Annotated in this window: 122 protein-coding genes and 2 pseudogenes (2 of these 124 only partly in view); 82 read left to right on the plus strand and 42 right to left on the minus strand. The window is 60.9% G+C overall.

The features are described 5' to 3' along the window. The 7 genes from FXO12_RS00690 to FXO12_RS00720 form a co-directional block, all read right to left on the minus strand. Positions 1-104, minus strand: the beginning of a protein-coding gene (locus tag FXO12_RS00690) for a hypothetical protein (RefSeq protein ID WP_014717880.1). The gene continues 112 nt to the left of window position 1, outside the view; 104 of the gene's 216 nt are visible here — the first part of the coding sequence; its start codon is at positions 102-104; its stop codon lies off the left edge, out of view. Further along, on the minus strand, positions 101-523 hold the full coding sequence (locus FXO12_RS00695) for a hypothetical protein (protein WP_057978921.1): 423 nt from the start codon (positions 521-523) through the stop codon (positions 101-103). Before FXO12_RS00695 ends, FXO12_RS00690 begins: the two co-directional genes overlap by 4 nt. Beyond that, the gene (locus tag FXO12_RS00700) at positions 520-798 is read right to left on the minus strand and encodes a hypothetical protein (protein ID WP_160049444.1); all 279 of its coding nucleotides are present in this window, start codon (positions 796-798) and stop codon (positions 520-522) included. Before FXO12_RS00700 ends, FXO12_RS00695 begins: the two co-directional genes overlap by 4 nt. Positions 799-819: 21 nt before the next feature. Next, positions 820-999, minus strand: a complete 180-nt coding sequence (locus FXO12_RS00705; RefSeq protein ID WP_047882113.1) for a hypothetical protein — start codon at positions 997-999, stop codon at positions 820-822. A 430-nt stretch (positions 1,000-1,429) separates the two neighbouring features. After that, complete coding sequence (locus FXO12_RS00710; RefSeq protein ID WP_160049446.1) at positions 1,430-1,573, minus strand: hypothetical protein; 144 nt, start codon at positions 1,571-1,573, stop codon at positions 1,430-1,432. 622 nt (positions 1,574-2,195) lie between these two features. Next, the gene (locus FXO12_RS00715) at positions 2,196-2,771 is read right to left on the minus strand and encodes a hypothetical protein (protein WP_160049448.1); all 576 of its coding nucleotides are present in this window, start codon (positions 2,769-2,771) and stop codon (positions 2,196-2,198) included. Positions 2,772-2,852: 81 nt separating this feature from the next. Then, a complete protein-coding gene (locus FXO12_RS00720; protein ID WP_122736703.1) occupies positions 2,853-3,602 on the minus strand; it encodes a helix-turn-helix transcriptional regulator in 750 nt (249 codons plus the stop codon). Between the two features lie 91 nt (positions 3,603-3,693). Here FXO12_RS00720 and FXO12_RS00725 point away from each other — a divergent pair, with 91 nt between their 5' ends. From FXO12_RS00725 to FXO12_RS00905, 37 genes are all read left to right on the plus strand, one after another. Next, a complete protein-coding gene (locus tag FXO12_RS00725) occupies positions 3,694-3,903 on the plus strand; it encodes a Cro/CI family transcriptional regulator (protein WP_160049450.1) in 210 nt (69 codons plus the stop codon). Positions 3,904-3,932: 29 nt separating this feature from the next. Beyond that, on the plus strand, positions 3,933-4,142 hold the full coding sequence (locus FXO12_RS00730) for a hypothetical protein (protein WP_056786173.1): 210 nt from the start codon (positions 3,933-3,935) through the stop codon (positions 4,140-4,142). 18 nt (positions 4,143-4,160) lie between these two features. Next, on the plus strand, positions 4,161-4,406 hold the full coding sequence (locus FXO12_RS00735; protein ID WP_057978879.1) for a hypothetical protein: 246 nt from the start codon (positions 4,161-4,163) through the stop codon (positions 4,404-4,406). Between the two features lie 81 nt (positions 4,407-4,487). Next, positions 4,488-5,291, plus strand: coding sequence for a KilA-N domain-containing protein (locus tag FXO12_RS00740; RefSeq protein ID WP_160049451.1), 804 nt, complete (start codon positions 4,488-4,490; stop codon positions 5,289-5,291). 2 nt (positions 5,292-5,293) lie between these two features. Then, positions 5,294-5,614 (plus strand): hypothetical protein, encoded by a 321-nt coding sequence (locus FXO12_RS00745; protein WP_160049453.1) that lies wholly within the window; start codon positions 5,294-5,296, stop codon positions 5,612-5,614. Next, positions 5,614-6,390 (plus strand): YdaU family protein, encoded by a 777-nt coding sequence (locus FXO12_RS00750; RefSeq protein ID WP_160049792.1) that lies wholly within the window; start codon positions 5,614-5,616, stop codon positions 6,388-6,390. Before FXO12_RS00745 ends, FXO12_RS00750 begins: the two co-directional genes overlap by 1 nt. Continuing rightward, a complete protein-coding gene (locus FXO12_RS00755; protein ID WP_160049455.1) occupies positions 6,380-7,189 on the plus strand; it encodes an ATP-binding protein in 810 nt (269 codons plus the stop codon). The genes FXO12_RS00750 and FXO12_RS00755 overlap by 11 nt, the downstream gene beginning before the upstream one ends. Next, on the plus strand, positions 7,189-7,584 hold the full coding sequence (locus FXO12_RS28855; protein WP_256678911.1) for a hypothetical protein: 396 nt from the start codon (positions 7,189-7,191) through the stop codon (positions 7,582-7,584). Before FXO12_RS00755 ends, FXO12_RS28855 begins: the two co-directional genes overlap by 1 nt. Then, entirely contained in the window at positions 7,581-7,781 is a 201-nt protein-coding gene (locus FXO12_RS00765) for a hypothetical protein (protein ID WP_160049456.1), read from the plus strand. Before FXO12_RS28855 ends, FXO12_RS00765 begins: the two co-directional genes overlap by 4 nt. Continuing rightward, entirely contained in the window at positions 7,778-8,197 is a 420-nt protein-coding gene (locus tag FXO12_RS00770; RefSeq protein WP_076965261.1) for a recombination protein NinB, read from the plus strand. The genes FXO12_RS00765 and FXO12_RS00770 overlap by 4 nt, the downstream gene beginning before the upstream one ends. Then, entirely contained in the window at positions 8,190-8,912 is a 723-nt protein-coding gene (locus FXO12_RS00775; protein WP_160049457.1) for an NUMOD4 motif-containing HNH endonuclease, read from the plus strand. The genes FXO12_RS00770 and FXO12_RS00775 overlap by 8 nt, the downstream gene beginning before the upstream one ends. Continuing rightward, entirely contained in the window at positions 8,906-9,499 is a 594-nt protein-coding gene (locus FXO12_RS00780; protein WP_160049459.1) for a recombination protein NinG, read from the plus strand. The genes FXO12_RS00775 and FXO12_RS00780 overlap by 7 nt, the downstream gene beginning before the upstream one ends. Then, entirely contained in the window at positions 9,496-10,176 is a 681-nt protein-coding gene (locus FXO12_RS00785; protein WP_160049461.1) for a hypothetical protein, read from the plus strand. Before FXO12_RS00780 ends, FXO12_RS00785 begins: the two co-directional genes overlap by 4 nt. 186 nt (positions 10,177-10,362) lie before the next feature. Beyond that, complete coding sequence (locus tag FXO12_RS00790; protein WP_160049462.1) at positions 10,363-10,602, plus strand: hypothetical protein; 240 nt, start codon at positions 10,363-10,365, stop codon at positions 10,600-10,602. 255 nt (positions 10,603-10,857) lie between these two features. Next, complete coding sequence (locus FXO12_RS00795) at positions 10,858-11,034, plus strand: hypothetical protein (RefSeq protein ID WP_160049463.1); 177 nt, start codon at positions 10,858-10,860, stop codon at positions 11,032-11,034. 132 nt (positions 11,035-11,166) lie between these two features. Next, a complete protein-coding gene (locus tag FXO12_RS00800; protein ID WP_160049465.1) occupies positions 11,167-11,538 on the plus strand; it encodes a chemotaxis protein in 372 nt (123 codons plus the stop codon). Further along, the gene (locus FXO12_RS00805; protein ID WP_160049466.1) at positions 11,538-11,861 is read left to right on the plus strand and encodes a hypothetical protein; all 324 of its coding nucleotides are present in this window, start codon (positions 11,538-11,540) and stop codon (positions 11,859-11,861) included. The genes FXO12_RS00800 and FXO12_RS00805 overlap by 1 nt, the downstream gene beginning before the upstream one ends. Beyond that, complete coding sequence (locus tag FXO12_RS00810) at positions 11,842-12,138, plus strand: hypothetical protein (RefSeq protein ID WP_160049468.1); 297 nt, start codon at positions 11,842-11,844, stop codon at positions 12,136-12,138. Before FXO12_RS00805 ends, FXO12_RS00810 begins: the two co-directional genes overlap by 20 nt. A 49-nt stretch (positions 12,139-12,187) precedes the next feature. After that, positions 12,188-12,397 carry a hypothetical protein gene (locus FXO12_RS00815; RefSeq protein WP_160049470.1) on the plus strand — a complete coding sequence of 70 codons (210 nt, stop codon included), beginning with the start codon at positions 12,188-12,190 and terminating at the stop codon, positions 12,395-12,397. After that, positions 12,394-12,636 carry a hypothetical protein gene (locus FXO12_RS00820; protein WP_160049472.1) on the plus strand — a complete coding sequence of 81 codons (243 nt, stop codon included), beginning with the start codon at positions 12,394-12,396 and terminating at the stop codon, positions 12,634-12,636. Before FXO12_RS00815 ends, FXO12_RS00820 begins: the two co-directional genes overlap by 4 nt. Beyond that, the gene (locus FXO12_RS00825) at positions 12,602-13,225 is read left to right on the plus strand and encodes a putative metallopeptidase (protein WP_160049474.1); all 624 of its coding nucleotides are present in this window, start codon (positions 12,602-12,604) and stop codon (positions 13,223-13,225) included. Before FXO12_RS00820 ends, FXO12_RS00825 begins: the two co-directional genes overlap by 35 nt. Positions 13,226-13,256: 31 nt before the next feature. Beyond that, positions 13,257-13,790: a DUF2280 domain-containing protein gene (locus FXO12_RS00830; protein WP_160049476.1), complete on the plus strand. Its 534-nt coding sequence runs from the start codon at positions 13,257-13,259 to the stop codon at positions 13,788-13,790. Continuing rightward, entirely contained in the window at positions 13,753-15,033 is a 1,281-nt protein-coding gene (locus tag FXO12_RS00835; RefSeq protein ID WP_178119857.1) for a terminase large subunit domain-containing protein, read from the plus strand. Before FXO12_RS00830 ends, FXO12_RS00835 begins: the two co-directional genes overlap by 38 nt. Then, a complete protein-coding gene (locus tag FXO12_RS00840) occupies positions 15,030-16,835 on the plus strand; it encodes an anti-CBASS protein Acb1 family protein (protein ID WP_160049478.1) in 1,806 nt (601 codons plus the stop codon). Before FXO12_RS00835 ends, FXO12_RS00840 begins: the two co-directional genes overlap by 4 nt. Continuing rightward, complete coding sequence (locus FXO12_RS00845; protein ID WP_160049480.1) at positions 16,832-17,962, plus strand: DUF2213 domain-containing protein; 1,131 nt, start codon at positions 16,832-16,834, stop codon at positions 17,960-17,962. The genes FXO12_RS00840 and FXO12_RS00845 overlap by 4 nt, the downstream gene beginning before the upstream one ends. A gap of 10 nt (positions 17,963-17,972) precedes the next feature. Further along, on the plus strand, positions 17,973-18,452 hold the full coding sequence (locus FXO12_RS00850) for a hypothetical protein (RefSeq protein WP_160049482.1): 480 nt from the start codon (positions 17,973-17,975) through the stop codon (positions 18,450-18,452). Between the two features lies 1 nt (position 18,453). Next, complete coding sequence (locus tag FXO12_RS00855; RefSeq protein WP_124376723.1) at positions 18,454-19,416, plus strand: DUF2184 domain-containing protein; 963 nt, start codon at positions 18,454-18,456, stop codon at positions 19,414-19,416. A gap of 12 nt (positions 19,417-19,428) precedes the next feature. Beyond that, positions 19,429-19,608 (plus strand): hypothetical protein, encoded by a 180-nt coding sequence (locus FXO12_RS00860; protein ID WP_160049484.1) that lies wholly within the window; start codon positions 19,429-19,431, stop codon positions 19,606-19,608. A 42-nt stretch (positions 19,609-19,650) separates the two neighbouring features. Beyond that, positions 19,651-20,172: a DnaT-like ssDNA-binding protein gene (locus FXO12_RS00865; protein ID WP_160049486.1), complete on the plus strand. Its 522-nt coding sequence runs from the start codon at positions 19,651-19,653 to the stop codon at positions 20,170-20,172. Then, entirely contained in the window at positions 20,169-21,224 is a 1,056-nt protein-coding gene (locus FXO12_RS00870; protein WP_160049488.1) for a hypothetical protein, read from the plus strand. Before FXO12_RS00865 ends, FXO12_RS00870 begins: the two co-directional genes overlap by 4 nt. Then, a complete protein-coding gene (locus FXO12_RS00875; RefSeq protein ID WP_160049490.1) occupies positions 21,224-21,610 on the plus strand; it encodes a hypothetical protein in 387 nt (128 codons plus the stop codon). The genes FXO12_RS00870 and FXO12_RS00875 overlap by 1 nt, the downstream gene beginning before the upstream one ends. Before the next feature lie 11 nt (positions 21,611-21,621). Next, positions 21,622-22,047, plus strand: coding sequence for an HK97 gp10 family phage protein (locus tag FXO12_RS00880; protein ID WP_160049794.1), 426 nt, complete (start codon positions 21,622-21,624; stop codon positions 22,045-22,047). Beyond that, positions 22,044-22,460, plus strand: coding sequence for a phage tail terminator-like protein (locus FXO12_RS00885; protein WP_160049491.1), 417 nt, complete (start codon positions 22,044-22,046; stop codon positions 22,458-22,460). The genes FXO12_RS00880 and FXO12_RS00885 overlap by 4 nt, the downstream gene beginning before the upstream one ends. A gap of 71 nt (positions 22,461-22,531) precedes the next feature. Beyond that, positions 22,532-23,188, plus strand: a complete 657-nt coding sequence (locus FXO12_RS00890) for a phage tail protein (protein WP_160049492.1) — start codon at positions 22,532-22,534, stop codon at positions 23,186-23,188. A gap of 3 nt (positions 23,189-23,191) precedes the next feature. Then, positions 23,192-23,575 (plus strand): phage tail assembly chaperone, encoded by a 384-nt coding sequence (locus tag FXO12_RS00895; protein ID WP_034120567.1) that lies wholly within the window; start codon positions 23,192-23,194, stop codon positions 23,573-23,575. Positions 23,576-23,637: 62 nt separating this feature from the next. After that, positions 23,638-23,889, plus strand: coding sequence for a DUF1799 domain-containing protein (locus tag FXO12_RS00900; RefSeq protein ID WP_052224608.1), 252 nt, complete (start codon positions 23,638-23,640; stop codon positions 23,887-23,889). A gap of 38 nt (positions 23,890-23,927) precedes the next feature. Further along, positions 23,928-24,161 carry a hypothetical protein gene (locus FXO12_RS00905; protein ID WP_056786094.1) on the plus strand — a complete coding sequence of 78 codons (234 nt, stop codon included), beginning with the start codon at positions 23,928-23,930 and terminating at the stop codon, positions 24,159-24,161. Here FXO12_RS00905 and FXO12_RS00910 read toward each other — a convergent pair. After that, the gene (locus FXO12_RS00910; protein ID WP_155717319.1) at positions 24,152-24,424 is read right to left on the minus strand and encodes a hypothetical protein; all 273 of its coding nucleotides are present in this window, start codon (positions 24,422-24,424) and stop codon (positions 24,152-24,154) included. The genes FXO12_RS00905 and FXO12_RS00910 overlap by 10 nt on opposite strands. Positions 24,425-25,070: 646 nt before the next feature. On the opposite strand from FXO12_RS00910, the gene FXO12_RS00915 reads away from it, so the two are divergent. The 10 genes from FXO12_RS00915 (at position 25,071) to FXO12_RS00960 (ending at position 37,308) form a co-directional block, all read left to right on the plus strand. Beyond that, a complete protein-coding gene (locus FXO12_RS00915; RefSeq protein ID WP_160049494.1) occupies positions 25,071-27,995 on the plus strand; it encodes a phage tail tape measure protein in 2,925 nt (974 codons plus the stop codon). Between the two features lie 2 nt (positions 27,996-27,997). Continuing rightward, the gene (locus tag FXO12_RS00920) at positions 27,998-28,336 is read left to right on the plus strand and encodes a phage tail protein (protein WP_160049496.1); all 339 of its coding nucleotides are present in this window, start codon (positions 27,998-28,000) and stop codon (positions 28,334-28,336) included. Between the two features lie 10 nt (positions 28,337-28,346). Beyond that, the gene (locus FXO12_RS00925) at positions 28,347-29,096 is read left to right on the plus strand and encodes a phage minor tail protein L (protein ID WP_160049498.1); all 750 of its coding nucleotides are present in this window, start codon (positions 28,347-28,349) and stop codon (positions 29,094-29,096) included. A gap of 3 nt (positions 29,097-29,099) precedes the next feature. Continuing rightward, the gene (locus tag FXO12_RS00930) at positions 29,100-29,855 is read left to right on the plus strand and encodes a C40 family peptidase (protein WP_160049499.1); all 756 of its coding nucleotides are present in this window, start codon (positions 29,100-29,102) and stop codon (positions 29,853-29,855) included. Continuing rightward, positions 29,852-30,433: a tail assembly protein gene (locus tag FXO12_RS00935; protein ID WP_160049501.1), complete on the plus strand. Its 582-nt coding sequence runs from the start codon at positions 29,852-29,854 to the stop codon at positions 30,431-30,433. The genes FXO12_RS00930 and FXO12_RS00935 overlap by 4 nt, the downstream gene beginning before the upstream one ends. A 57-nt stretch (positions 30,434-30,490) precedes the next feature. Further along, a complete protein-coding gene (locus FXO12_RS00940) occupies positions 30,491-34,324 on the plus strand; it encodes a phage tail protein (RefSeq protein ID WP_160049502.1) in 3,834 nt (1,277 codons plus the stop codon). Between the two features lie 325 nt (positions 34,325-34,649). Further along, a complete protein-coding gene (locus tag FXO12_RS00945) occupies positions 34,650-35,297 on the plus strand; it encodes a hypothetical protein (RefSeq protein ID WP_054898339.1) in 648 nt (215 codons plus the stop codon). A 28-nt stretch (positions 35,298-35,325) separates the two neighbouring features. Then, on the plus strand, positions 35,326-36,327 hold the full coding sequence (locus FXO12_RS00950; RefSeq protein WP_057978578.1) for a hypothetical protein: 1,002 nt from the start codon (positions 35,326-35,328) through the stop codon (positions 36,325-36,327). Between the two features lie 43 nt (positions 36,328-36,370). Beyond that, positions 36,371-36,796, plus strand: coding sequence for a structural protein (locus tag FXO12_RS00955; RefSeq protein ID WP_082631627.1), 426 nt, complete (start codon positions 36,371-36,373; stop codon positions 36,794-36,796). Next, positions 36,793-37,308, plus strand: coding sequence for a lysis system i-spanin subunit Rz (locus FXO12_RS00960; RefSeq protein ID WP_057978576.1), 516 nt, complete (start codon positions 36,793-36,795; stop codon positions 37,306-37,308). The genes FXO12_RS00955 and FXO12_RS00960 overlap by 4 nt, the downstream gene beginning before the upstream one ends. Before the next feature lie 153 nt (positions 37,309-37,461). Here the strand turns inward: FXO12_RS00960 and FXO12_RS00965 are convergent, their stop codons facing one another. After that, positions 37,462-38,142: an SOS response-associated peptidase family protein gene (locus FXO12_RS00965; protein WP_060773026.1), complete on the minus strand. Its 681-nt coding sequence runs from the start codon at positions 38,140-38,142 to the stop codon at positions 37,462-37,464. Between the two features lie 83 nt (positions 38,143-38,225). Here FXO12_RS00965 and FXO12_RS00970 point away from each other — a divergent pair, with 83 nt between their 5' ends. Beyond that, positions 38,226-38,435, plus strand: coding sequence for a hypothetical protein (locus tag FXO12_RS00970; protein ID WP_060773027.1), 210 nt, complete (start codon positions 38,226-38,228; stop codon positions 38,433-38,435). Here FXO12_RS00970 and FXO12_RS00975 read toward each other — a convergent pair. Next, positions 38,427-38,786, minus strand: a complete 360-nt coding sequence (locus FXO12_RS00975; protein WP_060773028.1) for a hypothetical protein — start codon at positions 38,784-38,786, stop codon at positions 38,427-38,429. The two genes, FXO12_RS00970 and FXO12_RS00975, sit on opposite strands and share 9 nt — an antisense overlap. A 432-nt stretch (positions 38,787-39,218) precedes the next feature. Further along, positions 39,219-39,740, minus strand: a complete 522-nt coding sequence (locus FXO12_RS00980) for a hypothetical protein (RefSeq protein ID WP_125919826.1) — start codon at positions 39,738-39,740, stop codon at positions 39,219-39,221. 257 nt (positions 39,741-39,997) lie between these two features. Between FXO12_RS00980 and FXO12_RS00985 the strand changes: the two genes are divergently transcribed. After that, entirely contained in the window at positions 39,998-40,396 is a 399-nt protein-coding gene (locus tag FXO12_RS00985; RefSeq protein ID WP_072446255.1) for a VOC family protein, read from the plus strand. A gap of 70 nt (positions 40,397-40,466) precedes the next feature. On the opposite strand, the gene FXO12_RS00990 is transcribed toward FXO12_RS00985, so the two are convergent. Continuing rightward, the gene (locus FXO12_RS00990) at positions 40,467-41,798 is read right to left on the minus strand and encodes an LLM class flavin-dependent oxidoreductase (protein ID WP_060773029.1); all 1,332 of its coding nucleotides are present in this window, start codon (positions 41,796-41,798) and stop codon (positions 40,467-40,469) included. 1 nt (position 41,799) lies between these two features. Further along, entirely contained in the window at positions 41,800-43,992 is a 2,193-nt protein-coding gene (locus FXO12_RS00995; protein ID WP_057975018.1) for a TonB-dependent receptor, read from the minus strand. Positions 43,993-44,190: 198 nt separating this feature from the next. Here FXO12_RS00995 and FXO12_RS01000 point away from each other — a divergent pair, with 198 nt between their 5' ends. The 18 genes from FXO12_RS01000 to FXO12_RS01085 all read left to right on the plus strand — a co-directional run bounded on the left by FXO12_RS01000 (position 44,191) and on the right by FXO12_RS01085 (position 63,204). Beyond that, positions 44,191-45,231: a LacI family DNA-binding transcriptional regulator gene (locus FXO12_RS01000; protein ID WP_057975017.1), complete on the plus strand. Its 1,041-nt coding sequence runs from the start codon at positions 44,191-44,193 to the stop codon at positions 45,229-45,231. A 257-nt stretch (positions 45,232-45,488) separates the two neighbouring features. Next, positions 45,489-47,156, plus strand: coding sequence for a GspE/PulE family protein (locus tag FXO12_RS01005; protein WP_241495086.1), 1,668 nt, complete (start codon positions 45,489-45,491; stop codon positions 47,154-47,156). Next, positions 47,153-48,349 (plus strand): type II secretion system inner membrane protein GspF, encoded by a 1,197-nt coding sequence (gene gspF, locus FXO12_RS01010; protein ID WP_057975016.1) that lies wholly within the window; start codon positions 47,153-47,155, stop codon positions 48,347-48,349. The genes FXO12_RS01005 and gspF overlap by 4 nt, the downstream gene beginning before the upstream one ends. Positions 48,350-48,369: 20 nt before the next feature. Next, entirely contained in the window at positions 48,370-48,780 is a 411-nt protein-coding gene (gene gspG / locus FXO12_RS01015) for a type II secretion system major pseudopilin GspG (RefSeq protein WP_087715863.1), read from the plus strand. Between the two features lie 7 nt (positions 48,781-48,787). Continuing rightward, entirely contained in the window at positions 48,788-49,213 is a 426-nt protein-coding gene (locus tag FXO12_RS01020) for a GspH/FimT family pseudopilin (RefSeq protein ID WP_057975015.1), read from the plus strand. Then, positions 49,210-49,542: a type II secretion system protein gene (locus FXO12_RS01025; RefSeq protein ID WP_014719114.1), complete on the plus strand. Its 333-nt coding sequence runs from the start codon at positions 49,210-49,212 to the stop codon at positions 49,540-49,542. Before FXO12_RS01020 ends, FXO12_RS01025 begins: the two co-directional genes overlap by 4 nt. Further along, positions 49,539-50,144 (plus strand): prepilin-type N-terminal cleavage/methylation domain-containing protein, encoded by a 606-nt coding sequence (locus FXO12_RS01030; RefSeq protein ID WP_057975014.1) that lies wholly within the window; start codon positions 49,539-49,541, stop codon positions 50,142-50,144. The genes FXO12_RS01025 and FXO12_RS01030 overlap by 4 nt, the downstream gene beginning before the upstream one ends. Further along, positions 50,141-50,842: a hypothetical protein gene (locus tag FXO12_RS01035; RefSeq protein WP_057975013.1), complete on the plus strand. Its 702-nt coding sequence runs from the start codon at positions 50,141-50,143 to the stop codon at positions 50,840-50,842. Before FXO12_RS01030 ends, FXO12_RS01035 begins: the two co-directional genes overlap by 4 nt. Beyond that, positions 50,839-51,831 carry a PilN domain-containing protein gene (locus tag FXO12_RS01040; RefSeq protein WP_057975012.1) on the plus strand — a complete coding sequence of 331 codons (993 nt, stop codon included), beginning with the start codon at positions 50,839-50,841 and terminating at the stop codon, positions 51,829-51,831. Before FXO12_RS01035 ends, FXO12_RS01040 begins: the two co-directional genes overlap by 4 nt. Beyond that, the gene (gspM, locus tag FXO12_RS01045) at positions 51,806-52,408 is read left to right on the plus strand and encodes a type II secretion system protein GspM (RefSeq protein WP_020300756.1); all 603 of its coding nucleotides are present in this window, start codon (positions 51,806-51,808) and stop codon (positions 52,406-52,408) included. Before FXO12_RS01040 ends, gspM begins: the two co-directional genes overlap by 26 nt. Continuing rightward, a complete protein-coding gene (locus FXO12_RS01050) occupies positions 52,405-52,905 on the plus strand; it encodes a hypothetical protein (RefSeq protein ID WP_057975011.1) in 501 nt (166 codons plus the stop codon). Before gspM ends, FXO12_RS01050 begins: the two co-directional genes overlap by 4 nt. A gap of 5 nt (positions 52,906-52,910) precedes the next feature. Beyond that, entirely contained in the window at positions 52,911-55,037 is a 2,127-nt protein-coding gene (gspD, locus tag FXO12_RS01055) for a type II secretion system secretin GspD (protein WP_057975010.1), read from the plus strand. A 1,046-nt stretch (positions 55,038-56,083) separates the two neighbouring features. Next, positions 56,084-58,477: a TonB-dependent siderophore receptor gene (locus FXO12_RS01060; RefSeq protein WP_057975029.1), complete on the plus strand. Its 2,394-nt coding sequence runs from the start codon at positions 56,084-56,086 to the stop codon at positions 58,475-58,477. 19 nt (positions 58,478-58,496) lie between these two features. Further along, positions 58,497-59,468: an amino acid ABC transporter permease gene (locus tag FXO12_RS01065; protein ID WP_057975009.1), complete on the plus strand. Its 972-nt coding sequence runs from the start codon at positions 58,497-58,499 to the stop codon at positions 59,466-59,468. Next, the gene (locus tag FXO12_RS01070) at positions 59,461-60,234 is read left to right on the plus strand and encodes an amino acid ABC transporter ATP-binding protein (RefSeq protein WP_057975008.1); all 774 of its coding nucleotides are present in this window, start codon (positions 59,461-59,463) and stop codon (positions 60,232-60,234) included. Before FXO12_RS01065 ends, FXO12_RS01070 begins: the two co-directional genes overlap by 8 nt. Positions 60,235-60,252: 18 nt before the next feature. Then, positions 60,253-61,176: an ABC transporter substrate-binding protein gene (locus FXO12_RS01075; protein WP_034128214.1), complete on the plus strand. Its 924-nt coding sequence runs from the start codon at positions 60,253-60,255 to the stop codon at positions 61,174-61,176. 10 nt (positions 61,177-61,186) lie between these two features. Continuing rightward, positions 61,187-62,770 carry an FAD-dependent oxidoreductase gene (locus FXO12_RS01080; protein WP_057975007.1) on the plus strand — a complete coding sequence of 528 codons (1,584 nt, stop codon included), beginning with the start codon at positions 61,187-61,189 and terminating at the stop codon, positions 62,768-62,770. A gap of 11 nt (positions 62,771-62,781) precedes the next feature. Beyond that, the gene (locus FXO12_RS01085) at positions 62,782-63,204 is read left to right on the plus strand and encodes a RidA family protein (protein WP_032896335.1); all 423 of its coding nucleotides are present in this window, start codon (positions 62,782-62,784) and stop codon (positions 63,202-63,204) included. A 171-nt stretch (positions 63,205-63,375) separates the two neighbouring features. Here the strand turns inward: FXO12_RS01085 and FXO12_RS01090 are convergent, their stop codons facing one another. The 10 genes from FXO12_RS01090 to FXO12_RS01135 form a co-directional block, all read right to left on the minus strand. Further along, a complete protein-coding gene (locus tag FXO12_RS01090) occupies positions 63,376-64,212 on the minus strand; it encodes a 5'-nucleotidase, lipoprotein e(P4) family (RefSeq protein WP_060773025.1) in 837 nt (278 codons plus the stop codon). 59 nt (positions 64,213-64,271) lie between these two features. Then, positions 64,272-66,782, minus strand: a complete 2,511-nt coding sequence (locus tag FXO12_RS01095; RefSeq protein ID WP_057975006.1) for a fimbria/pilus outer membrane usher protein — start codon at positions 66,780-66,782, stop codon at positions 64,272-64,274. An 85-nt stretch (positions 66,783-66,867) separates the two neighbouring features. Then, entirely contained in the window at positions 66,868-67,608 is a 741-nt protein-coding gene (locus FXO12_RS01100; RefSeq protein ID WP_014719105.1) for a molecular chaperone, read from the minus strand. A 75-nt stretch (positions 67,609-67,683) separates the two neighbouring features. Beyond that, positions 67,684-68,286 (minus strand): fimbrial protein, encoded by a 603-nt coding sequence (locus tag FXO12_RS01105; protein WP_014719104.1) that lies wholly within the window; start codon positions 68,284-68,286, stop codon positions 67,684-67,686. Positions 68,287-68,484: 198 nt separating this feature from the next. Next, a complete protein-coding gene (locus FXO12_RS01110; protein ID WP_054898360.1) occupies positions 68,485-69,132 on the minus strand; it encodes a response regulator in 648 nt (215 codons plus the stop codon). 23 nt (positions 69,133-69,155) lie between these two features. Continuing rightward, on the minus strand, positions 69,156-72,329 hold the full coding sequence (locus FXO12_RS01115) for a hybrid sensor histidine kinase/response regulator (RefSeq protein WP_160049504.1): 3,174 nt from the start codon (positions 72,327-72,329) through the stop codon (positions 69,156-69,158). A gap of 70 nt (positions 72,330-72,399) precedes the next feature. Next, complete coding sequence (locus FXO12_RS01120) at positions 72,400-73,593, minus strand: EAL domain-containing protein (protein ID WP_003192443.1); 1,194 nt, start codon at positions 73,591-73,593, stop codon at positions 72,400-72,402. After that, the gene (locus FXO12_RS01125; protein WP_057975004.1) at positions 73,580-76,378 is read right to left on the minus strand and encodes an ATP-binding protein; all 2,799 of its coding nucleotides are present in this window, start codon (positions 76,376-76,378) and stop codon (positions 73,580-73,582) included. The genes FXO12_RS01120 and FXO12_RS01125 overlap by 14 nt, the downstream gene beginning before the upstream one ends. Positions 76,379-76,435: 57 nt before the next feature. After that, entirely contained in the window at positions 76,436-77,419 is a 984-nt protein-coding gene (locus FXO12_RS01130) for a fimbrial protein (RefSeq protein WP_054898363.1), read from the minus strand. Positions 77,420-77,442: 23 nt separating this feature from the next. Beyond that, complete coding sequence (locus tag FXO12_RS01135) at positions 77,443-78,126, minus strand: molecular chaperone (RefSeq protein WP_232458770.1); 684 nt, start codon at positions 78,124-78,126, stop codon at positions 77,443-77,445. 204 nt (positions 78,127-78,330) lie between these two features. Here FXO12_RS01135 and FXO12_RS01140 point away from each other — a divergent pair, with 204 nt between their 5' ends. After that, complete coding sequence (locus FXO12_RS01140) at positions 78,331-78,852, plus strand: hypothetical protein (RefSeq protein WP_014719098.1); 522 nt, start codon at positions 78,331-78,333, stop codon at positions 78,850-78,852. Positions 78,853-78,867: 15 nt separating this feature from the next. On the opposite strand, the gene FXO12_RS01145 is transcribed toward FXO12_RS01140, so the two are convergent. Continuing rightward, complete coding sequence (locus FXO12_RS01145) at positions 78,868-80,073, minus strand: DUF1835 domain-containing protein (RefSeq protein WP_057975002.1); 1,206 nt, start codon at positions 80,071-80,073, stop codon at positions 78,868-78,870. 355 nt (positions 80,074-80,428) lie between these two features. Continuing rightward, the gene (locus tag FXO12_RS01150; RefSeq protein WP_054898365.1) at positions 80,429-81,505 is read right to left on the minus strand and encodes an aldo/keto reductase; all 1,077 of its coding nucleotides are present in this window, start codon (positions 81,503-81,505) and stop codon (positions 80,429-80,431) included. 216 nt (positions 81,506-81,721) lie between these two features. Between FXO12_RS01150 and FXO12_RS01155 the strand changes: the two genes are divergently transcribed. The 5 genes from FXO12_RS01155 to FXO12_RS01175 all read left to right on the plus strand — a co-directional run bounded on the left by FXO12_RS01155 (position 81,722) and on the right by FXO12_RS01175 (position 86,050). Continuing rightward, positions 81,722-82,354: a glutathione S-transferase family protein gene (locus tag FXO12_RS01155; protein ID WP_034128205.1), complete on the plus strand. Its 633-nt coding sequence runs from the start codon at positions 81,722-81,724 to the stop codon at positions 82,352-82,354. Positions 82,355-82,525: 171 nt separating this feature from the next. Continuing rightward, positions 82,526-83,446 carry a LysR family transcriptional regulator gene (locus tag FXO12_RS01160; RefSeq protein WP_057975001.1) on the plus strand — a complete coding sequence of 307 codons (921 nt, stop codon included), beginning with the start codon at positions 82,526-82,528 and terminating at the stop codon, positions 83,444-83,446. Next, the gene (locus FXO12_RS01165; protein WP_057975000.1) at positions 83,446-84,330 is read left to right on the plus strand and encodes a LysR family transcriptional regulator; all 885 of its coding nucleotides are present in this window, start codon (positions 83,446-83,448) and stop codon (positions 84,328-84,330) included. The genes FXO12_RS01160 and FXO12_RS01165 overlap by 1 nt, the downstream gene beginning before the upstream one ends. A gap of 79 nt (positions 84,331-84,409) precedes the next feature. After that, the gene (locus tag FXO12_RS01170; protein WP_057974999.1) at positions 84,410-85,342 is read left to right on the plus strand and encodes a pyridoxamine 5'-phosphate oxidase family protein; all 933 of its coding nucleotides are present in this window, start codon (positions 84,410-84,412) and stop codon (positions 85,340-85,342) included. Between the two features lie 303 nt (positions 85,343-85,645). Next, positions 85,646-86,050 carry a RidA family protein gene (locus FXO12_RS01175; RefSeq protein ID WP_054897401.1) on the plus strand — a complete coding sequence of 135 codons (405 nt, stop codon included), beginning with the start codon at positions 85,646-85,648 and terminating at the stop codon, positions 86,048-86,050. Positions 86,051-86,157: 107 nt separating this feature from the next. On the opposite strand, the gene FXO12_RS01180 is transcribed toward FXO12_RS01175, so the two are convergent. After that, the gene (locus tag FXO12_RS01180; RefSeq protein ID WP_057974998.1) at positions 86,158-87,645 is read right to left on the minus strand and encodes an aldehyde dehydrogenase family protein; all 1,488 of its coding nucleotides are present in this window, start codon (positions 87,643-87,645) and stop codon (positions 86,158-86,160) included. Positions 87,646-87,880: 235 nt separating this feature from the next. On the opposite strand from FXO12_RS01180, the gene FXO12_RS01185 reads away from it, so the two are divergent. Both FXO12_RS01185 and FXO12_RS01190 read left to right on the plus strand, forming a co-directional pair. Continuing rightward, the gene (locus tag FXO12_RS01185; RefSeq protein ID WP_032901980.1) at positions 87,881-89,050 is read left to right on the plus strand and encodes a p-hydroxyphenylacetate 3-hydroxylase oxygenase component; all 1,170 of its coding nucleotides are present in this window, start codon (positions 87,881-87,883) and stop codon (positions 89,048-89,050) included. A 56-nt stretch (positions 89,051-89,106) separates the two neighbouring features. Beyond that, a pseudogene (locus tag FXO12_RS01190) lies at positions 89,107-89,580 on the plus strand (flavin reductase family protein); the annotation flags it as partial. 32 nt (positions 89,581-89,612) lie between these two features. On the opposite strand, the gene FXO12_RS01195 reads toward FXO12_RS01190, so the two are convergent. Continuing rightward, a complete protein-coding gene (locus FXO12_RS01195) occupies positions 89,613-90,935 on the minus strand; it encodes a hypothetical protein (RefSeq protein ID WP_057974997.1) in 1,323 nt (440 codons plus the stop codon). 216 nt (positions 90,936-91,151) lie between these two features. On the opposite strand from FXO12_RS01195, the gene FXO12_RS01200 reads away from it, so the two are divergent. The 4 genes and pseudogenes from FXO12_RS01200 to FXO12_RS29330 all read left to right on the plus strand — a co-directional run. Continuing rightward, the gene (locus FXO12_RS01200; RefSeq protein WP_054897404.1) at positions 91,152-92,651 is read left to right on the plus strand and encodes an APC family permease; all 1,500 of its coding nucleotides are present in this window, start codon (positions 91,152-91,154) and stop codon (positions 92,649-92,651) included. Continuing rightward, complete coding sequence (locus tag FXO12_RS01205; RefSeq protein ID WP_057974996.1) at positions 92,614-93,180, plus strand: DUF3156 family protein; 567 nt, start codon at positions 92,614-92,616, stop codon at positions 93,178-93,180. The genes FXO12_RS01200 and FXO12_RS01205 overlap by 38 nt, the downstream gene beginning before the upstream one ends. A 114-nt stretch (positions 93,181-93,294) precedes the next feature. Beyond that, positions 93,295-94,236 carry a transcriptional regulator FeaR gene (feaR, locus tag FXO12_RS01210; protein WP_054897406.1) on the plus strand — a complete coding sequence of 314 codons (942 nt, stop codon included), beginning with the start codon at positions 93,295-93,297 and terminating at the stop codon, positions 94,234-94,236. A 114-nt stretch (positions 94,237-94,350) separates the two neighbouring features. Further along, positions 94,351-94,440, plus strand: a pseudogene (locus FXO12_RS29330) (hypothetical protein); the annotation flags it as partial. 117 nt (positions 94,441-94,557) lie between these two features. Here FXO12_RS29330 and FXO12_RS01215 read toward each other — a convergent pair. From FXO12_RS01215 to FXO12_RS01235, 5 genes are all read right to left on the minus strand, one after another. After that, on the minus strand, positions 94,558-95,313 hold the full coding sequence (locus FXO12_RS01215) for an SDR family oxidoreductase (RefSeq protein WP_057974995.1): 756 nt from the start codon (positions 95,311-95,313) through the stop codon (positions 94,558-94,560). Then, a complete protein-coding gene (locus FXO12_RS01220) occupies positions 95,303-96,106 on the minus strand; it encodes an SDR family NAD(P)-dependent oxidoreductase (protein ID WP_057974994.1) in 804 nt (267 codons plus the stop codon). Before FXO12_RS01220 ends, FXO12_RS01215 begins: the two co-directional genes overlap by 11 nt. Further along, positions 96,099-96,920, minus strand: a complete 822-nt coding sequence (locus FXO12_RS01225) for a molybdenum cofactor biosynthesis F family protein (protein WP_057974993.1) — start codon at positions 96,918-96,920, stop codon at positions 96,099-96,101. The genes FXO12_RS01220 and FXO12_RS01225 overlap by 8 nt, the downstream gene beginning before the upstream one ends. Before the next feature lie 13 nt (positions 96,921-96,933). After that, the gene (locus tag FXO12_RS01230; protein WP_034128191.1) at positions 96,934-97,299 is read right to left on the minus strand and encodes a cupin domain-containing protein; all 366 of its coding nucleotides are present in this window, start codon (positions 97,297-97,299) and stop codon (positions 96,934-96,936) included. 134 nt (positions 97,300-97,433) lie between these two features. Then, complete coding sequence (locus tag FXO12_RS01235) at positions 97,434-98,732, minus strand: FAD-binding oxidoreductase (protein ID WP_057974992.1); 1,299 nt, start codon at positions 98,730-98,732, stop codon at positions 97,434-97,436. A 207-nt stretch (positions 98,733-98,939) separates the two neighbouring features. Between FXO12_RS01235 and hpaR the strand changes: the two genes are divergently transcribed. After that, the gene (hpaR, locus tag FXO12_RS01240; RefSeq protein ID WP_032896376.1) at positions 98,940-99,362 is read left to right on the plus strand and encodes a homoprotocatechuate degradation operon regulator HpaR; all 423 of its coding nucleotides are present in this window, start codon (positions 98,940-98,942) and stop codon (positions 99,360-99,362) included. A gap of 123 nt (positions 99,363-99,485) precedes the next feature. Here hpaR and hpaI read toward each other — a convergent pair whose 3' ends face one another. From hpaI to FXO12_RS01280, 8 genes are all read right to left on the minus strand, one after another. Beyond that, the gene (gene hpaI, locus FXO12_RS01245; protein WP_054897410.1) at positions 99,486-100,286 is read right to left on the minus strand and encodes a 4-hydroxy-2-oxoheptanedioate aldolase; all 801 of its coding nucleotides are present in this window, start codon (positions 100,284-100,286) and stop codon (positions 99,486-99,488) included. A 16-nt stretch (positions 100,287-100,302) separates the two neighbouring features. Further along, complete coding sequence (gene hpaH / locus FXO12_RS01250) at positions 100,303-101,106, minus strand: 2-oxo-hept-4-ene-1,7-dioate hydratase (RefSeq protein ID WP_057974991.1); 804 nt, start codon at positions 101,104-101,106, stop codon at positions 100,303-100,305. An 11-nt stretch (positions 101,107-101,117) separates the two neighbouring features. After that, positions 101,118-102,422, minus strand: a complete 1,305-nt coding sequence (locus FXO12_RS01255) for an MFS transporter (protein WP_057974990.1) — start codon at positions 102,420-102,422, stop codon at positions 101,118-101,120. A 133-nt stretch (positions 102,423-102,555) separates the two neighbouring features. After that, positions 102,556-102,948, minus strand: a complete 393-nt coding sequence (locus tag FXO12_RS01260) for a 5-carboxymethyl-2-hydroxymuconate Delta-isomerase (RefSeq protein ID WP_034128187.1) — start codon at positions 102,946-102,948, stop codon at positions 102,556-102,558. A gap of 15 nt (positions 102,949-102,963) precedes the next feature. Further along, positions 102,964-103,821, minus strand: coding sequence for a 3,4-dihydroxyphenylacetate 2,3-dioxygenase (gene hpaD, locus FXO12_RS01265; protein WP_057974989.1), 858 nt, complete (start codon positions 103,819-103,821; stop codon positions 102,964-102,966). Positions 103,822-103,961: 140 nt separating this feature from the next. After that, positions 103,962-105,422: a 5-carboxymethyl-2-hydroxymuconate semialdehyde dehydrogenase gene (gene hpaE / locus FXO12_RS01270; protein WP_057974988.1), complete on the minus strand. Its 1,461-nt coding sequence runs from the start codon at positions 105,420-105,422 to the stop codon at positions 103,962-103,964. Between the two features lie 5 nt (positions 105,423-105,427). Further along, complete coding sequence (locus FXO12_RS01275) at positions 105,428-106,198, minus strand: fumarylacetoacetate hydrolase family protein (protein ID WP_057974987.1); 771 nt, start codon at positions 106,196-106,198, stop codon at positions 105,428-105,430. Then, entirely contained in the window at positions 106,195-106,860 is a 666-nt protein-coding gene (locus tag FXO12_RS01280) for a fumarylacetoacetate hydrolase family protein (RefSeq protein WP_054917480.1), read from the minus strand. The genes FXO12_RS01275 and FXO12_RS01280 overlap by 4 nt, the downstream gene beginning before the upstream one ends. Positions 106,861-106,988: 128 nt before the next feature. Between FXO12_RS01280 and hpaA the strand changes: the two genes are divergently transcribed. Further along, on the plus strand, positions 106,989-107,849 hold the full coding sequence (hpaA, locus tag FXO12_RS01285) for a 4-hydroxyphenylacetate catabolism regulatory protein HpaA (protein ID WP_057974986.1): 861 nt from the start codon (positions 106,989-106,991) through the stop codon (positions 107,847-107,849). Here hpaA and FXO12_RS01290 read toward each other — a convergent pair. Together FXO12_RS01290 and FXO12_RS01295 are read right to left on the minus strand one after the other, a co-directional pair. Further along, positions 107,776-109,245, minus strand: a complete 1,470-nt coding sequence (locus tag FXO12_RS01290) for an efflux transporter outer membrane subunit (protein ID WP_057975028.1) — start codon at positions 109,243-109,245, stop codon at positions 107,776-107,778. The genes hpaA and FXO12_RS01290 overlap by 74 nt on opposite strands. After that, entirely contained in the window at positions 109,245-110,039 is a 795-nt protein-coding gene (locus FXO12_RS01295; RefSeq protein WP_054897417.1) for a helix-turn-helix transcriptional regulator, read from the minus strand. Before FXO12_RS01295 ends, FXO12_RS01290 begins: the two co-directional genes overlap by 1 nt. Before the next feature lie 490 nt (positions 110,040-110,529). Between FXO12_RS01295 and FXO12_RS01300 the strand changes: the two genes are divergently transcribed. Continuing rightward, a protein-coding gene (locus tag FXO12_RS01300) for a non-ribosomal peptide synthetase (RefSeq protein ID WP_160049506.1) crosses the window boundary here: on the plus strand, positions 110,530-110,782 show its 5' end (the start). It continues 6,017 nt past the right edge of the window; only the first 253 of its 6,270 coding nucleotides appear in the window; its start codon is at positions 110,530-110,532; its stop codon lies beyond the right edge, outside the window.

Raw genomic sequence — 110,782 nt, forward strand, 5'->3', positions numbered from 1 at the left:
TCGATCATGCCCATGACGAAGGTGCGGTCCGGTACCGGCGTGCAGGACTTCTTCATCTTGGCGATTTCCAGGCCCAGGCGGGCGAGGGCGGTAGGGGTATTCATAGTTCTTCGTCCTCGGCCTGGGCCGCCAATGCATCGTCTGCCAATGGCTCAACAAGGCTCTGAGCGATGATCCTGAGCTGTTCTTTTGGGTCGGCTACCGCCAGCAGGTCCTCGGCGCCGTCTCGGGCCAGGAAGCGATCACCGAGCAGCCCAGCAATGACCATCTCGCCAATGGCACATGGGCTCTTGCTGTCACTGTTGATCGCGAACTGCTCGACCTCGGCGGCGAAGGTCTTGAACGTCACGCCCTGCGCGGAATGCAGTCGGCGCTTGAACTGCACGTCGCTGCGCCGATCAACCAGCGTTTCAACTGCGTTATCGATCCACTCCTTGCGGGCAATCTCCACCGCCGACTCGCTCACTGGAGGCGGCAACTGAGCGTCGTAACGCTCCTGGCATATCTTCAATGCTGCGTTCATGCTGCCTCCGGCCAGTGGCGCTCAATGCTCTCTTTTGCGTAGATGGAAAGCCGCTCGTAGCCGTTCACGCCACCGCAGCCTGGCATCGTTCCTTCCAGCTCGACGCAGGCGCGGATGTCGCAGCGGCGCGAGCAGACCCAGCCGCCGTAGTGGCATTGGTGGACTTCGCCTTTCGGCTCCGGGTGATGGGCGAGGCCGCCTTTCCACGATGGCGAGCCGCGCAGCTTGAGGCCGCATCCTCGGCACACCGCTTGAGTTTCAGTACAGTTATGCATGGCGACCTCCAGTGTTTGGGGTTAGGCGGCAGAATTGGGCTGATGAGGTCGCCAGTACTCAATGAGGCTGTCGGCACCCCAATAGCAGTTCTCGGCCTGCTTCTGGGCAAACTCTTTTCCATCAAGATATTTGACGTCTATGAGCCCGGCAGCATCGCTTGGCCTGCCATGCCCTCGACTCCAGTAATTCCACTTGCTCATGAATCTCTCCATTCGTTGGTTCACCCGGTTAGGCGGGCTATTCGTTCGCTTCAAGCCATTCGCGCACCTTGGTGATGCCCATATGCTCAAGCAGGTCGTCGGCGCCGAACTCTTCAATCACCTCGCCCAGTTCGAAGCACTAGAGAACATCCGAGGGATCAGCGTCGGCGGTAACGCGAAGCCAGCTGCTGCTGGTGGGTTCCGAAAAAATGCTGGATGCGGTAAAGGTTATTTCCTTGGTTTTCATCACAATCTCCGGTTGGTTCACCTGTATTCGTCAACACTCATGCCTCCCGCTGGTTGCCGATGGGCGCGGGGGAGGAGTGCTGACGTAATAGAGGCGCGTAAAAAAGCCCGAACATTGCCCGGGCTTTCGGTGCGACACATAGATCTCCCTACGTGACGCCTGGGTGAGTTTTTGGCGGGACCGTCAGCGCCAGAACGCCAACAGCCCCGATCTGGAACGCCAGCGCTCACGATGGAAGCGCAAGGGACCGGTTGGCAGGCCGTCATCAGTTGGCGGTTCTGGCCGCGCATGGCTGAGCGCTGCGCCGATCAGGAACAGTAGGAGCATGGTGATCTCCGGTTGAGGTGGTTGATGCAGATGACCGGAGCTGATCCCGGCACGACTATTAGCGGCCTTAGTGACACCGGAGTTTCACCGGGGCGAAGGTTTCAGCCGCTTATTCTCGGACTCGCCGTGGCCATCTGGGCGCTTACTCACTCTATCGGCCACGATTCCCGCGATCCCTCAGGTCTTACACTTGCCCGTCAGCCCGGGCATTCATCTGCGTGTTGCGGTGATGCAGGTGGGCGGTTATAGGCCGCAGTTTCGTCCGCATCCCAAAGCCCACTCATTGAATGGGCAGAGGTGATGCTGGTTTTCCGTTGGCACCGCGTATCGGGTCATTCACTCGGTTCGAGCATTTCGCTCTAGTCAGCCGCCGAGGTGGTCCTCGCGTTGGTAGCCTTTCGGGGCTATCTGATCTCCGGTCGCCGTAGAGGCAGTGCCGTCTTTGTTCGTATTGCGCATGTTGTTAAAGAGCGGTCAGGCCCTGAGGCCCTGGCGAGTCCCTGTTGGGTGACTCGATGGAGTCAAATATAGGGTAGCCTTTATTTCGAGTCAACAGGTTTGCCTTTATTTTTTGTTCAGGCGAAAAAAAAGCCCGCGAGAGGCGGGCCGGTTGCATGATGCTTTAAAGTTTGTTGGCGTTGCTGCTGGCTTTCGACTCTCGCTCAGCCGCCTTTTTGGCGGCAGCATCGATGTCGCTTATGGTCGCGGCAGAGGTGTTGATATCGCCCGAGAACTTCTGCAGCGTAATGCTGACCTTTTTTCCACGCCAGGACAGGGTCTCGTTGGTGAAAGAGGCCCCTGCCTTTGTTTTCACGGTCTCGCTTGAGGAATCCATCGGCGCGCCGTACTTGCTGGTGAAAAGATCTGCGAGTTTTGAGAAGTTGTCGCTGTTGGTGGTCAGGTAGAAAGACTCAACTCCAGGCCCGCCAGAAAAAACTGATAGCGTGTATCCAAACCCAATCTCTGGCCCTCCACGTACCGAGTAGAGATTCGTATAGGGTGCGTCGTGGCAAATCTGCTTGCTGATAACCGTGCCCCGAGGGCATAGCGGGAGCGCATCTTCAACCTTTTGATCGAAGCGTAAACCCATGAAACTATCAGGCTCCTTGGTCCAGGTTTGCGCCGCCGGCTTCTTAGCGGCAAAAGCAGGCGAGATCGCCAGAGCAGAAAATAGAATAAGTAAGAATTTTGATTTCATTGGTTCCCTCCATTGGTTAGGAAGGAACGTTATCATCATGACAAAGGGCCGGCCACTCTTACGATGGCGCTATGCCATAGATCAGTAGAGAACTGAAGACCAGAAGACCTTACCCAGCACCACGATGCCTTTTTCGGCGAGTTCTTGCGCTGTGTACTCTTCGTCCTTGTGCTCGTCGATATTGAAGCTGCGCATCCTTATTCCGCCACCAGGTATGCGGTAAAGGGTTTTTACGCGTAGCTCACCATCATGATTTACGGCGTACATCTTGCCGTCCTTCACTGTTGTCGAGGACAAATCAACGCCGACAGTGCTTCCATCTGGCAGCACGGGCTCCATGCTATTGCCATGAACAGTCACGCACACCGCCTGGTCAGGCTGCACACCCTGGTTGCGCAGGGTCACCTTGCCAAAGCGAAGCTTTCTAGTACTGGACTTTTGAACGGCGGTGCGACCAGATCCGGCCGAAAGCTCCACTTCCTTGAGAAAAGGTAGTTCCACCTCGTCATCGTCCAGAGGGGTGTCGTCATCCCAGACGTCAATAGGCCCAATCATCGTCGCGTTGGAGAGCAGCTCTGGCGGCTCCAGCATCGGCTGAGGCTCCGACATCACGGCGCCCCATTGGCTGCCAGGAAACCGGGTTCCCTCGGATAGCCAAACAGGGTCTACGCCACAAATCTGAGCAAGCTTCACAAGATGCCCGCTAGACCTAGTAAGCCCTCGCTCAATCTCTGAAACAGATGCCTGTTTAATCCCGGCGCGCTCGGCCAATTCGACCTGAGTAAGGCCAGCTTTCTTGCGTGCGTATTTGAGTCGTTCTTTGAGTTCCATAGCGGGTGAATTTAAAGGTTGTCCTTTGAAGTTGCAAAAAGGTATACCTTTGCCATATGATAAAGGCATCCCTTTATATGGGCGGAGAATCATGAACAATTCCTTTAACAAGCTGGTCGAGCATTTCGGCTCGCAAAACGCCACGGCAGCAGCTCTCGGTGTGAAACAGGGGACCGTGAGCGGATGGGTTCGGGGTCTCCACGGATGCGCCGCCGAAGTGGCCATGCGTGCGGAAATCGTAACCAACGGCGCCATCAAGGCGCGCGATCTCCGTCCGAGCATCCCTCAACAAGCCGCTTAACCCTTTCGAACAACCAAGGAGCCTCACCAATGGCATACGACGACCCATCCCACAAACGCAGCGCCGTTATCAAGGCGCGATTCACCCCCGAAGACTTGCGCTACCTGCGCATGGAAGCAAAGCAGGCGGGCATGCAGCTCGCTACTTATATCCATGAGCTTTCAATGATCGCGCGCCGCTTAGGTGCCGCCCAACTGATCCGAGAGATGAATGCCTGTGCACAGGATAAATCAGCTTAAGAGCCCTATGGAGGACCTATGCCTGAAAGAACCTTCGACCTCCTGGAAGAAGGGGCTCAGGACGAGGTTAGACAGTTAAGTGTCGAGCTCGGATGGAGCCTTGAACACGCGACGAAAGAATACCTGCGTGCAGGTAGATCACTCGCGATCCAGGCCCAGATGGAGCAGATGAAGCGCAAAGCGCCTCTGCTTTCTCTGGTTGAACACAAAAAGGGCCTCGAAAGGGCCGAAAAAGGAGGGGCTGATGAACCAATTGACCCTTAGCAGTAAATCGGAAGCACAAAAAAGCCACCGGGCAAGGGTGGCTTCTTGTGCAGCACATACAAATAATGTCTGGAGCGAATAATGCGCACTCATCAGATTAATGTCAACACCACCTCAATCCATTCCGCGCCACGATTCGTAATCTCTGAAAACGTGGCGCGCATTGACGCTGTAAATATCGGTGGCGTTGCGATCCGTCGCGACGAAGAGGGTCGTTACTCTTTGAACGACCTCCACAGGTCGGCAATGGAAAACGGCAAAGCCTCCGAAAGTCAGCGCCCTGGCAACTTCCTAAAATCTGAAACAGTATCCGGTTTTATTGGGGCTCTCGAAACTGCTACGAAAATAGCAGTTTGTTTGAAGCGCCCTGGACGCGCCGGTGGAACCTTTGCCGATGAACTCATCGCCATCCGTTATGCCGCATGGATCGAGCCAGCTTTTGAGGTTGATGTATATCGCACCTTCCAATCGGTTAAACGATCTGCAGCCGACAATATACGTGACGGCGTTGATCGCGCCATGTCGCGCGAGCGGGCTCGACTAGAAGCTCCAGCGTTGACTGAGGCCATTAAGCACGGACGTCTCGCCGCCGGCAAAGAAACCAAGCACTACCACTTCAGTAATGAATTCGACCTGATCAACCGCATCGCCCTGGGCATGCCCTCCAAGGCTTACCGCGCTGCGCATTGCATCAGCCCCACCGATTCTATCCGCGACCACCTGACTCCCTGCGAGATTCGGTGCATCGAACACTTGCAGCGCGTCAACGCTTCTCTGATCGACGTGGGCATGGACTTCGAATCCCGCAAGCAGAAGCTCAGCCAGATCTACATTCAGCGCCATAGCCGGGCTCTTCTCTCCGAAATCAAGCGCCTGGAGTTCTGACTATGAAGCCCATGACCTACCAGCAACTGATCGAACGAGCCGCCCTGACAGCGCTTGAGCTGTTCAAGGCGCAGACCACTAAAAAGGCCCTCAAGGCTGAATTGCGCTCGCTGTACGACACTTACTTCGAGGCTTATGGCCGCCCTGATGGAGCGTTCGTTCCGTACAACGACGCCTACCTGCCTGTGATGGATTTCACCGAGGCTCAGTTCCAGCGCGTTCGTGCGGCCAAGAAGGCCGAGTACAACGCTCTGCGTCGCCACCACACCGCCCTGCGAGCGCTTGAAGCGTTCCGGCCTGCCGATCTCAAGGGGGTCGCATGATGCATTACTTCAAGCGAAACATAGGTGACTACCACAAGAAGGCTGGGCGCCTGACCATGCTTGAGCATGGGGCCTACACGCTTCTACTGGATGCCTGCTACGACCGTGAGCGCTTCCCGACCCTGGAAGAAGCAATCGACTGGTGCTGGGCGCGCAATAAGGAAGAAACAGACGCAGTTGAGCTTGTTTTGCGCAAGTTCTTTGAACTTGTTGACGGTCGCTACGTACAGACGCGCATCCAGGAAGAGATAAGCGCGTACCAAGCTACAGCACTGAAAAATAAGGAAATTGCAGAAAAGCGCGAAGCAACCAAACGCACGAAGCGTGCACCAGTCGTGCACGAAGCGTGCACGGATGGTCACCTAACCAATAACCATAAACCATTAACCACTAACCAAGAACCAATAGATCAAGAGCCTTGCGCACCTACGGTGAGCGAGCAGGTGGATCTCTTCCCGAAGTTCTGGGCGCTGTATCCGCGCAAGCAGGACAAAGCCAAGGCGCAGAAGTCTTGGGCGAAGCTGAAGGTGACTGACGAACTGTTCGCCATGATCGCCAAAGGGCTGTCCGTGCAGGTCGTTTCCGCTGACTGGCTCAAGGAAGGCGGCAAGTACATCCCCATGCCAACCACTTGGCTGAACGGCAAGCGCTGGGAGGATGAAGTGAAGCCTGCCAGCAACGTCCACCAGTTCCCCCAGTCGCGCCACACCGGTTTCGCTGAACGCGACTACACAGCTGGCCTGATTCAGCGTGAGGACGGTTCCTATGCGATCTGAGCCATCCGAACAGCCGTCGCCCGAATTTCCACCAGGCACTCGAGTTCAGCCTGCCACCTGCGAGACCCACGGCGACTTCGAGCAGAAGGTTTTTCCGGTGCTGGGCAAGGAGCTGAAGAGCGCCTGCCCTGAGTGCAGTCGGATCACCCGCGAGAAGACCGAGGCCGCCGAGCAGGCGAACAAGGCGATGGAGATCCGTATGGCCATGGAGCGCAAGCTCGGCGCCGCGCTGATCCCTAAGCGATTTGCGGGCAAAACCCTGGATGGATACGTCGCTGCCACTTCAGAACAGCGGAAAGCGCTGAACACCTGCCGTCGGTATGCCGCCGAGTTCAAGCAGATCGCCGAGGCCGGCCGTTGCCTGCTGCTCCTGGGCAAGCCAGGTACCGGCAAGACGCATCTGTCCGTAGCCATCGCCAACGAGATCATGGCCAAGTCGAGTGCAACGGCGGTGTACCGAACCATCGGTTCCGTGCTGCAAGCGATCCGGGCGACCTACGACCGCACCAGCGACCAGAGCGAAAGCCAGATCCTGTCGAGCCTGATCAGCCCCTCGCTGCTCATCCTGGACGAGATAGGAGTGAGCAAGGAGAAGCCCAGCGACTTCGAGCTGACCACTCTGTTCGCAATCATCAACGGCCGGTACGAGCAGATGCGCCCCACGGTAATCGTTTCCAACCTGGAAGCCAAGGCGCTGCCGGATGCCATTGGCGACCGGTGCATTGATCGCCTTCGGGAGGGCGGGGTGATCGTGATCCCGTTCGAATGGGAATCACAACGCGGCAAGGATGGCTTCTGATGGATATCGACAAGGAAAAGCTGAAGGGATTGCTGTGGGCTGAGGCCGCGTCATACCGGGCCGACTGCGCCGACTGGAAGCGCAACACCGAGGCGCTGGATGATTTCCTGGGTGAGAAGACCGTGGGGGAGGTGGCGCTGGAGCTGCTGGCTGAGAACGACGAACTGAAGAACGTCTGCGCTGCCTATGGCCGCGTTAACACCGCACTGCTGGCTGAGAACGATGCGCTGCGCAAGGAGCGTGATGCACGCCACCCCTTCAAACCTTTCCATGAGCCTTCGATTGGATACACCGGCTGCGTGATTTGCGGCATGTACACCGACCACGGCGGCCTGCCATGCCCGAAAACGCGCGCAACGGCCTACGCCGCCCTGGGCCAGGGAGAGCAGTCATGAAGATAAATCGCGGGAAATTCAGCGACGACTACCGTGGCGATGGCTACATGATCAGCTTCGGGTTCAAGCGAGGCTGGCTGCTCTTTGGGTTCCGCCCGCTCAACTGGCATTTCTATTTCACGAAACTCGACTCCAAGCCTGCCGTCCGGGTTTACGTCGGTCCATTCGAAATTGAATTCTTTCGGGTGACGCCATGACCAGTCTCCAGATCCGCAACGAATCAGACCGCAACAAGGCCATGGGCTACATCGCCGGCCTGGACCTGGCCAAGCCCAAGAAGCTGGCCATCACCGAAGTGGACCGCAGCGGGGAGCAGAACAAGGCGCTGCACGCGGCCCTAGCCGATATCGCCGCCCAGGTCGAGCACGCCGGGAAGAAGTGGGATGTCCTGATCTGGAAGCGCCTTCTGACTGCCGCCTGGCTGCGTGAGTCGGGCGACCAGCCACAGATGATACCTGCGGTAGACGGCAACGGCTTCGACGTCATCTACGAGCGCACAAGCAAGCTCACCGTGAAGCAGTGCGGCGAGTTGATTTGCTGGGTTGAGGCGTTCGGCGCCGAGCATGGCGTTAGATGGACGCAGAAAGATCACTGGGGTGGCCGATATGACTGATGAAATTTGGAAAGCTGTCGTCGGATTCGAGGGGCTTTACGAGGTATCAAGCCTTGGTCGGGTTAGGTCGCTCCCGCGGGTCATGCGTGCAAATTATGGGCCCAGGGAATACGGGGGGAAGATCCTTTCTCCGGTTGTGCGAAAGCTTGATGGTTATCTAATCGTAAGCCTTTATCGGAACTCAAAGCGCTATCAGCGAACGGTGCATGCAATTGTTATTGAGTCCTTCAAGGGGCCTTCGCCCGTGGGGATGCAGTGCTGTCACAACAACGGCGTGCGCAGCGATTGCCGAGCTGAAAACCTGCGCTGGGGCACAAGCCTCGAAAACTCAGGTGATAAAGAAGTGCATGGGACTGCACTCAAAGGAGAGAAATGCGGAAACGCAAAGCTCAATGAAGAGCAGGTGGTGGAGATTCTTTATTCATCTGAGCCACACAACATCGTTGGTGGTCGGTTTGGGGTTAGCGCGGAACTGATAGGCCTGATTCGCAATGGCAAGGCCTGGAGGCATATCGAAAGAAAGCCGGGGATGTACGCAAGGCAGGCAGCAGCCTGGATTGTCGATGGTATTTCCTACTCAACCCTAGTCCAGGCGTCGGAAGCCCTTGGGGTGGCGGTTCACGTCTTGAGATACCGGTGCAAGGGGCGTCACGCAAAAGGGAAATTCTACCCTCCGGCCGAGGGGTGCAGGTTTGTGGAGTGCAATCCATGCTGACCACCAAACAACCCAAGCCAAAGACCTGCAAGAACCCAGCATGCAGGGCCTCATTCGTCCCGCAGCGCCTCGGTCAGGCGGTGTGCAGTCCTAAGTGTGCGCTGGCCACCGTAGAGGTGCAGAAGGCGAAGGAGAAGAAGTCGCTGGCCCAGGCCGGCCGCCGGGAGATCAAGGTGCGCAAGGAAGCGCTCAAGACCCGCGGCGACCACATGCGCGAAGCCCAGCAGGCGTTCAACGAGTACATCCGCACCCGGGACCAGGCCGCCGGACACCTATGCATATCCAGCGGCAAGTCATTGGACTGGAGCGGCAACGCGGTAGATGCCGGCCATTACCGCAGCGTCGGCTCTGCGCCACACCTGCGCTTCGATGAGCGTAACTGCCATGCCCAGAGCAAGCAGGATAACCGGTTCCTGTCCGGCAATGCCGTGGACTACCGGATCGGCCTGATAGCTCGCATTGGCCAGGAGGCCGTTGACGCGCTTGAAGCTGACCAGAGCGTTCGCAAGTACACCGTGGAAGAGATCAAGGCCATCAAGGTCGAATACCGGGCAAAGACCAGAGAACTCAAGAGGGCTGCAGCATGAACTATCAAAACGTAATTTCTGCAGTCGTCCGCGCTCTGGCAGCGGAAACCATCAACAGCGCCGGAGGGTGCAACGTCGAGCCGCGGGTACAGACCAGCAAGCTCAAGGGGGAGATCACCGGCAAGGATGCGGCACTGCTCGCCGACTGCATCGTTCACAAGCTGCTACACGCCCAGCTTTCCCCGCGGCACTGGAATGCATTGGTGGCGAAGTACAGCACCCACCGTGGGCGCAAGATCGATTCCATCGGGCGACTTGTCGCGGTTGTGCCTTCGCCGGCGCCGCTGCGCTTCACTCAGCAGGCGGTGCTGGTCTGGGCGGTTCCGCAGCAGTCGAAGGGTATCCAGCGCGCCGTGGTCGAGGTCAAAGCTCCAAAGCATCGGGAAAACAAGGATGAGGGCCAGTGGGATTGGCGCAACAAAGCAGCCGACGCAGATGTTGCGCGCGCCAACAAGCACGCCAGGTCATTGGCCGAGTCGAAGCCGGGGGAGATGATCGTCCTGGCCGAGTCGAACTACGACATGACGAACTGGGATTCCCAGGGCCTGACAGAGCGCACCTATCAGCGCTGGAATAAGAACATCAAGGGAGCGCTAGAGTCGATGGTGGACGAGGCTTTGGTCGATGCACAGCACATGCTTGAGGCCGTAGGGGTTCTGTCTGGGGAGGCTGCGTGAAAATAGTCCCTCAAAAGGGCTTGCAATATCATGTCGCCATGTCGCATTATTCACCCATCCTGTCATTCCTGCGTGTGTAGGACTGACTAACAAGAACCCGGCCACCGCGCCGGGTTTTTTATTGCCCAAATGCAGGCGAAAGACCGGAAAGACCCTCCTGCTCAATCGATGTACGAGGATCTACCGATGACCAAAATCACCCGCTGCAAAATGACTCTCCGCTCCAAAGGGCCTGTTCAGGGCTCGACGGAATCACTGACCCGCCTGCACTTCGGTGCCGTGTGGTCGGCCAACCCGGCGGAAGAGGATGCGATCTACGGCAAGTACACCCCGTACGGCGAATACACCGTCAACGTGGCCGCTGACCGTGCCGAGCACTTCGAAGCAGGGAAAGACTACTACTTCGATATCTCGCCAGCTTTCTGATTCACCTGTAGCCAGGGCAGCCTCACGGAAGGTCTGGACGCTGATAAGCCGGTAGTGCAGCGCTACGGAAAAACACCGGCAGCCCGCGCACCCTGACCTCACTGTGCTTACAGGGTGGCGCGAGACAGGAACGGCGAGATCGATGCAAAGGGGCGTCGACGTTGAGAAAGTCTTTGGCCGACAGCTCGGAAAGACGAGCGCACCTATTCAGGGCCTCTGCATTCGCAGAGGCTTTTTCGTTTGTGGAGGTTCGGCATGGGCCTTAAAAGACTAGAAGATACGGCAGCGTTCGTCGTGGTAGATGGCATCGTTTGCATTAACTGGGCACGCATTGATGCCTCTATCATCGAAAATGCAAAGCCGGTTGACTCGATTACGCCAGAGCAGCGCGTGTTCCTGAAGGGCCTCACGTTCGGCCCCATAAATCAATAATTCATGGCCTTGGCATTGACCAAGGCCTTTTCGTTTTCGGCTCCCCACACCCATTGCTCCGAGCTGGGAGTGCTGTGTGAGCCGATTCAATTGCACGGCCGAAAGCGGCCAACCTATACCGATGGAGCGAAGATGGATCCTACTGACCTCGGCCCAGGCACAGCTACCTGGCTGGGCGGTAGTGCCACCGTAGTGCTAGGCGGCCTGCTTTGGTTGCGCAAGTTCCTGTCAAAGGACGCGACTGACCGGGCTATGGATAGCGCGGACATCGGCACACTTCGCCGGCTGAACGAGCTGCTGAACCAGGAGCGCGCCGCCCGCAAAGAAGCCGAGGCGCGCGCTGATCAGTTCGCGAAAGAGCGGAATGACCTGGCCGCCGCTGTTGGGCGCATGGAAGGCAAGATCGAAGCGCTCACCAGCCAGGTCGACCAACTCACTGACCGTGTGACGCAACAGAGCGACGAGATCACTCGCCTGCGCACCAAGCTGGGAGGAATCGCCTGATGGACAGATGCGCATTGGAATTTATCGCACGCCGCTGGTGGCGCCGGACTGAAGTTTGGGCCATTGCTGTCGTGCTGGTGGGTGGTGGGGCTGTTTTGGGCTATCAGGCCGCCTACTGGTCACTCGCCGAGAACCAGAGCAATCAGGTCAAGGGCATCCGCGAGGCCTACGACACCGCGATGACTGAGCGTGATAAGCGCCTGGAGGAGCTGACTCGCAAGACGGGCACTGCTGCTGACAAGGCGACCAAGGCCGCAACCACTGCGGCCCAGGCTGCTGATAAGGCGGACGAGGCACTTAACCGTGGACTACTTGATCGGTGATAACCGCTACTCAGCCAGCTACCAAGACCTACGCGAAGAGCATGCCCGATACGTCCAGATGACTGACAAGCGCTTCCTGAAGGAATTGCCAGGGGCTCTGCACTTCGCCGTGTTCGTGTGCTGGTTCAAGGAGCTGCCGACCAGCCAGGCGCTTTCGGATGAGGGGATCGTCCACCAGCTGGCCCACCTTATCCATTTGGAGGGTGAGCCGCTTGTGATGGGCAGGCTTGGAGAGATCCGGGAGCTGTTCGATCAGCAGCTGCGGCTTGCACCGTAATCCGCGCCACGTTTTCGAACGCGCCAAATCGTGGCGCGAGATAGGTCACATGAAAGTAATCGTCACCAAGCTACTGGGATCGGCTGAAGTCGAGTTCCTGCGTGAGGGTGTGGTCGTTCACCGCGAGCGGTTCACCGGTAAGGTCACCTCCGAGTACCGCCGCACCATTGCGTTCAATGAGGCGTTCGATACTCACAGGTGCCGGTTCGTGACGGCCATGCCTGCTGATCGGGCGTTCCAGTATGAGGTATCACCATGAGCGACCAATCAGGCGAACACGTCCACCACTGGGACGATGGTCGAGGGCGGCGTGAAGTGATCATCGACGGCCAGCGTGTTGACGGCGTGACCTACTGCGACACCAAGGCAGGTATCGCCGTGGTATTGGATGCCCCGCTGAAGTCCACGGACGGCGAGCATGTCGACTTCCACCCTGTATGGGGCGAGATCAAGGTGATTCCAATTGAACAGGCCACTACCTCCGGCGAATCTACTTGAATTGTCGGACCTTTCCGACTTCGGTATCCGCCTCACTCCAGCGCCAGAGGTTTGGGAGTGGGCCCAGATCGAGATCGTTGCCGACACCGGCAGTATTCACAACGAAGACCATGGCCACCTACTGCATGCGGACATCCGGGTCATGTGGGCGTCGTCGAGCTTCGCCAAACAGGGCCGCACGGTCCTGGGCCAGGCCGAACAGGTAGCGTTCCGTGCCGGCGGCTGGCAGAAAGCCCGAATGGAGCAACAGATGCGTGATTGGTTCGGCGACGTGCCGGCTTTCATCATCACCTTGGCTGCTGACTACTGCGCCCAGTGCAGCGACGAAGAGTTCTGCGCGCTTCTGGAGCACGAGCTCTATCACATCGCCCAGGCGACCGATAAGTACGGCCAACCGGCCTTCACCCAAGACGGATCCCCAAAGCTGAAGCTTCAAGGCCATGACGTCGAAGAGTTCGTCGGTGTGGTCCGCCGCTATGGTGCCAGCCGAGAAGTGCAGGCCCTGGTGGATGCTGCAAACATTCCTGCTGAGGTGGGGAAATTGAACATTGCGAGGGCCTGCGGAACCTGTCTGCTCAAGTTGGCCTGATGTAAGACAGGCGTGAGACGGAATCTAACTTATGGCAGCCCTGAAAAATGAGGTGAAGAGCTTCATCGTTCAGGCTTTGGCGTGTTTCGACACCCCTAGCCAGGTCTCACAAGCGGTGAAGCAAGAATTCGACGTGGATGTTACCCGTCAGCAGGTTGAGCAACACGACCCAACAAAGCGCGCCGGCTCCCATCTGGCGCTCAAGTGGCAAACCCTATTCCACGACACTCGCAAGCGGTTCCGCGAGCAAACCGCAGAGATACCCATAGCTAACCGAGCTTATCGACTGCGCGCCATGAATCGTTTCGTGGAGAAGGCCGAGACGATGAAGAACATTGGTCTGGCTATGCAGATCCTGGAGCAGGCCGCCAAGGAGATGGGTGACGTCTTCGTCAATCGCCGCGTGGAGCCAGACAAATCGCTGGACGACGAGATAAAGCGGCTGAACATCCAGAAGCTGCAGCGCGAACTGGAGGACCCGGATAAGGGCCTGCCCGAGCCTAAGCAAGTAATCATCGGGGTTGAAGATGCAAGCGATCCTGATGCTGAACAAGCCTCAATTTGAATTCATCAAGAGCCACAACAAGTTCATGGCCTTCGTTGGGGGCTACCGGAGCGGCAAGACGTTCGTTGGCTGTGTGCGTATGTGCATCAACGCGCTGGAGTTTCCTGGAATACCCCAAGGGTACTTTGCACCCACCTACCCGCAGATCACCGACATCTTCTACGACACCCTGCCGGGGGTTGCTGAGGCTTTCGGGTTATTCGCCGACATCGTTGCCAGTAACAAGCGTGTGTATCTGCGAGACAAGAAGGGCCGCTGCCTTTCCACCATCATCTGCAAGAGCATGGAGCACCCGCACCGCATCGTGGGTTTCAACATCGCTCACGCGCTGGTCGACGAGATCGACTGCATGCCGATCAAGAAGGCCGACAGCGCTTGGAAGAAGATCATTGCGCGGATGTCCACGGTTTGGCCGGGGCGCGATCAGAACACGATCGACGTCACCACGACGCCTGAGGGATTCAACTGGGTATACCGTAAATTTGTCAAGGAACTGGCAGCCGACCCATCACAGCGCGAGTTCTACGGGATCGTGCACGCATCAACGCGGCAGAACGCTAAGAACCTGCCAAAGGACTACATACCGTCTCTGCGCAAGTCGTACCCGGCGAACCTGGTGGACGCCTACATCGACGGCCTGTTCGTCAACCTGACGTCCGGCAGCGTGTACCCGAGCTTCTGCCGCAAACAGAATCACACCGACGCAACGATCCGCCCGGGTGAGCAGCTTCATGTCGGCATGGACTTCAACATCAACAGGATGGCGGCGACGATCCACGTCATTCGCGAAGGCCTGCCTATGTTGTTGGAGGAGGCCACTGGCCTGTTCGACACGCCGGCGATGGTCGTCGAGCTTAAGCGCCGTTTCCCTGGGCACAGCATCACCGTTTACCCGGACGCCAGCGGCAAGAACCGCAAGAGCGTCAACGGCAGCGAGTCGGACCACAGCCTGCTCCGCGCCGCTGGTTTCATGGTGATGGTGAACCCGTCGAACCCAGCGGTTAGGGACCGGGTACTGGCCGTGAACGCCATGTTCCTGAATATCGACCATAAGCGCCGCTACCTGGTGAACACCGACAACTGCCCAGTAACCACCCAGGTGCTGGAGCAACAGGCATACACCGAAAACGGCGAACCCAACAAGGACGGCACTGAAGACCCGGTCGACGCACTCGGTTACTTCATTGTCCAGCGCTTCCCGATTGCGGGCAGCTACACACTCGCAAACGTGAGCAACTCATGAGCGCATTCAGCTACCTGAAAGACAGCCTGCAGAACCTGGTCGCAGGACTGGGTACTGCGCGCGACAAGGCATCTCACTCGCACTATGCCATCCCGGAGATGGACGACCAGCAGCTGCTGAACGCCTTCCGTGGTTCGTGGACGGCGCAGAAGGGCGTGACCATCCCCGCGGTGGACGCGTGCCGTAACTGGCGCAGCTGGCAGGCCGACAAGGACCAGATCGAACTGATCGAGGCCGAAGAAGACCGCCTGAACGTCAAGGGCAAGGTGCTTGACGCCCTATTGAAGGCCCGCCTGTTCGGTGGTGCTGCCGTGTTCATCGGCACCGGCGAGCGTGATACGGCATCCGAGCTGAACCCTGAGCGAATCAAGCAGGGAGGCGTGAAGTACCTCACTGTCATGACTCGCCGACAACTCAGCGCGACCGAGATTGAACAAGACCCGCAGAGCCCGCGCTTTGGCAAGCCCAAGGCTTACCGGTTACCGGGCAGCTTGGTTGAGATCCACCCGTCGCGCTTGGTGATCTTCATCGGCACGCCACACCCTGACCCTGAGCTCGCGGTCGGTTGCGGCTTCGGTTGGGGTGACTCAGTGCTCCTGGCTGCGATGCCCGCCGTGCGTCACTACGACGAGACGGTGGCCAACGTTGTGAGCCTGGTCTACGAGGCCAAGATCGACGTCATCAATATCCCAAACCTGATGGCGAGCATGCAGGACAAGAATTACGAGCGATTGCTGCTGGAGCGCTTGCGTCTGGCTGCTACCGCCAAGGGTATCAACGGCACGCTGATCCTCGACGGCGCCGAGACCCATAGCTCCAAGTCGGCCAGCTTCGGCAATCTGCCTGAGGTGATCGCCAAGACAGAGCAGGGCGTGTCCGGCGCGTTCGATATCCCGGGCACCCGAATGTTCGGCCAGTCCTCCACGGGCCTGGGTGCCAACGGCGAAGAGAACACCCGCAATTACTACGACAACGTCGCGTCGTGCCAGAAGCTGGAGATCAAGCCAGCCATGAGCGTGCTGGATGAATGCCTGATCCGCTCAGCACTGGGCAGCCGCCCCAAGGAGATCCACTACTCATGGGCGCCACTGTGGCAGGCCACGGCCAAAGAGCGGGCTGACATCGGCAAGACCACGGCGGACACCATCAAGGCGCTGAAAGATTCCGGATTGTTCCCTGAAGACGCGCTGTCGGCTGCCTCGGTGAACCTGCTGGTGGAGCTGAGCGTGATGCCTGGACTGGAAGCGGCCATCGATCAGTTTGGCGCCGAGCTTCCGGACGAAGAGGGAGGCGCAGCTGATGATGGCCTTCCGGTAAGCGAAGGTGATCAGGTAGCGGACAAGAAAGCCCTCTCCGACGCCGCGCCGCGCACGCTGTACGTGTCCCGCAAGGTCACCAATGGCACCGACATCATCGCTTGGGCCAAGGCTCAGGGCTTTGAGTCAACCGTGCCCGCCAATGAGCTGCACGTCACCGTCGCCTACAGCCGCAACCTGGTGGATTGGATGAAGGTCGGCGAGTCATGGTCGGGTGATGGCAAGGGCGAGCTAAAGATCGCTCCGGGCGGGGCAAGACTGATCGACAAGTTCGGCGAAGGCGCGGTGGTGCTGCTGTTCAACAGCTCTGAGCTCGCATGGCGGCACGTAACCATTGTCGAGGCCGGGGCCTCATGGGATTGGCCGGACTATCAGCCCCACATCACCTTCACATACGAACCCGGCAGTGTCGATATCGACAAGGTTGAGCCATACCGTGGCGCGATCGAGCTGGGTCCTGAGATCTTCGAGGAGCTCGACCCATGATCTTTACCGACTCCGTGCCTGTCTCCGGTGTTCGACGCACGGCAGACGGCTACCTGGTGGCCGAGGCCTTCGTCGCACGCACCGGTATTCAGGATTACCTCGGCTCCGAGATTGACCCGAACAACGAGCACGGCCTGCGGGATGTTCCCATCGTCAAGGTGTACCGGCCAGAGAGCTCGGTGTTCCACAAGGACGCGATGAACTCCTATGCCTATCGGCCCATGACCAACGACCACCCGGGCGGCGACGGTGTCAACTCCCAGAACTGGAAGGACGTGGCTGTCGGTAACACGGGCGGCGAGGTTATCCGTGATGGTCAGCGGGTGAAGGTGCCCCTGGTCCTCATGGATGCCACCGCCATCTCGGACTTCGAAGCAGGAAAACGACAACTTTCCATGGGCTATGGCGCTGAGATCATCTTCCAAGATGGCGTAACGCCAGAGGGCGATCCTTATCACGTCAGTCTTGGCCCAATGAAAATGAATCACCTCAGCCTGGTGCACAGCGCGCGGGCTGGCGAAGAGTTTCGTATCGGTGATAGCAAACCAAATACCCCAACAGGAGGCCATGACATGGCTGATGCACTGCGAAAACTCCTTGTCGATGGCATCTCCATTGATGTCACCGAGCAAGGCGCCCAGGCCATCGAGAAGCTGAACACCAAGCTTGCCGATGCTGCCACCGCCACCAAGACCCTGACCGACGCGCACGCTACTGCGATTGCGCTGAAGGACGGCGAACTGGCCAAGAAAGACGACGAGATCACCAAGCTGAAAGCGGCTGTGATCAGCGATGCCGATATCGACAAGCGCGTCACCGCCCGTGCCGATCTGCTCACCAAGGCCAAAAACATCGCCGATGCCGACTATACCGGCAAGACCGATGCCGAGATCCGCAAGGCCGTGGTCATCGCCAAGCTGGGTGATGCGGCCGTAACGGGCAAGGCTGACGCCTACATCGATGCCCGCTTCGAGATCCTGGTGGAAGACGCTGCCAAGAACCCGGCCAATGACCCATTCCGCCAGCACATGATCCACCAGGACAGCGCTGCCGGTGGTGATGATTCGGAAAAAGCACGGCTGAAGATGATTTCGGACATGCAAACCGCCCACCTGCCGAAAGCATAAGGAGCACACCATGGCTACTTACCAAACCACGTACACCAACGCTCCAGCCAAGGGCGTGCCAGGCCTGGTCGCCAACGAAGAGAAGTGCAACAAGATCAGTCGCACCGTCTCGAACGCCGAAGGCATTGTCTTCGGCGCACCTGGCTTCCGTGTGGCTGGTGCTGGCAACGATCACAGGATCGCCGCCACTGGCACCTTGTTCCTGGGCCTGGCTGTGCTGAGCGCAGCCGTACCGCCTGTGGCGACCGGTTCCACTCTGATCGACGGCTACCCGCGAGACTTCACCGGCGCGTTCATGACCGATGGCCAGATGTATGTAACCGCCGGCGCTGCCGTGGTGCCTGGTGATGACGTGTACTACGTCGCCGCGACCAATCGCTACGTCACGACCGCCGCTGAAGGCGCAGTGTTGATCCCTGGCGCCATCTTCGACACCACTGGTGCGAACGGCGACATCGTCGAAATCTCCCTCAAACATCGGAGCGCTTAACATGCCTCAAGCTTTCGAAGACGCTCAGTCGGCGTTCCCGTTCGTTCTGGCCCAGGGCCGGAACATCGAAACGCGCATCTACACCCGCCGCTACCCGACGTTTAACTACGCCGCGAGCATTCCAGTGGTAACTGAGGGCGCTCCATGGGCCATCGGCACCACGTTCTTCACCGTCGATACTGCCGGTGAAGCCAAGTTCCTGTCGGGTTCGGGCACTGACATGCCGTTCAACTCGGCAACGCACGACCAGGCATCGCACGACTTCGCCATGATCGGCTCCGGCTGGGAATGGAACCTGGAAGAAGTGAACCAGGCACAGCTGTACGGCATCAACCTGAGCGGCACCAAGGCTGATTCGGCCGCCGACAAGGTTGAGCGCCTGCTGAACAGCATTGCCTTCACTGGCAGTGTTGAGAAGCGCTGGACCGGCCTGTTGAACGACAGCAACGTTTCGCGTGTTGACGCCGCTGCGTCCGGCACTGCTGGTTCGACCTACTGGTCCGCCAAAGACGTCGACCTGATCATGGCTGACGTGAACGGCTTGCTGGGCAGCATCCGCACCAACACTGGCGAAGTCGAGTGGGCAGATACCTTGCGCATGCCGCCTGACGCATTCCGCGCCGTGGCAACCAAGCGCATGGGCGCTGGCGATGGCTTCATGACGGTGCTGGAATACATGCGCCGCAACAACATCTACACCGCCGAGACCGGCCTGCCGCTGGACATCGCGCCACTGCGCGAAGCCCGGAACGCTTCGCAGGATGGTGGTGGTCGTCTGGTTGCGTACCGCAAGGACCCGGAAGTGGTTCGCTTCCACCTGCCAATGCCGCGCCGCGTCCTGGCCCCGCGCCAGAAGTCCATCATGGGCTTCGAAACCGGGATCATCGCCCGCACAGGCGGTACCGAGATTCGTCTGCCGGGCGCCGTAGCGTACCTCGACGAAATCACCCCGCCAGTATCCTGATAGGAGGTCGACATGAAAGTGACCAATAACTCGAAGGCGCTGCAGGGCGTGCACACGAAGTCGGGCGTTCAATACATCGCGCCAGGCGATTCCGTCGATGTGGAATTCACCGAGGCAGGGTTGAAGGGCGCCAAGCGCCTGGACTTCCTTGTCGTCGGCGAAGCCAAGAAAGCCGACAGCGACAAAAAGTAAACCTCGGAGCGGTGCGCCGCTCCACCTATTCGAGATATCCCGATGCCAGACTTTTACGGAACCGTCGCAGCTGCCGACGCCTATCACGCTGCGCGCGCGAATACCGCCTGGGCTGGTGATGAAGTGGCGAAGCAGGCCGCACTGATCCGGGCATCGGTCTACATCGACGGCCGCTACCGGAAGCTTCTTGCTTCTGGCGTGTGGCAGTCATTGTTCCCCGGCGTGAAGACCGAGGGCAGAGGGCAAGCCAGGGAGTGGCCGCGCACAGGAGCTTATGACTACGAGGGCAACCAGATCCCAGCTGACCAGGTGCCCGTCGAGGTTGAGCAGGCAACGTACGAAGCCGCACTGCGTGAAATCGTCGAGCCTGGAAGCCTCAGCCCTGACTTCGTGTCCGCCTCCATGGTGAAGCGCGAGAAGGTCGGCCCGCTGGAAACTGAATTCGCCGTGTCGGTGGGTGCAGACGCCGCCGGCTCTGTCCGCCCGGTGATCAGCATCATCGACGAGATGATTGCCCCGGTGCTGGTGGCTCGCTACACGCTGCCTGCGGTTTTTACGGTATGACCCCGGCGCAGATCATCCAGGCCATCGAAGGAATGGAGCCTGCGATGCAGCAGGCGTACCTGAAGCAGGTCAAGACGGTGGTCGGCGCGGCAACGGTTGCAGAAGTTGAGCGCCTGATCGCTGAAGAGGATGAGGATGGCTTAGTTGCCCTGCTCAGTCTTGGTGCGCTGTCCGCATTCCTTGAGCTGGCCAGGTCGGTATTTATCGCCGGCGCCAAGTTCGAAGTGAAGGCGATCGTGATTCCTCGCGACATCGGGCGATTCGAGTTCGATGCCCGCGCGCCAGTCGCAGAAAAGTGGGTTTCTGCCAAGGCTGAAGAGATCCGAGCGAACTCAGCTATTGACGTGCGAGCAGCTATTCGCGAAGTGATGGGCAGTCGCCGCCGCATTGTAGGCTGGCCAAGTGCACAGCCTGCTGCTGTACAGGTCGAAGTCGGCGCTACGCCGATGGTGCGCACCCCTCGCCAAGCAGCGCTGGACCTGATCGGCCGCAAGAGCGCGCAGACCGGGGCGCGCTCTGGTGGCGTTATCGGTCTTCCCGGCAACTATGCGCAGTTTGTGCTGAATGCCCGTTCGCAGCTGCTTGGCGGCAACCCAGATGAGATGCGCAAGTATTTGCAGCGCACGCGCCGGGACCGACGATTCGACGGAATCGTGAACAGGGCAATCAAGGCCGGCACGCCAGTCGCCCAGACTGACGTGGACAAGATTGCCGGTCGCTACGCCGATCGCCTCATGAAGACCTATGCCGAGATGCTGTCCAAGGCTGAGGCGCTCGAGTCGTTCGGCGCCGGCCGTGACCAGGTGTACGAGCAGTTGATTGCTCAGGGTCTCGATCGCGACTCGGTCACCAAGACCTGGCGCGACCGAGGCGACAAGAAGGTCCGCCACACGCATTCGGTGATGGGCGGCCAAGAGGTGCAGAAGGATCAGCCATTCCAGAGCCCCACCGGTGCGCTGCTTCGATATCCGGGCGATACCAGCCTGGGGGCCGGGTGGAGTGAGCGTGCCAACTGCCGATGTTCGGCCATCTACAAAATAAGGCGCAAGTGATGCCAGATATCTATGATCGCGCCAAGGCCCTGGCCGCGCGGATGCTTGCGCCGCGCAGCAAAGGCGGGAAAGGCCTTGAGCTGGTCCTGCGCCGCGAGACCCTGGGCGAGTACGACCCAGACGCACCGCCGGCGCCCAGCGAACTGGTCGTGAACGGCTCCGGCTTCCGTGAGGAATACGACAACAAGTACATCGATGGCACGCTGATCGTTCGCGGCGACGTCAAGTTGCTGGTGTCTCCGGTGCAGCTCAGCGGGGCGGATATGCCGATCCCATTGAGCAACGACCGAATAGAGTTCGACGGCACAACCTACACCGTGATCACCGTCGGCCCATGGAACTATGCCGGCCTGGCGGTTGGCTTCGAGCTGCAGGTTCGCAAGTAATGGCCAATCACATGACCAGCCGCTACGGCGGCCAACAAGGCGGCTTTGCCGAGAGCCTGGCGGCATTCGCTGAGCAGGCGAAGGAAGCCATCGACGACGTGTTCCGCGAGGTGGTGATCGAGATCGGCACCTCGGTGATCCGCCTGTCACCGGTGGACACTGGGCGATTCAAAGGCAACTGGCAGTTCACTGTGGGTGCGCCTTCGAACCAGAGCATCGACACCTTCGACAAGGCAGGGCACGAAACTATTGCGACTCTGGTGGCCGAGGTCAGCAAGTTGGAGGCAGGGCAGGTCGCTTACATCGTCAACAACCTGGTGTACGGCGTGCCGCTCGAATACGGACATTCCGACCAGGCGCCGGCCGGCATGGTGCAAATCACGCTCGCACGATTCCAGCAGATCGTCGAAGAAGCCATCAGGAATAACCAGGTATGAGCCATAACATTATCGCGGCGGCCTTTGAGTCGCGCCTGCTGGCCTGGGCCAAGGCTCGATCCAAGCCACTGAAGGTGGTGGTGGAGAACGAGGCCTACACACCGGCTAACGGAGAGACGTACCTGCGGGCCTTCACGCTGCCCGCGGTAACAGCCAGCAACACGCTGGGCGGTGACCACCACCTTTACGTCGGCGTATTCCAGGTCAATATCGTTGCGCCATCCGGCAAGTACCGGACTGAGGCCAGCGGCATCGTGGATGAACTGGCCACGCTGTTCCCGGTGAATCTGCGTATCCCCCGCGCGGGTCTGGTCGCCATTGTGCTGACTCCGGTCGGGCCTGGCCCAGGCATCGCTGACGGCAGCACCTACACTGTGCCGGCCTCGTTCCAGTATCGAGCAGACACCAACTAATTCGCCCGCTGGGCAAACCCAGAACCCGCCACTGAGCGGGTTTTGTCATTTCTGCAAAGAGGAAAATACACATGGGCTTTCGACTCCCCAACGGCGCGACCCTGCAAATCGCTGCGACCTATGGCACTGCAATTCCGGTAACCGCGCTGAGCAACGCCAATCCAGCGGTAGCGACCGCCGCGGCCCACGGTCTGAGCGATGGCGATATCATCGCCGTCACCTCGGGCTGGACCCGCCTCAATGACCGCGCAGCGCGCGTGGCTGACAGCCTGTCCGGCACCTTCGCCATGGAGAACGTCAACACCACCAACCTCCAGCCATACCCAGCCGGCTCGGGCATCGGCTCGGTGCGTGAAGTTACTGGTTTCGTTGAGATCTCGCAGATCACCGACGTGGCTACCACCGGCGGCGACCAGCAGTTCCTGACCTTCGGCTTCCTGGCAGACGATGACGACCGCCAGATTCCGACCACCAAGAACCCGATCAGCATGTCGTTCACCGTAGCTGATGACCCGTCGCTACCGTACGTGCCAGTGGTTGAAACCGCCGACGAGGACAAGGTCACCCGCGTACTGCGCCTGAACCTGCCGAACGGCGACAGCATCCTTTACAACGCTTACGTGACCATCACGTCGACTCCGGCCCTGTCCCGTAACAACCTGATGACCCGCGTCATCACACTGTCGCTCGCCGGCCGCCCAACCCGCTACTCGGCAGTGGTGGTGTAACTCATGGCCAAGATCAAGATCGCGCCAAACCCAACTTTCAAGGCCAAGGTGCAGATCCCCCGCGTGGGCGGTGAAGCGGTGGCGGTGGACTTCGAGTTCAAGTACCTGGACCGCATTGCCCTCTCGGCGCTGTTCGACCGCTGGAACACGGCGCGCGACGAGCACGCCACCAAGGTGCAGGACGAGGGCATGTCCTGGCAGGACGCCACTGCCTCGGAGATCGCGCTGCAGGTGAATCAGCTTAAGGACATCGTCAGTGGCTGGGGCTTCGATGAGAAGCTGTCCGACGAGTCTATGACTGCGCTGGTAACCACCTGCGTAGGTGCGCCCAAGGCAGTGCTTGAGGCGTATCAGGCAGCCTACCAGCCGGCCCGCCTGGGAAACTGACCGGCGTCGCCCGCATCCTGTACGAGCAGGGCCCGTCAGAAGCGGACCTGGCGGCCTTCGGCATGACCAAGGCCGACATCCCCGACGAAGAGTACGAGGTCTGGCCGGACAACTGGCCCGCCTTTCTGCTCTTCGAGGCGATGTCCACGCAGTGGCGTGTGGGTATGGGCGGCGCCGTGGGGCTGGACTACAACGCTATCAAGCCGGTGGCCGGCATGATCGGACTCAAGCGTGCCGAGCTGACGCAGGCCTTCCCCGACCTTCGCATGATGGAAGCTGAGGCGCTGCTGGTAATGGGCGAGAGTCGCACGTAACCAATCAAGATGAAGCGGCATGGCCGCGGGAGAATAGTATGAGTAAGTCTTTTGAAGTGCTCGATGATGAGACTTTTATCAACAGCACATTCATCGTTGATGCTGGTCGGTTTGCTGGCCTCCGCACTGGTTTGCCAGAAGAGTTTGCTGTGGGTGCTCAAGAGAAAGCCGACCTGTTGGAGCGCCGGCTTTCGAGAATTGAGCATGCGCTCGGGATCAGTGAAACAGCTGGGTCTACATCTGGCCTTGCGGCGGACCTTGATCAGCTCTGATTGATTTTGGCAAGCAGCTCCCTTGTTTCGGCGGTGGCCTTGAGTGCTTTCTCGATTGGCGCTTTAAAATTCGTTTGAATTTCTTCGCTACAGTTCGCAAATAGTTCTGAGGTCAAAGCTTGCTGCAAAAAGGTATCGATTACCTTGCTATCCTTGCCCGCAATGGCCTGAACTGCTCGTGTTAACGCCAGCGTGACTGCCAACGTCCCCATACCAATTGGCGAGCTCAGTCCTTCAAGTGGATTTATTTTTCCGTCGTTCACATTGACCTCCAGGTCTTAAACGCGCCGATATTGGCGCTATCCCGGTCCTTGGGCTTGCAGGCGAAGGACTGGGGAATCCTTGCGTGTGGCAGGAGGCTACTACTGGCCGATGGTCGGGCGTTACTGAGGATTCGTACAGGCGGCTTGGGGCGCCCCGTGGATGGTGGTAGATTGCCGCTATCTACAGGGAGGCAAGAGAATGCTCTTATTGGCTTGGCTTGTTATGGCCATACTTACCGCAATAGCTGCAAATGCGAAGAACAGATCGGCTATAACTGGCTTTTTGGTGGGCGCATGCTTTCCACTCGCCGGCCTTATCGGCTTCTTGATTGTCAAACCGCTGCCACAACGGGCGGGCTCTATTCGGAAGGGTCTACTTGTTACGAGCGCGGGTGAGCGCGAGTGCCCTCACTGTGCCGAACTGATCAAGATGCAGGCCAGCAAGTGCAAGCATTGCTCAGCGGATGTCACTCCTATTACCGAGGAGCAGGCTAGAGCCGCAAGCGCCGAGTTGTATGACCCGATGAGAAGGAGCCGGACATTAATCGTTTGCGCCGTTGGGGTAGTGATAGTTACGGCTTCCTATTTATACCAATCATAATTAAGAAACCCGCTACGGCGGGTTTTTTTACGCCTGGAGAAAAGTATGACGTCGATTGCCGAGCTTGGGATCAAGGTCGATTCGACCGATGCAACGCAGGCGAGCTCTGACTTAGACAAGCTTGCTGCCGCAGGGTCCAGGGCGGAAAAGGCAGCCGAAGGTGTATCGAAGGGTGCGGACAAAGCCTCCGCGTCTTTGAAAAAACAGAAAGACGAGCTCGCCGATCTTCTTGGAGAAATTAACCCGACAGTAAAAGCTCTTGGCAGACTTGATGAGCTGGAAGCGAAGCTCGCGCGGCACAAAGGCGTCGGCCTGGACGCTTCGACTTTCAGCGAATACCAAGGAAAGATTCAGCAGTCCAGAGAAGCTCTGGGCCGGTTTGATGACTCAATAAATCGTACTGGCAATACTGCAAAACAAAATGCCGCAGCTCTCAGGATGCTACCTGCACAGTTTTCGGACATTTTCGTTTCGCTGCAGGGCGGTCAAGCGCCGCTGACTGTTTTTCTCCAGCAAGGCTCGCAAATCAAAGATTCATTTGGCGGGATTGGAGCAGCAACCAAGGCCCTTGGTGGATACATCGGCGGGCTCATAAGCCCTGTCACTATAGCTGGCGCCGCTCTTGCTGGGCTGGGCCTGGCCTTCTACAGCGCTCAGAAAGAAGCCTCCGATTTCAATAAAGCGCTTTTCTCTGGAGCGGCGAGCACAGGCTTCACATCAGATGGACTCTCTTCCATCGCGACCGCTGCATCTGTACTGACAGGAAGCTTTTCGCAAGCAAAAGAAGCAGTAATGGCTCTCGCGGGCAGCGGACGGCTCAGCGAGAAGCAGTTTGTGAGCCTCGCAAATGCCGCAGCAGCAATAGGTGAAGTTACCGGCAAGAGCGCTGGTGAGGTGGCAGCTTCTCTCGGTGGCATGGGCGATAATGCGACGAAAGCTGCGCAGAAAATCAGCTCTCAATACGGCCTTCTAACCGCCGCACAGTATGAGGCTATCGCGGCACTCGACGAGCAGGGCAAGAGGCAAGAAGCGCTCGACCTGCTAGGAGAAACACTTAATACGAATGCCCAGCAGCGATTGGAGCGTTACAAGCAGTCGCTCTCTGGCGTAGAGGCCGGATGGGATGCGATCGGCAGCGCAATCAGCAGGGCGTACCGTAATGTCCGGTCCGAGCTGTTCCCTGATGCCAAAAAAGAAATAGAGATCCTTGAGCGGATCATAAAGACCCGTGAAGACGGCGGCATTGCAGGGGCGATTTCCACTGGATTGAGCAAGCTGAACTCCGGCCTCGGCTTGGCAGACGGCGAGAATGACGACTCCACCGCCGCGCTTAAAAAGCGTCTTGATGGCCTAAAGGCTATCGCAGCAGCAAGCGAGAAAGCCGCGAAGGAGCAGGGGGACGCCGATAGGGCAGAGCAAGCAAGGATTGACGCTATCGGGAAGTGGGATGCTCGCCAAAAGAGCAACTTAACCGGCAGGGCGAAGCTTGAAAGCGACATTAAAGACGCCAGGCAGCTTGGCATTGAGGCTGGTCGATCCGAGGTCGAGATCCAGAAAGAAATTTCGGGAATTCGTGAGAAGTTCAACAAGAGCCAGCCGAAATCTGGCGTCGACCTCACCTCGTTCAACGACTCGAAAAACCAGCTCAATGCTGTGCTCAGCTACTACAAGAGTGCGGACAAGGAACTGGAGGCCGCGCAGAAGGCCGGGATTATCTCCCAAGAGAGTTACACGGCTCAGCGCGTTGCATTGCTCCAGCAGCAGGCATCAGAGGTCAAGTCCTCGTATGAGGCTGAGATCGCAGCGCTTGAGGGTGCCAAGGGCAAGGCCGGCACGTCGGCTGCCCAGCGCATCCAGTTGGACCAGAAGATCGCCGACGCCCGGGCCAACATGGTCAAGGCTCAGCAGGAATCGGAAAGCGAACTGGCAGTGATTGCGACCAATGAGCAGGGCCGGCTCAAGAAGCAGGAACTGGCCATCAAGTCGTACACCGATGCGCTGGACCAGCAGAACGTCGCATTACAGCGGGCAGGGAGCCGGGCGGCACAAGGCGTGGGCCAGGGGGACCGTCAGAACGCCATCAACGGCGACCTGAATGGTATTTCGGACCGAGCCAACCAGCAGCGCCTGGACCTGGCCCGCGACAAGGCCGACGCCTCGCGCAACATGAGCGCCGAGGAATACCAGGCCAAGCTTGAGGCGATCAATCGCAGCGAACGCGACCTGACGCAGACCACGCTGAGTAACTACGAGCAGATGTCTGTGGCCCAGAGCGACTGGCGCAACGGGGCGACGTCGGCATTCAGCAATTACCTGGACTCGGCCCGGGACGTCGCCGGGCAAACCCGCAGCTTGTTCACTAACGCCTTCAGTTCCATGGAAGACGCGGTGGCCAGCTTCGCCACCAACGGCAAGTTCTCCTTTTCCGACTTCGCCAAGTCGATCATCGCCGACATGGCGCGTATCGCAACTCGGCAGGCGGCGTCCGGCTTGCTGTCGGGCTTGGCGGGCACTGCCATAGGCGCCTGGTTTGGTGGCGGCGCAGCGGCGGGGTCAGGAGCTGGAAGCTTCGGCTCCAGCATCGGTAGCGCTCTCGTTGAAGGGCGAGCATCTGGCGGCCCGGTCGATCCAAATACCCTGTACGAGGTAAACGAAAAAGGGCCAGAGCTGTTCAGTCAGGGTGGCCGCTCTTACTTGATGACCGGTGCGCAGGGCGGCAGCGTCACGCCATTAATGACGGGCGGCAGTTCGATTATGGCGGCGTCAGGCGGTGGCGGGAGTGGCAACACCTACAACTTCCCCGTCTCGGTATCCGTGCAAACGGCAGGCGCTGGCGGCAACGCAACGCAGGAAGACACCACGCAGCTCGGCAAGGGCATCCAGCAGGCCGCCAAGACCGAGGCAGAAACCGCTATTTCCAAAGGGTTGCAGCCTGGTGGCTCAATCTGGCGCCTGATCAACGGAAGGTAACCATGGCGATTGAAACATTCACCTGGCCCACCCAGCACGGGGAGGCGCCCGATATCACTTATCGAGTGCGCACCTCGCAGTTCGGGGACGGCTACAAGCAAGAGGTCGGGGACGGGATCAACAATAAAGTCGATGCCTACCCGATCACCCACACGGGCAACACGGCCACGGCCTTGGCCATGATGGCGTTCTTTGACCGTCACAAGGGCGCCAGGGCCTTCTTGTGGACCACCCCACTGGGCCAGCTTGGTCTGTTCACCTGCAAGAACCCAACCCCTACGCCCATGGGCGGGGGCGTTTTCAAATTGACGGCGACGTTCGAGCGCGCTTTCCACCCGTAAAGGTCAATCCATGTCGCTGATCAATGCTATCCAGACCCTTGAGCCTGGCAACGAAGTCATTCTGTTTGAACTGGATGGCAGCGATTACGGTGCCGATGTTCTGCGCTTCCACGGCCATGCGATCCCGCATACACCTGCCGAACTGATCGCCGCCGGCGGCAACGCTGACCAGTTGCCGGCCAAGTCGATTTGGTGGAAGGGCGAAGAGTACGGTGCCTGGCCCATGCAGTACGAGGGCAGCGAGGCGAATGGCGACGGCACCGCGGTACGGCCCAAGCTTTCGGTCGGCAACGTGAACGGGCGAATCACCGCGCTCTGCTTGGCCTTCGAGGATCTGCTCGAGTTCAAGCTGACCATTCGCAATACGCTGTCCGAGTTTCTCGACGCCGTGAACTTCGAAGGCGGCAACCCCACGGCCGATCCCACCCAGGAATCGATCGAGGTCTGGTATGTCGACCAGAAAACCAACGAGGACGGCGAGACAGTCAGCTGGGACCTGGCCAGTCCGGGCGATGTCGGCGGCGAGACGATCGGCAGGCAGATGACCACTCTGTGCCACTGGTGCCTGACGGGTGGATACAGAGGCCCCAACTGTGGATACACCGGCCCTTACGTCACGAAGGACGGGGTGGTTACCGATGATCCTGAATTGGACGTGTGCGACGCCACCCTGGGCAAGGGCTGCATCCCGCGTTTTGGCGAGGGTAACCCTTACCCATTCGGGGGTTTTCCCGCTGTGTCACTCATTGCCCGGAGCTGAATAATGCGCAAACACATCATTGCGGCCATCCAGGCTCATGCGGCGGCCGAATATCCGAAGGAGTGTTGTGGGCTTTTGTTGGCCGTGGGCCGGGCCCAGAAGTACTTCCCGTGCCGGAACATAGCAACCGAGCCAAACGAAGAGTTCCGGCTTGAGCCAGAGGACTACGCCGCGGCGGAAGACCAGGGTCAGGTGATCGGCATCGTGCACTCTCATCCGGACGCAACCAGCAGACCGTCTTCGCGAGACCTGGCGATGTGCGAGGCCACGGCTTTGCCCTGGCACATTCTGTCCTGGCCCGAAGGCGACCTGCGCACGATCACGCCGACCGGCAGCACACCGCTGCTCAAGCGCCCGTTCGTACATGGCGCCTGGGACTGCTGGCAGGTCTGCGCTGATTGGTACCAGCGCGAGTGGGGGCTTGAGTTCGAGTCCTTCCAGCGCGCTGATTACTGGTGGGAGAGCGCAGACAGCACCAGCTTGTACGAGGCGAACTACGCAGCCGCGGGCTTTGAGCAAGTCGACAGCCCGCAGCGCGGCGACATGATCGTGATGGAGGTCGGCCGAACGGCCCACCCAAACCACGCAGGGATATACCTGGGGACAGAGCCGGCGCTGCCTGGCGAAGATTCCGGCGTGTTCGGCCCTGGCCCCTTTGTGCTGCACCACCTGTATGGCCGGCCGTCCGAGGTGATCGTATACGGTGGCCCGTGGCTGCAGCGCACCCGTTTGATTCTTCGACACAAGGAGGCCCGATGAGCGCCATCAGTTATTCACCGATGACTATCATCAAGTTATCCGGGTCTCTGGCCCAAAGGTTTGGCAGGCTGCATCGGCGCCAGGTTGCTTCGGGCGATACCTGGGAGGTGTTCAGGGCGCTGAAGGCAACCATTGAAGGGTTCGAAGCCGAGATCCGGCGCCTTGACAGGCTCGGACTTCGCTTTGCCATCTTCCGCAACCGGAAGAACGCCGGGCAGGATCAGTTCGGCATGGGAGGCACAAAGGAGGTCAGGATTGTTCCAGTGGTAGAGGGTGCGAAGCGAGCAGGACTCTTGCAGACAGTTCTTGGCGTCATCCTCATTGCCATGAGCACTATAACCAACGGCGCAACCCTAGCGCCGGGTATCGCCCTGACTGCCGGCGGCGTGATCCAGATGCTCAGCGCACAGGCCGCCGGCCTCAAGCAGAGCGCTTCGCCTGAAAACATGCCCAGCTACGCATTCGGCAGCGCCAAGAACACCACGGCCAGCGGTAACCCCGTCCCTATCTGCATCGGCGAGCGCCGGTGGGGCGGGGCGATTATCTCGGCATCGATCTACGCCGAAGACAAGACATAACTACGAAGCATCGATCAGGCCGCCCAAGAGGCGGTTTTTTATTGCCTGGAGGAAAGCATGGGCGCAGCACAGAAGCTGGATATTCACGGTGCCAAAGGTGGCGAGAGCAAGCCCAAGTCTCCGGTAGAGGCGCCCGACAGCCTGCGTTCCACCAACGTGGCCAAGATTCTGATCGCCGTTGGCGAGGGTGAGTTCGATGGCACACCAACCGCGCGCGATATCTTCCTCGACAACACCCCGATCCAAGATGCCAGCGGCAATTTCAACTTCACCAACGTCAAGTGGGACTGGCGGCCTGGCTCTGTTGAGCAAACTTATATCCCGGGTATTCCGTCTGTAGACAACGAGACCTCGCTGAATATCGAGCTGCGCAGCGGTACCCCATGGGTTCAGTCGCTTACCAACCTACAGCTGTCGGCGGCACGCATTCGCCTGGCCACTCCACGCCTGGCGAGCCAGGACGCAGAAGGGAATATTGGTGGTTACAGCATCCAGTATGCGGTCGACGTCGCCACCGACGGCGGGGCGTATCAGGAGGTATTGGTTGGAGCCATTACAGGAAAGGCCACCACTCGCTACGAAAAGTCCATGCGTATCGATCTCCCACCGGCCACCAGTGGCTGGCTGATTCGGGTTCGCCGCATCACCCCAAACCAGAACACCGACAAAATCGCGGACAGCCTTTTCATCGCTGGCTACACCCAGGTTATCGACGCAAAGTTGCGCTACCCGAACACCGCACTGCTCTTTATCGAGTTCGACGCCGAACAATTCACCAATATCCCGGCCGTTACCGTGAAGTGCAAAGCCCGCCGCTGGCAGGTGCCGAGCAACTACGACCCAGTGGCCCGCACCTATTCCGGCGCCTGGGACGGCACCATGAAAGAGGCCTGGACCAACAACCCGGCCTGGATCACCTACGGGATCTGCACCCAGGACCGTTTCGGCCTTGGCCGGCGCATCAAGCCGTGGATGGTGGACAAGTGGGAGCTGTACCGCATCGCGCAGTACTGCGACCAGATGGTGCCCAATGGTGCGGACGGCGTTGAGCCGCGCTTCCTGTGTGACATGAACCTGCAGGGCAAGGCCGACGCCTGGTCCCTGCTGCGTGACATCGCTGGCATTTACCGCGGCATGACATACTGGGCCCAGGGCCAGCTGGTTATGCAGGCTGATATGCCTCGGGCGCAAGACATCGACTACGTCTTCACCCGATCCAACGTCATCGACGGGAAAATCTCCTACGGCAGCGCATCGGCGAAGACCCGCTTTACTCGCTGTCTGGTCAGCTATGACAACCCGCTGAACAACTACGACACCGACGTCACGGTCTATTCCGACCTTCCACTCCAGCGCCGCCTGGGTGACAAGCCTACGGAGATCAGTGCCATCGGCTGTACTCGCGCATCTGAGGCACAGCGCCGGGCAAAATGGCTAGTCCTGAGCAACAACCAGGACCGCACGATCAGCTTCAGGACCGGCATGGAAGGTCGTATCCCGTTGCCTGGTTTCATCATCCCCGTCGCCGACTCGCTGCTGGCGGGCCGGGAGATCGGCGGGCGCATCGCAGCGGCGGTGGGGAAGGTCATCACCTTGGACCGCGACACTTTGGCCAAGGCCGGCGACCGGCTGGTGATCAACCTTCCCGGCGGGCGAGCAGAAGGGCGCACCGTGGAAAGCGTGAGCGGTCGCAATGTAACCGTGACGGTTGCTTACAGCGAGGCTCCGGCTGCACAGCTTCAGTGGGCAATCGACGCTGACGACTTGGCAATCCCTCTATATAGGGTTATGAGGACTGCCCGGACGCCAGAGGGTGATTACGACATCAGCGCCTTGCAGTACGAGCCAAGCAAGTTCCCCAGCATCGACACCGGAGCACGGCTGGAAGAACGCCCAATCAGCGTGATACCGATCACTGTGGTACCGCCGCCGGCGAGCGTCACCGTTACGTCGAACGTATCGATCGACCAGGGCCTGGCCATCAGTACTATGAACATCTCGTGGCCAGCCGTCGCTGGCGCCGTCGCCTATGACGTGGAGTGGCGTAAGGACAGCGGCAACTGGATCAAGGTGCAGCGTACCGGCTCGACGAGCGTTGACGTCACCGGCATCTACTCGGGCGCCTATCTCGCACGTGTGCGTTCGGTGAGCGCCTTCGAAATTTCGTCGATCTGGAAAAGCTCTACCCTGACCAGCCTTGAAGGCAAGACCGGCCTGCCGCCGGCAGTTTCGTCCCTTACCACTAAAGGAGAGCTGTTCGGGATCAGCATCAAGTGGGGCTTCCCTGCTGGCGCCGAGGACACCCAGCGGACCGAGCTGTGGTATGGGCCTGCGAACAACCTGGAGGCGGCGACGAAGCTGGCCGACCTGGCATATCCGCAGGCCGACTACCGTATGCAGTCGCTTTTATCCGGGGCTACGCTGTTCTTCTGGGCGCGCCTGGTTGATCGTACCGGGAACATTGGCCCTTTCTATCCGACCGTAAACGGAGTGATGGGACAGTCTGTTTCGGATGCTTGGCCGCTCCTTGAGCAGGTCAAGGGGCAGATTGATGAATCATCGTTGGCTCCAGCCCTTAACGGTCGCATCGATCTGATTGACGGAGATGGGCCTGGCTCCGTAAACGCTCGAAATGAGCAGCTTAGAAAGGATCTAGAGGAGCAAATCAAGCCATACGTTGATGCGCTGTTGTGGGATGCAGCAAAGGCTTACGTCAAGGGTGACATCGTTCGCCAGGGAAACAAGCTGTACCAAGCCCTGGAGGCTAACAGTGGCTCGCAGCCTCCCAGCGAAAACTGGAAAGACGTCGGCGACATCCTCACTGAAACGAACGCTTTGGCAATACGGGTTGATAACCTTGACCAGGAAATCACCGCAGTCGATGGGAGGGTGGTTGCCACTCAGGAACAGCTTACCCAGCTCCAGACAAAGGTAAATGACCCGGTAACCGGCCTGGCGGCTACGGTAAATAACGTTACCCAAGTGAATCAGCGAGTAACCAACGTTGATAACAAGCTGACCGCGCAGACGGAGCGAATTGATGGCGTTTACGCTGAAATCAACGCGCCTATGGCTGGTTCTGAGAATGACCTGGCTGGCGGAACCCAGGGCTATGCGGGCGTTTGGTCGATCCAGTCTGCTATTACCGATGGTGACTACGCCCAAGGCAAGCTGACTCAAACTGTCGAAGCTCAAGTTATCAAAAACTACGCCACCTATGAGGAGACAACGACCGCGCTCGTCAACCAGCAGACCGCTACAACCAGCCAAGTAACGGCGCTTCGCTCAGATTTTGACGGGAACAAGTCCACCGTACAGACGCAGATTAAGACGGTATCCGATCAGGCGTCAGCCACCGCAAGCCAGACTACTCAGCTGCAAACAACCGTCAACGGACACACGCAGCAGTTCCAGCAACAAGCAAGCATCAACCAAGACGTAAACGGAAAGATCACCGGCACCTACTCGTTCCGATTCAAGTTCGATGTGAATGGGGCGCCTTACTCTACCGGCGTAGGACTTGGCATTGAGACTGGGGCGAACGGTCAGGTTACTTCGCGCTTCGTCATCCAGGCGGATCAGTTTGCAATCTACAACGGCGAGCTAGGGGCGGCAGGGTCAAGCGTGCCATTCGCGGTGAACGGCACAGAAACCTATATCAAGTCGGCATTCATCCAGGACGGGACGATAACCAACGCGAAGATAGGTAGCTACATCCAGTCGAACAACTACGTCGCAGGGCAGACAGGCTGGAAATTGTTTTTCGACGGAACCTTCGAAATCAACGGTGTAGCTCCTGGGCAAGGGCGATCAATGATGACGAACAGATCTCTGCGCTTTTGGGACGCAAACAACGTCAAAAGACTGCAATTAGGAGACCAAACAGAATGAGTTCCGGCTTAAGAATTTGGTCTCCTAACGGCACCCTTGAGTTCGATACAAGCATATCCACTTATAGGATTGTTCTGTCGGTACTTGTGTCCTATTCCTCAGGACCGCTGGGCACTAGGACCTTTGCAGCGCCAGGGTGCACCACAAACAACGCGATATGCTTTTTGTTACCGATCAATAACGATAACTCGCAGGTCGTATCTAACAGGCAGTTGGAGTGCGAAATGGGCACGAACGAAGTTTATGTTAGGAATTTTCTCAAAGCTCGTCCTTCCGATTCATTCTCTTCGGCAACCATGCGTCTCATTGTTGCAAGGTGGGCGTGATGAGTTACGGACTGCAAGTGGTGAATGATTCTGGCGCTATATCCCTAGACTCTGAATATGCGAGGTTGTGTGTCTTTCATAAGGGCACCTATAACTCTGGCGCGTCCGTCGTCTTTCAGAATGTGGTTGACACGCAGGAGCCGCCCCTTGTTTTTATCAGGCCGCCAAATAATGGCTCGCTGATTCAGCTTGGCGTTCTTCTTGAAGGATCGGCGGGGGCGTGGACCGGCGCCACAGTTACCTCTGGGCAGGTTCACTCTGGAAACATATTCGTAGCTGCGTTTTCATCCAAGCCTTTGTCCACATATGGCCTAAGAATGTGGGGTGCGGATGGAAAACAGATATTTGACTCTGCTGTTCAGGCGGCAGTATTCACAAGGGTCGCGCAAAACTGGACATTTACGCACGCGGAGCAGAGCGGACAAGGGCTAATAACAAATTGGTATTCGGTTCCTCTTAACTACGCCCTAGGTGATTACTTGATGATCAATAATGCAAGGATGCCCATGATGGCGGGAAACAATGAATCTAGAGGAACGGGTCTGCGATATGACTTCCCGGCCGGGCTTATCAGATTTAGCGTTACTACCGTGACGAATCCAACATACTTTTCGCTCTCTGCGGTATTTGGGAAGCTGGCTGTTTAATTTTCATTTCGTATAGGGGTTTAATTCAATGGCAAGACAAGGCATTAATCTTGGTACGGCGCCTACAGGCCAGGGCGGCGATACGTTCCGTACTGCCAGCCAGAAAAATAACGACAACTCGAGCGAGCTTTATACTGCCCTTGGAGCTCCGGCTAACGGACAGCTGCCTGCGGCGCTGCCCGTTGCAAAAGGCGGCACGGGTGGGACTACGCAGCTGACTGCCCGGCAAGGCTTAGGGCTAGGCGCTGCCTCAACTAAAAGCTTTGGGCTGCAAGATGGAGAGCTTATCCCGGCGGGCGTTCTCAGTGGGATGTTCTCCAATGTCGCACCGGACGCCTATCAAATGGACAGACCTGGCGAGCCCGGGCAACAAGGCGCTTTCTACAAGTTTTTGAATAACGGATCTTCGTCTGGGCTGAGCTACTCAACACTGTTACGCCTTCCATACAACACCGGCTACGAGGCGCAAATTTTTATCCCTATGGGCACCAGTCAGCTCGCATTCAGAACTGTCACGGGAGCAGCCGGAACATTTGGCCCGACATGCAGTGTGTATCACACTGGCAACACCACACGCGGCTCAGGCGGCGCGCTTTCGGCGGCATCGCCGATCCTGAGAATCGCTAACGTGTCCGCCAGCGAGCGCCGCGACCTCCAAGAGGAATCGTTTCTCCCCGCCGGCGAATGGGGTGTGGCCAACGATGAAGCACGCGGCGTTATTGTTGAGCGCCTCGGCGTTGGCGAGTATCGGGTGACGGGAAGTCTTGGCTTGGCGCTGGAGGGCTGGCGGACCCACGACCCAAGCTCACCAGACGGCGGCCGGATGCTTGGTATCACCGACAGTCATCAGGAAGAGGATGGCACTGTCATCATTCGCCTATTCAAACAGCGCTGGACGCTCACCGATGACGGAGAGATGGTGCCGGGCCGTGGCGCGCCAATGGATGTCCCGCTGAATAGCTGGATCGATGTGCGGCTTGAAATGCCCAAGGTCGATACGCCGCCGCCACTCAGATCGACCGAAGAATAGCAGCCCGCCAATTGAGCGGGCTTTTTTACGCCTGGAGAAAAGCATGTCGATCACCGAAACTCGCGGGGTACGCAACAACAACCCCGGCAACATCGATTACAACCCGGCCAACCAGTGGCAGGGCCAGCTGAAGGCAGACCCTGCTTTAGAGAAGCGCTTCGCAAGGTTCGACACGCCGGAGAATGGTATCCGCGCCCTGGGCAAGCTCCTGCTGACTTATCAGCGCAAACATGGCCTGAAAACTGTGAAGGCGATCATCAGCCGGTGGGCGCCTTCGGTAGAGAACGACACTGCGGCGTACGTGCGCGCGGTCGAAGCGAACACCGGCACCCGGCCTGGCGCCGAGATTGACCTGGTCAACCCGGTGGTAATGGCTGGCTTCGTCAAAGCCATCATCCATCACGAGAACGCCGGATATGCCTACCCTGATGCGGTGTTGGCAGAAGGCGTGCGGCGGGCGCTGGCATGACGTCGGTACAGAAGCTGGCCGGCCTGGTGGTGCTGATCCTGGTGCTGATGGCCAGTGCCGCGGGCGTTACCTGGCAGGTTCAAGACTGGCGGATGGGCAATAAGCTCGCCCAGCAGGCCGTCCTGCACGGGGATGACCTTGCCGCGATCAGTAATGCCGCCACCGCCCAAGCCCGCGCCGAGCAGGGCAAGCGCCTGGGTCTGGAGCAGCAGCTCGCTGGCCAGGACCAACAACATACAAAGGAATTATCCGATGCCCAGCGCAACCAGGCTCGCCTGCGTGACCAGCTTGCTACTGCTGATGTCCGGCTGTCAGTCCTCCTTGCCGAGGATTCAGCCAGTGGCTGCAACGTGCCTACCACCCCCGGCACCGCCGGCGTGGTTCATGCAGCCCGTCGAGCCCAACTTGACCCAGCGCATTCTCAAAGAATTATCCGCATCACCGATGACGGGGATAACGCCATAATCGCTTTGCGTGCTTGCCAGGCCTATGTCCGCGCAATTGCACGATGAGTGCGTTGAGCTAATATTGCCGGGTGCGCTCTAACTTCGATCATTTTGGTAACTGAAGGGCACCATGGATAAGCGGCTTGCGGGGCTGTCAATACTGCTCACCCTTGGATGGGTCGTCACAGTGGCGTCTGTCATGTGGTATTTCTACGACAATTAACCTAAAGGTCGTATCAATTCTGGTCCCTTATTCCGCACGTTACCCACGGCCATGCTGACCTTGAACCATTCGAACACGTCGGACGGCTCGCCCTGGTGCAGAACCATTTGCTCGGCGCGCTCCTTGAGCGTGGCCGGGTCCAACCATTCCCGGGCCAGGTCGGGCGTCAGCACCACGGGCCTCCGGTCGTGGATGTCCACCATTCCCCCGGCGCTGTCCGCGGTGATGATGACGAAGCCGTCATGCTCGCCCGGTCCTTCATCAGCGTCCGGCAGTTGGCCAATGGCAGCGCAGTATATTGGTGCACCATCCCGCCGGCGGATGAGGTAGGGCTGCTTCTTGGGCCCGCCCTCATCCACCCACTCAAACCAGTTGTCTATAGGCGTGATCGCCCGGTGCGGCCAGATCGCCCGGAAGAACGGGCCGTGGGCTACCTTCTCCACGCGGGCATTGATCGGCGCTGCCCGGTCTTTTGCCCAATGCGGCCGCCAGCCCCAGCGAACCGGATCGGCGTGGAGTAGGTCGCCCTTCAGGTGAAGCAGTGCAACCGCGGTTGTCGGTGCCACGTTGTACCGCTCAATCGGCTGATCGCCTACGGAGTTCGCCAGAGCATTGGGCATGCTCAGAGCAGCAACGAAATCGTGGATTCCCCGGTACTGCGAAAGTCTCCCGCACATAAGCATCTCCGCTCGTCGGCGCCGATGAACAGCCGGTCCCCGGCCAATCTCTACACTGTAGACACTGGACCGAGGTATTCGTCATGGCGATCAACGTTGATCAGGTGAACGCAATGGAGGCGTGGTTTGCGCTGCGTAACGATCCAACCTTCATATCGGCCACGCCTGAGGAGCGCTACGAAACGCGGCTGGCCCTGGCTGACGACCTCAAGCAACAGGGGCTGATCAACGATGGTGAGTGGCGAGAGCTGACTGAGGAAGCAGTTGCGGCCTATGCCGACGAGCTAGGCTAATGGCTGCTTGTAAACGCTAAGCTCAAGCAGTAGTCGCTGGTTTTCCCTGAGAAGGTGGTCCCTCTGTTCCGTGATTATCGCAAGCCCGTTTAACTTGCGGCCCTGGCGTGAGGTTTCCAGGTTCAGGGCAGCTACTTGGGATAGGGCGTCTTTCAAGGAGGTCTCCGCCTGATCCTTTCCTGTCATCAGCAGATCATTCATCTGCACCAGGCCGGCGATATTCGCCCGCGCTCGACGCAGCATGCGCTCGGTCTCCACCAGCTCGTCTACGAGGATTGAGCATTGGTGCTGGTACATCTCCAGCGGAGTGGGGCAGCCGAGCCAATCATCGGTGTCCATGTCTACGTTCATAGCGTGAATCTCAAAGACTGTATGTGCGTACAGTAATCGAGGTGGTGCAGGTTTGGGGAGTGGTGTTCGTCGGCAGGACGCCGGGGAGGGTGCGTGACATTTGCGTGACTCTCTCACGCACTTGTAAGCTCTTGTGGGCAGTCGATTGCAGCGAGCGCCAATAAAAACAGCTACTTAACAAGGTCTTACAGGTGTACTGCGTGCATGGGGTGCTAGGGGTCGAGTGTTCGAATCACTCCGTCCCGACCATTATTCCTGAGTAAAATCAGACACTTAAGCCGATCAGATAGATCGGCTTTTTTGTGCCTGCGCAAAAACTTGCACAAAAACTACCCGGTGATCTCAATGATATTCAGGTCCAGTATTGCCTCGGACCAGATGATTCTTCGTTGGTCTCCCTGGGAGCTTTCAGTCATTCCGCCATTGCGTTCATTAGGCTCGGCCTAAGCAGGCTCTCAGTGATCCCTGATGTTCGATAATCTGGGCTTTCGTCTCTTCCCTCCGATCATCCGCTAAGCGAAAGTAATCATTACGAGCCAGGGTCGCCTCAAGTTTCGCGATGGTCTGTTGTATGGCGATGCACGGGTCGTTCCTAGAGAGCTGCCTCTGGAGTCGATCAGACGTTATGGTGTAATGCTCGATCGTTGCGTATGCAGTGCCGAGTTGTTTATCGACCTCTACCAGTTTATTTTCCGCTGCCGTGAGTTTCGATTTCACTAAGTTGAGTTCTTTCGACAGTTCATCTCTGGTGTCCGAAAGCTTACGGTTTTGCTCTCGATACTCATCAATTCTTAAGCTTTGCTGCTTAACAGTAGCTTTGACGTTACCGAATTCCATGAGTTGGTAGCCCGCACCACCGAGCAGTGTGAGGGCAGGCACCAATACCGCGATTACTGTGCCCGCTTTAGCCCACCCGCTTCTCGGATGTACTTGTTCATTATGTTCTTTCGGCATTTTCACGCTCAGCTTTGTGAATGAGATGAGATCCGACTGCCTTATCTTAGCGGACGTCCGAGAATCGAACGCCATGGTTCGGCCGAAACCTTTATATGAGTTCCTTCAGGATTCAGCAATGACAATGGGCTCGGACCTTATCTGGGGAGTGTCGCCAGGCCGGGTATCTGTCTTTCAGCCGCCAATGGTGACTGTGTAACCTTCTGCCTGAAAGGCAAGATAGAATCCCTCGCATCAAAAACAAAGGAGGGTCGCGGATGTTCAGTCACATCACTGTTGGAACAAATGATCTTGATCAGGCTGCCGCTTTTTACGACGCTGTACTGATCCCGCTGGGGCTGTGTCGCCGCACCGTAACTCCTGATGGTGGACCGACGTCGGCATGCTGGGTCAAGCCAGATAGCGCTCTTCCTCGCTTTTATGTGTACAGCCCTTATGATCGCAACGAAGCCAGGGCAGGGAATGGCAGCATGGTCGCTTTCTCGGCTCCCTCTCCAGATGCGGTAGACGTTGCCTATACCGCCGGGCTTCATGCGGGCGGATCGGATGAGGGAATGCCCGGCTTACGTCCGCAGTATGGTGAAGGTTACTACGGCGCATACTTGCGTGATCCAGATGGCAATAAGGTACATGTTGTTCATCGTGGAGATTTGTAAGTTCGGCACATTCTGGCTTGTACGGGGTGTTTGCGGCAGTGCCGTTCTGGCTGCCGCCTTACCTGGGGCTTCATGATCGCGTCTTCTTGAAACGGCTGACCGGGCGCGCCAAACCAAGGTTTTCGCGCAGTGTGGTGCCGGTGTATTCGCGCCGAAACAAACCGCGCCGCTGTAACTCGGGAACCACCCAGCGGGCAAAATCCTCCAGCCCGCCCGGCAAGTGCGGCACCAGAATATTGAAGCCATCCGCCGCACCTTCTTCGAACCAGCGCTGCAGTTCATCGGCGATCTGCAGCGGCGTGCCGATCAAGCTGTAATGACCGCGTCCACCGGCAATGCGTCGGCCCAGTTGCGCCAGCGTCAGTTGTTCGCGTTGGGCCAGTTCACTCAGCAGTTGCTGACGGCTGCGCTGTCCGCTGTCGGTCAAGGGTAGCTGCGGCAGCGGCCCATCCAGCGGGTAGCCGGACAGGTCGAAATTACCCAGCATGCGCCCCAGCAACGCCACTCCCACCTCGGGTTCGACCAGCGCCTGGAACGCTTCGAATTTGGCCTGGGCCAAGGCTTCGGTTTGCCCCACCACCACAAACACACCTGGCATGATTTTCAGCGAGTCGGCCTCGCGCCCGTATTGGCCCAGGCGACCTTTGAGGTCGCTATAGAAGGCCTGCGCGTCGGCCAGTGAGGTCTGCGCGGTAAACACCACTTCGGCGGTCTGCGCGGCCAGTTCACGGCCGGTTTCCGAGGAGCCAGCCTGCACGATCACTGGCTGGCCCTGGGGCGAGCGCGCCACGTTCAGGGGGCCTTTGACCTGGAAGTGTTCGCCCACATGGTCCAGCACATGGCGTTTACTTGGTTCGTAATAGCGCCCGCTGGCCTTGTCGCGCACGAAGGCGTCGTCGTCCCAGCTGTCCCACAGCCCCGTCACCACCTGATGAAATTCCCGTGCGCGGCTGTAGCGTTCGGCGTGACCCAGGTGCTCGTCACGACCAAAATTCAGCGCCTCGGCCGCGTTATCCGACGTCACCAGGTTCCACCCTGCGCGGCCGCCGGAGAGGTGATCCAGCGAGGCGAATTTGCGCGCTACATGGTACGGCTCGTTGTAGCTGGTGGTGGCGGTGGCGATCAAGCCGATATGCTCGGTCACGGCACTGAGGGCCGAAAGCAGGGTGAGCGGCTCGAAATGATCCGAACGCGCCATCTGGCTCGCGACCTCACCGGTGGCGGCGGCGATGCTGTCGGCCAGGAACAGTGCGTCGAACTTCGCCGCTTCCGCCACCCGTGCCAAATGCTTGTAGTGGGCGAAGTCCAGGCCAGCATTCGCCGGTACGTCGGGGTGGCGCCAGGCGGCCACGTGGTGCCCGGTAGCCATCAGGAAGGCGCCGAGTTTGAGTTGACGGCTCATGCTAGAAATCCTTGCGCAGTTGCACGCCGAAGTAACGCTCATCGTCACGAGGCACGGCGCGGTAGATGTAGTTGCCGCCGCTGGCTAGCAGCGGTGAGTAGGATTTGTCGGCGAGGTTCTTCGCCAACAGCGCCACGCGCCAGCCATTGGTGTAGTCGGCCAGGGCCACGCTGGCGTTCCAGATGCCGTAGGCGCCTTGTTTGGTGTTCAGGTTCTGGCTGATGTCGTATTGCACTTCGCTCTGCCAGCTGTAGTCAGTGCCCAGTTCGATATCCAGGCCGTTCTCCAGAGGGATGCTGTAGTCGGCGCGCACGTAGCTTTTCCAGTCCGGGCTGAAGGGCAGTGGCTTGCCATTGACGTTGCAGGTCGCCGCCGCGCCTGGCGGGCACGCGAACTGATCGATGCGCGCCCGCGTATAGGCCAGTGCACCGGAGAGCTTGAGTTGCTGGGTGGCTTGCAACGCGTAATCGAGCTCGACGCCTTCGGTGCTGACGCTGCCAGCGTTGATCAGGCGTGTCACGACTTGGCCGGCGACGGTGTCGAAAAAGTTGGCCTGGTAGTTGTCGTAGTCACTGTGGAACACCGCCAGGTTGGTGGTCAGGCGGTTGTTCCAGGCCGTGGCCTTGATTCCGGCTTCCCAGGTATTGGAAGTCTCCGGCTTGAGCGCGTCAGTGTCGCGCGGCTGCATGTTGAAGAACACGTTATAGGCCGGGCCTTTGTAACCGCGCGAGTAAGTGAGGTAGCTGGTCACGGTGTCGCTGATGTCGTACTGCACGCCCAGCCGCCCGGACCAACCGTCCTCGTCTACCGAACCAGAACTCGATGTCGCCGGTTGAATGCCGCTGACGGTAGTGGCAGAGGTGGACACGCGGCGATGGCCGTACTTCAAGTCGTCATGGGTGTAACGCAAACCGGCGATGCCGCGAAAGCGCGAGGTGAAGTTGAGCGTGGTCTCGCCGAACGCCGCGTAGCTGTCGCTGGTGGTGCTGTAGTCGGCAATGCCTCGATCGACCCGCGTCGTGGTGGTGAGGGTGCGCTGATAGGTCTCCTCATCCTTGCCATGCATGTAGAACAGGCCGCCTACGTACTCAAGGAACTCACCTTTGGGCGAGGCCAGGCGCAGCTCTTGGGAGTACTGGTCGAACGCCAGGTCGCCTTTGTCGGCGGTGCCGGGGAACACGGCGGTGACCGTGCCGAGACGGTCGCCATCCTGATATTGAATGTTGTCCCAGCCGCGCCAGGCGGTGATCGAGGTGAGGGTGTAGTCGCCCAGGTTCCAGTCCAACTGTGCCGACAGGCCCTTGTTGGTGTCTTGCACATGGCTGCGGGTATCGGTGTTGATATCGCGGTTGTCGCTTGAGGCGCGCACCGGCCTCAAGGCATTGCTGAACGCCGGGTTCAGGGACTTGCTGACCACACCATTGGGCGCGTCATCGTGGGACTGCATGTAATCGGCGATCAGGGTCAGCTTTACGTCGTCGTTGGGCGTGAACTCCAGCTTGCCGCGAACGCCCTTGTGGTTGTAGCCATTGACCTCCTGACCGTTATGGCGGTTGTCGACGTTGCCGTCGTAGCTGCCGAACAAGGTGCTGATCGAGCCTTTGAGTACCTCCGGTACCAGGCTGCCGCCGATGCCGAAGCGCGTGCGGCTTTCATTGCCGCTGTAGAACGACTGATCGATAAACCCGTGGGTCTGGGCCGTCGGCGCCTTGCTGGTGATATTCAGCACGCCGGCCGAGGCGTTCTTGCCGAACAGCGTGCCTTGCGGGCCGCGCAGTACTTCGATGCGCTCAAGGTCCAGCAGGTCGAGGGTGGCCTGGCCGGGGCGTGCATAGACCACGCCGTCGATCACCGTAGCCACCGTTGGCTCAACGCCCGGCGAGGTAGAAATGGTGCCTACGCCGCGCACGAACAGTGACGTGTCCTTGTTCGAAGCGCCGGTGCGAAAGTTCAGCGACGGTACTTGCTGCGCGATGCTCGCCACCCCGTTGCGATTGTCACGCTCCAGTTGCTCGCCCTCAAGCACCGAGACGGCCACCGGGACTTTTTGCAGCGATTCTTCGCGGCGGGTAGCGGTGACTGTCACGGATTGGAGCGTGGGTTCCTGCTCATCAGCTGCAACAGCGCCGCAGACGGGCAAGGCGCTGAGGCCGGCCAGAAGCAACAAATGGGTGTGCCGTGGAAAGTTATGCATGCTGTGCCCGCTCGAAAAAATACCCTGGTCCGCTGCGGTTCTGCGACCGTCAGCGCCTGTGAACATGTCTTGGGCATTCGCTCGAGCGAGTAGCAGACAGCGCGCTTTGTTAGCGCTAACATCAACATTATTGAAGCGGGCCATTTAGAGCGTCAAATACTAAAAAATTAGTTTTATATTCCTTTTTGAGGTTTTGCCGTGGACGAACACAAACCGCGCAAGCGCCGGGGCGCCGGCCGCGTCACCCTGAACACCGTGGCGCGCCAGGCCGGGGTGTCGGCTATTACGGTGTCGCGTTACTTCAACCAACCTGAACAGGTTTCACCCGAGCGCCGTGGACGTATCGCCGAGGTGGTCGCGCAGTTGGGGTATGTGCCGAACCTGGTGGCCGGTGGCTTGGCCTCTGCGCGAGGCAAAATCGTCGCGATGGTGATTCCGAATATCTCGGGGCCGATTTTTGCCAATACGCTGCAGGGCTTCAGCGACACCCTCAGTCGTCACGGTTACCAGCTGTTGTTGGCCTCCAGCTATTTCAGCATCGAACAGGAAGAAAGCGCGGTGCGTGCCTTTCTCGGCTGGTCGCCGGCAGCGCTGGTGCTGACCAGCCGCTTTCACAGCCCTGGCACCGAGAAGATGATCGCCGAGGCAGATATACCGATCGTCGAAACCTGGGACTACGTGCCAGAACGCGCGCCGTTGCAAGTGGGTTTTTCTCATTATGAAGTGGGCGTCACCGCCGCTCGCTACTTGCATGGCAAAGGCTATCGGCGCATCGCCTTCGTACAAAACAGTGCAGTGGGCGACTTCAGCACATTGGAGCGGCGCGATGGGTTTACCGCGACCCTCTCCGAGTTGGGTGTGCAGCCGTGGGTCTTTGTGCCGGACGCCGACCGTGCGCCCTTCGAAGCTGGCAAGCAGGCCATGGACGCGCTGATGGGGCAGACGATCACGCCCGACGCGATTTTCTTCGCCAACGATAACCTCGCCGCCGGTGGTTTGCTGGCCGGTCAACGCGCCGGGCTGAGCATTCCCCAGGACTGCGCCGTATTGGGATTTGGCGACTACCCGTTTGCCCATATGTTGCTGCCCAGCCTCAGCACCCTCCAGCCACCCGCGTTGGAGATTGGTGTACTCGCTGCCACACGCGTCCTGCAAAGTCTGGGCGTATTAGCCACCGATGAGGAAGTTGAGCGCTTGAATCTTTTGCACTGTCAGTTAATTGAAAGAGAGAGCACCTGAATGACCCGCCGTTATGGCTAATTGCAACTAGTGGCTATTGGCTGCTAACGCTCTAAATCAGTGCATTTGGCAATGTTTTGTATTTAATTACCCCCTCATCCGGAACTAGGGCTATAACTTCCAGTCGATACACCCGGCTAACGCCTGCCTGGGCTATGGCGAACTAATGGCATTGTTCGGTAGTTCTAAATAGCCATACTTTTCGCAACGTTAGATATTCCTCAATGATGTCGTCAGCGCCCATCGATGCTTGCAAGATGCAGATCCCGCACACCGACCAAGTGTGCGCGTGGCTGATGCAGCACGCCGGGCTCAAAATCGCTGATCTGGAACGCGCCCAGCGTTTATCCACTGAGCCTGGCGACCTGCTCGGTTTACTCACGCGCCTGGGCCTGGTGTCCGAGGTCGAACTGGCTCGCGCCTGGGCCGATTTGCTGGATGCGCCACTGCTGCTGGCCGACGCGGCGCCACCGTTGCTCGACCCGCTTCCCGTGCTTACCGAGCGCTTTATGCGTCATTACCAGGTCGTGCCCATGGGGTGGCATCAGGGCGGGTTGCGTGTAATGGCCGCCAACCCGGCGCAGTGGTATCCGTTCCAGGCCCTGGCGTATGCCTGTGAGGTGCCGGTCTGGCTGGCCGTCGGTTCGCGTAATGAAGTCGACACGCTGATCGAGCGCTATTACGGCCAGGGCCGTTCCGCCATGGGCAGCCTGATCGAAAACCTCGATGAGCAGGGCGGCGTGCTGGAAGACATCGAACACCTCAAGGACATGGCCTCCGAAGCGCCAGTGATTCGCCTGGTCAATCTGATCCTGCAGCGCGCCGTGGAACAGCGCGCCTCGGATATCCATATCGAACCCTTCGAAAACCAACTCAAGGTGCGCTACCGCATCGATGGCGTGCTGCACGACGCCGAAGCACCGCCTGCCAGTTCGTCGGCGGCGGTGATCTCGCGGGTGAAGATCATGGCGCGCCTGGACATCGCCGAACGACGCCTGCCCCAGGACGGGCGCATCATGCTGCGCATCCAGGGCAAAGCGTTGGACCTGCGGGTGTCCACGGTGCCCACCAGCTTTGGCGAGTCGGTGGTGATGCGCCTGTTGGATCGGCAAACCGTGCAATTCGATTTCCCCAGCCTGGGCTTCGACGGCCCGCGTCTGGCGGCCTTCCAGGATCTATTGGCGCGGCCCCACGGCATCCTGTTGGTCACCGGGCCCACAGGTTCGGGCAAAACCACCACGCTCTATACCGCGCTGTCGCAACTCAACACGGCTGAACGCAAGATCATCACGGTGGAAGACCCGGTGGAATACCAGCTTGAAGGGATCAACCAGATCCAGGTCAAGCCCGCCATCGGCCTGGACTTTGCCGGAGCGCTGCGCGCCATCGTGCGCCAGGACCCGGACGTGATCATGATCGGCGAAATCCGCGATCTGGAAACCTGTCGCATCGCCGTACAGTCCTCCCTCACGGGTCACTTGGTGCTCTCAACCCTGCACACCAACAGCGCCGCTGCGAGCATCACGCGCTTGCTGGACATGGGCGTGGAGAGCTACCTGATTGCCTCCACGGTCAGCGGTATTCTCGCCCAGCGCCTGGTGCGACGCCTGGACCCTGCCACGCGCGTGGCCTTCCAGGCCCCAGCGGAATTGATCAAGGAGCACGGCCTGGATCGCCTGACCGAGCAGCGTCCGATCCTGCTTTACCGCGGTGACTATCACGGCCGCAGCGCCCTCACTGAGTTGTTGGTAATGAACGACGAGTTGCGTGGCCTGTTGATGGGCCACGCCGACGCCGCCAGCCTCGAGCACGCCGCCCGCCGCTCCGGTTTGCGCACCTTGTATGAAGACGGTTTGCGCCAGGCCCTGGCCGGTGTCACCTCCCTGGAAGAAGTGTTGCGTGTCACCCGTGGAGATGACGTGTGAGCCTGTTTAAGTTCCGCGCCCTGGACAGCCAGGGCGTGGCCCAGAACGGCACGTTGCAGGCCATTGACCAGGCGGCCGCTGTCGCCGTCTTGCAGCAGCGCGGGTGGTTGCTGCTGCACATCGAAACGGCCAGCAGCCCCTTGTTGCGCCAGGCACGCGGGCAGTTGAAGGGCGCCGCGCTGGTGAGTTTCACCCAGCAGTTGGCCACGTTATTGGGCGCCGGCCAGCCCCTCGAACGCGCTTTAAACCTGTTGCTCAAGCAAGCCCGCCATCCTCAGGTGCGGGCCTTGATCGAGCGTATCCGCGACCAGGTCAAGGCCGGCAAACCGCTGTCGGCTGCGCTGGAGGAGGAGGGCGGCACGTTTTCCCCGCTGTACCTGAGCATGGTGCGCGCCGGTGAAGCCGGCGGGGAGTTGGAAGGTACCCTGCGCCAGCTCAGCGACTACCTGGAGCGTAGCCAGTTGCTGCGCGGCGAGGTGATCAATGCGTTGATCTACCCGGCGTTCCTGGTGGTGGGTGTACTGGGTTCCCTGGCGCTGTTGCTGGCCTATGTGGTGCCGCAATTCGTGCCGATTTTTCAGGACCTTGGCGTACCGATTCCACTGATCACCCAGGTGATCCTGGCGCTCGGCGAGTTCCTCGGCGCCTATGGCCTGGTGGTGCTGGCCGGGTTGTCGATCAGTGCATGGATCCTGGCGGCGCGCCTGCGCGACCCCCTGCGCCGTGAGCGTTACGACCGTCATCTGCTGGGCATCCGCGTGATCGGCCCGCTGTTACAACGGGTGCAAGCCGCCCGCCTGACGCGCACCCTCGGCACGTTGCTCAGCAATGGCGTGGCGCTGCTGCCCGCGCTGGTGATTGCCCGGCAAGTCTGCAGCAACCGTGCACTCCAGGCGCAAGTGGCGCTGGCCGCGCAACGGGTCAAGGGCGGCGGCACCCTGGCCGATGCGTTCGGCCGCCAGCCGCTGCTACCGGAGCTGGCGCTGCACATGATTGAAGTCGGTGAACAGGCCGGCGAACTGGACAGCATGCTGCTCAAGGTCGCCGACATCTTCGACGTCGAGGCCAAGCGCGCCATCGAACGCTGGCTCGCGGCACTGGTGCCGACCCTGACCGTGGTCATGGCGGTGCTGGTGGCGGTGATCATGCTGGCGATCATGCTGCCGCTGATGAGCCTCACCAGCCATATATGAACTTTCAAGGAGCAGAACCGATGAAAACCCGACACCGCCAAGGCGGCTTCACCCTTTTGGAAATGCTGGCGGTGATCGTGCTGCTGGGCATTGTCGCAACCATTGTGGTGCGCCAGGTCGGTGGCAATGTGGACAAGGGCAAGTACGGCGCGGGCAAGGCGCAATTGGCCAGTTTGAGCATGAAGATCGACAGCTACGCCCTGGACGTGGGGGCGCCGCCCAACAACCTGCAACAGCTGCTCGACAAGCCGGCCAGTGCTTCCAACTGGTCCGGCCCCTACGCCAAGCCTTCGGAGTTGAAAGACCCGTTCGGCCATGGGTTCGGCTATCGCTTCCCCGGTGAGCACGGTGCCTTCGACCTGATCTTCTACGGCCAGGACGGCCAACCCGGCGGCGAGGGCTACAGTGCCGACCTGGGCAACTGGGAATAACCCGCCCGTGGCCCAGCGAGGCTTTACCCTGCTGGAGATGCTGGTCGTCATTCTATTGATCGGCATTGCGGCGGGGTTGTTGGGGTTGGGTGTACGGCAAGGGCTGCAGGTGGCCAAGGAGCGCCGGGTGGTCGCGCAGATGGTCGAGGCGCTGCGCGCCACGCGGGCGAGCGCCATCGTCAGCGGCCAGGCGGCGCGCACTCAGTTCGACCTCCAGGGCCGCTCGTTCCAGGCCCCAGGGCGTGCGTCACAGCAGTGGCCAGCGCAGGTGCAAGTGACCTTGCACAGTGCCGAGCAGGCCGGGGCCGCCGTGGTGTTCTATCCCGACGGCAGTTCTACCGGTGGCAACCTGCTGCTGGCCAACGGCAGCCGGCGTTGGCGCATCGACATAGGTTGGCTCACCGGCAGTGTGCAATCCAAGGCGCTGCCATGAAGCACCAGGCCGGCTTCACCTTACTGGAAATGCTCGCCGCCCTGACGTTGATGGCGGTGTGCAGCAGCGTGTTGCTGGTTGCCTTCGGCCAGAGCGCGCGCGCCTTGTCCCAGGTGGCCCGCAGTGACCGCCTTACCCATGCCGCGCTCACGCTGCTGGACCAGGAAGCTGCCGGCCCGCTGATTGAAGGAACCCGCCAAGGCCAACTCGACGGCATCCATTGGCAATTGACCAGCACCCGCCAACAGCCGCACCTGTTTCGTCTTGACCTGAACGTGCGTGAAGGCGCGCATCAGGCGCACTTCAGCACTTTGAAGGCGCGCCTGTGAAGCGCCGTGAGCAGGGTTTCACCCTGCTGGAAGTGCTCGTGGTGCTCAGCTTGCTGTCGGTGTTGTTGCTGCTGGTGAGCGCAGCGTTGCTGGGGGCCAATCGGGCGGTGGCCAAGGCCCAGGCCTACACCGTCAGCCTGGATGAAATGCGCGCCGCCCAACAGTTTTTGCGCACCTCGATCAGCGAGGCGCTGCCGCTAAAGCTCACTGACGATGACAGCCAGGCCGAAGGTTTTTTTATCGGCACGCCTGAGCGTCTGCAGTTTGTGGCGACCTTGCCCGTATTGGGCGGGGGAATCCAGCGCTTTACCCTGCAACGGGTCGGGCAGGATCTGCAGGTGGCTTTTTCGCAGAGGGCCTCCCACGCCAACGCGCAGCGCGATGAGCCGCAGGTGCTTTTACATAACGTCGAGGCGCTGCAGTTCAGCTATCGCGGTGTCTCGCCACTGGGCCAGCCCACCGACTGGTTGAGCCCGTGGCCCTGGCCCCGGCGCCTGCCCACAGCGGTGCGCATCGACGCCTCCGTCGACGGGCCGGTGCCATGGGTCGCCCAAGTGGTTGCGCTGCGCCTGAACCTGTCCAGCGCGAGCAGCGAAGAATGAAGCGCCAACGCGGTGCGGCCCTGTTGCTGGTGTTGTGGGTGCTGGCCTTGCTCAGCGTATTGCTGGGTGGCCTGGCCGGGTGGGTGCAGCTGCAAAGTCGCCAGGCGCTGTGGCTGCGCCAGCACACCCAGACGCTATTGGCCGCCCAGGCCGGTATCGCACAGGTCATGGCGCAAGGGCAGTGGGTGGCGGACGGGCGTTCTATGGCGCTGACCTTCGACGACGCCCGCTTGCAGGTCAGTCTGCGCAGTGAGCGCGGCAAGCTGTACCTGGTCAACGCTGCCCCCCAAGACCTCACGCGCCTGGCCCTGGCCTGCGGCGCCACACCGGTTCAGGCCCAGCAGTTGGCCAAGGCCCTTGAGACGCGGCGCCATAAGGGCCTGGCGCCGTTTCGGGTACTGGAGCAAGTGCGTCAACTTCCCGGCATGACCCCGGCGCTCTACAGCCAACTACTGCCGCACATCACCTTGTGGAGCGACCTCGACCGGCCCGCTCCGGCATTCGCCAGCCCCCTGATGCGCAAGGCGTTGAACCTGCCACGCCAGGACGCCGAGGGCGTCGACCCCGGCCAGGTCGTGGAAATCGACAGCCGCGCCGAGCGCCCCGGTGGCTATCAGGCACGCCTGCGACTGACCCTTTTACTAAGCCCTGCGGAGGACAGCGCACAGCCCTATCGGGTGGTGCGGTGGCAAGAATGATTCAACTCGAACCGATTGCCCGCTATTGGCGCGGCAGCCTGCTGCAACAAGGCTGGCGCTTGTGGCTCACGGAGTTACGCGGCTGTGTGCCGAAGTGGCTGGCGTTCCAGGAACCGCCCGAGCACGTTCATCACTGGCCGCTGACGACACCGGTGGTCCCAGGCAATACGCGCCAGGTGCTGATGCTTGCCCCCGACGCCGTGTTGCAGCAAAGCGTGCAGCTGCCTCTGGCTGCCGCGCGCAACCTCGTGGAGGTGGTTGGCTATGAACTGGACCGCTACACCCCGTTCAATGCCGAGCAGCTCTACTTCGTCGCCCGCCAGGAGCGGCGCACACCCAGCCACCTGGAGGTGAGGGTGGTGGCGATCCTGCGCGAGCGCCTTGACCAGGTCCTCACTGACTGCGCCAGCCTCGGCCTGTACCCACACCGCGTGGATGTGGCGGGCCTGGGTATCGACCTGCTGCCCGCGCCGTTACGCCCGCGTTCGCGGCCTGCCGGCAAGCAATTGCAGCGCAGCCTGCCGTGGTTGTGCGGCGCGTTGCTGATCGCGGCGATGCTGTTGTGGCTCAACGACCGCCAGCGGGTACTCGACAGCATGCACGCCACTGTCCAACAGCAAAAAGCCGAGGTCGCCCAGGTGCACGCCCTGCGCCAGCAACTGCTCAACACCCGTGGCGCGGCGCAGTACCTCAGCCAGCGTAAACGGGCGCAACCGCCCCTGGCCGCGCTGCTGAATGACTTGACCAGTTGCCTGCCCGCCGACACCTGGCTCGACCAATTGGACGTCAAGGACGGCGAGGTGAGTTTCTCCGGCCAGAGCGCCAAGGCCAGTGGCCTGATCAGCCGCATCAAAGGCTGCCAGCGCTTGGACAACGCGCAGTTCGAAGGGGTGATCCAACCCGACGCACGCAGCGGCAAGGACCAGTTTGCCTTGCGTGCCCACTTACGCCAGGAGGCCGCCGATGCGCCGACCCCTCACACCCCGTGAACGCCGCGGCGCCGCCTTGTTGACCCTGGCGTTGGTGCTCGGCGCGGCCTATTGGCTGTTGATCGACAGCTGGTTCGCCGGGCCGCTGCGGGCCATGGGTGAACAGGCCGAACAGTTGCGTGAACAGCAGCAGCGCTATGCCAGCGTCATACGCCAGGGCGATGCCTTGCGCGAACAGCTGGCGCAAGCACAGCAAGACCCGGCCAGCAGCGCCAGCCTGTTGCCGGGGGACGACCCGGACGTGGTCGCCGCCGACCTGATGCAGCGTCTTGCCGACCTGATCAACAGCCACGCCAACCTCGGCGGCGGCTGCAACCTCACCCAGCGCAAGCCGATCACGCCTGAACAAAACGACAGCGAGCCCTATCGTCAGGTCAAGGTCAGCCTCACGCTCAATTGCGCCATCGAACCGCTGACCGCGATCCTGCATGGGCTGGAATATCAGCCGCCTTTTCTGTTCGTCGATGAGCTGCATATTCGTCGCGACAAACAGGCGCCAGCCAGTGGCGGGGCAGGCAAGCTGGCGGTGCAACTGCTGGTGCGCGGCTACCTGCAACCGGCGCGGGTGGCACCATGATCGGCCCCTTGCGTCCTCTTGAATGGGGCTGGCTCGGCGTGGCCGGGCTCTTGGGGCTGTTGATGGCGATGATCCTCAGCAGCATCGGCGACGCCCCCCGGTGGTTACCCGATGCACCGGTGCACGCGCCACCCTCGTTCCAGGTGCAGGCCGCTCCCACGCCAGCGTTGCAAGACCTTGCCGGTACCTGGCAAGCGCCGCTGTTCAGCCCGGATCGCCGCCCGGACCGGGAGGTGGGTAAAACCCAGGTGGCGAGCCTGGCCAACCTGACCCTCAGCGGCATCATGATCACCGGCAACCTGCAAATGGCCATGCTCAAGCAAGCCGGTGGCCCCACGCTCACGGTACGCTTGGGCCAGGCGTTGCCCAACGGCTGGCGCCTGGAACACCTGACCCCGCAATACGCCCGTTTCGCCCTGGACGGGCGCACCCAGACCCTGAGCCTCTACGGTAAGCGGTTACCCCTGAACTCACATCCCCGCGAGTCTCTCCCTTGATCGATATGCGCACTTCGCTGTTTTGCCTGGCTACCGCCGTCTCCCTGGGCGGCTGTGGATCTTTGCCCGACACCCTCGACCCGGACGACGACCTGCTGCACGAGGCCCTGCAGGGCACCGGCGCACAACGCCCGCCGCTTCAGGCGCCTGTGGCCGAAACCGCTCCACCTGCCACCCAGGCTCCGCCGCAGCGCCAGCTCATTCGTGGCAATCAAGCGTTTGTGCGCCAGCCCGCGGCACCCGTAAACGTGCCGGAGCAGGGCGGCGACATCGTGTTCAACTTCGCCGATCAGCCCATCGAGGCCGTGATCAACAGCGTGATGGGCGACCTGCTGCACGAGAACTACAGCATCGCCGAGGGCGTGAAGGGCACGGTCAGCTTCTCCACCTCCAAGCCCGTGGACAAACAGCAAGCGCTGTCGATTCTCGAAACCCTGCTGTCTTGGACCGACAACGCCATGATCAAACAGGGCAACCGCTATGTGATCCTGCCGGCCAACCAGGCCGTGGCGGGCAAGCTGGTGCCGCAGATGCGCGTGGCGCAACCGGCCAGCGGCCTCTCGGCACGTCTGTTTTCACTGCGCTATATCTCGGCCACCGAGATGCAGAAACTGCTCAAACCCTTCGCTCGTGAAAACGCTTTTTTGTTGGTGGACCCGGCGCGCAATGTCCTGAGCCTGGCCGGCACGCCCGACGAACTGGCCAACTACCAGGACACCATCGACACCTTCGACGTGGACTGGCTCAAGGGCATGTCGGTGGCGGTGTTCGGCCTGCAACGCGCCTCGGTGGCCGAGCTGATGCCCGAGCTGCAAGCCATGTTCGGCGCGGACAGTGGCACACCCCTGGCCGGCATGCTGCGGTTCTTGCCGGTCGAGCGCACCAACTCGGTGGTGGCGATTTCTTCCCAGCCCCAGTACCTCAGCGAAGTGGGCGACTGGATCCGCACCATCGACGAGGGCGGCGGCAACGAGCCGCAGATGTATGTGTACGACGTGCGCAATATGAAGGCCGCTGATCTGGCCAAGTACCTGCGGCAGATCTACGGCAACGGCGCGATCAAGGATGACGCCCCGGCGAAAGTAGCGCCGGGCTTGCGTACCACCACCTTGTCCTCGTCCACCAGTGCCGGTTTGCAGGCGAGCGCCCCGGTGCCCGCAGCCGAAGAACCTGAATCCGAGCCTGCCGAAAACACCCAGGCATCGCCCACCAGCGACCTCGAAGCGGGCACGCGCATCACCGCGCAAAAGAGCAGCAACCAACTGCTGGTGCGCACCCGCCCGGCGCAATGGAAAGAAATCGAAGCGGCGATCAAACGCCTCGACAACCCACCGCTGCAAGTGCAGATCGAGACCCGCATTCTGGAGGTCAAGCTCACCGGCGAACTGGACCTGGGGGTGCAGTGGTACCTGGGCCGCCTGGCCGGTAATTCCACCAGCACTACGGTGGCCAACGCCTCCGGCAGCCAAGGTGCCCTGGGCGGTGGCGGGGCAGGGCTGGGGGCGGCGGACTCGTTGTTCTACTCCTTCGTCAGTTCCAACCTGCAAGTGGCCCTGCACGCCCTGGAGACCAACGGCCGCACCCAGGTGCTGTCGGCGCCATCGCTGGTGGTGATGAACAACCAGCCGGCGCAGATCCAGGTGGGGGACAACATTCCCATCAGTCAGACCACCGTCAATACCGGGGACGCCGACACCACCTTGAGCAGTGTGGAATATGTGCAGACGGGGGTGATTCTGGATGTGGTGCCGCGCATCAATCCGGGTGGGCTGGTGTACATGGATATCCAGCAACAGGTCAGTGATGCCCAGAACCCGACGGGGAACAGTGAGACGCCGGTGAACCCGCGTATCTCCACGCGCTCGGTGTCCACCCAGGTGGCGGTGCAGAGTGGCCAGACGGTGCTGCTCGGCGGGTTGATCAAGCAAGACAACGCTGAGAGCGTCAGTGCCGTGCCTTACCTGGGGAAGATTCCGGGGTTGCGTTGGTTGTTTGGCAATACCAGCAAGTCCAAGGACCGCACGGAGCTGATTGTGCTGATTACGCCGAGGGTGATTACCAGCAGCAGCCAGGCGCGGCAGGTGACGGATGATTATCGCCAGCAGATGCAGCTGTTGCGCCCTGCTCAATGATCCTGGCTGCACCGAGTACCCATGTAGGAGGGGGCTCGCTCCCGATGGTGGCTTGACACTCCGCAATCAAAAATGTGGGAGCTGGCTTGCCTGCGATGATGGCCTGCCAGCCGACACCTATCAACCTGACACCCCGCGATCAAAAATGTGGGAGCTGGCTTGCCTGCGATAACGGCCTACCAGCCGACACCTATCTACCTGACACTCCGCAATCAAACTGTGGGAGCGGGCTTGCTCGCGAAGGCGGCCTAACAGGCGACGCAGTTATACCGGGTACATATCCATTCCTGCGGTAACGGCCACTTAGGGTTCCGCCCTGACGGCGTCTCACTTTTGAAAAGCGCAAAAGTAAGCAAAACGCTCTTGCCCCACCACTCGGCACCTCGCTTTGGCTCGGTGTGCCCGTAATCCGCCAGTGATTTGTGGGGCCGCCGCCACGCGCCATCCATGGCGCGGGGCGGCTAAACCGGCATCCCTGCCGGTTTACCCCCCAAATCCCTGTCGAATTCCGGCCAGCGTGGTTTGACGGGGCGCTTAAGATCAAAAGCAGATCAAGATCAAGAGCGGCTCGCTTCGCATCGTGGTTACCGTCCGTAGTTACCGTTGCGATGGGGCGTGTCAGTAAATGCATTTTGACTGGCCCACAGTCATCAGGAGCACGCCCCCTCCCACACTTTGAGCGTTCTGCGCGCTCAGATTAAAAATCATTTTTATGAATAATTGTTTTTATAAATAATGAAAGTACAGAATATTAGCTTATGCCCAAATAGCATTATATTTTTAAAATCCATTCCGTTATGTTTGATCCCAACAGCCTACCCCTGACCTCGGATGGTACCCAGCGTGATTCAGATTCTGCGCGCCTGATCGGGTAATCATCCCGCCGCAGCAGAGTCGTTGGACGGGAGCTCAACGTATGTTGCCACTGCAAACCCCTCGCTTGCCCCACACCTAGCCCAAGCCGCATCGCCCCTTTGACTACCGGCCACGTCGCGCCAGGCGCATGCCTGCCCGACTTTGCGATTTGGAAAAAGCTGGGAATGGATATGAAGCAAATTCTGCAACCTACTGCTGCCCTGACCCTGTCGCTGTTCGCCGCAGCAGCCCAGGCCCAGGATGACAGCACCTTGTCGACGGTCGTCGTGACCGGCAACCGTGGCGCCGAGCAGCGCACGGTCACCAGCAGCCCGGTGCCGATTGACGTGGTCAGCGCCCGGCAATTGCAAAACACCGGCAAGCCCGGGTTGATGGAGGCGTTGAGCGCGGTGATCCCTTCGCTGACCCTGCCGGAAAAAACCGGTTGGGACGCCAGCGGCATTGCCCGGGCACCGAACCTGCGGGGTTTGAGCGCCGCCGAAGTGTTGGTGCTGGTCAACGGCAAGCGCCGCCACACCAGTGCCACCTTGAATATCAACGGCATCAACACCGGCGCGGCGCCGGCTGACCTGGACCTGATCCCCATCAGCGCCATCGACCATGTCGAAGTGCTGCGCGATGGTGCGGCTGCCCAATACGGGTCTGACGCCATTGCCGGGGTGATCAACGTGATCCTCAAGGCCGACACCCGCGGTACCTCGGTGACCCACGCGGGCCTTGGCTACGACGGCAAGAAACAGACCGTGCAGCAAAGCCTCAACAAGGGCTTCGAAATCGGCAACGGCGGCATCGTGCAACTGGCCCTGGATGCACGCAGCCAGAACGATGACAACAAGGCCAGCGCCAACGGCTACAGCTATGAGCAAGCCTATGGCCTGGCGGGCAAGTCCACCTATGGCGGCTACGGTACGCCCAAGACCAACCTGCTGACCCTGGGCTACAACGCCGAGTTGCCGATCGACGACAGCCTCAGCCTCTACTCCTTTGCCACCTACTCGCGACGCAAGGCCGAGCAGGGGCAGAACTTCCGTCTGCCGACCATCACCAACACCATCACCACCGGGCCTAACGGTTACCCGGCCGGGTACACCCCGACCTGGTACATCGACGAGGACGACTTCCAGGCGGCGTTTGGTGGCAAGGGTACTGTGGGCGAGTGGGACTGGGACTTGTCTACCACCTATGGGCGCAACGAAGCGGAGCAGGGCACCACCCACAACCAGAACCCTTCCCTGGGCGAAGCCACGCCGAACAGCTTCACCTCCGGTACCTGGATTTCCACCGAGCTGACCACCAACCTGGACTTCAAGCGTGGCTTCGACATCGGACTGCAAAAGCCCTTGGACCTGTCCTATGGCTTCGAGCATCGGCGCGACACTTACGAGGTGCAAGCCGGCGATTACGCGTCTTATGCCAATGGCGGTTACTGCGTGGCGCCGGGTAACTGTGCGTCGTCCGGGGCACAGGTCACCAACGGTATTTCACCGGACGAAGAAAGCAGCGCGTCACGCAACAGCCTGGCCGGTTACGTGGATGTGGGTTTCAACCCCTTGCCGGACTGGTACGTTGGCACGGCGGTGCGTTATGAGCATTACAACGAGGGCGTGGGCGCCACCCGCAGCGGCAAGCTGACCACCCGCTACGACTTCACCCCGCAGTTCGCGGTGCGTGCCACCGTGAGCAATGGCTTTCGTGCGCCGTCCCTGGCCAACAGTCTGTTCAGTGCGCGCTCCACCACCTATGGCGTCGTCGATGGGGTGTATCAGTCGATCAACTATGGCGTGCTCCCCGTGGGCTCGGCGGCGGCCCAGGCGCTAGGCGCGCAGGCGTTGAAGCCCGAGCGCTCCACCAACTTCAGTCTTGGTTTCACGCTCACGCCCACCGACCGCCTGAGCTTCACCGCCGATGCCTACGTGATCAACCTGCGTGACCGCATCACCCTTACCGGCACCTTGCTGGGCCCGGAAGTCACCCAGGTGTTGCAGAACAACGGCATCAACTCCACCTCCGGCGGCCAGTACTTTATCAACGGCGCCGACACCCGCACCAAAGGTCTGGACCTGGTCAGCAGCTACAACCAGGACCTGGGCGCGTTCGGCGCGCTGAAGTGGACCGCCGCGTTCAACTGGAACCAGACCCAAATCCTCAACTACAAGGAATCCACCCACATTCTTGGTACGTCCTACGACCTGATGGACCGCCAGGCGCGCAACCTGATCACCGGCGTGCAACCCAACACCAAGCTGATCCTGGGCGGTGACTGGAGTATCGAACGCTTCAACCTCAACCTGGCCCTGACCCGCTACGGCTCGTACAAGGAAGTGAACTCATCGGCCAATCGTGACCTGGACCGGGTCTACAACGCCCGCTGGATCACCGACCTCGACCTGGGCTACAGCCTCACCAAAGACCTGAACATCGCCATCGGCGCCAAGAACCTGTTCGACCTCTATCCCAAGAAACAAGGGGTGCCGAGCAGCACCATGGTTGCCAGCTACGGCACCTATTCGCCCTACGGTTTTACCGGTGGGTATTACTACACCCGGCTGACTTACGCCTTCTGAGGCCTGCGAGGAAAAGAACATGCCCATTGTCGCCAAACCCTATGACCTGCTGGATGAAGTCAGCGCCCAACCGCTGCGCCAGCGCCGTGCCGCCACGCCGATCAAGTCATTGCGCGTGGTGCCGGTCCGGCACCCCTGGCGCTGGGCCGGGTCGATTTTCGCCGCGCTGGTATTACTCGCCATCGTGCACTCCCTGGCCACCAACCCGCGCTGGGAATGGGGGGTGTTCGGCCAGTGGTTCTTTTCGTCCTCGGTGCTGCGCGGGTTGGGCCAGACGTTGCTGCTGACGCTGTTGAGCACAGTGTTCAGCATCCTGCTGGGTACCGCGCTGGCCCTGGCGCGGTTGTCGGGTTCGCCGTTGCTGGCGGCGTTGGCCTGGGGCTATATCTGGTTTTTCCGGTCGATGCCGGCGTTGCTGGTGCTGATCATCCTCTACAACTTTGCCTACCTGTACGACCACATCGTGCTAGGCGTGCCGTTCACCGACCTGGTGTTCGCCGAGTGGTCGACGGTGGATGTGCTCAGCCAATTTACCGTGGCCGTCCTGGGCTTGAGCCTGATGCAGGCGGCCTACGCGGCGGAGATCATTCGCGGTGGGCTGATTGGCGTGGATGCCGGCCAGCATGAGGCGGCGGCGGCCTTGGGGCTGCCGGCCTCTCGACGCATCTTCCGGATCATCCTGCCCCAGGCACTGCGCTCGATCTTGCCGTCGGGGTTCAATGAAATCATCGGCCTGGTCAAGGGCACCTCGATTGTCTACGTGCTGGCCTTGCCCGAGCTGTTCTATACCGTGCAGGTCATCTACAACCGCACCCAGGCGGTGATCCCGTTGCTGATCGTCGCCACGGTCTGGTACCTGATCATCACCACCGTGCTCACCAGCGCCCAGTACTACGTCGAGCGCCACTTCGCCCGGGGCACCGCGCGGGTGCTGCCACCCACGCCGTTGCAGCGCGTGCGCCGCTGGTTCAAGGAGAAGGCCCATGCCTGAAGCACGCGCCGGGCGCATTCAGATCCAGGGCGTGGGCAAGCGCTTTGGCAACCAGCAGGTACTCGATCATATCGACCTGAGCATTGACCCTGGCAAGGTCACGGTGATCCTCGGGCCGTCCGGCTCGGGCAAGTCCACCTTGCTGCGCACCATCAACCATTTGGAGAAGATCGACAGCGGGCATATCACCATCGACGGTGAGTACGTCGGATATCGGCGCAAAGGCGACCTGCTTTTTGAACTCACCGAACGCGAGATTCTCAAGCGCCGTATCGACGTGGGCTTCGTGTTCCAGAACTTCAACCTGTTTCCCCACCTCACCGCCTGGGAAAACATCGCCGAAGCGCCCCTGGCGCACAAGCGCTGGAGCCGGCTGCAGGCCCGTGACAAGGCCGATGAATTACTCGCCAAGGTCGGCCTGGCGGACAAGGCCGACGCCTACCCGCGCCAGCTCTCCGGCGGCCAACAGCAACGCGTCGCCATCGCCCGGGCCTTGGCGCTCGACCCCAAAGTGCTGCTGTTCGACGAGCCCACCTCGGCCCTCGACCCGGAACTGGTGGGCGAGGTGCTGGACGTGATCAAGGGCCTGACCCAACTGGGCGTGACCCTGGTGATCGTCACCCATGAGATCGGCTTTGCCCGCGAAGTGGCCGACCACGTGGTGTTCCTCTGCGACGGCCAACTGATCGAAGAAGGCCCGCCCGAACAGATCCTGCGCCAACCCCGACATCCCCGCACCCAGGCCTTTCTCGGCAAAGTGCTTTAGTTCAAGGAGTGACTGCCCATGTTTATCACCACTGCCCGTGTCGTCCTGCTGGCAATTGCCGGGGCCGCTGCCCACAACGCATTTGCCGTGCAACAGGTCGACCTCAGCCCCGATCGCCCGCGCATCCATGCGCCACGCAATGAAGCGGCCATCGCGCAGATCCCGCCCGGCTTCAAGTTCGCCCAGCCGGGCAAGTTCACCGTGGCCGTGTCAGGCGTAGCCGGGCCACCGCTGGCGCTGCTGGCCAGTGACGACAAGACCACCATCGGCAGCGAGGCCGACACCGCCCAATTGGTAGCCGACAGCCTTGGCCTGCAACTCAACGTAGTGCAGACCAGCTGGGAAGACTGGCCCCTGGGCGTCAGCTCGGGCAAGTACGACGCGGTGATCAGCAACGTCACTGTGACCGAGGCGCGCAAAAAGCGTTTCGACTTCGCCACCTACCGCCAGGATGTGCTCGGGTTTTACGTCAAGAGCACCAGCAAGATCAGTGAGATCAAGCAGGCGGCGGACATTGCCGGGCTCAAGATCATTGTCGGTTCCGGCACCAACCAGGAAAAAGTCCTGCTGGCCTGGAACGAGGCCAATGAGAAAGCCGGCCTCAAACCTGCGTTGTTGCAGTACTTCGACGACCAGGCCGCCGCACAACTGGCGGTGCAGTCTGGGCGCAGCGACGCACTGTTCGGGCCGAACTCGGTGTATGCCTATTCGGCAGCGATCACCGGCGGCATCAAGCGTGTCGGCACCGTCAATGGTGGCTGGCCGTTGCAGGCGGATATCGCGGTGACCACGCGCAAGGACAACGGCCTGGTGCAGCCGATCCACACGGCACTGCAGGGTGCGATTGCCGGCGGCCAATACGAGCAGGTGCTCCAACGTTGGGGCCTGGATGTCGAGCGCGTCGACAAGTCGCTGATCAACCCACCGGGCCTGCCGGACTAGGAGCATCGACATGGGACTGACACGACGTGAAGCGCTATCGAGTATTGCCGCAGTCGGCGGTGAGAAGGCGGTCAAGGACGCATTGGCGGTGTTGGGCCTGGGCCCATCGTCACACCGCCGACCGCAACCGCTGAAACTCAAGGACGACCTGGGGCAGGGCGCTCGGGTTCTGGTGCTGGGCGCCGGAATTGCCGGGCTGGTCACTGCGCTGGAGTTGACGCGCGCCGGCTTCAGTGCGCAGGTGCTGGAGGCCCGCGAGCGCGTGGGTGGCCGCACCTGGACCCTGCGTAACGGCGACCGCGTGGACTATAAGGACGGTCGCTCGCAGACGGTGGGGTTTGACCCAGGCCAGTATTTCAACGCCGGGCCGGCGCGCATCCCCAGCCAGCACCGCACGATCCTCGATTATTGCAGTGAGCTTGGCGTGCCGTTGGAAGTGCTGGTCAACAGCAGCCATGGCGCCCAGGTGCGGCCGGACCTCAGCCAAGCGGCGTTCAGTGTCGGCCAGGCGCTCAACGATACCCGCGGGCATCTGTCGGGGTTGCTGGCCAAGGCGGTGCAACGCGACGCTCTCGATGATGTATTAAGTGGCGAAGAGCGCACACGCCTGCTCGGTTTTTTGCAGGTGTACGGTGACCTGTCCCAAGAGCTGGCTTTTGAAGGCACCCTGCGCTCCGGGCACCTTGAATCTGCCGCCCACCCTGGCGCCTTGCCCGACCGCCGCAGGCCGTTGACGTTAGAGCGGTTGCTGCACCCGGAACTCTGGGGGGCTTTACTGCACACCGAATTCCCGGAGTTTTCGGCCACCATGTTCCAGCCAGTGGGCGGCATGGACCGCATCACCGAGGCCTTCTACCGACGCGTGCAGGAGCAGGTGCAACTGGGCGCCCAGGTGCGGCAGATCCGCCAGCTGGAGGACGGCGTGGCGGTGACTTACCACGACCAGCACAGTGGCCGTGAACAGGTGGTGTGTGCCGACTTTCTTGTCTCCACCTTGCCGCTGCCCCTGCTGGCCAAGCTCGATACGGACTTCAGCGCGCCGGTCAAGGCGGCCCTGCTCATCACCCGCAGCGACCAGGCGACCAAGGTGGCCTGGCAATCCCCGCGCTTTTGGGAGACCGACTACCGTACCTACGGCGGCTTGTCGTGGATCGAGCACCCGGCGCGCCTGCTGTGGTACCCCAGCAACGACCTCAACACCCGCGAAGGCGTGCTGGTGGCCGGTTACGTGACCGGCGAGGGTGCCGACGTGTTTGGCGGCCAGCCCCTCGATCAGCAGTACGCCGCTTCCCGGCAAGCCGTGGAGCTGTTGCATCCAGGTTATTCCAGGCACTTGCGCAATCCTCTGGCGGTGTCCTGGGAGCAGATCCCCTACAGCGAAGGCCCGTGGTTGCAACGCGAACACTTCCCCGCCGAGGCCCACGCCCTGCTTGAACAGCCCCATGGCCGGGTGTACTTCGCCGGCGACGGCCTGGTGCAGAGCGGCGTGGGTATCTGGCAGGAATCGGCAGCCAACTCGGCGCGCCATGTGGTCGCGCAACTGGCCGAGCGCATCACCCAACAACACCAACTCGCGGCGTTGGCCGCATCCTGAGGAGCCTCACCATGAGCGACAGCATCCAACGCACCAGCGTCGGCGAATTCCCCATCTCGCAAACCGTCACCGTGCCGGCCTCGGCCAGCCTGGTGTTTGTCAGCGGCACGCTGCCGGACCCCGCCGACCCGAAGGTGCCTGGGGTATATGGCGACACCGAAGTGCAGAGCGTTTCAGTGTTCAACAAACTGCGCCAGATCCTGCGCCAACACGACCTGGACCTGGGCGACATCGTGCAGTTACGGGTGTTTCTGGTCGGCGCCGAAGAGACCGATGGCAAGCTGGATTTTGCCGGGTTGCAGCGCGGCTATACCCAGTTCTTTGGCACGCCCGAACAGCCAAACAAACCGGCGCGCACCGCGTTGCAAGTAGTGGCGTTGCCGTTGCCGGGGGCGTTGGTGGAGGTGGAGGCGATTGCGGCCAGGGCGGTGTGATCACACCCGTCACTGTGTGGATCGTTCCCACGCTCTGCGTGGGAATGCCGCCCCGGACGCTCCGCGTCCCATCGCCTCGCAAGCGCCACGCACTGCACAAGGTGACGCGGAGCGTCACAGAATGTATTCCCATGCAGATCGTGGGAACGATCATCATGGCAGAGGTTCCACCTACTCCTGCAACAGCAATGCCTGCTGCTTGAGCCTGCGTTTTTGCGCAAACGGCAAGCTCTCATCATCCCCATACGGCGCGCTATACCAGTTGCCGTAGCTCGGGTTGGGCAGCAGGAACCAACGCTGGCCTAGCCAATTCACATAGGGTTCGACGGCCTTGCGTTGTGCATCCAGGGTGTTGTGTTCGGCTTGCACAAAGTCTCCCAGCGAGTCACCTGCCATCAACAGCACGCGGGCATGGTTGGCGACCCACTGGCGACGACAGTTCTTGCCATAACCCGCGCTTTCGCAGTGGCCGGTGGGGGTGCTGGCCGCCAGGATCTGTGCGTCGCTCTCAATCGGAAAGCCGCGCAAACGCAGGTTTTTGGCGGTGGCCGCGACCTGGCTGTGCTCGCGGTTGGTGAGGTAGTAAACCTGGATGCCTTTTTGCCGGGCCGCCTGCAGGAACGCTACCGAGCCTGGCAGTGCCTGGGCCTTGGCCTGGTTGACCCAGGTGTTCCAGCGGTCATAGGAATAGACCTGATTATTGATGATATCGCGGGCGTTGAGGGGCACGTTGTCCAACAGCGTTTCGTCGATGTCCACCACCACGGCCGGGGGCAAGCCGGCCATGTTGCGTGGGGCAAAGGGCAGGGCGTCCCAGCTCGGGTCGGCCAGGGCGACATCCAGTTGGCGGGTGGCATTGGCGAAGAGCTGGCGGTAGATCAGCTCGTGTTCGATGGACGTCTGGGTCCAGAGCACTGCATCGAGTTGGTCGTTGGCCGGGGGTGTTTGCTGGCAGCCTGCCAGAGCGGTGGTCAACAGGCAGACACTGGCGAATAACAAGTTACGCATGAGCAAGTCTCGCAGAGGGTAGGCGCGTGGTCAGCACAGTAGCGCAATTACCCGCACAATCAAGGCGTGCACACCAGTGACTGGCGCTCATAGTTCAGCGCCTTGTTCTGCGGTGGTAACGCATAGGTGGCACGACAATGCTGCTCACCCCACTTGATGATCAGCGTGCCCTGATCCTCTTCCACCAGTGCCAAGGCATTGCCATTCGGATCGGCAATCGCCAACTGCTTGCCATTGGCGTCTTCCAGTGAGGCACCAAACGACAGCGGTTGATGCTGGGCATCAAACAACTCAAACAATACGCGACGCCCGCTAGTGCCACTGTAATGCGCCACCACGATGGCGCCACGGCGCGGCACCAGTTGCTGGGTGGCGTTGGTGATTTCCACGTCGCCTCCCAGATCGCGGGTGTCCAGGCTGATCCAGTTGACCCGGTAGGGTTGCGCAGTGGGCACCACGGCATAGCCGTTGTACCCGGTCTCCACCCCGCTGTAGCTGCTGATCTTGGCACCAGAGACGCCTGGTACTTCGGCCAGGGCGAAGGTCTCGCTGACCGTCTGCCCCAGGTTGACGCCACCCGCATGAGCCACCACCGAGCCTGCGAGGTTGAAGTTCTGTGAGTTGTAGCCGTGGCCCTGGCTGTAACCGAGGCTGACATCTGCCACGGCGGTGCGACTGTTGACGTTCACCGAGCCTGAGTCGCCGCTGGTGTCACTGTGGCCGGCCTGCACCGAATAGAAAGTGTCGCTGGTATCGGCCACGTAGCCATTGATGCCCGCTTGGGTGGTGGTATCGCCACGTTGGTGGCTGGTGGTGACAAACGCCCGTGGCGCGCGGGCCTGGCTGCCCAGCGGGAAAGACACCGACAGGTTCACCTGCGTGTCGCTGCTCGGCTCGCCCCAGGTGACGATCTGCTTGGTGCGCGTCACGCCAAGGTTGTAGCTCAGGTCGCCCCAGTTGCCGGTGTAGCCCGCGGAAAAGCTCTGGGAGCCGCCCCGATTCCAGTAGCGTTGGTCGCTGGCGTTCACATACAGGCTGCCGAATTCGCTGTTGCGTCCGATGCTCTGGTTGATGGTCAGGTCGGTGCGGGTTTTCGAGTGGCCGGTGCGTACGCGCAGGTCTTCGCTGCTGTCTTCCACATGGTCGGTGAGGGTGCGATAGCCCTCGGTGGAGTAGCGATAGGCGGCCAGGGTGAAGTTGGTATCGGTGCCGGCAAAGGTCTTGGCGTACAAGGCGCGTACGCTGCTGCCCTGGGAGGTTCGCCCCTGGGCCTTGCTGGACGAATGGGTGGTATCCAGGGAGAACGCACCGAACGAGGTGTTCCGCCCGGCACCGATCGACAGCGCGCTGTAGTCCTCACTGGCTTGCACACCGACAATCCCACTGAGGTTGCTGGTCAAGCCGTAGGCCAGCGTACCGCTGAGAAAGCGCGGGGAGGCCAGGCCATCGGCATTGCTTTTGAACGTGCCCGCCGAGACGCTGTATTTCACCTGGCCTTCGCGCACCATGATCGGCAGGCTGGAGAACGCCTGCATCGTCACCCGGCGCGTGCCGTCGGCTTCAATCACGGTGATTTGCAGGTCACCGTTGGAGCCGCTGGGGTAGATATCGTTGATCTCAAACGGGCCTGGCGCGACGTTGGCGGTGTAGAGGATGTAGTCGTTCTGGCGGATTTCCACCGTCGCGTTGGTCTGCGCCACCCCACGGATTACGGGTGCATAGCCGCGTTCGCTGTCGGCGCGCATGCCATCATCAGAGGCGAGCTTGACCCCGCGATAGCGCACGCTGTCGAACAGGTCAGTGTCGGAGAAAATCTCACCGGCGCTGAACTGGCCCTTGATCGCGGTGACGTCATGCTGCAAGTAAGTGCGGTTGCTGGTGAAGGTGTTCGAGCGATCGGTGCCGCCGCTCAGGTTCGACTCGTTGCGCAGGCGCCAGGCCCCCAGGTTGATGCCGTTGCGCAGGCCCAGGTTATTGGCAATGCGGGTTTTATAGTCGCCGGCGGTGCGGCTGCTGTTGAGCTGGTAGTTGATGAAAGCGGCGGGCACACCGTCGTCCCACAACTGTGGGTCGACATACCCGCGCAAGCCACGCTGCATCGCCACCTGCGGGATACTTGCGAGCAGGCGTAGACGGCTGCTGTCGTAGCGCACGCTGGCGTCTTCGATCATGTCGGCAAGGGCGTAGCAGTCCTGCGGCTGCTGCGGGTCAAGTTTGCCCTCGGCCTGCAAACGGTGCAGGTCGATACCCAGTTGCTTGAGCAGGTCGAGGGTCAGGCAGGCTTCTACACGACCGTTTTTCGGGTTGCGCTTGAAATCGATATCGCGTCGGCCCACCAGCATTTCGTTGCTGTACAGGTCGACGCGGTAATTGCCCGGCAGCACGCTGTTGGCCGAGAGCAATTGCTGCAAGTCCACCGGCGACTGCGAGCCTTGCAGGAAGGTGGTGTTGAAGGTTTGCGCAGCATCATCGGCCATGGTCAGACTGGGCAAGCTGGCAGCAATCGCCAGCGACAGCGTCTTCAACTTCAATACGCCACGTGCGGGCCTGTTGCTGGAAAGAAAAGACATGCGAAGACCTATGACATCCCTGATTGACGGACAGTCGGGCACGCAAACACGCACGCGAAGTGAGCTTGTGAGTTAGCGAAAGTGCTTAGGGGTTAAGTCGCGATTCAGTCGCATACGCCGGTAGCGCAGTGCCGCTAGACAGTGGCGCGCTGTAGTGATTCTGCGCGCCGTAATCATTGATGCTGGAAAACGACAACCGCACCGGCCCGCTGGCAACTGGAGCACTGAGCGCAAACTGTTTTTGTTCGCCGGGCGCAATCATGGTGGAGTCGCTGGCCACTACCGCCTGCACTTTGATGTCGGCCATGGACACGTGGTACAGCGTCGGGTTTTTCACCTGCAACAGGGTTTGGCTGCCGTGTTTGGCCAGCGTCCATTCAAGCTGTGCAGGGGCTTGCAGCGCGCTGCCGGTAAGACCGGCAGGGCGGTAAAAAATCTTGATGCGTTGGCGGATGGCCAACTGCAAGGTGTTCTCGGATTCGCTGGCTTGGGGGATTTCCTGCACATTGAGCCACACCACCGACTCGCGGTCCGTGGGCATGCCGGTGCCCTCATACAGAATGCGCAGCAGTTGTTGTTCCTTGGCGAATACCCGGGCCAGTGGCGGGGTGACGGCAAACGGTGCACGGCTGGCGCTGGCGTCGTTCATGTCGACCCAGGATTGAATCAATACATCCTGGTTACCGTTACGCACGGTGATGTTGGCTTCCTTGTGGTCACCGTCAAACACGATACGGGTGGCATTCAATGAAATGCTGGCGGCGGCCTGGGTAGCCATGAGCAAGCCCAGCAGCCCCAGACATGCGGCGATAGAACGAGGCGGCATGAGGGTTATCCGGTGTAATCAGAAGACAATGGCGAGGCCGCAAGGCCTCGCGCGTTCGGTGCCCGGTGCGCCGAATTATTCGTATTGCAGGATGAACGGCAGGGTGGCGTCACCGCGACCGGCGGTCGACGAACCCGCCGCTGCGGTAGTGACGTAGGCGGCCGCGAAGCTCAGGGTGGCGTCGCCGCCTTCAGTACCGGCACCGTGCATGGTGCTTTCAATGCGTGCGGTGCTTGGCGAGCTGAGGTCAATCAGACTGCCCTTGCTGTCCAGCAGGGCAATACCGACGTTTTGTGCAGTGGCCGAACCCGGGTTCAGGGCCAGTACTTTTTTGCCGGTGACCAGGCCGGAACCGCCGTTGTTGGCGTCAAAGATCATGGCGACCTTGGTGCCCTGGTTGCAGTTGACGTTCAGGTTGAAGTCTTTGGCGGTCACACGACCTGCGGTTGGGTTTTCCGCGGTGCCCATGTCCTTGATCGAAACGTTGCCCATGTCCACCGAAATGGTGCGGTCGGAGTTGGCGCCGTCCACCGAGCACGCGTCGTTGTTGATCACGCCGGTGAAGGTGATTTTGCCGCTGCCGCCCAGGGTTGGCGCTGCTGCTTCACCTTCGGCGAATGCACTGCCGGAGGCCGCGATAATAGCCGAGGCGATAACAGCCAGGGAAAACTTCTTCATGATGATGTCCGTAAGGTTTAGTTGGAAAAAAGTGCTGTTGTTGAACTGCGAGCAAAGAGTAGGCGACGAGGCGGTAGGAGCGAATAAGACGATTCTTATAAGCGCTGGGGCGGGCAGGTTATTTGCACGGTTGCAGCAGTGAAGAGCCAGAAAACAAAGGGCGAAGCCATTGTCCAGAAATGGCTTGCAAGTTATGCGTTAGTTGAAGATGTTACGTTCCAGGCAATAAGCAAGAAGGTCCTGGTCGCTGCTCACTTCAAGTTTGCGCATGGCCGATACTTTTTGTGCGCTGATGGTCTTTGAACTTCGGTTCTGGCGGCGCGCAATGTCACTCACGCTCATGCCGGAAATAAACAGGCGCAGGATCTCGAACTCTTTGGGTGACAAACTTGTAAAGCGCTCGTCAATTGCCGTGAGGGTCTCTATCACCGAGGTCTTTGGCGGCTCCAGGCTGCGATAGTCGCTGTCTTGGGCGATCGCCTTGAGTGCCAGTTGAATCTCGGTATGCAACTGGCTTTTCTGGATGATGCCGACCACGCCCAGCTCTTGCAGGCGGGTGAGAATCAGGTGATTGGAGATCATGGTCAGGATGAGGATCTGTACCTGCGGGAAGTGCCGTTTGAGGTACTCCACCAGCTTCAGGCCATCGCCATAAGGCGAGTCGCCCGGCATGTTGTAGTCGGTAATCACGATGTCAGCGCCTTGATGCTGCAACAGCTCGATCAGGCCGGCCGAACACACGGCCTCGCCGACGACTTGAAAGCGCATGTCACGCTCTACCAGTTCGCGAACGCCAAGCAACACGATCGGGTGATCGTCCGCGATTACCACGTTGAATTTTTTCATAAAGGGCCGTCCGTAGTGCCAGTTCAAGTGAGTGAAGAGTGCCCGAGCTGGAGAGTCTCCAGAACGGCCGACAGACGCTGCATCACAGTCTTCACCTTGAGCTCAAGCGTTGTGTCGAGGCTGCCGCGGTTAAGTGCGCTTTCCAGTTCGATGCAGGCCTGGGCCAGGCTGAGCGCCTGCACTGCGCCCAGAGCGCCGGCGATCGAGTGCAGCAATTGGCCGAGGCCATGAGCATCACGCTGGACCAGGGCCGCGCCGATGCGCTGCATATCCTGCTGCACGCTGCTGATGAACAGCGGGCGCATCTTGTCCGACAGTTGCACGCGATCGTCGAATACTTGGGCGTCAGGCTCAACCGGCGACTTGACTTTGCACAGTTTGATCAACTGATCGCGCAGGGTTTGCAGGCTCAAGGGCTTGACGATCCAGGCGTTCATGCCCACTGCCAGGCAACGTACGCCTTCCTCGCGCATTGCATTGGCGGTCACGCCGATAATCGGCAAGTGTGGATCATGCTCACGCAAGGTTCTGGCCAGTTCATAGCCATTCATCAACGGCATGTTCACGTCGGTCAGCACCAGGTCGAAGGCCTTCGGTTGCCATAACTGCAACGCCTGTTCACCGTTGGCGGCCAGGCTCACCGAGCAACCGAGCGCCTCCAGCTGTTCCTTGATAATCGCCTGGTTGACCGGGTTGTCCTCGGCCACCAGGATGCGCAGCTCTAGCCGCCCGGCGCTTTGTGGCCGGGTCGCTGTGGGTTGCTCGTGCCTGCCGTGCTGCGCCAGTGATACGGTGGGGGCGATGGTGCGTATGTCGTGCATATCCACCACCCAGCCTTGGGCTGTGTGCAGCGGCGGGCTGTGTGCACCGGGCAGGCAGAGCACACGTTGGCCGGGCCATGGCTTAGGGGGATCGCCGGGTAACAGTTCTACCAGTACCGCGTGGTGACTGTCTTTGTCCTGGGTGGTCGCGGCCAGGGCGGCGGTGATTCCCAAGCGGTTGAGCCAGTCACTCATTGCCTGCGCCAGTTCGCGTACCGGTGCCTGCACATACACCGGCGTCGAGCTGGGCTCGATCAGCGGCAGGTTGGTCAGTGCACCACAACACAGTGGCAAGCGCATTTTCAGGGTAAAGCTGCTGCCCAGCCCGGGCTCGCTGACCACGCGGATTTCGCCGTCCATCATCTGCGCCAGCCACCGGCAAATCGGCAGGCCAAGCCCGGTGCCGCCTTCGCTGGCGGTGTCCGGTGCCTGGTAGAACAGATCGAAGAGCTTGGCCTGCTGCGCCTCGGCAATGCCAACGCCGGAATCGGTGACTTGCCATTCCAGGTCGACATTATTGGCGTCGCTGCCCACCACCCTGGCACGAATCACCACGCACCCAAAGTCGGTGAACTTGATGGCGTTGCTCACCAGGTTATTGAGGACCTGGCGGATGCGCATCGGATCGCCCATCAGGCAGTTCGGCAACTGCGGGTCGATGCAACTGTAAAGCTGCAACCCCTTGCGCCGGGCGAAGGCGGCGTAGGTGTGCAAGGTATCTTCGAGCATGTCCAGCGGGCAGAAATCCACGGCTTCTATCGCCATTTGCCCAGACTCGATCTTCGAGACATCCAACACATCACTGATCAGTTGGAACAGTGTGGCGGACGAACGCTGGATGGTGTGCAGGTACGTTTTCTGGTGCGGGTCGAGGTCGGTCAGGCCGAGCAATTCGAGGGTGCCGAGCACGCCATAAAGCGGCGTGCGGATCTCATGGCTCATGGTTGCCAGGAACAGCGTCTTGGCCTCGCTGGCCGCATCGGCGGCATGACGTGCCTCTTCCAGGGCCTGGGCGTCTTCGATGTGCCGGGTGATATCGTTGAATGCATACAGGCGTACGTCTTGAGCCTGATAGCGGGTCGACACAAAGCCGATCTGCAGGTGCCGGCCTTCGATCTCCAAGTGCGTCTCACCGCTCTCGGCGCCATCTTGCTTACCGGCCATTGCCTCCACCAGGCGTGAGGTGCCCGGCCACTGCTGGGCGCGCTGGTTCTCGATCAATACCCTGCCATCGCTGCGTCGCACAACGCATAACCCAGTGGGTGCGGTGTCGATGATCACGCGGCTGAACGCCACGCTTTCGGCGATGCGTTCGTGGGCCAGTTGTGCTGGGGTGATCACCTGGCGTCGATACCATCGGCTGCCAGCCCAACCCAGTGTAATCAGGCTGAACAGCACCAACGCCATGGTGCTCAACGGCCACAATGCGGAGTGAAAGAAGTGCGAGTAGTTCAGGCCATAGACCGCGCTCCAGGGCTGGTCGCCGGCCTCGGTGACCTTGAATTCAAAGCCGTCGGCCGTGAAATGCACACCATCGCTGAGCTGCGCCTGGTTGGCTGGCCCAATCAACCGGTTACCGTCAGGGCCAATCAGGGTAAAGCGATCAAACGCCGAGTGATTCAGCGCGCGCTGTACATCGTCGACCTGCGACACGTCGAGCAGGGTGCCGATCACGGCCTGGCCCTGGGCGTCGAGTGGCAGGCCGATGTAGGCCAGCAAATGTTCGGGTTCGGGGCCGGCCTGCCAATACACCCGATTCTGCTCCAGTGGCTGCGGCGCCTGTGCAAGGATTTGCTGCACGGCGTTGACCCGGGCCACCGGGTTGTCGGTATCCTCGGGGCTTTCCCGGTGCTGATAGCCCACGGACGGAATGGTGATGGCGTAGTCGGCCTGGCGATTGAGCAGGAAGGTTTGCGGCGCCTCGTACGGCGAGGAGGACCAGAAGGCGCTGTAGTAGCTGGTCAAGTGCGCACCCAGGGCAAAAATCGGCGGCCTCGCGGCGGTGCTGATCTGCTGTTCATCGAACTTGACGCTGAAGGGCACCGAAAACGAATACTTCTGGCCCTCGTACAGCGTGCGACGGTTGTCGACCATGCGGCTTTTGAGGCTGACCTGCACGTTGGTGGCGTGCAGCAGTTCGGCCTGGATGCCGGGGTGTGTCAGGCTCTTGAGGTAGGTTTGCTGTTCTGCGAGGTTTTCCATCAGCCGCGCAAAGTGAAAGCGCATCGCGCTGTAGCGAATTTCGACGCCCCGGTGCAGAGACCAGTAATTGGTCAGCATCAGCAGCAACGCGATTCCCATCAACACCATCAAGCCTTTGTTCAGGCGCAATGAGCTGCGGGTAAAGGCTTCGAGAATCGCGTTATTGTGCTTCATCAGGGGTTTCCGCAGGCGCAGGATAAATCGGCACTGGATGGAGCTTACTCCTTATGATCGTGGCCGCCAGCTAGTGAGATGTCGCGGGGCCATCATTGTTCAGTAGCTGCTGAAATTGGTCCGAAGACACTGCGTGAGAGATCAGGAACCCCTGCACCTGATTGCAGTCGATTTTGCGCAGCAGCGCCAATTGCTGCGGGGTCTCCACGCCCTCGGCAACCACCGTCAGACCCAACTTGCGGCCCAGCGCGATAATGCTCGCCAATGCCTGGGCGATGCCTTCGTTGTCGTGGCTGCCCTGCACCAGCGCCTGGTCGATCTTCAGTTCGGTAAATGGCGTGGACACCAGATTGAGGTAGGAGCTGTAGCCCTTGCCGAAATCATCCTGGGACAAACCGAACCCCTTGATCCGCAATCGGCAGGCGCCGGCGTAGAAATTGCTGATGTCCTGCGGCACCGAACATTCCATCAACTCGAAGCAGATCATTCCCGGGATACCATCGTGGTGCAGCACGAACTCCAGCAAACGGTCGGCCAGGTCATGGCTGTTGAGCAAGTGGGTCGGCAGGTTGATCGACACTGGAATTTCATAGCCGCGCTGGCGCCAGTGTTCCTGGGCGTGGATCGCTTGCTTGAGCACCAGCCACAACAGCCGCTCCTCGAGTTCGAACGCCTTGATTGCCGGCAGGAACGCGGCAGGCAGCATCACGCCTTGTTCGGGGTGCATCCAGCGCACCAGGGCTTCGGCAGCGACGATACGGCCGTTGGCCAGGGATTTTTTCGGCTGGAACCAGGCCTGGAACTGGCCGCTGCTCATGGCCTGCACCAGCGTGTGACGGTCGATGTCCATGTGCTCGGGCAGTTCGGGGGTAGGCGTGCGCACCCTGTTCCTGAGTTGGTTGACCAGGGTGCGCAAGGCCTCGGCGTTCACGGGCTTGGAAATCAGGCCAAGCACTTCCACATCGAGGTTTTTCGCCACCAGGCTGGCCGCCATCAGCATGCGCCTCGACGCCGCACTCATGATTGCCAGCGCCGGCTTGCAGCGCAGGCTGGCCAGGCACTGGATAAACTGCACGCCGTCCATGCCGGGCATCAGCAGGTCGGTCAGTACCAGGTCGAAGTCCCGCTGGCGCAGGCGCTCCAGCGCTTCTTTGCCATCCTCGGCGGTTTCGAGCAGGAAGTCTCCCAACTCGCTGAGCAAGTTCTGCAGGTAGATATGCTGCAGGGGATGGTCCTCGACAATCAGAATACTAAGGGGCTTCATGGGTGATCCGTGCATAAGGCGCCAGGGAGTTGAATAGAGCCCGCAACGCAAAGGGTTTGACCAGGCAATGGTTCATGCCGGCGGCCAGGCACAGGTCGGCCTCGCCGCGCATGGCGTTGGCGGTGGCCCCGATAATCGGCAACGTGCAGCCCTGGCGCCGCAGTTCACGCGCCAGTTCATAGCCGTTGATATGGGGCATGTTCACATCCGTCAACACCACGTCGAAGTTGCCGGCGGTGTGGAGCTGCAACGCTTGCTGACCGTCGGCCGCCAGCTCCACGGTGCAGCCGAGTTCTTCCAGTTGATCACGCAAAATCAGCTGGTTGATGATGTTGTCCTCGGCCACCAGCAGGTGCAGGTTGAGTTTGTTCAGATCCCGCCGGTGCGTTTGCTCATCGGCACGGGCCACCCATAGCCCTTGCGCCTGGCTCACGGCCTGATGAATAGCCCCCAGGTGGTTGAGGTTGACGTGCCAGGCGCCGGCGTCGGCTTCTACGCCGGGGCAGGCGTTGCTGCTCACGTGAATCACCGGCCCGGGCCACTCGGGCACCAGCAACGGGTCGACACTGCCGGGGTGCACTTGCAACAGCAGATGTGTGTCCGCCAGCGTCGGCAAGCCGGCTTGGGCCCTCGCGCCCCAACGGCGCAACCAGCCGGCGATGGCGTTTGCCAGTTCCGGGATCGGCGAGGCTACGTAAATGGTCTCGGCCAGCAACGGTGTCATCGGTGGAACAGATGCTTCTTCCAACGGCAGGATCAGGCTGAAACTGCTGCCCAGGCCGAGTTCGCTGACCATGCGGATATTGCCGTTCATCAACTCCGTCAGACGCTGGCAGATAGGCAGGCCCAGGCCGGTGCCGGCGACCACATTGGTATTGCCCTCACTCTGGTAAAACGGCTCGAAGATCATCGCCTGGTCTTCCTGGGCGATACCTTTGCCGGTGTCCGAGACTTGCCACAACAGACTGGAGCGTTCTCCGTCGCGGCCCAGCACTTTGACCCGCAGCACCACGCGCCCATAGTCGGTAAATTTCACCGCGTTGTTGAGCAGGTTATTGAGAATCTGGCGGATGCGCGTTACGTCGCCGATCAGACGTTCCGGCAGCTTGGGATCAAAGCAGGCATACAACTGCAGGCCCTTGGCGTGGGCCGCTGCGGCGTAGCCCTGGATGATTTCATGCACAAGGTCCAGCGCAGAGAACTCGCCCATCTCCAGTGCCAACTGCCCGGCCTCGATCTTCGATACGTCCAGCACATCGCAGATCAGTTGCAGCAAGGTCGACGATGAGCCTTCGATCGCCTGCAAGTAGTCCTTTTGTTGTGCATCCAGTTGCGTGCGCGCCAGTAGTTCCAGGGTGCCGAGCACGCCATACAGCGGTGTACGGATTTCATGGCTCATGGTCGCCAGGAACAGGGTTTTTGCCGCGTTGGCTGCGTCCGCCGATTGCCGCGCCTCTTCCAGCGCCGCCTCGACCTGCTTGCGCGCACTGATGTCACTGAAGGCGCAAAACAGCACGTCTTCGCCTTTGTAGCGGGTGGGTGCACTGCTCAGGTACAGGTGACGGCCATCGATGGTTTCAAAGTAGTCACTGCGCTCGGAAGGTCCGTTGGCAAAGGCTTGCTCGATCCAGCCGGCGCGCAGCGCCTCGCGCTCCGGCCCGTTACCCAGCCATTGCTGGGCCAGGGCGTTTTCCAGTACCACCTGGCCGTCGGTGCGGCGCAGCACGCAGAGGGCCACAGGAGCGGTCTGGATCACATCGCGGCCGAAGGCTTCGCTTTCGATCAGCGCCTGGATGCGATGGATCGACGGAATGATAAAACGCTGGTCGACGCGGCGCATCACCAGCCCGATCAGCGTCAGGCTGAACAGGCAGAGCAACAACGAACCGAGCAGCTGTTTCCACAGGCCAGTGACCACTGCACGCAGGTCGATGGAGTACATCAACTGCCACTCAGAGGACTTCAGGTGTTTGCGAATCACCAGGTGGTCGGGTAGCCAGCCGTTGCCGACAAAACCGAAAAAACTGTCTTCGCCGGGCCTCAGCTGTTGCTGGCTCAACTGTGTATCGGTGCTGTTGGTGAACACCAGCATGCCCTGGGAATTGAGCATCATGAACTCGCCGGCGCTCTGGTCGCTGAGTGTCGAGGAGACTTCACGGCTATCCATCTCCAGGCCGAGCCAGCCGGAGTCGGGGTCGCGTTCGTCCAGGCGGATGAAGATGTACAGGTGCGAGTGCTGTTCAGTCCTGTCGCTCAGCCAAAGTTCGTTAAGTGTGGCCGGGTCGGTGTGCTGCAGGGCCTTGAGGCGGTTGAGCATGCATTTGGAAATCGGCAATACCTGCGCGGTGGCGTCGTAAAGGCGCATCACTTGCGGGTTGGGGCCGGCGTTGACATAGAGTAGGTTCAGCTGTTTGGCCTTCAGGTAGTCGCGCATGCGTGCGGTCAGCCAGATGCTCCACTGGTTGCCCGATGTGTCGCCCAATTCCAGGTGCTGTTCTTCGGCCGAGGATGGATAGACCCTGGACTGCTTGCGCACTGCCGACAGGCTCAGGCTTTCGAGCAGGGCTTGGCGGTTGGTGAAAAAGGTATGGGCTTCGGCAATGGCGCTGCTCATGTAGCCGCGGCGCTGGGAGATGTCGTTGTTGAAGGTCGACAGCAAAAAGGTATAGACCCCGCTGAGGATGCCTACCAGCAGCACGCTCGCAAAAATACGAAGCAGCCTTCTGGCTGCTTCGGGTCGGGAGAGGACGGGGTTGATCTGGAGCAGATAACTTTTCAATCGCATCGGCGGACTTTACGTCTGGGCCTTTGCCGGTGGCATAAGACGATCCTTAAAAATCACCTACTTGTAGTACATATCCACCACCACGGCAGCATCGAACGCTCCTGGAATCGGTAGGGTGCGCCACTTGAGGTCGGCCCGGAATTCATCGTGGCTCTGGCCCAGGCCCATCAGTTCCTGCAGCGTGAACCAGTTATTGAAGGGCAGTTGCTGCTGGCTCTCGGCGCGAGATAGCGAGATGCCGACTGAGCTGTTGTTGTCCGGCACCAGCAGGCCATTGTTCACACTGCCGCCGCCCGGCGTGGTGGCGAAGCGTGCGCTGACGGTATAGGGCGTGTCGCAACCCTTGCGCAGGTTCAGGCTGAAGTTTGCGCTGCTGGCGACTTCACCGATCGAGGCTTTGCGCGAAGGTGTGGGGAAGTTGACCACGCTGGGGCTGATGGTCAGTTCGGGAGTGCAAGGCACGAAGCGGATATCGTTCATGCCAGTGACCACATAATTGAAGTTGCTGTTGGGGCGTGAGTTGAGCCCGCGCACGCCGTCCAGTTGGAACACGCGGTAAGAGGTCAGCGTGCTGGCCTGGCCGCTCGGTGGCGTGGGGTCGTACTTCTCGATGAACACGCTGAAATTGAGGGTGAAGCGCGCCTTGTCCCAGCCCACGCAGTTGGACAAATTGCAGCCTCGGTCGGAGAAAAAACCGGTACCGACCTTGCCGGTACTTTGGGTAATCGGTTGGTTGTTGTAGCGAATGCCCACGCGAATCCCGGTGCCGATACTCACGCTGGCGGGGTTGACGTAGAAATACACTTCCTCACGGCCGTGGAGGTAGTCGTCCTTGCAGATGACATTGGTCGAGCGCGGGCCTGATTCCCAAATGATAGTGCCGTTAGGTGCGTCGGCGGCGACCGCCAGCGCCGTACCCAGCGCTTCCTGGGTGATGATCGAGTTGGTGCCGTCCTCGCGGCAGGCCAGTGCGTGGCTGGTGGCGGGCAAGACCGCGCAGGCCAACACCAGAAGCGGTAAACAGCGTTTGGTCAGTGACATCGGTTCAAATACCCCGTGATTTATCAGTTGAGCGCCGTGCTATGACGGGCTTGCAAACCGATATCGGTGATTTCGGTGAAGTGGAGAGTGGTGCCCTTGGGTACAGCGTCGAGCGCGGTCAGGGTTTTGCGTTCATGAGGCTTGAGCAGCAGGTAATCGCTGAGTGTCTGGCTGTCGGTTCGCAGGTTGACCAGCGATAGGTGGAAGGCGCTGGGGTTGTTGGCCGTCACCGTGCGCCCGTCGCTGCTCCATACCAACTGCTGCACCGCCTCGGCCGAGCCGCCCAGGAGTGCGGGAGGGCGATAGAACAGCTTGAGCCGCTGGCGGATCGCGAATTGCACGCTGTTGGGGTCTTCGACCTTGAGCGGGATTTCCATGATATTGAGCCAGAACAGCGATTCACGATCGCTGGGCAAGCCCTCACCGGCATACAGTATGCGCAGCTTGTGATGCTCCCCGGCGCCCAGTTGTACCAATGGCTCGGTGGCGGCAAAGGGCACGGTACGGTCGGCTGATTCGTCCTCGCTGGTGATCCAGGTTTGCACCACCACTTCCCGCGAGGCCTGGTTGACCACGCTGATACCGGCGGCCTTGTCCTGGCCGAAATAGATCAGGCGGGTGCCTTCGATCTTCAGCGCCGCATTGGCAGGCGGGGGCGCAAGCACCAGCAGCCCGCAGGCCAGCAGCACCGCTCTGAGTATAAACATGAACACGGCAATTCCATGGTCGGGTGAGGGAACGCAGACCATGGTAGGTAGCGAGTGGCACGAAGGCTTTGAGGCGATTCTTAAAAGTACGGTGTGCCCCTGATTGCCGTTTCAGAATCGCCTTAAAGTCAGGGTTCACCCCTGACGGTTACTTTGCTCAGCGTTGAATGATCGACGCGGATGCCCAACTGTCAGGTTTACCCTATGTCCAATAAAGCGTTACGCCTTCTGATTGCCGATGCAGAGCTTTTGCAACGGATCAAGATCGAGAAAATGCTCAACCAGCTGGGCTATCACCGCATCGCCCCGTTGAGTTCGTTCGACGAGTTGCAGGCACTGACACGCTCGGGCGTTGTGGCGTTTGACCTGCTGATCATCAACACTGCGCTGGTGCACTCACGGCAGGTCAACCTGCTCAAGTACTGCCATGACAACCCGTTGATCCGCCACACGCTGATCTATGACGGGCAATGTGCGCAGCGCTCTGTGGTGTCGGTCTCGGTTAGCCAGACCCTGCACCTGTCATTGTCACAGTCGCCCGACTTCACCTCCCTGCGTCGCTGCATGGAAATTGTCGATCCGGCACACAGTTCTCCGATCGCTGAGTGGCCCATGCTGCACGCCGTGGACGGCCGAGCGTCCCAGCCTTCGATTAGCCCGCGGGCGGTCTATCAAGGCGACCCGACGGTGGTGGCATGTGCCGTGGGGTTGTTTCCCAAGCGCTGATCGTATCGTGCAGCATCAGTCACGCCAGACGGGCAGATCATCATGGTCCAGTGCCCAATGAGGTTGCCGTGGCCGCAGGCACACACCACCGACCCAGCGCTCATGGCTGGCGTGGTCCAGCCAGCAGGCATTGCCGTCCAGTACCTGCTGCGCCAGTGGCGTCAGCGCCAATACGCGGCGCGGCCACTCCATGTTCGTTTCGGTCTCGATCAGCAGCGGCGCCGTCCCATCAATCAATGGGCGCAGCAGCGCGTGAAACATCATATCGCCCAGGAAAGGCAGTGGCTCGCGCTTGGCCATCAACTCGGCAAACACCCGACCGAAAGGCACAGGCCCGACCTCAGTAATATATTTCAAGGACAAACGTTCAGTCAGTGACAACCCGTCCTCGAGACCCGGCAACTCCTGTAACTGACGCCGTAACGCCGGCGCCAGAAAGGGCAGGGCAGGGTGATTGCCATGGGCCAGTTCCGCGAGCTTGAGCGGTGAGCTGTCGCAGTAAGCCGACCAGGCCCGTTTGGCCAACTGCACTGCGTCGTCGTCGATCAAGCGCCGCTGCGGCCAGAGCCAGGCCAGCACATCGGGGGCCAATTGGCCTATGCCGATAAATCGCTCGACGCCGGGAATTCGGTCTGCCTCAATCAGCTCCAGCTTGCGCGGCGCCTGCTCAAGGCCAGCCAGGGCGCGGACCAGGAACAATTGATCGTAGGCGTCCGCCTCGCACCACAGCACACTGTGATCGGCGTTGTTCAAGGCTTGTAGTTGGTTGTATTCATCGTTGATGCGATGCGCAACTTCAGTGGAGTCAAGGGCAAAGGCCTGACTGATAAAGGTACTGCGCATCGCTCGGAACGCTTCGCTGGGTAGTTCACGCACTGGCCCCATGCACAACGGGTCAGTGAGCATCCGGAACTGTCCCTTGAACCCGGCCACTTGCAGGCTGTGGGCAATATCATTACCACACCGCCAATGAGTGGTGCGGGATTCATCGCTGGCATCGAAACCAGGGTGGCGGGCGGCAAAGTCGAGGGCGTCGACGTGGGCCTTGAGCTTGGGCCAACTGGCGAAGCCCAGCTGTTTGGCTACCTGCCATTGAGCCTGGGACAAGGTTGCGCTGGGGTCTAGGCTTTTCAGCTGCGACAACAGTTCCTTGGCGCGCTTGCGCTGCTGCTCAAGGTTGAGGCGGCCATGGGTAGTGGAGGCTAAAGGGCGTTGCGACATACGAGCTCCTTGCACAAACCTTTTCCGCTTCAAGGTTGGGAGTCGTAGAAATGAGGTGGAGCTGGGATGTCTTGGGCGCAGCCCTTTCCGCGGAAGGTGGCGTAGAGAGCGCCAGACGGGAAATATAGGCAGCATTGCCGTTCGGTGCAACCCTGAAAATGTGGGCATTGCCCCAGTGCCACTCAGTCAAGCGCAGTCCCTGTGTGGCAGCGGGCTTGCTCGCGAAAGCGGTAGGTCAGTCGCTGCATCTGTTACTGCACCACCGCTTTCGCAGGCAAGCCAGCTCCCACATTGGATCTTCGTTGCTTTGAGCATTGCGTTCGCTTAATTCATCGGCATTGGAGCGGGTGCTGTTTTACTTGTCCTGGCGCGCATCCAGGGTTTTTTGATGCTCGGCCAGGAAGGGTTGCTCCGCGGGGTCAAAACGATCAATCCCGGCAGTGAAGCGGTGCCAGTAGGGGTACAACGGCTGACGGCGAGTGACGGCTTCGATGCGCGCCGACTGCTCTTCGGTGAGTTTCAGCTCGGTGGCCGCCAGGTTATCGCGCAGGTGTGCTTCCGTACGGGCGCCGATAATCAGCGAGGTGATCCCCGGGCGATCCTTGAGCCAGGCCAGGCAGGTGCGGGCGACCGAGACGCCGTGTTCATCACCGACGGCGGCGAGGGTCTCGATAATGTCCAGCGCACGCTCCTGGTCGTGGACGTAGGGTTCCGGCCAACCGCTGCCCTGGCGGGTATTGGCGGGCGGCTTGTGCCCGCGTCGGGTCGTGCCGGTCAGCAAGCCTTCGCCCATCGGGCCCCATACCAAAGTGCCAACCTGCTGGTCCAGGGCCAACGGCAGCAACTCGTACTCGGCCTCGCGGGATTCCGGGGTGTAGTAGATCTGCTGGGTAATCGGCTTGAGCATGCCGTGCAGTTCAGCCTTGCCCAGGGTTTTCATCATCTGCCAGGCGGTGAAGTTGCTGGTGCCGAAGTAGCGGATCTTGCCCGAGCCGACCAACAGGCGCAGGGCTTCCAGGGTCTCTTCGATTGGCGTCATGCCGTCCCAGTTGTGCAGTTGGTACAAGTCGATGTGGTCGGTGCCCAAGCGCTTGAGGCTGGCTTCGCAGGCGCGGATCAAGTGGTAGCGCGACGAGCCGGAGTTGTTGGGGTTGTCGTCTACCGGGCTGCGGCCCTTGGTGGCCAGCAGAATGTCGTTGCGCTTGTCGCCCAGCGCCTTGCCCACCACTTCTTCGGCCAGGCCGTGGGAATAGAGGTCGGCGGTGTCGACCATGTTCACCCCGGCGTCGAACGCCATATCGAACATGCGCTTGGCCAGGGGCACGTCCACCGCACCGCATTTTTCAAACTCTGCGCGACCGCCAAAGGGCACGGTGCCCAGGATGATTTCCGATACCAGCAGGCCGGAATGACCCAGTTGTCGGTACTGCATGTTGCCTCCTACTTAACGTTGCACGTGAAGGTGTGAACGACGGGGGCGGCGATAGTTTGAATTTTTTCATGAAATCCTCGCGCCAGGCTTGGCTGCGACGTGCACGAGGGATTGTTTCGCTGGATGAAATGCTGGATTGTGAATCCTGGTCATTCCGCCAGACATGGCAGTGGTAGAACATCCCTGGCGTCGATACCCACTCATTTGGAGCCTGTCATGACCCAGCCTGCGATCAAACTCTATGGTTTCCCCCTGTCCGGCCATTCCCACCGGGTCGAACTGATGTTGTCCCTGCTGGGGCTGGCGAGTGAATTTATCCTGGTGGACCTCAAGCAAGGTGCGCATAAAACGCCTGAGTTCCTCACCACCCTGAACAGCTTTGGCCAGGTGCCGGTGATTGATGACGGCGGCACGGTACTGGCCGACTCCAATGCGATCCTGATTTATCTGGCCAGCACCTATGGCCGCGGCGAATGGCTGCCGAGCGACCCTGTCGGGCAAGCCCGGGTGCAGCGTTGGCTCTCGGCCGCCGCCGGCCCACTCCATGCCGGGCCTGCCACGGCGCGCTTGGCCACGGTGTTTGGCGCCGAGGTGGACACTGTCAGTGCAATCAACCGTGCCCATGCCTTGCTGAGCGTGATGGAACAGCAACTGAACCAGAGCCGTTTCCTCGCCAGTGAGCAGCCCAGCATTGCCGATATCGCTTTCTACACCTACGTGGCCCATGCGCCGGAAGGCAATGTGTCCCTGGCCGACTACCCTGAGGTACGCGCCTGGCTCGCCAGCATCGAAGCACTGCCGGGTTTTGTCGGCATGCCGCGCACGGCTGTCGGTTTGCAATCGAGTTGAAGCCCAACACCTGTGGCGAGGGAGCTTGCTCCCGCTGGGCTGCGCAGCAGCCCCAACAAGGCTGCCGTATTTATTCAGCCAAACCGCGCTGGCAGCTTTCAGGGCCGCTGCGTGCCCCAGCGGGAGCAAGCTCCCTCGCCACAGGGGGACACATAATCAGAAGGCGTAAAGATGGATCGATTTCATGAAATGCAGGTGTTCCTGGCCGTGGCCGAGGAGGAGGGCTTCGCTGCTGCCGCCCGGCGCCTGAACACGTCGCCGCCCAGCGTGACCCGCGCCATTGCCGCCATGGAACAACGCATCGGCACGCAGTTGCTGGCGCGCACCACCCGCAGCCTGCACTTGACCGAAGCCGGCCAGCGTTACTTGGACGATTGCCGACGCATCCTTGCCGAGCTGGACGAAGCCGAGGAAGCGGCGGCGGGCAGCTACTCCATCCCGGGCGGCCAGTTGACGGTGACCGCACCGGTACTGTTTGGCGAGCTGTATGTGGCGCCGGTACTGGGGGATTATCTGGACCGTTTTCCGTTGGTGAGTATCAACGCCTTGCTGGTCGATAGGGTGGTCAATATGACCGACGAAGGTGTTGACGTGGCGGTGCGTATCGGCCACCTGCAGCAATCCGGGCAGCAAGCGATCAAGGTCGGCGAAGTACGCCGGGTGGTGTGCGCATCGCCGGCTTATCTTGACCAACACGGGCGCCCCCAGCGCCCCGAGCAGTTGCGTGAGGCCAAGCTCGTCACCTCATCGTCCAGCCAACTGGTCAGTGAGTGGACATTCGTTGACGCCGGCCAGCCGCTGAAGGTACCCATCGAGCCACGCCTGGTTGTCACCGCCAACAATGCCGCGATCAACCTGGCCCGCCTGGGGTGGGGCATGACGCGGGTGCTGTCTTATCAAGTCGCGGCAGCGGTGGCGGCGGGGGAACTGGAACTGGTACTGGAGGATTTCGAACCGGCGCCGCTGCCGATCCACGTGGTGTTCCAGCAAAACGGCCGAGTACCGGCCAAGGTCAATACGTTTGTGGATTTCCTCAGCCATCGCCTCGGGCAGGACCCGGCCCTGAACGCCGCGACCAAGCAGCGTGCCTGATGGAGCGTTATCGCGATATGCAGCTGTTTGCCGCGCTGGCCGGGCAACCCAGCCTGGCGTCGGCGGCACGTCATGCGCAGGTTTCCGGGCCGACGCTGGTACGTGCGGTTGCGCGCCTGGAGGCACGCCTGCGTGTGGTGTTGCTGCATCGCAGCACCCGTGGGGTCAGCCTGAGCGACGCAGGCCAGGCTTACCTTGCCGACTGCGTGCGCCTGCTGGCAGCGGTGGACGCGGCCGAGGCCTCGGCCAACGGTTTGCATGTGCAGGCCCAGGGCGACCTGCGGATATTTCTGCCGTTACTGTTCAGCCGCTATGTCATGGCGCCGCTGTTGGCCGGTTATGCGGATCGCTACCCAGCGGTGCGTGTCATCGCGCATTACCACGACTATTTCCCTAACCTGCACGTAGAAGGGCTGGACGTGGCGGTGCTGGTCGGCGAATTGCCCAGTTCGTCGCTGATTGCGCGGCAAGTCGGGCAGGTGGGCACTGTCCTTTGCGCCAGCCCCGCTTACTTGGCGACCCGGGGCGAACCCCGGCATCCGGCTGAACTCAAGCAGCATCATCTGATTGCCAGCGCCGACCCGGTGCACTGGGATTTCCCGCATTACACCCTCAAGGCTCGCGCCCGGCTGCGTTGCGCCACTGTCCAAGGCGCGATCAATGCAGCGGTGCAGGGGGCGGGCGTGATTCGAGCCTTGAGTTACCCACTGCACGAACACCTGGCGAGCGGCCAGTTGCAGCGCCTGTTGCCTACCTTCGAGTTGCCGCCGCAGCCGGTGCATGTGGTCTACCGCGAAGGCCGTCATGCGTCGATGCGCGTGCGCAGCTTTGTCGACTACTGCGTCACCGCGTTGCGCGAGCATCCGGCGTTTCAGTTGGCGTAATAGTGGATTGCCCTGGGTGGGCATTCTCTCCATTACGGCCTGGGCGCAGCATGCTCGTATCTAACCGGAGGTGAGCGCCATGCACTCGATTGAAGCAACCCCTTGGCATGTCGGCGAACGACACATGCAGGAAAGTGCCGGCGTCTCTGAACGCATGGCCATGATCGGGCCCAAGGTCATTCGTGATCATTTGCCTGAGCAGCACCGCGATTTTTATCCGCTGCTGCCGTACTTGATCGCGGGTGTGGTGGACGAACAAGGCATCCCCTGGGCAACGATGCTGGAAGGCGCTCCAGGGTTTGCGCATTCACCGGACCCACACACGCTGCAGATCGACAGCCTGCCCGCCAAAAGCGATCCCGCCTGGACTGGGATAACGGATGGCGCGGCGATCGGCCTGCTGGGCATTGACCTCAACACCCGCCGCCGCAATCGCATGAATGGCCGGATCGGATCGCTTGAGGATGAGGGCTTTGCGGTGGACGTAGTGCACACCTTCGGCAATTGCCCCAAATACATCCAACTGCGGCCCGTCGCTGGCATTGCACGCAAACCCGGCAACCTGGCCGAGCGCAGCCGCCGCCTGGACGATGCGGCTCAAGCGCTGATCCGCCAAGCCGACACCTTCTTCGTCGCCAGCTACGTCGACCAGCACGGCGAACGCTCGGTGGACGTTTCCCATCGCGGCGGCAACACGGGGTTTGTGCGGGTGGAAGGCAACGTACTGACCATCCCGGATTTTGCCGGCAACCTGTTCTTCAACACCCTCGGCAACCTGCACGCCAACCCGGTGGCGGGGTTGTTGTTTGTTGATTTTGAGACCGGTGACGTGCTGCAAGTGGCCGGGCGTACTTCGTTGATCCTGAGCGGGCCGCAAGTGGCTGAGTTCGAAGGCGCGCAGCGCCTGTGGACGGTAACGGTGGAACATGTGGTCCGCCGCCCGGCAGCATTGGCGTTGCGGTGGCAATTCGCGGAGTTTTCGCCGCACAGCCTGGCGATGGGTACTTGGTAGCCTGGCGCACTCTCCCAGGCGCAGCCTATCCAGTGTGGGAGCTGTCGAGCCCCAGCGAGGCTGCGATGGCGGCGGCACGGTCAACATATTCATTGCCTGACCCACCGCTATCGCGGCCTCGCTAAAGCTCGACGGCTCCCACAGGGGAATGTCATTGTCCGCTGGGTTTGCGCGTTTTCATCAGGCCCCCGGGCATTCCCGGTTCAGCGCTTCCCCCATGAAATGTTGCTGGATGTTGAACCGTCAGCGTGGGCAGAGTCTCTAGGTTAGCCTTGTCTTCCTACTGACAAACAAGGATTGGTCATGCAACGAAAGGTCATTAATCCCACGACGGTATTCAACTCCCTGCAATACGGTTTCAGCCAGGCCATGGAAGTGCCAGAGGGTCGGCGGATCATGCTGTCCGGGCAGGTGGGGGTTGATGCTCAAGAGCGTACGGTGGGCCCAGGTATTGCCGAGCAGACGGCCACGGCGTTGGACAATGTCGAAAAGGTGCTGACCGAGGTGGGGGGCGACCTGTCTCATGTGATCATGCTGCGGCTGTATATCGTCGAATCTGCCCGGGATCAGCAGGAGCCGATTGTCGAGGCGCTGCGCCAGCGCTTCGCGCACAACCCGCCGCCGTCTTCGTGGATTATCGTCAGTGGGTTGTCGTTGCCTGAGTGGTTGATCGAGGTTGAGGCGGAGGCGGTGGTTCCATTCAGTTAGGGCTTTTGCAGGAGCGAGCTTGCGAAAAAACCATAGCCGCCGCACTTATTCAGGATGCACGCGTTATCGTTGACGTTTTTCGCGAGCAGGCTCGCTCCTACAGCCATTCAATACCGAATCATCACCGACTTAAGCTCGGTGTAATCCTCAATAAACGCACCACCAAACTCCCGGCCTAACCCCGAAGACCGGCTGCCGCCAAACGGCACCGCCGGGTCGAGCAGGGTGTGCATGTTCACCCACAAGGTGCCTGCCTTGATCGCCGGGATCATGCGCAGGGCCTTGCCCAGGTCGTTGGTCCACAGGCTGGCACTCAACCCGTAGGGCCCGTGGTTCATCAGCGCCAGCAGTTCGTCTTCGTCGTCGTAGGGCAGGAAGGTGGCGATGGGGCCGAAGGTTTCTTCGTTGAGCAGGGTGTCGTGCAGGTGGTTGGCCAGGATCACGGTGGGTTCGACGTAGCAGCCGGGACGGTCGATGAGGTGGCCGCCGTGGATGATCGTGTTGTTTTCGGTGCGGGCCTGGTTGAAGTAGCCGAGCAGTTTTTGTTGGTGTTGCTGGTGGGTCACCGGGCCGAATTCGGTGTGTTCATCCAGGGGCGAGCCGATGGTCAGGCGGCTGAGACGCGCCTTGAGTTTTTCCAGCACAGCGTCGATTTGCGAGCGGTGCACGAAGAAACGTTCGGCCGCTGCGCAGATTTGCCCCGAGTGCAGGAAACCCGCTTCGATAATGCCATCCACCGCTTTGTCTACATCCATGTCGCGCAGGAAGCCGGCGGCGTTCTTGCCACCCAGTTCCAGGGTCGCGCGGGTCAGCCCGGCGCCCATGGCACTGCGGCCTACTGCAATACCGGTGGGTACTGAGCCGGTGAAGGACACCTTGTGCGTGCCGGGATGTTCCACCAGCCCCTTGCCGACATGGCCGCCGCCGGTCAGCACGTTGAGCACCCCCGCCGGCAAGCCGGCGTCGATGGCCAGTTCGGCGATGCGCAGCAGGGTCAGCGGCGTGAATTCGCTGGGCTTGATGATGATGCTGCAGCCGGTCACCAGCGCCGAGGCCAGCTTCCAGATGGCGATCATGGTCGAGAAATTCCACGGCACAATGCCTACCACCACGCCCGCCGGTTCGCGCAAGGTGAAGGCGGTGTAACGCTCGCCATTGAACGAAGGCAGGGAGGGCGTGAGGGTCTGGCCGCTGAGCTTGGTGGCCCAGCCTGCGTAATAGCGCAGGAAGTGCGCGGCCTGGTCGACCTCAACGGCGCGGGAAATCTGGATGATCTTGCCCGACTGGCAGGTTTCGATCTGCGCCAGTTCTTCGCGGTGCTGTTCCAGCAGGTCGGCCAATTTAAGCAGCACGTTGCCGCGGATGGCGGGCGCAGCCTGGGACCACAGCTGAAAACCACGGTTGGCAGAAGCGACCGCAGCGTCGATATCCGCCAGGTCAGCATCGGCCACGTCGGCGATCACCTGGCCGGTGGCGGGGTTGGTCACGCTCAGGCGTGCGTCGGTGTGGCTGTGCACACTGGCGCCGTCGATAAACAGCCCATGGCGGCGACGCAAAAAGGCTTCCACTTGAGGCAGCAACGGGATATCGCTCATGGCAGGTTCCTGGCAGTTCACAAAGAAACCCCGAGGTTAACCAACGCACTGATAAGCGGCTTGACTGTGCCTGCCAGCTTTTATGCCTGTGCCTGCCGTGCTTGTGAAAAGTACAAGCTTGCCTGCCGAACGTGCATTTCCCGCCTGCACGACCCGTTTGATACTGGCCCTGCATCCCGCGCCGTTCCACGATTCGGAGCGCCTGCCGGACTTCCAATAATAAGCAGGGCCGTCCATGAAAAAGCCAAACCCGCTCCTCGAAGACCTCAAGCCTCTTCTGCCTGCCATTGCCGCGAACGCCAGCCGTGCCGAACAGCTGCGCCAAGTGCCGGATGAGAATATCGCGCTGCTCAAAAGCATCGGCCTGCACCGCGCCTTCCAGCCCAAGGCATTCGGTGGCCTGGAACTGTCGCTGCCCGAATTCGCCGACTGCATCGCCTTGCTCGCCGGCAGTTGCGCCAGCACCGCCTGGGCCATGAGTTTGTTGTGTACCCATAGCCATCAACTGGCGCTGTTCTCGGCGCAGTTGCAGGAGGAGATCTGGGGCGCCAACCCGGATGCCACGGCCAGCAGCAGTATTGCGCCGTTCGGTCGGGTGACCGAGGGCGAGGGCGGCGTGTACTTCAGTGGTGAGATGGGCTGGAGCAGCGGCTGTGACCATGGCGAGTGGGCGATTGTCGGCTGCCGTCGCCAGAATGCCGAAGGTACCCAGGATTACTGCTTTGCCGTGCTGCCGCGCAGTGACTATCAGATCCGCGATGACTGGTTCGCGGCCGGCATGAAAGGCAGCGGCACCAAGACCCTGATCATCGACAACGCCTGGGTGCCTGAGCACCGGATCCAGAAGGCCAAGGACATGATGGAAGGCAAGTCCGCAGGCTTTGGTCTCTACCCAGACAGCCAGATTTTCTACGCGCCGTACCGGCCGTATTTCGCCAGTGGTTTTTCCACCGTCAGCCTCGGCGTGGCCGAGCGCATGCTGGAGGTGTTCCGCGAAAAAACCAAAAACCGTGTGCGCGCCTATACCGGTGCCGCGGTCGGCGCAGCGACCCCGGCGCTGATGCGCCTGGCCGAGTCCACCCACCAGGTGGCCGCTGCTCGGGCGTTTTTGGAGAAGACCTGGCAAGACCACGCCGAACACAGCGCCGCCCACCGCTACCCAGCGCGAGAAACCCTTGCGTTCTGGCGCACCAACCAGGCCTACGCCACCAAGATGTGCATCGAAGCGGTGGACCGGCTGTTCGCCGCCGCTGGTGGCAATGCCTGGTTCGAACACAACGAAATGCAGCGCCTGTTCCGCGATGCCCACATGACCGGCGCGCATGCCTACACCGACTATGACGTGTGCGCGCAGATCCTTGGCCGTGAGCTGATGGGCCTGGAACCCGACCCGAGCATGGTGTAGCTGCGTTTTCCCTACAACAATCAGGGCGGCCCAAAGAGGCCACCCGGGAGTCTTGCATGTCCGACGTATTCGACCCACGAGCCTTTCGTCGCGCCTTGGGCAATTTTGCCACTGGCGTGACCGTGGTCACCGCCGCCACCGCCTCCGGGCGCAAGGTGGGCGTGACGGCCAACAGTTTCAACTCGGTATCCCTCGACCCGCCGCTGGTGCTGTGGAGCATCGACAAACGCTCCAACAGCCATGCCGTGTTCGAGGAGGCCAGCCACTTTGCCGTAAATGTCTTGGCGGCGGACCAGGTGCACCTGTCGAACAATTTTGCCCGCCCCCGTGAAGACCGCTTCGCCCTGATCGAGTACGAGCCGGGGGAGGGGGGCTCGCCGGTATTCGCCGATTGCTCGGCGCGTTTTCACTGCGAGAAATACCAGCAGGTGGACGGCGGCGACCATTGGATCATGATCGGCAAGGTGGTAGCCTTCGATGATTTTGGCCGTGCGCCGCTGCTCTATCATCAGGGCGCCTATGCCGAGGTCCGGGCGCTGCCTCCCTGCGCGCCCGAAGCAGTTTAGAACGGCACGGCGACCACCAGTTGGCTGTAGACATTGGTGCCGTTGCCGCCGACCTGATTGCCACCGGTATCGGCTGATTTATCGGGTTTGTACAGGCCCAGCAGCGGCGTGATGATCAGGTGCTCGTTGACGGCCCATTCGGCATACAGGTCCAGTTCGCGGCCATCCAGGTTCAATTGGCCGCGCGTACTGACGGTGTTGTAGTCGAAGAACAGCGCCCCCAGGGTGACGTTCTCCAGTGGTTTGACCTTGAGCGCCACGTGCTGCACGGCGGTATTACTGTTGAAGGGGCCGGAATAGTTGCCCGCCACTTCGCCCTGCACCCAGGTACCGTAGCCACGGTTGAAGCCTGAAAACATGCCGTCCCAGTTCTTCGAATAACGGGCGTAGCGGTAGGTCAGGTCCGGTGACCACGGCAGGTTGGCGAAGGTGTAGCCGGCTTCGGCGTAACCGGCATTTTCCTGGCCATCGCGACGGCTTTGGCGCGCCAGTTCGAAGGCGAAGTGCGCGTTGTCGATACCGGCATTGCCGGTGCCGCGCAGGCTGTAGAGGTTCATGCCTTTGCGCTGGCGCTGCAGGTCGGTGGCGAAGCGCTCATCCACATCGATGCCGTGAATGTAGGTCAGCCCCAGGGTGCCCGGCGCGGCACTGTATTCCAGGGTGCCGGCGGCCATTTCGGTGAGGGCCTGGGCGCGGTTGTCGGACTTGATCCACATCAGGCTGCCGTGCACACCGTCCTTGCCGCCCAGGCGAATCACCGCCGTCTTATCGAAGGCATGGCGTGCGGCGATGTAGTAGGCGCCGCCGCGATTGAACTCGCCGTCGCCGACGCCATTGCCCAGGTTGGGGCCGTCGTCGTTAAGGATAAAACCGTCGCCGAGCATGATGATCTGGCGACCGAACGACAGGTCCAGGCCGTCCTTGCCCAGCGCCGGTAACAACTCGCCAGACCGCCAGCCGGCGAAGGCTTCGTCAAACTTGGTGGTGCGCTCGGTGCCGTTGGTCAACCCGGCCGCATCGCCGTCGCCCCAGGTACCGGAACTCACCAGGTTGGCCGTGCCATACACACCGCCCAGGTTGCCCAGGCGCTGTTCGACGCTCAGGCCGTACTTGATGAACGCCTCACGCCAAGTGGCGCCGCCGCTGCGCCCATCGTAGTTCTTCGGGCTGTTGAACATACCGTACACGGCGAGGAAGTTGCCGGTGACCTGGGTGTCGGCGTCCGCATACAACTCGATGGCCTGCGCCTGGCCCACCAACAGTGCCACGCCCAGGCCGACCGTCTGGCGCAGGCAGCGGTTTTTCAGTGTGTGCTCCATTGTTATTGCCCCCATCTTGGTTAAGAGTGAGGGCGCATTAGGGCGAGCGGTGTGAGGCCAAGTCTTTTCCCTGCGTGCCAGGCAATTGACTCTGGCCGCCAGGCAGCAGGCCTTGGCAGGCAGCAACAAAACCGGCGGCAGACAGGGGCAAGACGATCAACGGGAGTGGGGCGCAGAGTGCCGACACATTAAAAAATCCGCTTCGAGGACCCCTCCATGTCGATCAACGACCGACTCACCGCACACCTCAACCGGGGTACGGTAGGTTTTCCCACTGCGTTGGCCAGCACCATCGGCCTGATCATGGCCAGCCCCGTGATTCTCACCGCCACCATGGGCTTTGGCATCGGTGGCAGCGCGTTTGCCCTGGCGATGCTGATCGCCGTGGTGATGATGCTGGCCCAGGCGACGACTTTCGCCGAGGCCGCCTCGATGCTGCCCACCACCGGTTCGGTGTACGACTACATCAACTGCGGCATGGGCCGGTTCTTTGCGATCACCGGGACCTTGTCGGCCTACCTGATCGTGCATGTGTTCGCCGGCACCGCCGAAACCATCCTCGCCGGCGTCATGGCCCTGGTGAACTTCGAACACCTCAACACCCTGGCAGAGTCGGCCGGCGGCTCGTGGTTGCTGGGCGTCGGTTTCGTACTGGTGTTCGGCGTGCTGAACGCCTTTGGCGTCAGCGCATTTGGCCGCGCCGAGATCATCCTGACCTTCGGCATGTGGACCACCCTGATGGTGTTCGGCGTACTGGGCCTGATCGCCGCGCCGGCGGTGCAATTGGAGGGCTGGTTCGGTGAGTCGCTGGTGGGCACCGACCTGGTCACCGTGCTGTCGCTGGTGGGCATGGCGATGTTCATGTTCGTGGGTTGCGAGTTCGTCACCCCGCTGGCGCCGGACCTGCGCCAATCGGCCAAGGTGATGCCACGGGCGATGATGCTCGGGCTGATGGGCGTGGCGACGTGCATGTTCATCTATGGCGCGGCGATGAAGCGCCAGGTGGAAAACGTCGTGCTCGACGCCGCGTCCGGCGTGCACCTGCTGGACACACCCATGGCCATCCCCCGATTTGCCGAACAGGTGATGGGGCAGATCGGCCCGTTGTGGCTGGGCATCGGCTTTCTGTTCGCTGGCGCTGCGACCATCAATACCCTGATGGCCGGCGTGCCGCGCATCCTCTACGGCATGGCGGTGGATGGCGCCTTGCCAAAGGTGTTCACCTACCTGCACCCGCGTTTCAAGACGCCGCTGTTGTGCATCCTGGTGGCCATGTTGATTCCGTGCCTGCATGCGCTGTACCTGGGCGGCAACACCGACAACATCATGCACCTGGTACTGGCGGCGGTGTGCGCGTGGAGTTTCGCTTACCTGTTGGTGACGCTGTCGGTGGTGATCCTGCGCATTCGGCGTCCGGACTTGCCTCGGGCCTATCGTTCGCCGTGGTTCCCGCTGCCGCAGATCGTCTCCAGCATCGGCATCCTGCTGGGCATGTGGTTTATCACTCCGCCAGGCATGAACCCGGCTGACATCTACGTGCCGTTTGGCGTGATGCTCGGCGTGACGGCCACCTATGCGCTGTTCTGGACCCTGGTGGTGCAGAAGGTCAACCCCTTCAAGCCCGCCTGCGTGGAAGAGGTGTTGGCCAAGGAATTCAATCACGAACCGGGGCATACCCATGAGGGTTATAGCGACCTTGCGGCAAAAACTGTTTGAGCTGTTTCGTGCTGACCGCGCACCCAGCGGGTATCGGCCGGGGGTGACCCTGGCCCACCTGCGGCGTGACCTGGGCCTGGCAAGCCTTGAAGTGGGCGGTGTGGCCTTCGAGATTGTCGAGCGCACCGAGTCTCAGTTGTTGATGCACCTGGTGCTGACCGAATGTGTCCTGCGCGTTCCTGCTGCAGCGGGTGGCGCTGGCAGCTTCGAGGTGCACCATGGCGGCGCGATCCGGCGCAGCGGTATTCATGTGCGGCGCCGCGCTGGCAACCAGGCACTGGGCCGTGAGTTGCAGGCGCGTTTGCAGGCTGACAGCGCGTTGTTCCAGGCGTTGATGCCGCTGGATTTCAAGCGCCTGCGCATCGAGCTGCAAGACCAGCAATGGTGCGTGCGCCTGGAGCATATGGGCGGCAGTGAGGTGGTCAACCGCATGCCGGCGTTCCGGCGCTACATTGCGTTGAGCACCGAGCAACGCGGGTATCTCTTGGTCGTACTGGCCGGATTGCGGCGGGTATTGTCGGACCTCTGATTGGCACCATTAGTGCTTCTGCAAAGGGCAAACAGGTTGTTGTTGCGTGCATATAGATAACATGTTAACTATTGCGCCAGAACAACAAGAATAACGCCACTGCGGAGACACCCAATGAGCATCCCACAGCATGCACCCGACGGGCTCGACAGCTGGAACCGCGAACTGCGCGACGCGTGCGGCCACTTCGATACCGAACTGGCTTTCAACCGTTCGCTGTTTATCGGCGAGATCCATAACCTGCCGCGTGGCTTGGCCATCCTGCGCACCAATGCCGGGCTGATCAAGCGCCCGACGCACCACGCCGACCATGACAACGACCAGGAATGTTTCCTGGTCAGCCAGCGCAGCGGCTATTCGCAAATCACCCAAAATGAGCAGACCGTGCAACTGGCGCCTGGCGAGATGCTGTTGATGGACTCGGTGGGCTCCATCGAAATCACCCCCTTCGGCCTGATCGAACACGCCTCGCTGTCCCTGTCGCGCAACGCGGTATGCAAGCACCTGGGCGGTCAGGCACGGGCCTTCGGCAAGATCTCCTCGACCAAGGCCTGTGGGCGCATGCTGCATGTGCTGATGGACCAACTGTGCAAGGACGATACCGACGATGACGCCACGCAAGTGGAGGCGCTGCAAGCGGCCTTCGTCTCGCTGTTGGGTTCGGCGTTGGAGCAGGGCGACGAGTGCCGCGAGGGCGTTGCTGCGTTGCACGGCAATAACCTGCGCAGCTATGTGCAAAAAGTCATTGATGAGTCGCTGAGCCAGCCAGGCCTGAGCCCTATCGGCCTGGCCAACCGCCTGAATATCTCGGTGCGGCACCTGTACCGTCTGTTTGAAGAACAGGACGACAGCGTCTGCCGCTATATCCAGCGCGCACGGCTCAAGCGCAGTGCGGATGACTTGACCAACCCGTTCCTGCGCAGTGAGTCGATCACCTCGATTGCCTACAAGTGGGGTTTTACCGACTCGGCGCATTTCAGCCGCTCGTTCAAGAAGCAGTTCGAAGTATCGCCCAAGGATTTTCGTTCCAGCCGGTTGCAGGCGGTGCAAGCGTGATCGTTCCCACGCTCCGCGTGGGAACGCCGCCCCGGACGCTCCGCGTCCCGCTCCAAGTCGTGACGCGGAGCGTCACAGGATGCATTCCCACGCAGAGCGTGGGAACGATCGGCCTCGGCGCATTTCAGCCGCTCGTTCAAGAAGCAGTTCGAAGTATCGCCCAAGGATTTTCGTTCCAGCCGGTTGCAGGCGGTGCAAGCGTGATCGTTCCTACGCTCCGCGTGGGAACGTCGCCCCGGACGCTCCGCGTCCCGCTCCAGAAGTCGTGACGCGGAGCGTCACAGGATGCATTCCCACGCAGAGCGTGGGAACGATCGGGTTTCATATTTCGGGCAGCGTCGCGCCACCATCCACCACCAGCGTCTGCCCGGTGATATAGCCCGCCAGGTCAGAGGCCAGAAACACCATCGCCCCGGCAATATCCGCCGCAGCGCCCAGGCGCCCCAGCGGCACACGGCGGGCGATGCTGTCATTCACGGCCGCATCGCCCAGGTTATCCATCGCCGGCGTGGCGATCATGCCGGGCTCCACGCCGTTGACCCGCACATTCAACGGCGCCAGCTCCAGCGCTGCATTGCGGATAAACCCATTCACCCCAGCTTTGGACGCCGCATAGTGGCTCAGCCCCGGATAACCGACCCGATTGCCGGTGACCGAAGACGTCACCAGCACGCAACCCCGGCCTTGTTCGCGAAACATCGGCAACGCCGCCTGGGTCAGCCAGAACAGCGCCGACAGGTTCACCGCCAGGGTGCGCTCCAGGATCGTTGGGGTGATGTCAGCAAAGGCGGTCAGCGGAAAGTACCCGGCGTTGTGCACCAGCACATCCAGTTGCGCCAAGCCTTGGACGCAAGCGAACACCGCTTCGGCATCCGCCAGATCAACGCCAACGGCGTCAACGTGATGCCCCTGCGCGCATAACCCGGCAGCCAGGGCTTCAGCCTGTTCAACCCTACGGTCGGCAATCACCACTCGCGCACCGCGTTGGGCAAAGGCCTGGACGATGCCCAGGCCAATGCCCTGGGCGCCGCCGGTGACCAGTACGACCTGGCCGCTGAAATCCAGGTCATTCGTCATGGGCAGGCTCCAGGTGCGTAAACGCCAGCGTCGGCACGTCGACGATGCTGGAGCCACCGTCCGCCACCAACGTGGCGCCGGTAATGATCGACGCGTCGTCGCTGGCCAGGAAGCGGCACACCTTGGCGATCTCGTCGGCACGGGCGGCACGCCGCAGCGGTACATCGGCACACACACGCGCATAGGCCTGCTGCAAGGTTTCGCCGTACGCCTCCATCAACGGCTGCATCTCCGCGTCGGCCATCGGCGTGTGCACCCAGCCTGGGCACACCGCGTTCACGCGCACGCCATGGGGCCCATAATCACGGGCCAGCGAGCGGTTGAGCCCGAGCAGCGCATGCTTGGCGGTGGTGTAGCCACACACCTCGGGGCCTGCCGCCAATGAGGCGATGGAGCCAATCAGCACCATGTTCCCGGTGCTTTCCTGCAACAGCGGCAGGCAGGCGCGAGCGCTGTAGAACGCACTGTCGAGGTTGCTGCGCAGCGCGCCTTCCCAGGTGGCCGGGCTGGTCTGGGTCGCGCTGCCTAGCCCGTGGCCACCGGCACAGGCCAGCAGCACATCGAGGCGCCCGAAGTGGCTGCGGATTTGTTGGATGAAGCCGTCCCAGGTGTCCGGGCAGGCGGCATCGCCCACCAGGATCAGCCCGCCGGTGTCCAGCGCCACCTGTTCCAGTGGCTCACGACGCCGACCGATCAGCACCAGATGCGCGCCTTCCTGTGCGTACAAGCGTGCGCAGGCAGCGCCGATGCCGGTGCCGGCCCCGGTGATCACCACCGTGCGCGGCTCAGTCACGGGGATACTCCGTGCGGTTGAGCACCTGGCAATAGGAACTGATCGGGAAGTTCGACAGCGCGTCGAAGGACGCCCCGGCATAGCCGAAGATCTTGCCGTCGCTGCGATGCTGTTGCAGGTCGATCAGCACCAGGCCGAGGGTCGGTACGATCTTCTCCTGCCAGACGAACAGGTACAGCTGTTCGGCGATCTTGTAGTAATGGCAGCGGTCGGTGTCGCACAGGCCTTTCTCCACGCCCTCAAGGCATTGCCAGGCGTAGAATTGCGGGTTGAGGTAGATGTGCTCGTAGACCTCGCTGGGGCTGTAGCGGTAGTGGTTGCGCAGGCCGACCAACTCATTGGTGGGGGCGTGCAGGCAGTGGCCGTCCTGCCACGGCCGGTCGAGGCTGCCGTGGAGGAAGTCAACCTGTACCGAGGTCAGCGGTTTGCCGGCCAGGGCGCGGTGGTAAAGGCCTTCGTGGGTCTCTGCCGGTTCCGGCATACGGCCAATCACCGCGGTAAAAGAGGCATTTGGCGTGTCCAGCACCAGGCTGATCGACCAGCTTTGCCCCGCCTCGTGCTTGATAAAGTCCACCAGGTACAGGCCCGGGCGAATGGAGCTGGCGCGGTAGGCGGCGCTGCCGCTGGAGTGGCCATCGGCGGCGTGCCAGGCCAGGCGCTCCTGCTCGAAGCGGTGTTCGATCTGCCAGCCATTGGCAAAGTGCAGGGTGAAGGTCTGGCCGGCCAGGTCGGCCAGGTTCGGCAGGATGAACGCCTCGGGTGCAAACCCCTCAGCCAGGGCGCCCACGGTGATCCAGTCAGATGAATTCGACATGGCAACGCCTCCCTTACACGACGGCGAAGTAGTGTTTGACGAAACTCTCGCTGACCACTTCCCACAGCACCGGCGTGCCCTTGGTCACGAACCAGCTGTCACCGGCCTTGTAGCGGGTGGTTTGGCCGGTGGACTCGTCGGTCAGCACCACTTCGCCGGTCACTACCGTGGCTTGCTCGGCGAAGGGGTAGACCATGCGGAACTTGCCCTGGGTCGTGCCGAAGTACGCACTGCTGACCGCATCGGTGGGCGCGCCAAAGGTCATCTTGCCGAAGGCGCGTACTTCGCCTTCGAGGATTTGCGAGCCGAGGTCGGCCACGGTGCCCCAGGCGTCGAGTTCCGACAGCTGGACGTTGTGTTTGAGGGTGGTAAGTGTCATGGCAGATGCTCCGATAAGTACGAGATTTTTGTAGGAACGAGCTTGCTCGCGAAAAACTCACAGGCGCCGCGTTCATTCAGCAAGCACGCGTTATCGTTGAAGTTTTTCGCGGGCAAGCCCGCTCCTACAGGGGGTTAGCGGCGCCCATTCCAGTAGCCGGAAAGTTGGTGCCAGGATTTGCCCGCCGTCAGCAGCAGCGGGCGAATCGCGTCCTTGCCGATGATGGTGGGGCGGTGAATCGAGCTGACCAGGTCATAGCGCGCCGAGCCTTCGCTCATGCCTTCGGCCAGCACCTTGCAGATGATGTGGCTGGGGGTGACGCCGAAGCCGGAATAGCCCTGCACGAAAAACGCGTTGCTGCGCCCCGGCAAGGTGCCCACCTGCGGGAACAGGTTCGGGCTGCACGCCATCGGGCCGCCCCAGGCCAGGTCGATTTTCACGTCCTTGAGGTAGGGGAAAATCTTCAGCATCAGGTGACGGTTCCAGGCTTTCAGGTCACCGGGAATGTGCTCCACCAGGGACGTCGCGGCGCCGAACAGCAGGCGGTTTTCGTTAGTCACGCGGTAGTAGTCGATCACCGGGCGGATATCGCTGTAGGCCCCACGGATCGGGCTGATGCGCTGGATCAACTCCTCGGACAACGGCTCGGTCATCATCTGGAACGCGTAGGTGTTGATGGTCGAGCGGTGCAGTTCTGGCTCCAGCTTGTTGAGAAAGCTGTCACAGGCCCACAGCAACTTGCTGGCGCGTACCGAACCGCGCCCGGTGCGCACGGTGATGCGCTCGCCGTAGCTGACGTCCAGGGCCGGGCTGTTCTCGAAGATCTTCACGCCATGGCTGGCCAGTGCGGTGGCTTCGCCCAGCAGCAGGTTCAGCGAATGCACATGCCCGCCACCCATGTGCAACAGGGCGCTGGTGTAGGCGGTGGAGCCGATGATCTGCTGCACGTCGGAGCCGCCGAGAAAGCGGATTTCGTGCTGGCTGTTGATCGACTTGAAGTCCTTCTCCCAGGCGCGCAGGGTTTTTTCCTGGCGGGCGTTGAAGCCCATGTAGCCGTAGCCGTGGCAAAAGTCCGCGTCGATGTTGTACTTGGCGATGCGGTTCTTGATGATGTCGGCGCCCAGGTCGCTGATCTCGAACACTTGGCGCAGGCCGTCTTCGCCCACGTCCTTCTTGATCTTCTCCAGGTCATGGCCGATGCCTGCCATGATTTGCCCACCGTTGCGGCCCGTGCCGCCAAAGCCCAGGTAGCGCGCTTCAAGCACCACAATGTTGGTGATGCCTTTTTCCGCCAGCTCAAGGGCCGTGTTGATCCCGGAAAAGCCGCCGCCGATGACCACGACGTCTGCGTCGATATCCTGTTCCAGGGTGGGGAAGCTGAGGTTGTATTTCTTGGTGGCGGTGTAGTACGTGGGGGTTTCGATGTTGATCATGGCGCAGCCTGAAAAAGTGAAGGAAGGCGCTAAAGCGGATGCCTCCATTAGGGCCCCTGGCGGGCGGGAAGTCTTGATCCTGCGTGCCCGGGTTTTTGATTCAGCGCGCCACGGGCGAGGGCACCTACAAGTTATAGCGCGGTCGCCGGCCGGGAATGTTAGAGTTTCGTTAAACTATTAACTAAATACTTCGTGACCCTGAGCCCTATGTCCACACCTCGACAATCCCTGACCCTGGCCTTGCTGCAAGCGCGCGAGGCCGCGATGAGTTTTTTCCGTCCTTCCCTGAATGAACACGGCCTGACCGAACAGCAATGGCGCATCATCCGCATCCTTGAACAGCATGGTGAGTTGGAGATCTACCAACTGGCGGAACTGGCCTGCATCCTCAAGCCGAGCATGACCGGCGTACTGGTGCGCATGGAAGCGGCCGGCATGGTGCACCGGCGCAAGGCCGAACAGGACCAGCGCCGGGTGCTGATTACCCTGGCGGACAAGGGCAAGGCGAGTTTCGAGTCCATGAGCCAGTGCATGGAGGCCAACTACCAGCGTTTGCAGGATCAGTTTGGCGAAGAGAAATTCCAGATGCTGTTGGGGTTGCTGGATGACTTGAAGAACATCAAACGCTGAACTAATGACTGAACCACCACCGGTCAACTGTGGGAGCTGGCTTGCCTGCGATAGCGCCGGGTCAGCTGGCTTATCTGTCGCTGATGCACCGCCATCGCAGGCAAGCCAGCTCCCACATGGATTTCAGTAGACACCACCGGTATTGGCAGCCACCGGTACGTCTTTGAACTTCCCGGCCAGGCTTTGCAGCCCCCGCATCAACACCGTGGTATCCACCCCCACCGCCACGAACGTCGCCCCCAACTCGATATAGCGTCGTGCGAGATTTTCATCCGCACTGAGAATCCCTGCCGCCTTACCCGCCTTGACGATACGCACGATGGCGTCCTCAATCGACGCCTGTACCTGCGGATGCCCCGGGTTACCCCGATGGCCCATTGACGCGCTCAAATCTGCCGGGCCGATAAACACCCCGTCCACGCCTTCGACGGCGGCGATGGCGTCCAGATTGGCCAGGCCCTCGGCATTCTCAATCTGCACCAGCAGGCACATCTGCGCGTCGGCCTGGTCGAGGTAGTCGGTGATGCTGTTCCAGCGCGAAGCACGGGCCAGGGCGCTGCCGACGCCGCGAATACCCTGGGGCGGGTAGTGCAGGGCGCGCACCAGTTCCCGGGCCTGGGCAGCGCTTTCGACCATGGGCACCAGCAGCGTCTGCGCGCCGATATCCAGCAGTTGCTTGATCAGCGCCGTGTCGCCGATCACCGGGCGAATCAACGCCTGGCTGGGGTAGGGCGCGATGGCCTGCAATTGCGCCAGCATCCCCGGCAGCTGATTGGGCGCGTGTTCGCCGTCGATCAGCAGCCAGTCGAAACCGGCATTGGCGGCCAACTCGGCGCTATAGGCATTGGCAAGGCCGAGCCACAGGCCGATCTGTACCTCGCGGTTGTGCAGGCGTTGCTTGAAGCGGTTGACAGGCATGTCCATGAAAGCACTCCTGGGTTCAGACGAAGCGGCAGGCAATCGAGCCGAGCAGGTCGTAGTCGACGTGGAAGGTATCGCCAGGGCGGGCCGCCACGGGGCGGGTAAACGAGCCGCCGAGAATCACCTGGCCGGGCAGCAGGGTGACGTCATAGGGCGCCAGCTTGTTGGCCAGCCACGCCACGCCTTTGGCCGGGTGGTTGAGCACCGCCGCCGACACCCCGGACTCTTCGATCACGCCGTTGCGATACAGCACCGCCGGCACCTTGCGCAGGTCGATCTCGGTGGGGCGCACGGCGCGGCCGCCGAGGACCACACCGGCATTGGCGGCGTTGTCGGAGATGGTGTCGAACACCTTGCGGGTGGCGTTGGTATGCGGGTCGACCTGCTGGATGCGGGCGTCGATGATTTCCAGCGCCGGGATCACCCACTCGGTGGCGTCGAGCACATCGAACACCGTGCAGTTGGGCCCTTTGAGCGGCTTGCCGAGGATGAAAGCCAGTTCCACCTCCACCCGTGGCACGATGAAACGCTCGAAGGGAATGTCGCTGCCTTCGTCGAAAAACATGTCGTCGAGCAGAGCGCCGTAATCGGGTTCGGTGATATTCGACGACACCTGCATGGCCCGTGACGTCAGGCCGATCTTGTGGCCCTTGAGCGTGCGCCCGTGCTTGATCTTCTGCGCGACCCATTCACGCTGGATGGCGTAGGCGTCCTCGATCGTCATATCGGGGTAGTCGAGGGAAAACTGGCGCACCTGTTCGCGGCTGCGTTCGGCATGGTCCAGGTGGGCGGCTGCTGTGAGGATTTGCTGGGAGTCGAGCATGGCAACGGTCTCTAGTGTGGGTTGACGATGGCGGCCTGGGTGCGCAGCACCAGCAAACCACCGAGGGCGATAAACAGGGCGAGTACGTACAGGGCCAGGCTGGCGCTCTGGGTGGCGTCGCGCATCCAGCCGATCAGGTAGGGCGCGAGGAACGCCGCGATGCTGCCGAACGAGCTGATCATGGCGATGCCCGCCGCCTGGGTGGTGTGGGAGAGAAACGCCGGTGGCAGTTGCCAGAACATCGGCAGGGCGGCACTGGCGCCCATGCCGGCGACCACCAGCCCGCCCATCACCAGCAGCGCATTGCCGGGCGCCAGGCCCGCGACGGCGATGCCGAGCGCCGCCATCAGCAATGGCACGCATAGGTGCCAGCGGCGTTCGCGGTGGCGGTCGGACGAGCGCCCGCAGCCGAGCATGAAGAAGCAGCCGGCCAGGTACGGCACGGCGCTGAGCAAGCCGACCTGGCTGTCACGGCCGATGCCGGCGCCGTGGATCAGGGTGGGCATCCAGAACGCCAGGGTGTTGACCGCCAGCATCACCGCAAAATACACGGCCACCAGCAGCCACACCTGCGGGTCACGCAGGATGCCGCCGAACGAGGTGATGGTCTTGCGCTGTTCCTCGTTGCTCAGTTGGGTGTGCAATTGCTGTTTTTGCTCGGCAGTCAACCAGTGCACCGACTCGAAACTGTCCGGCAGCCACTTGAGTACCACCAGTCCCAGTAGCACCACGGGCGCGCCTTCGATCAGGAACATCCACTGCCAGCCGCGCAGGCTGCCGACGTCGTGGAAGTTCTCCAGGATCGCCCCGGAAATCGGCCCGCCCAGCACTCCGGCCATGGGCACCGCAATGGCAAACAAGGCAGTGACCTGGGCGCGACGGCGTGCCGGGTACCAACGGTTGAGGAATACCAGGATCCCCGGGAAAAAACCGGCCTCGGCCACACCCAGCAGAAAGCGCAGCACGTAGAACCCGCGTGCGCTCTCCACCCACAACATGCCGGTGGAGAGCAGACCCCACACCACCATCAGGCAGGCGATCCAGCGCCGTGGCCCGACGCGGTCCAGGGCAATGTTGCTGGGCACGCCGAACAGTGCGTAGGCGATGAAGAACAGGCCGGCGCCGAAGCCATACACGGTGTCGCTGAAGTGCAGATCGCTGCTCATCTGCATCTTGGCAAAGCCGATGTTGATGCGGTCCAGATGGGCGAACAGGTAACACACCAGCAACAAGGGCATCAGGCGCCAGGTCACCAAACGATGGGTGCGGTCGTGCTCGGCAAGCCGCAGGCTTGCAGTGGAATGGGCTGTGCTCATGGCGTTGTTCTTTTTGTTGTAGGAGCGAGCTTGCTCGCGAAAAACGTTAACGAAAACGCAGCGCTGCCGGTGATCCGCAGGGCCTGTAGGTTCTCCGCGAGCGAGCTCGCTCCTACAGGGGGGCGGGGCCGTTTCAGCTTGCCGGGTTGTTCAGGAACGCATGCACATTGTTCTGCTTGAAGTTGAGCTGTGGGTGCAGCTCGATCATCTCGAACGACAGCGCCAACAACCGTTGCGCCTGCAGCTCGGCGAAGTGTGCGGTGATCACCGCGAACACCGCTTGGGCGACTGCTTCGCGCGTCGCCAGGTCGCGGCCATGGCCGACCTTGAGGGTCATGTGCACAAAGGCATAGTCGTGCTTGCCATCGGCCATGCGCCAGGTGTCCAGGCGCACGCCGCGACTGCGAATGCCGCCCAGCGGAAACACACCGCTGTCGCCCAGCACGCGGTGGACTTTTTCAAACAGGCCGGGCAAATCGGCCTGCTGTTCGAGGTTGTCGGTGTACTCAGCGATAAAGTGCGGCATGGTGTTCTCCCAGGGTTAAAGCGGGAAAATCGCGTTGATCTGGCCGGTGCCCGAACTGCCGAACGGCGGCGTGATGATCTCGGTCGGCTTGGCATAGTCCGGCCCACCCAGCAGGCCCAGGAGCATGGCGGTGTCGTGCATCTTGCCTTCGCCAAAACAATGTTCGGCGTAGTCGGGCAACATGGCGCAGAACTCCTTGAAGCGACCTTGCTTCCACATTTCCACGACATGCAGGTCCACCTGCTTGTCGAATTCGCGGGTCCAGTTGTGGATATTCGCCTCAGCCTGGCGGTCGTCCGAGAACCGATGGGACAGCGAGCCGGACGCCAGCACCAGCACCTTGCGGTCGCTCTTTTCGATCGCCCGGCGCACGGCGGCGCCGAAGGCAAAGCTGTCTTCCAGGCGATGCCAGGCGCACCAGGCAGCGATGGAAATGACCTTGAATTTCTCTGCGTCGGGCACGCCCATATGCATGTAGCGCATGGGCACCAGGGTGCCGTATTCCAGCTCCAGGCTCGGGATGTTGTGGGCCATGCTACGCACGCCAGCCAGGTTGGCTTCGGCGGCGATCAGCTCGCCCAGCTCTGGGCAACCGGGGTAGGCGTAGTCCATGTTCTTGATGAAGTGCGGCAGTTCGTTGCTGGTGTAGGTGCCCTGGAACTGCTCGCCGCAATTGACGTGGTAGCCGCTGTTGACCAGCCAGTGCACGTCGAACACCACCGCAGTGTCGGCCCCCAGTTCGCGGGCACGCCGGCCGATCTCCTTGTGCCCGGCAATCGCCGCTTCGCGACAGCCGTGATGCTTGCCGGGCAGTTCCGACAGGTACATCGACGGTACGTGGCAGATCTTCGCTGCCAGAACCACTTGGCCCATGATGACTCTCCTGAATAATTATTCTTTTGTAGGAGCGAGCTCGCTCGCGAAAAACGTCAACGATAACGCAGCGCTTCAGGTAGCCAGCGGTGCCTGTGGGTGCTTCGCGAGCAAGCTCGCTCCTACAGGCAATGCGGGCTTCAGACGCCCCAGCGCGGAATGTGATGACTGCCCATGGAAATACACACGTTCTTGATCTCGGCAAATACTTCAAAGCTGTACTGGCCGCCTTCACGCCCGGTGCCCGAGCCTTTGACCCCGCCAAACGGCTGGCGCAAATCCCGTACGTTCTGGCTGTTGATAAATACCATGCCCGCTTCGATACCGCGCGCCAGGCGGTGGGCCTTGCCGATGTCCTGGGTCCAGATGTAGGAGGCCAGCCCGTATTCGGTGTCGTTGGCCAATTGCAGCGCTTCAGCTTCGTCTTTGAACGGGATCAGGCACACCACCGGGCCGAAGATTTCTTCCTGGGCGATGCGCATCCGGTTGTTCACGTCGGCAAACACCGTCGGCTGGATAAACTGGCCGCGGCTGAGGTGCGCCGGCAGGTTGGCCGGGCGTTCCAGGCCGCCAGCCAGCAGCGTGGCGCCTTCCTCCAGGCCGATCTTGATGTAGCCGGTGACCTTGTCGTAATGGGCCTGGGTGATCATCGAGCCGACCTGGGTGTTCGGGTCCTGGGGGTCGCCGACGATCAAGCGCTTGGCTCGCGCCGCGAACTCGGCGACAAATTGCGAGTAGACACTTTCCTGGATAAAGATCCGGCTGCCAGCGGTGCAGCGCTCGCCGTTGAGGGAAAAGATCGTGAACAACGCGGCGTCGAGGGCGCGTTCCAGGTCGGCGTCTTCAAAAATCAGCACCGGCGACTTGCCGCCCAGTTCCATGGAGTACTTTTTCAGGCCGGCGCTCTGCATGATTTTCTTACCGGTGGCGGTGCCGCCGGTAAAGGAAATCGCCCGTACATCCGGGTGGCGCACCAGTGCATCACCGGCGGTGGCGCCGTAGCCCTGGATCACATTGAGCACGCCGTCGGGAATCCCGGCTTCCACCGCCAGGCGCCCCAGTTCATTGGCGGTCAGCGGCGACAGCTCCGACATCTTCAACACCGCCGTATTGCCCAGCGCCAGGCACGGCGCGGTCTTCCAGGTGGCGGTCATGAACGGCACGTTCCACGGCGATACCAGCCCACACACGCCCACCGGCTGGTACAGGGTGTAGTTGAGCATCTGGTCATCCACCGGGTAGGTGTGGCCGTCCATGCGGGTGCAGACCTCAGCGAAGAAATCGAAGTTGTGCGAGGCACGCGGGATCAACACGTTCTTGGTCTGGTGGATCGGCAGGCCGGTGTCCAGGGTTTCCAGCTCGGCCAGGTGTGGCACGTTCTGTTCGATCAGCTCGCCCAGTTTGCGCATCAAGCGCGCGCGCTCCTTGGCCGGCGTATTGGCCCACTTGGGGAACGCGGCCTTGGCCGCCGCCACGGCCTGCGCGACTTCTTCGGCACCGCCGCTGGCCACTTCACCGATGGCCTCGCCGGTGGCCGGGTTGTAGTTGATAAAGGTGTCTTTGCTTTCGACCTCACGGCCGTTGATCCAGTGTTTGATCATGGTGCTCAAGCCTCTTTGCGCGCGGAGAAAAACTCCGTTTCACTGACGATACGGTTGACCAGGCGGCCCACGCCTTCGACTTCCACCACGACCTCATCCCCCGGCACCACATCGGCCAGGCCCTCGGGCGTGCCGGTGGCGATCATGTCGCCCGGTTGCAGGGTCATGAAGCTGGACAGGTATTCGATGAGGTAGGGGATATCGAAAATCATGTCTTTCGTGCTGCCTTCCTGGCGCAGTTCGCCGTTGATCCAGGTACGCAATTTCAGGTTGCCTGCGTCGGGCACATCGGCCACGTCGACAATCCATGGGCCGACCGGGGTGGTGGCGTCGCGGTTTTTCACGCGCAGGTTGGGGCGGTAGTAATTCTCGAGGTAGTCGCGGATCGCGTAGTCGTTGCACACCGTGTAACCGGCCAGGTAGTCCAGGGCGTCGGCGCGCTTGACGTTGCGCGCGGTCTTGCCGATCACCGCCACCAGCTCGCACTCGTAGTGCATGTAGGCGACGTTGTCGGGGCGCCAACTGACTTGGCGGTGACCGGTGTAGGTGCCCACCGATTTGATGAATGCCAGCGGTTCGGTCGGCGGCGTAAAGGCCAGTTCGGCGGCGTGGTCGGCGTAGTTCAAACCCAGGGCGAACATGTTGCCGGTGGCGGGTGGCAGCCATTGCACCTGGTCTTCGGCCAGCAACCGCCCATCCTCCAGGCGCACGCTGCAGTCGGCTTGCACCAATACGTTGTGGGTTGCACCTTCAAAGTGGATACGTGCGCGTTTCATGCCGATGCCTCCGCTGCAATGGTGTTGCTCAGGCGGCCAATGCCGGTGATATCGACTTCAACCTGGTCGCCTGGCTGCACATCCACGCGGCCTTGCGGTGTGCCGGTGATCAGCACATCACCGGGGTACAGGGTCATGAACTCGCTGATCTCGGCGATCAATTGCGGGATGTCGCGTACCCAATCGGCGGTAGAGCTTTCCTGGCGCAGCTCGCCATTGACGAACAGCTTGAGGCTCAATTGATTGGGGTTGGCCACTTGATCCCGCGCCACCAACTGCGGGCCCAGGGCGCAAAACCCATCGCGGCATTTGGCTTTGACGGCGGGGCGGTAGTAGCTGTCTTCCGGCAGGCTGAATTCATTCACCACCACATACCCGGCCACATGCGCCATGGCGTTCTCCAGGCTGACACGGCTGGCGCGCTGGCCGATCACCACACCCAACGCCGGGCCCGGCTGCAGGCGCTCGCCCGCAGGCTGCAGCACTACGCCGCCATGGGCATTGCGGGTGTTGGGGGTTTTGATAAACAGCACCGGCTTGGTCGGCGGCTGCTGGTAGGGCGGCTGTTGGAAGGCGGCGAGATGCTGGTCCAGCAGGCCCTGGTAGTTCAGCGCAACGCCGAACAGGGTGCCGCTGGCAACATCATGCAGGGTTCGGCTCATGCGTTTCTCCTGGCGGTGACGACGGCTGCACAGGCCGTTCGTTAAGTTGTTAACGTTATAATTAATATGTTAACTACCGTCAAGCGTGGCACACTGCGCTGGCCTCACAACAACAAGAAGAGAGCCCCGTGAAGCCGATTCCCAACATCAACATCGGGCAGGTCTACGACCAGCGCTACAGCGACGCCGAGGTGCATTACGACAAGCTCGGCAACCTGGCGGGGTTTTTCGGGCGCAATATGGCTGTGCATCGCCATGACCGGTTTTTCCAGGTGCATTACGTCAAGAGTGGTGCAGTGCGGGTGTATCTGGATGACCGCCAGTACGTTGAATCGGGGCCGATGTTTTTTCTCACGCCGCCCACGGTGGCCCACGCGTTTGTCACCGAAGCCGATGCCGACGGGCATGTGTTGACGGTGCGCCAGCAGCTTGTATGGGGATTGATCGACGCCGACCCCAGCCTCGCCTCCGGCGCCGCATGTGTGGCCTTGACTGGCGACGCTGAGGGGTTGGAAGAACTCTTCGAGGCGCTGTGCAGTGAGATCAACGCCGAACGGGCAGGGCGCGCCGCCGCCCTCGACAGCCTGACGCGGTTGATCATGATCCGGTTGCTGCGCCTGTGCGCCCACGCCCAGCCGGCACGCCCGACAGCCCATGAAGACCTGCGCATCTTCCATCGTTTCAACGAGCTGATCGAAGCCCACTACCTGGAACACTGGCCGTTGGCGCGTTATGCCGAGGGCATTGGCGTGACCCAGGCGCGGCTCAATGAAGTGTGCCGACGCATTGCCGACCTGCCGTCCAAGCGCCTGATCCTTGAACGGCTGATGCAAGAGGCCAAGCGCCTGCTGTTGTTTACCGGCAGTTCCGCGAATGAAATCTGCTACCAGCTGGGGTTCAAGGACCCTGCGTATTTCAGCCGGTTTTTTTTGCGCTATGCACAGATGACACCGGGGGAGTACCGGCTGCGGCAGTCGGGGTTGCGCTGATATCCCAGGCGCCACCCAGTGCGGTATACAAATTCACCTCGGCGACCAACTGCGCCAGCCGGTCCACAATCAGCGCCTGTTGCGCGCTGAACAGCGAACGCTGCGCATCGAGGAACGTCAGGTTGCTGTCCACGCCGCTGCGGTAACGGTGCTCGGCCAGGTCATAGTAGTTCTGGTTGGCGGCGACGAAATCCCGTTGCGCCGCCAGTTGGTCGTTGAAGGTCTGGCGTGCGGCGAGGCCGTCGGCAACTTCCTGGAAGGCGCCCTGGATGGATTTTTCGTACTGGGCCACCGTGATGTCCTTCTGCAGCCTGGCGTAATCGAGGCTGGCGCGCAGGCTGCCGGCGTTGAAGATCGGCAGGTTGATCTGCGGCTGGAAGGTCCAGCTACCCGAGCCGCCCTTGAACAGCCCCGACAGCTCCTTGCTGGTGCTGCCGGCGTTTGCCGTCAGGGTCACGGAAGGAAAGAACGCAGCACGGGCCGCACCGATATTGGCGTTGGCCGCCTGCAACTGGTATTCGGCCTGGAGGATATCCGGGCGGCGTTGCAGCAGGTCCGAGGGCAAGCCGGCGGGCACGCGGGCGACCAGATCGTCGGCCAATGGGCGCGCAGGCAGGTGTTCATCCACCGGGCCACCCACCAGCAGCGTGAGGTTGTTGAGGTCCTGGGCCACCTGGCGTTCATAGCGGGCTACGCTGGCGCGGGTACTTTCCACTGCTGTGCGCGCTTGCACTACGTCCAGCGCCGAGGCTTTGCCTGCGCTTTTACTGCGGCTGGTCAATTGCCAGCTGTGGTCGTTGGCGACCAGGGTTTGCTCGGCCAGGGCCAGCAGTTCCTGATCGGCGCGCCAGGTCAGGTAGGCATTGGCGACGTTGGCCACCAGGCTCAATTGCGTACTGCGCCGCGCTTGTTCGGTGCCCAGGTAAGTGAGCAGCGCCTGTTCGCTGAGGCTGCGCACGCGGCCGAACAGATCCAGTTCGTAAGCGCTCAGGCCCAAGGTGGCGGAGTAATTGGAGGTTATCGCTGACTTGCCGGTGCCGGTCACGCTCCCCGGCAGCTTCTGGCGCTTGCCGGCGCCTGTGGCAGAGATCGCCGGGAACAGATCCGCGCGCTGGATTCGGTACTGGGCCTGGAACGCTTGCACATTCAGGGCCGCCACTCGCAGGTCGCGGTTGTTGAGCAGTGCATCATTAATCAGCTGTTGCAGCGCCGGGTCGCGGAACAGCTGCTGCCAGTCCGGGTTTTGCGCCTGGGTGCCGGCCTGTGCCAGGCGGTACACGCCGCCTTGGGGGTACTGCGCAGGCGTCGGCGCGGCTGGTCGCTGGTACTCGGGAATCAGCGAGCAACCGCCGAGCATCCAGGCCATGCCGACGGTGCACAGTGCTCGTGTGTTCATCAGGCGCCCACCATCCATTTGGCCAGGCCATGCCGGCCGCTCACGCCCAGCTTGGCGGCGGCGCGCTTGAGGTAGGTCTCGATCGAGCTGTTTTTGACACTGAGTTTCTCCGCGATTTGCGGCACGGTACCGCCGGTCAGCAGGCCCAGGCACACCTCCTGTTCCCGCGCCGAAAGGGTGATGTCGCTCAAAGACAAGCGTTTGTAGAACTCACGCTGCAACTGCGATTGTTCCAACAGGGTATGGGCCGGCTCAGTCTCGGCGTGCGGCGCCTGGCGCAGGCTCTGGGCGTGCCGTTCCATCAACGGCAACAGCGTGTCCGACAAGCACTTGAGAAACGACAACTCAGCCAGGGAGAACCCCTGCTGCGTCGGCGGGCGGTAGAACGAAATCACACAGCGTCGATTGCCCTGGCGCGATACCAGATTGCACTGGTGCGAAGTACCGCGCGGATGCGCGCTGTTGGCCTTGGCGTTCATCTGGATCAGCAGCGGGTCTTGCATGTGCAGCATCTGCCGCAACAGCGGGTGGTCGTTCAGCGCATGCAAGGTCTGGGGCACCGACAAATCCTTTTTCACCCCGGCGCTGCCCAGTAACTTGATGTCCAGCACGCGGTCGCGCAGTTCATCCAGGGTCCATTCGCTGAGGTCTACCAGGTGAATCGGTACCCACTTGCCCACCAGCTGCAACATCGTGGCGGCGAAATGTTCGTCGCCGCTGTTTGAAATCAACTCGCCCATTTCGGCATAAAAATGCGGGCCGCAGGTGTCGCCAATACTCGGGGTCAGACTCATAGCCATCTCATCCTTGATGTCGAAAACCGTCAACGGTTGCCCAGGGCCTGTGCAGGGCGCTCCGTACTGCTTGAACGTAACTCGGCGTTCGAAATTTTATTTAGCCATAGGGATTTGTCCTACGTATGTAGCGGAAACGAGGGACACAAGCTGCCATAAAAGCTGCGCCATTAATCCGACGTTTCTCGTGAATTAAGCCGGCTACGTACAGGTGTAAGTTATTTTTAGTTTTAGTTAAGTTATTGATGTAAATGATGAATTATTAAAATAAAGGGGTTATCCAGAGGCTCGGCATGGATGAGCTGTAGCCAATCTCCTACAACGCTTTAATCGTTTCAGCCATGAACCTTCGATCAAGGCCTATCCATCCATTTGAATGTCCGGGTTTCGGGTGTCAGACACCCCTCGGCGGCCATGCTCCAATCCGGCAACTTCGGCGTAATGGGCCACCTCTGCGCGGCCAGTGCCTGACCCCCATGAGAAGGATCTTATGCAGTATTCCTCCAGCCAGCCGGCCCGCTTCCCCCTCACTGGCGCCCAACAAGACATTTGGCTCGACCAACTGCGCGTGGGCGATTCGCCGCTGTACAACATTGGCGGCTATCTGGATTTTGCCGGCACCGTCGAGCCCGAACGCATGCAGCATGCTGTCGCACTGCTGGTGGCCCGTCACGATGCACTACGCACCCAACTGCACACCGACGCCAATGGCCTGCCTGGGCAAACATTCGCCCCGGAGCTGA

The organism is Pseudomonas sp. J380 (assembly GCF_009827115.1).
In the GTDB taxonomy this organism is placed as follows: Bacteria; Pseudomonadota; Gammaproteobacteria; order Pseudomonadales; family Pseudomonadaceae; genus Aquipseudomonas; species Aquipseudomonas paracarnis.

Bases quoted from the DNA above. Each gene is read 5' to 3' on its own strand.
- FXO12_RS00695 (WP_057978921.1), bottom strand. From the start codon at position 523: ATGAACGCAGCATTGAAGATATGCCAGGAGCGTTACGACGCTCAGTTG.
- FXO12_RS00700 (WP_160049444.1), bottom strand. From the start codon at position 798: ATGCATAACTGTACTGAAACTCAAGCGGTGTGCCGAGGATGCGGCCTC.
- FXO12_RS00705 (WP_047882113.1), bottom strand. From the start codon at position 999: ATGAGCAAGTGGAATTACTGGAGTCGAGGGCATGGCAGGCCAAGCGAT.
- FXO12_RS00710 (WP_160049446.1), bottom strand. From the start codon at position 1,573: ATGCTCCTACTGTTCCTGATCGGCGCAGCGCTCAGCCATGCGCGGCCA.
- FXO12_RS00715 (WP_160049448.1), bottom strand. From the start codon at position 2,771: ATGAAATCAAAATTCTTACTTATTCTATTTTCTGCTCTGGCGATCTCG.
- FXO12_RS00720 (WP_122736703.1), bottom strand. From the start codon at position 3,602: ATGGAACTCAAAGAACGACTCAAATACGCACGCAAGAAAGCTGGCCTT.
- FXO12_RS00725 (WP_160049450.1), top strand. From the start codon at position 3,694: ATGAACAATTCCTTTAACAAGCTGGTCGAGCATTTCGGCTCGCAAAAC.
- FXO12_RS00730 (WP_056786173.1), top strand. From the start codon at position 3,933: ATGGCATACGACGACCCATCCCACAAACGCAGCGCCGTTATCAAGGCG.
- FXO12_RS00735 (WP_057978879.1), top strand. From the start codon at position 4,161: ATGCCTGAAAGAACCTTCGACCTCCTGGAAGAAGGGGCTCAGGACGAG.
- FXO12_RS00740 (WP_160049451.1), top strand. From the start codon at position 4,488: ATGCGCACTCATCAGATTAATGTCAACACCACCTCAATCCATTCCGCG.
- FXO12_RS00745 (WP_160049453.1), top strand. From the start codon at position 5,294: ATGAAGCCCATGACCTACCAGCAACTGATCGAACGAGCCGCCCTGACA.
- FXO12_RS00750 (WP_160049792.1), top strand. From the start codon at position 5,614: ATGCATTACTTCAAGCGAAACATAGGTGACTACCACAAGAAGGCTGGG.
- FXO12_RS00755 (WP_160049455.1), top strand. From the start codon at position 6,380: ATGCGATCTGAGCCATCCGAACAGCCGTCGCCCGAATTTCCACCAGGC.
- FXO12_RS28855 (WP_256678911.1), top strand. From the start codon at position 7,189: ATGGATATCGACAAGGAAAAGCTGAAGGGATTGCTGTGGGCTGAGGCC.
- FXO12_RS00765 (WP_160049456.1), top strand. From the start codon at position 7,581: ATGAAGATAAATCGCGGGAAATTCAGCGACGACTACCGTGGCGATGGC.
- FXO12_RS00770 (WP_076965261.1), top strand. From the start codon at position 7,778: ATGACCAGTCTCCAGATCCGCAACGAATCAGACCGCAACAAGGCCATG.
- FXO12_RS00775 (WP_160049457.1), top strand. From the start codon at position 8,190: ATGACTGATGAAATTTGGAAAGCTGTCGTCGGATTCGAGGGGCTTTAC.
- FXO12_RS00780 (WP_160049459.1), top strand. From the start codon at position 8,906: ATGCTGACCACCAAACAACCCAAGCCAAAGACCTGCAAGAACCCAGCA.
- FXO12_RS00785 (WP_160049461.1), top strand. From the start codon at position 9,496: ATGAACTATCAAAACGTAATTTCTGCAGTCGTCCGCGCTCTGGCAGCG.
- FXO12_RS00790 (WP_160049462.1), top strand. From the start codon at position 10,363: ATGACCAAAATCACCCGCTGCAAAATGACTCTCCGCTCCAAAGGGCCT.
- FXO12_RS00795 (WP_160049463.1), top strand. From the start codon at position 10,858: ATGGGCCTTAAAAGACTAGAAGATACGGCAGCGTTCGTCGTGGTAGAT.
- FXO12_RS00800 (WP_160049465.1), top strand. From the start codon at position 11,167: ATGGATCCTACTGACCTCGGCCCAGGCACAGCTACCTGGCTGGGCGGT.
- FXO12_RS00805 (WP_160049466.1), top strand. From the start codon at position 11,538: ATGGACAGATGCGCATTGGAATTTATCGCACGCCGCTGGTGGCGCCGG.
- FXO12_RS00815 (WP_160049470.1), top strand. From the start codon at position 12,188: ATGAAAGTAATCGTCACCAAGCTACTGGGATCGGCTGAAGTCGAGTTC.
- FXO12_RS00820 (WP_160049472.1), top strand. From the start codon at position 12,394: ATGAGCGACCAATCAGGCGAACACGTCCACCACTGGGACGATGGTCGA.
- FXO12_RS00830 (WP_160049476.1), top strand. From the start codon at position 13,257: ATGGCAGCCCTGAAAAATGAGGTGAAGAGCTTCATCGTTCAGGCTTTG.
- FXO12_RS00835 (WP_178119857.1), top strand. From the start codon at position 13,753: ATGCAAGCGATCCTGATGCTGAACAAGCCTCAATTTGAATTCATCAAG.
- FXO12_RS00840 (WP_160049478.1), top strand. From the start codon at position 15,030: ATGAGCGCATTCAGCTACCTGAAAGACAGCCTGCAGAACCTGGTCGCA.
- FXO12_RS00845 (WP_160049480.1), top strand. From the start codon at position 16,832: ATGATCTTTACCGACTCCGTGCCTGTCTCCGGTGTTCGACGCACGGCA.
- FXO12_RS00850 (WP_160049482.1), top strand. From the start codon at position 17,973: ATGGCTACTTACCAAACCACGTACACCAACGCTCCAGCCAAGGGCGTG.
- FXO12_RS00855 (WP_124376723.1), top strand. From the start codon at position 18,454: ATGCCTCAAGCTTTCGAAGACGCTCAGTCGGCGTTCCCGTTCGTTCTG.
- FXO12_RS00860 (WP_160049484.1), top strand. From the start codon at position 19,429: ATGAAAGTGACCAATAACTCGAAGGCGCTGCAGGGCGTGCACACGAAG.
- FXO12_RS00865 (WP_160049486.1), top strand. From the start codon at position 19,651: ATGCCAGACTTTTACGGAACCGTCGCAGCTGCCGACGCCTATCACGCT.
- FXO12_RS00870 (WP_160049488.1), top strand. From the start codon at position 20,169: ATGACCCCGGCGCAGATCATCCAGGCCATCGAAGGAATGGAGCCTGCG.
- FXO12_RS00875 (WP_160049490.1), top strand. From the start codon at position 21,224: ATGCCAGATATCTATGATCGCGCCAAGGCCCTGGCCGCGCGGATGCTT.
- FXO12_RS00880 (WP_160049794.1), top strand. From the start codon at position 21,622: ATGACCAGCCGCTACGGCGGCCAACAAGGCGGCTTTGCCGAGAGCCTG.
- FXO12_RS00885 (WP_160049491.1), top strand. From the start codon at position 22,044: ATGAGCCATAACATTATCGCGGCGGCCTTTGAGTCGCGCCTGCTGGCC.
- FXO12_RS00890 (WP_160049492.1), top strand. From the start codon at position 22,532: ATGGGCTTTCGACTCCCCAACGGCGCGACCCTGCAAATCGCTGCGACC.
- FXO12_RS00895 (WP_034120567.1), top strand. From the start codon at position 23,192: ATGGCCAAGATCAAGATCGCGCCAAACCCAACTTTCAAGGCCAAGGTG.
- FXO12_RS00900 (WP_052224608.1), top strand. From the start codon at position 23,638: ATGACCAAGGCCGACATCCCCGACGAAGAGTACGAGGTCTGGCCGGAC.
- FXO12_RS00905 (WP_056786094.1), top strand. From the start codon at position 23,928: ATGAGTAAGTCTTTTGAAGTGCTCGATGATGAGACTTTTATCAACAGC.
- FXO12_RS00915 (WP_160049494.1), top strand. From the start codon at position 25,071: ATGACGTCGATTGCCGAGCTTGGGATCAAGGTCGATTCGACCGATGCA.
- FXO12_RS00920 (WP_160049496.1), top strand. From the start codon at position 27,998: ATGGCGATTGAAACATTCACCTGGCCCACCCAGCACGGGGAGGCGCCC.
- FXO12_RS00925 (WP_160049498.1), top strand. From the start codon at position 28,347: ATGTCGCTGATCAATGCTATCCAGACCCTTGAGCCTGGCAACGAAGTC.
- FXO12_RS00930 (WP_160049499.1), top strand. From the start codon at position 29,100: ATGCGCAAACACATCATTGCGGCCATCCAGGCTCATGCGGCGGCCGAA.
- FXO12_RS00935 (WP_160049501.1), top strand. From the start codon at position 29,852: ATGAGCGCCATCAGTTATTCACCGATGACTATCATCAAGTTATCCGGG.
- FXO12_RS00940 (WP_160049502.1), top strand. From the start codon at position 30,491: ATGGGCGCAGCACAGAAGCTGGATATTCACGGTGCCAAAGGTGGCGAG.
- FXO12_RS00945 (WP_054898339.1), top strand. From the start codon at position 34,650: ATGAGTTACGGACTGCAAGTGGTGAATGATTCTGGCGCTATATCCCTA.
- FXO12_RS00950 (WP_057978578.1), top strand. From the start codon at position 35,326: ATGGCAAGACAAGGCATTAATCTTGGTACGGCGCCTACAGGCCAGGGC.
- FXO12_RS00955 (WP_082631627.1), top strand. From the start codon at position 36,371: ATGTCGATCACCGAAACTCGCGGGGTACGCAACAACAACCCCGGCAAC.
- FXO12_RS00960 (WP_057978576.1), top strand. From the start codon at position 36,793: ATGACGTCGGTACAGAAGCTGGCCGGCCTGGTGGTGCTGATCCTGGTG.
- FXO12_RS00965 (WP_060773026.1), bottom strand. From the start codon at position 38,142: ATGTGCGGGAGACTTTCGCAGTACCGGGGAATCCACGATTTCGTTGCT.
- FXO12_RS00970 (WP_060773027.1), top strand. From the start codon at position 38,226: ATGGCGATCAACGTTGATCAGGTGAACGCAATGGAGGCGTGGTTTGCG.
- FXO12_RS00975 (WP_060773028.1), bottom strand. From the start codon at position 38,786: ATGAACGTAGACATGGACACCGATGATTGGCTCGGCTGCCCCACTCCG.
- FXO12_RS00980 (WP_125919826.1), bottom strand. From the start codon at position 39,740: ATGCCGAAAGAACATAATGAACAAGTACATCCGAGAAGCGGGTGGGCT.
- FXO12_RS00985 (WP_072446255.1), top strand. From the start codon at position 39,998: ATGTTCAGTCACATCACTGTTGGAACAAATGATCTTGATCAGGCTGCC.
- FXO12_RS00990 (WP_060773029.1), bottom strand. From the start codon at position 41,798: ATGAGCCGTCAACTCAAACTCGGCGCCTTCCTGATGGCTACCGGGCAC.
- FXO12_RS00995 (WP_057975018.1), bottom strand. From the start codon at position 43,992: ATGCATAACTTTCCACGGCACACCCATTTGTTGCTTCTGGCCGGCCTC.
- FXO12_RS01005 (WP_241495086.1), top strand. From the start codon at position 45,489: ATGCAGATCCCGCACACCGACCAAGTGTGCGCGTGGCTGATGCAGCAC.
- gspG (WP_087715863.1), top strand. From the start codon at position 48,370: ATGAAAACCCGACACCGCCAAGGCGGCTTCACCCTTTTGGAAATGCTG.
- FXO12_RS01025 (WP_014719114.1), top strand. From the start codon at position 49,210: ATGAAGCACCAGGCCGGCTTCACCTTACTGGAAATGCTCGCCGCCCTG.
- FXO12_RS01035 (WP_057975013.1), top strand. From the start codon at position 50,141: ATGAAGCGCCAACGCGGTGCGGCCCTGTTGCTGGTGTTGTGGGTGCTG.
- FXO12_RS01040 (WP_057975012.1), top strand. From the start codon at position 50,839: ATGATTCAACTCGAACCGATTGCCCGCTATTGGCGCGGCAGCCTGCTG.
- gspM (WP_020300756.1), top strand. From the start codon at position 51,806: ATGCGCCGACCCCTCACACCCCGTGAACGCCGCGGCGCCGCCTTGTTG.
- FXO12_RS01050 (WP_057975011.1), top strand. From the start codon at position 52,405: ATGATCGGCCCCTTGCGTCCTCTTGAATGGGGCTGGCTCGGCGTGGCC.
- gspD (WP_057975010.1), top strand. From the start codon at position 52,911: ATGCGCACTTCGCTGTTTTGCCTGGCTACCGCCGTCTCCCTGGGCGGC.
- FXO12_RS01060 (WP_057975029.1), top strand. From the start codon at position 56,084: ATGAAGCAAATTCTGCAACCTACTGCTGCCCTGACCCTGTCGCTGTTC.
- FXO12_RS01065 (WP_057975009.1), top strand. From the start codon at position 58,497: ATGCCCATTGTCGCCAAACCCTATGACCTGCTGGATGAAGTCAGCGCC.
- FXO12_RS01070 (WP_057975008.1), top strand. From the start codon at position 59,461: ATGCCTGAAGCACGCGCCGGGCGCATTCAGATCCAGGGCGTGGGCAAG.
- FXO12_RS01075 (WP_034128214.1), top strand. From the start codon at position 60,253: ATGTTTATCACCACTGCCCGTGTCGTCCTGCTGGCAATTGCCGGGGCC.
- FXO12_RS01080 (WP_057975007.1), top strand. From the start codon at position 61,187: ATGGGACTGACACGACGTGAAGCGCTATCGAGTATTGCCGCAGTCGGC.
- FXO12_RS01085 (WP_032896335.1), top strand. From the start codon at position 62,782: ATGAGCGACAGCATCCAACGCACCAGCGTCGGCGAATTCCCCATCTCG.
- FXO12_RS01090 (WP_060773025.1), bottom strand. From the start codon at position 64,212: ATGCGTAACTTGTTATTCGCCAGTGTCTGCCTGTTGACCACCGCTCTG.
- FXO12_RS01095 (WP_057975006.1), bottom strand. From the start codon at position 66,782: ATGTCTTTTCTTTCCAGCAACAGGCCCGCACGTGGCGTATTGAAGTTG.
- FXO12_RS01100 (WP_014719105.1), bottom strand. From the start codon at position 67,608: ATGCCGCCTCGTTCTATCGCCGCATGTCTGGGGCTGCTGGGCTTGCTC.
- FXO12_RS01105 (WP_014719104.1), bottom strand. From the start codon at position 68,286: ATGAAGAAGTTTTCCCTGGCTGTTATCGCCTCGGCTATTATCGCGGCC.
- FXO12_RS01110 (WP_054898360.1), bottom strand. From the start codon at position 69,132: ATGAAAAAATTCAACGTGGTAATCGCGGACGATCACCCGATCGTGTTG.
- FXO12_RS01115 (WP_160049504.1), bottom strand. From the start codon at position 72,329: ATGAAGCACAATAACGCGATTCTCGAAGCCTTTACCCGCAGCTCATTG.
- FXO12_RS01120 (WP_003192443.1), bottom strand. From the start codon at position 73,593: ATGAAGCCCCTTAGTATTCTGATTGTCGAGGACCATCCCCTGCAGCAT.
- FXO12_RS01125 (WP_057975004.1), bottom strand. From the start codon at position 76,378: ATGCGATTGAAAAGTTATCTGCTCCAGATCAACCCCGTCCTCTCCCGA.
- FXO12_RS01130 (WP_054898363.1), bottom strand. From the start codon at position 77,419: ATGTCACTGACCAAACGCTGTTTACCGCTTCTGGTGTTGGCCTGCGCG.
- FXO12_RS01135 (WP_232458770.1), bottom strand. From the start codon at position 78,126: ATGTTTATACTCAGAGCGGTGCTGCTGGCCTGCGGGCTGCTGGTGCTT.
- FXO12_RS01140 (WP_014719098.1), top strand. From the start codon at position 78,331: ATGTCCAATAAAGCGTTACGCCTTCTGATTGCCGATGCAGAGCTTTTG.
- FXO12_RS01145 (WP_057975002.1), bottom strand. From the start codon at position 80,073: ATGTCGCAACGCCCTTTAGCCTCCACTACCCATGGCCGCCTCAACCTT.
- FXO12_RS01150 (WP_054898365.1), bottom strand. From the start codon at position 81,505: ATGCAGTACCGACAACTGGGTCATTCCGGCCTGCTGGTATCGGAAATC.
- FXO12_RS01155 (WP_034128205.1), top strand. From the start codon at position 81,722: ATGACCCAGCCTGCGATCAAACTCTATGGTTTCCCCCTGTCCGGCCAT.
- FXO12_RS01160 (WP_057975001.1), top strand. From the start codon at position 82,526: ATGGATCGATTTCATGAAATGCAGGTGTTCCTGGCCGTGGCCGAGGAG.
- FXO12_RS01165 (WP_057975000.1), top strand. From the start codon at position 83,446: ATGGAGCGTTATCGCGATATGCAGCTGTTTGCCGCGCTGGCCGGGCAA.
- FXO12_RS01170 (WP_057974999.1), top strand. From the start codon at position 84,410: ATGCACTCGATTGAAGCAACCCCTTGGCATGTCGGCGAACGACACATG.
- FXO12_RS01175 (WP_054897401.1), top strand. From the start codon at position 85,646: ATGCAACGAAAGGTCATTAATCCCACGACGGTATTCAACTCCCTGCAA.
- FXO12_RS01180 (WP_057974998.1), bottom strand. From the start codon at position 87,645: ATGAGCGATATCCCGTTGCTGCCTCAAGTGGAAGCCTTTTTGCGTCGC.
- FXO12_RS01185 (WP_032901980.1), top strand. From the start codon at position 87,881: ATGAAAAAGCCAAACCCGCTCCTCGAAGACCTCAAGCCTCTTCTGCCT.
- FXO12_RS01195 (WP_057974997.1), bottom strand. From the start codon at position 90,935: ATGGAGCACACACTGAAAAACCGCTGCCTGCGCCAGACGGTCGGCCTG.
- FXO12_RS01200 (WP_054897404.1), top strand. From the start codon at position 91,152: ATGTCGATCAACGACCGACTCACCGCACACCTCAACCGGGGTACGGTA.
- FXO12_RS01205 (WP_057974996.1), top strand. From the start codon at position 92,614: ATGAGGGTTATAGCGACCTTGCGGCAAAAACTGTTTGAGCTGTTTCGT.
- feaR (WP_054897406.1), top strand. From the start codon at position 93,295: ATGAGCATCCCACAGCATGCACCCGACGGGCTCGACAGCTGGAACCGC.
- FXO12_RS01215 (WP_057974995.1), bottom strand. From the start codon at position 95,313: ATGACGAATGACCTGGATTTCAGCGGCCAGGTCGTACTGGTCACCGGC.
- FXO12_RS01225 (WP_057974993.1), bottom strand. From the start codon at position 96,920: ATGTCGAATTCATCTGACTGGATCACCGTGGGCGCCCTGGCTGAGGGG.
- FXO12_RS01230 (WP_034128191.1), bottom strand. From the start codon at position 97,299: ATGACACTTACCACCCTCAAACACAACGTCCAGCTGTCGGAACTCGAC.
- FXO12_RS01235 (WP_057974992.1), bottom strand. From the start codon at position 98,732: ATGATCAACATCGAAACCCCCACGTACTACACCGCCACCAAGAAATAC.
- hpaR (WP_032896376.1), top strand. From the start codon at position 98,940: ATGTCCACACCTCGACAATCCCTGACCCTGGCCTTGCTGCAAGCGCGC.
- hpaI (WP_054897410.1), bottom strand. From the start codon at position 100,286: ATGGACATGCCTGTCAACCGCTTCAAGCAACGCCTGCACAACCGCGAG.
- hpaH (WP_057974991.1), bottom strand. From the start codon at position 101,106: ATGCTCGACTCCCAGCAAATCCTCACAGCAGCCGCCCACCTGGACCAT.
- FXO12_RS01255 (WP_057974990.1), bottom strand. From the start codon at position 102,422: ATGAGCACAGCCCATTCCACTGCAAGCCTGCGGCTTGCCGAGCACGAC.
- FXO12_RS01260 (WP_034128187.1), bottom strand. From the start codon at position 102,948: ATGCCGCACTTTATCGCTGAGTACACCGACAACCTCGAACAGCAGGCC.
- hpaD (WP_057974989.1), bottom strand. From the start codon at position 103,821: ATGGGCCAAGTGGTTCTGGCAGCGAAGATCTGCCACGTACCGTCGATG.
- hpaE (WP_057974988.1), bottom strand. From the start codon at position 105,422: ATGATCAAACACTGGATCAACGGCCGTGAGGTCGAAAGCAAAGACACC.
- FXO12_RS01275 (WP_057974987.1), bottom strand. From the start codon at position 106,198: ATGAAACGCGCACGTATCCACTTTGAAGGTGCAACCCACAACGTATTG.
- FXO12_RS01280 (WP_054917480.1), bottom strand. From the start codon at position 106,860: ATGAGCCGAACCCTGCATGATGTTGCCAGCGGCACCCTGTTCGGCGTT.
- FXO12_RS01290 (WP_057975028.1), bottom strand. From the start codon at position 109,245: ATGAACACACGAGCACTGTGCACCGTCGGCATGGCCTGGATGCTCGGC.
- FXO12_RS01295 (WP_054897417.1), bottom strand. From the start codon at position 110,039: ATGAGTCTGACCCCGAGTATTGGCGACACCTGCGGCCCGCATTTTTAT.